We start from the raw sequence: 88929 nt of genomic DNA, 5'->3' as shown, positions 1-88929 counted from the left end.
AAGTCATACCGGGCCGGGCGACCGAGGAGTCCCCGGCTGGGGACGATCAAAAAGGTAACGGGGCTCGGCTGGATGAGCGTCGGTCTGGGCGTCGCGCAGTTGGCGGCGCCGGACACGGTGCGCCGGATCAGTGGCGTTGACGACTCCCCAGCGTCTTGAGTAGCGGTGCCGCTCGTCGGGGCGCGGGAGCTTGTACACGCGGCCGGGCTTGGACAGTGCCCGGGTGCTCGGCGCCGCGAAGGTCGTCGCTATCGACAAGGAGCCGTACCGGCTGCAGATGGCGGAGCGGGCGGGCCACACCACGATCAATTTCGACGATGTCGACGTGCGGTTCAGGCTGCTGGATCTGACCGGCGGGCGAGGACCGGACAAGTACATCGACGCCGTCGGCATGGAGGCCAGCCACGGTGCCGCGCACGTCCACGCCTACGACCGGGTCAAGCAGGCGGTCCGCTCCGAGACCGAGCGCCCACACGCGCTGCGCCAGGCGATCATGTCGTGCCGCAGCGGCGGCGAGAAGGTGGTGCTCAAAGCCTGACGAGCGGCCACCGCGGTGGGTGCGGCGGCTACGGGGGAGGATTGGCCGTGCTGGTTCGCAAGACGGTCAGCGGCTGAACGGGCGTTTGCCGCCGACGCCCGGTACCAGCCGTGTGAGGCTCAGGGGCGACCACTCCACAACTCGGTCCTCGGAGCCTCCGCGATTCGGGGGATTCACGCCCGATCCGGTGATAGCCCCAGATTTCCCGTGCGCCATCCGGCCTAGCCGGAACGCTCGACGGATGGACCAGGGATCGGGAGGGCGGGATCTGGGGCGTCTGCTGTCGGTCAGGCGTGTCCTGTGGTCGCTGGCCGTCGGTGTTGTCGCCGGGACGGTCATCGCACTGATGGGGGCGCCGGAATTGACGCCGCTGGTGATCTGGACAATCGCGGCGGGCACAATCCTGGTGTGGGTGTGGTGGTCCTGCTGGCCGGCGAGCCCGCAGCGTACAGAGCAGCTTGCCGAGGCGGAGCAGCGCTCCCGTTCCACCGATTCGGCGATCCTGATCGCGTCCGTTGTCAGTCTCGTCGCCGTGGCCGAGGCGCTCGTCCGCGCCTCGGACCAGCAGGACGTGGTGGCTGTCATGCTGGTGATCCTCAGCGTCGTCGCGGTGGTGCTGGCGTGGACGCTGGTGAACACAGTCTTCGCGTTCAAGTACGCCCGGATTTATTACTGCGACGACGGCCGTGGCATGGACTTCAAGCGGGACGATCCTCCGGCCTACTCCGACTTCGCATACGCCGCCTTCACCGTTGGCATGTCCTACGCTCCGGGAGAGAACGAACCGACCAGCAACCGCATGCGCCGGGTGGCGCTCGGACACGCGCTGCTGTCGTACACCTTCGGAACTGGCATCCTGGCCGTCGCCGTCAACCTCGTCACCAACCTGGGCCAGTCGTGACACGGGGAATGCCCTGCGCGCGTCGCGGCAACGGATCCGAGTGGGCGAAATCGACCCGAGCGTCGTCCTCATCCTCACGATGCCGCGCGACGCGCGCGGTGGACATCCGCGCGGGCCGCACCAGGAGGCGGCGAACGGCGGCGATCGGATCGAGACTCCGACCGCTTGGGCGCGCCGCGGGACGGCGAGCGTGACGGATGGGAGCGCCTCGATGAGGGTTGCCGGTAGCAGGAAAGCTGGTTGGTGACCACGAGGACCGTCCTGGTGGTCGCGGTGGCCGTGGTTGTCGCGGCGTGCCTGCTGGCCGGCGTGCAGGTCCAGCGTCGCGCCGCTGGTCGCAGCTACCGTGGCTGCTCGCGCCGCTGTACCGCGCGTCCCGACGCCCTGCCGTCGCCGTGCTGCTCCTCACGGCGCTCTGTGTCGGGATCCGCGCGTACCCCGGCCCGGGGCCCCGTGCCGTCCAGCGCGTCGTCGTGGTGCTGTTGATCGCGAGCGTGACGTGGCTGGTGCTTCGCGCCCTGCACATCGCCGAGAGGGCCGCGTTCAGCCGGCTGCCGGGCGAGACACGGGCCGACCGCAGGGCTCGCCGCGCCCGCACCCAGATCCGACCGGTACGGCGCCTCACCTCGGTCGTGGTGACCGTCGTGGCGATCGGCCTGGTCCTGATCACGTTTCCTCCGCTGCGCACAATCGGGCTGTCCGTGCTCACCTCGGCGGGTGTCGTGGGCGCGCTGCTCGGACTGTCCGCACGCACCGCGCTCGGCAACGCCTTCGCCGGCATCCAGGTCGCGTTCGCCGACGGACTCCACCTGGGGGACGTGATCGTGGTCGACGGGCAGTGGGGGCGCGTCGAGGAGGTGAAGCTGACGAACGTGGTCATCCGGCTCTGGGACGACCGGATGCTCATCCTGCCCACCACCTGGTTCACCGAGCACCCCTTCCAGAACTGGACCCGGCATGAGACGCGGGTGGTCGGCGAGACACGGCTCCACATCGATCACACCGCCGACCTGGACGACCTCCGCGCCGAGACGAGGCGGATCATCGAATCGTCACCGCTGTGGGATCGGCACCAGTGGGCTGCAGATGGTGGATGCAACGCCCCAGACCGTCGTCGTCCAGGTCCAGGCATCGGCGGCCGACGGACCGAGCGCGTGGGACCTTCGCTGCGACGTGCGTGAAGGGCTCATCCGGTACCTGCGCGACCACCACCCCGACTGGCTGCCCCGCACCCGCGGAGAGTTCCACCCCTGAGCGCACAGAACCGCCGTCGAGGTCCCGAGCCCGCTTCTCGGTTTTCCGACCGGGTACCGGTCGGCAGCCTGGGTGCCCACCGCGAGCTCGAACCTCCTCCATTTCATAAGAAAAAGCAGGTCCTCCATGTGCTGTTCCGTCAGCTCTCGACAGTGATGGAACGATGGGCGCTCGCGCTGGATCTGTGCCGGGGGTGGGCCGCGCGCCGTACTCGGGCTGGTAGCCCTCGGTTGGCCAACCACTGCGCGTGGCGAGGCAGAAACGCGTCACTTGGCCGACGAAGCCGATCTCGCCTGGCTTCACGAGGCGGCCGCGTGGGCTGGCCGAACCGGACGTTACAACATCTCCAGCGGTTGCGGGCCGGTCGGCGGAGGGAACGCCGCGTCGAGTGCCGCCACATCCTCCTCAGCCAGATACAGGTCGCGCGCTTCCGCGTTCTCCCGTGTGTGTTCCGGGTTGGACGACCGGGGGATTGCCGCTATCGCCCCCTGCCGCAGCAGCCAGGCCAGCGCGACCTGAGCAGCGGTGGCCTCGTGCCGGGCGGCGACCTCCGCGACCTGGGGGTGCCCGAGCAGCCTGCCCTGCTCGATCGGCGAGTACGCCATCACCGGGATCTGGTGCTCGCGTAGCCACGGCAGCAGATCGAATTCCGGACCGCGGCGGGTGAGGTTGTACAGAATCTGGTTGGTCGCGCAGGCGTCCCCGCCCGCCTCCAGGAGGTCCTGCATGTCAGAAAGGCCGAAGTTGCTCACGCCCCACTGCCCGATGTCACCGGCCTCGACGAGTTCGCCGAAGGCTTCGATGGTATCGGCGAGCGGATGCGTGCCGCGCCAATGCAGCAGATAGAGGTCGATGTGGTCGACGCCGAGCCGTTGCAGGCTGTGCCGGCAGGCCCGCACGGTTCCCCGTCGGCTCGCATTGGATGGCAGCACCTTGTCGACCAGAAACACGTCGGCGCGTCGTCCGACGATCGCCTCGCCGACGAGCTCCTCGGAAGCACCGTCACCGTACATCTCGGCAGTGTCGATCATGGTCATATCCAGGTCGAGCCCGGTGCGTAGGGCGGCTAGCTCATCCCGTCGCCTCGCGGGGCGCTCACCCAAGTACCACGTGCCTTGGCCGAGCACGGGCATCGTCTGGCCGGACGGCAGTTCGATCGCGTCGGCGGCGAGAGTCATATCGTGACCTTTCCCGGTCCTGGTACCAGTGGGTTGTTGAGTGCCTTCCCGCTGGGACAGGAAGCACTCTCGAGACAAGACCATTCTCGGCGCAGCGGCGGGCGCATGTCCGGACTGTCTGCCCTCGAACGGCTGTTTCCGGGTGCCGACACCGGGAAGGCGGCCGCGAGCGAGCGATGCGCCGCCGACCGGGCGGCACCGCGAAGGGAGGTGAACCGGTCAAACTGACCGCCAACTTCACCGACCCCGGCCTCAACGACACTCACGTCTGCGCGGCGAAATGGGACGACGGCACCTCGCAGACGTTCACCTCGCGCGGGCGGCAGTGCGTACGCGAGCACACCTACACCCAGCCGGGAATGTTCACGATCAGCACCGGCGTCACCGACGACGACGGGGTCGCCGACGCGGCGAGCGTCATGCTGATCGTCTATGAGCCGCTGGGCAGCTTCGCCACGCAGGGTGGCTTCCTCAATTTCCCGGCCGGTGCTCTCATCAACGATCCGGCCGCGACGGGCAAGCTGATTGTCGAGTTCAACCCAAAGTGCCTGCCGGGTGAGACGGGTCCAGTGCCCGGCGGCGGCAAGGTGGCCGCGTCGTTGAAGGGAGCCGCCTTCGCCCTCGACTCGACCTCGCTGGAATGGCTCGTGGTCACCGTGCATCAGAAGGTGGCGGTGAAGGGCACCGGCACTGTTAACGGCGTCCCCGGCTGCGGATTCGTGGCCTATGGAACGGACACACCGGATGCCGTGCGGCACGTCGTCTGGCCGCTGTCCGGCCGGACAGTACCCGCAGGAGACGTTGCTGTACGACAACCGCGGCAAGGCGGGCTATGACCTCGATATGAGCGATCCGCAACCGCTGGATGGCGGATCACTGCAGGTGCACCAGTAAAGTCGGATGGGTGCCCGGGCCCTCGGTTCCGGGCACCCATCGATTGGCGGCCTACGAGGCTTCGCCCCACGCGGGCGGGCAGGTATGCGTTCCTCGGCGGTGATCTCTTCGACCCACAGTTCGGCGAGGGCGCTGATGCGGCTTTCGCGGGTGATCTCGTCGTCGGCGGGCGTGGCACGGCCGCGGAGTTTGGCCTTCAGGGTCCGTTCGGCGGCCGGCCCGGTGGTGTCGGTGGCTTCGATGTCGCGGGTGATGCCGTCGTAGTCGCGGAACCGGGCGCGCGCCCGGAATCTCTTCGGACCGAGTTTCTCGATCCGGATTTTCCCGGAGGTGCCGATGGCCAGTTCAGGTCGGGCCATGGTTCACCGCTCCGCGTCGGTGTGGTCTTCGAGCCAGCGCTCGACCTCGCTGCGCCGGTAGCGCAGGGTGTTGCCGACGCGGATGGCGCTCGGGCCCTCGCCTCGGCTGTGCCAGGCGTAGAGCGTGTTCTTGGGCTTGCCCGACGCACCCCGAAACGGCGCGTCGGGGGCCTCGATCCCGGTGCTGGGCGCGCCGGTCCCGTTCCGTGCCGGCCGGACGAACGGCCGGATCCTGCGAGCTCTCCCGCTGCGGAACCCCCGCCCGGCAGCACCGTCGACACCGTTCAGGCCCGGGACTCAGTCGCGGCCGGTCGCCGACCTGCCGAAGTCGGTGCGCAGCCAGGTGGCGAGGTCGTCGGCGGGGGGATCGCGCCGCGTCGTCGCACCGTCGCCGACCACGTCGCGTATCCGGTCGAGACGGAAGACCCGCCAGTCGGTGCGGTCGAGGTCGTACGCCAGCACGTTCCACCGTCCGCGCACGAACAGGCAGCGCACGGAGTCGACCCGCCGGCGGGAGGTGGTTCCGTGCTGGTCGGTGTAGGCGAAGCGGACCCCGAGGTCGGCGGCGGCCGCTGCCGTGAGCGGTCCGAGGAGGGCGTCCTGCGGCCGAGCCAGGTCGAGTACGACCGTCTCGCTGTGGGCGGCGACGTCGGTGGCGAGGGCCGCCAGCCGCCGGGGCAGGACCCGGCGCAGCTTGACCAGGGCTCGCGCGGCGGCCTCGGCCGCCTGCCCCTGCTCGGCCATCCGGAGCCCGACGACCAGGGCGATCACCTCGTCGTCGTCGAACACCATCGGCGGCACCCGGGCGCCCACCGCCAGCCGGTAGTGGCCCCCGGGCCCCGGCCTGCCCACCACCTCGTAACCGAGTTCGGCAAGTCGCCGCAGGTCGCGGCGCAGGGTGCGCGGGCTGACGCCGGTGCGCTCGGCGAGTTCGGCCGCCGGCCAGGCGGGCCGGGTCTGGAGCAGGGTCAGCAGGAGCAGGGTGCGGGCGGCGACATCGTGATCCATGACAGCACCAAGGATGCCCGGAGATGTGGCCGTAAGCTGGCCACATCCGGCGTTAGCGTCGCCTGCATGACCATCGCCACCACCGCACCGTCCGGCAACGTCGGCCGCCACGTCGTGCGCGACCTCGTCCGCGCCGGCGTCCGGCCCCGGGTGCTCGCACACCGCCCGGGGAGTCTCAACCCGGCCCTGCGTGACCACGTCGACCTCCGGGTCGTCGACCTCGCCGACGAGGCCGCCGTCGAGGAGTCCGTCCGGGGCGCCGAGGCCCTCTTCGTCACCGTCCCGGCGGTCATGTCCGACGATCCCCTGGCCGACTACGCACGCTTCGGCGCGTCGATCGCCGCCGCCGTGAGCCGCTCGGGTGTCGCCCGGGTCGTGCTGCAGAGCAGCGTGGGTGCGGAGCTGCGGCACGGCGCCGGCGAGATCGACGGCCTGGCCCGGGTCGAGGAGCTGCTCGACGGTACCGGCGCGGCGGTGCTGCACCTGCGCTGCGGGTTCTTCTTCACCAACCTGCTGCCGCAGATCGACCAGCTGCGCGCCGGCGAGGTGCCGGTCGTGCTTCCCACCGACCAGCCGATGGCGTGGTTGGCCCCCGTCGACATCGCCCGGGTCGCCACCCCGTGGCTGTTGCGCGCCGACTGGTCCGGCCGCCACGTCCGGGCCGTACACGGACCCGAGGACCTCAGCTGGGACGAGGCCCTCACGATCGTCGGCCGGGCGACCGGGCACCCCGTGCGGGCCCGGCGGGTCACCGACGAGGAGATGCGGGCGATGCTCGCCGGTGCCGGAATGAGCGCGAAGCAGGTCGATGCGATGCTCGGGATGTCGACCGGGCTGCGCGACGGCTTCGTGCCCGAGCAGGCCCGCGACGTCACCACCACCACGCCGACCACCCTGGCGGCCTGGTCGTACGCCGTCCTCCGTCCCCTCCTCGCTGCGGACGGCGGACGGCCGCGCTGACACCTGCCCGGCCCGGCGCCGCACCACGACCGCCTCCGCCGACGCGGTCCCGCCGGCGGGCGACCGGCCCCGGCGCGCCGCCCGGACCGCGCCCGACGGCAGCCTGGTGCCGCTGGGCGAGCAGGACCGTCGCCGGGGGGACAGCACGTCGATCGCCGAGGGCGCCGAAATCCTGCGGGCGGCCCTCGCCCGCGATCGGCGGGGCGAGTTCCAGGTCCGGTCCGCCATCGCCGCGACGGGTCCGCCACGCGTCACGGCGAGACCCGTGGTGCCGGGCGAGAGGGCGGGACGCCTTGCCGCCGGCCACCACATTGAACGATGATCATTGACAGCTGTGCAGGTGCGAGCGGGCGAGCTGTGGAGGCTGTGGTGGTCGGCGGCGACTCTCCCCGCCGTGGCGCGGCGGAGCCGGACGTCGACGGTGTGGCGGCCCCGCTGCTGATCGGCCGCGAGGAGGAACTGGCCCGGCTGGAGCAGGTGCTCGCCGACACCTCGGCGCTGGTGCTGATCGAGGGTGAGGCCGGCGTCGGCAAGAGCCGGCTGCTGGAGGAGTTCCTCGCTTCCCCCGCCGGCGGTGCGCACTGCGCGCTGACGGCGGTCTGTCCGCCCGTGCGCGAGCCGTACACGTTGGGACCGATCGTCGAGGCGCTGCTGGCCACCGACGTCGGCACGGTGGCGGGCCTGAGCCTCAGCGGCCTCGCCGGCGCCCTGCGACCGCTGTTCCCCGAGTGGGCGGAGCACCTGCCGCCGACCCCCGAGCCGGCCGGGGACGCGAGCGCCGCCCGGCACCGGGTGCTCCGGGCCCTCGCCGAACTGCTCGACAGGCTCGGAGTGGGCCTGCTCGTCGTCGACGACGCACAGTGGTCCGACGACGCGACCCGGGAGTTCCTGCTGTTCCTGGCCGAACGGCACGGCCAGGGGCCCAGCCTGGTGGTGGCCTACCGCCCGGAGGACCTGGTGGGGGACCCGTGGCTGCTGCGCCTGTCGGGACGCCTCCGGCCGCATCGCGCACGGCTGCGAGTCGTCCTCGATCCGCTCGACGAGTCCGAGACCGCGGCGCTCGCCTCGTCGATGCTGGCCAACCAGGAGGTCTCCGGCGAGTTCGCCCAGCACCTGCACGCCCGCACCGAAGGGGTGCCGCTCGCCGTCGAGGAGTGCGTGCGCCTGATGGCCCGACGCGGCGACCTCGTCCGCCGCGACCAGGGCTGGAAGCGGCTTCCCCTGGACGAGATCGTGGTGCCCCCGACGGTGCGGGACACCGTGCTGGAGCACGCCGGCCGCCTCGACGGCGCCACCCGGGCAGTGCTGCGAGCCGCCGCGGTCGTCGCCGATCCCGTCGCCGAACACCTGCTGGCGCGGATCAGCGAACTGCCGCCGGCCGAGTTCGCCGCCGGCCTGGCCGAAGCCGTCGCCCGCCGCCTGCTGCACCGACGGGACCACCACAGGGTGTCCTTCCGCCACGTGCTGGCCGGCCGGGCCGTCTACGACGCCATCGACGAACGGGACCGCCGTACGCTGCACGAGCGCGCCGGGCGGGTGCTCGAAACCGTGACCCCACGACCGCTGGCGCAGCTCGCGCGGCACTTCCGGCAGGCCGGCGACGGCGAGAGGTGGGGCAGGTACGCGGAACTCTCCGCGGACGTGGCGCTGCAGACCGGCGACGAGACGACCGCGGGCGCGCTGCTGCACGACGTGCTGACCAACGGCGACGTGCCCGCCGAGCAGATGTGCGCGCTGGTGGAGAAGGTGCCGTTCGGTTCCTTCACCGGCCCGGGCCGCCTGCGGGACCTCGCCGCCGTCGTGCGCCGGGTGCTCGACGGAGGTGTCCCGGATCCGGGGGTGGAGGCCAACCTCCGCTTCCAGCTCGCCCGGATCCTCAACGACATGGAGGAGTTCGACGAGGCGCACGCCGAGCTGGAGCGGGCGCTGCCGCACCTCGACCGTCGGCGTGCCTCACCCGCCGTCGCCATGATGCTGCTGGGCTGGCCGCGCGGCCGTTCGCCGGCGGTCCGGCACCTGACCTGGCTGGACCGGGCCGCGGAGTTCGCGCGGTCGCTGGAGCCGTCGGACCGGCTACGGGTCGCGGCCGGCCGCGCACCCGCCCTGCTGCAACTCGGTGACGAGCGCGGCTGGGCGGAGGCGGCGCAGATCCCGCAGACGGCCCGGACCGCCAGGGACCGCCGGATCATCACCGTCGGCTATCTCAACATCGGCGACGGGGCCATGCGGTGGGGGCGGTACGCGGAGGCCGGCGGCTGGCTCGCCACCGCCCGTCGGCTCGCCGTCGAGTACGAGCAGGTCAGGATCAGGGAGCTCGTCGACTCGACCCGGTTGCACCTCGACTGGTTCACGGGCGCCTGGGACGGCCTCGCGGAGCGCGCGGCCACGATGGCGGACACAGACGACCTCCACCCGGTCAGCCGGGTCGAGCCGATCATGGTCAGTGGCCTGCTGCGCATGGCGGCCGGGGACCTCGTCCAGGCGGCGCGGGAGATCGAACGCGCGGTGGCGGGCGCCCGCGACGCCGGGGCCTGGGACACCGTCGCCGAGGCGGTGGCGACGTTGGTGCAGATCCGGCTGCGCGAGGGCCGGCCCGACGAGGCGTTGACGCTCTCCCGCGACCCGTGCGAGGTCGTCGCGGAGAAGGGGGTCTGGCTGTGGGGCACCGACGTGGTGCCCGCCCGCGTCCAGGCCCTGCTCGCCGTCGGAGCCACGGCACAGGCGCAGGACCTGGTCGACGCGTTCGCCCGGGGGTTGCCCGCCGGGCGGCTGCCGGCGCCGCGGGCCGCCGTGCTGGACTGCCGGGGCCTGCTCGCCGAGGCCGCCGGCGACCACGCCTCGGCGGCGGGCCTGTTCGGCCGGGCCGCCGCGGCCTGGGCGGCGCTTCCCCGGCCGTACGGCGCGGCACTCTCCCGCGAGCGGCAGGCGGGGTGCCTGATCCGGGCCGGGGCCGTCCCGGAGGGGCTCGACCTGCTCACCGCCGTCCTGGGTGGACTGTCGTCCCTGCCGGCGAGCCTCGACGTGGACCGCGTCGCCCGTACCCTGCGCGCGCACGGCCGCCGGGTGCCGCGCGTGTGGCGCGGCGGCCGGAAGGGCTACGGCCCCGACCTGTCGCCCCGCGAGCGGGAGGTCGTCGCCCTCGCGGCCGAGGGGCGGACGAACCGGGAGATCGCCGATGCCCTGCACCGCTCGCACCACACCGTGGCGAGCCAGATGAAGTCGGCGATGCGCAAGCTCGGGGTCTCCTCGCGCGCGGCGCTCACCGCACGGGCGATCGGCGCGAGGCTGGTCGCCGAGCCCGGCACGGGCGCGGGGGAGTGACTCCCCGCCGGCGGTCGCGGGTTGTTTCACTCACCTGAGGGATCGCAGCACCGTCTCGCGGTTGACCACGATGCTGGCATGCCGCATCGAGATGACCCGGACGAGGACGAGGACGAGACGACGTCGCCGGAGACCGCCCGCCCTGCCGACGCACGCGTGGAGTCCCGTCCCGGGGCCGGACCGGGCGACGAGATCGACGTCGGGACCGACATCGCGGACGACGACCGATACCTGCCGCTGTGACCAGTCGCGGCCGCAGCCCCTACACCCCTCCCGAAGGAGGATCCCCCATGCGCCCAGCCCATCCGTCGAGACGAAGAATCGCGACCGTGGTGGTGGCCGCCGTGGCCACGGTGCTCGCACTGAACGGCGCCGCCACCGCGCTGCCCTCGACCGCGCCGGAGCCGACGGCAGCGGCCGCGAAGGCCAAGATCCGTCCACAGCTCCAGACCCAGCTCGGCGCCCAGGAGTCCCCCGTGGACTTCTGGGTCTACTTCGACGCGAAGGCGGACCTGAGCGCGGCCCGGTCGATCCGGGACTGGAACGCGCGCGGCACGGCGGTGGCAAGGGCGCTGCGGCAGGCCGCCGACGAGAGCCAGCGGGCGGTACGCGGGGAACTCACCGCCTCCGGCGTCGCGCACCAGAGCTTCTGGGCGACGAACGCGATCAAGGTGACCGGCGACCAGGCCCTCGCCGAGCGGCTGGCCGCGAAGCCCGAGGTCAGCTCGCTGCTGCCGTCGTTCAAGGTCGCCCCGCCCCCGGTGATCAAGGGCGCCGGCCGGCAGGCGGTCGACGCGGTCGAGTGGGGCGTCGCCGACATCAACGCCGACGACGTGTGGGAGCAGTTCGGCGTACGCGGCGAGGACATCACGGTGGCCTCGATCGACACGGGCGTCCAGTTCGACCACCCCGCCCTGGCGCGGCAGTACCGCGGCAACAAGGGCGACGGGGTGTTCGACCACAACTACAACTGGTTCGACGCGGCCGGCGCCTGCGGGGGAGCGCCCTGCGACGGCGACGGGCACGGCACGCACACGATGGGCACGATGGTCGGCGACGACGGCGCCGAGAACCGGGTCGGGGTGGCGCCGAAGGCCCGCTGGATCGCGGCCAACGGCTGCTGCCCGAGCGACGCCGCGCTGATCAGTTCGGGCCAGTGGCTGCTGGAGCCGACGGACCTCAACGGCCAGAACCCGGACGCCGGCAAGCGGCCGCACGTCATCAACAACTCGTGGGGCACCACCACCCCGTCGGACGCCCCGTTCCTGGAGGACATCAGCCTGGCGTGGACCGCGTCGGGCATCTTCGGCGTGTGGGCCAACGGCAACAACGGGCCGGGGTGCCGGACGAGCGGCGCCCCGGGCAGCCGGAAGATCAACTACTCGGTCGGCGCGTACGGCTCCGACCACACCATCGCGCCGTTCTCGTCGCGCGGGGCCGGCCAGGACGGCGAGATCAAGCCGAACGTCGCCGCGCCGGGCGTGAACGTCCGGTCGAGCATGCCGGGAAGCGCGTACGCCAGCCTCAACGGCACCTCGATGGCGGCCCCGCACGTAGCGGGTGCCGTCGCCCTGGTCTGGTCGGCGGCGGTGTCGATGGTGGGCGACACCGAGGCCACCAGGTCCCTGCTGGACGGCACGGCCGTCGACAACCCGGACGGTCAGTGCGGCGGCACCGACGACGACAACAACGCCTTCGGCGAGGGGCGGCTGGACGCGCTCGCCCTGATGAAGCAGGCGCCGCGCGGGCCCACCGGCAGGATCGGCGGCACCGTCAGCGACGCCGGGACCTCGAAGCCGCTGCCCGGCGCCACCGTCACGATCACCGGCCCGGTCAGTCGCGAGGTGACCACCGACGCGGCGGGCGCCTACCAGTCGGGTGCTCTGCCGTTGGGCAGCTACACGATCGGTGTACGCAAGTACGGCTACGCGGCCGGCACGACGCAGGCACAGGTCCGCGAGGGCGAAGCCGTCACCGCCGACGTCAGGCTGACCCCTCAGCCGATGAGCACGGTCAGCGGCACCGTGACCGACGGATCCGGGCACGGCTGGCCGTTGTACGCCAAGGTCGTCATCGACGGCTATCCCCTCGGACCGGTCTTCACCGACCCGGTGACCGGCCGGTACAGCGTGCGGCTGCCCGGATCCGCGTCGTACACCATGCGGGTCACCGCCCAGTACCCCGGATACCGGGGCGCTCAGCGGACGTTCGAGCTGGGCGGGGCGGACCTGACCCAGGACGCGGCGCTGACCGTCGACGAGTCGAGCTGCACCGCCCCCGGCTACCGCTTCAGCGGCGTCGGCGAGGACTTCGACGACTGGACCGACACCGGCACGCGCGACGGCTGGCGGACCTCCGGCAGGCCGGGCTGGCGGTTCGACAATCCCGGCTACCGGCCGGTGCCCGAGGGCGGGGGCGGCAGGTTCGCCGTCGCCGACTCGACGGTCGGCGCCGGGAAGCGGTTCGACACCACCCTGACCTCCCCGGCGATCGACCTCTCCGGCGACGCCTCCCCGAAGCTCACCTTCCGCACGTCCTACTACCCCGACGGCGCCGGCCAGCGGGCCGCCGTCGGCGTGTCCACCGACGGCGGCCGGAGCTGGAAGACGGTGTGGCGGCAGACCACCGACCACGCGTTCGGTCAGGTCACGCTGCCGCTGCCGCAGGCGGCCAACCGTGCGGACGTCCGGATCCGGTTCCACTACCAGGGCCGCGACGCCTGGTGGTGGGCGGTCGACGACGTCTTCGTGGGCGACCGCGCCTGCCGGCCGGTCGAGGGCGGGCTGGTCGTCGGGTTCGTCACCGACCGCGACACCGGCGCGCCGGTCTTCGCGACCGTGTCCCGGACCGAACAGCCCGGGGACACCGGCACGGGCGTCACCACACCGGCGGACCCGGCCCTCGGCGACGGCCTGTACTGGGTCTTCAGCTCCGCGACCGGCGGCACCGAATTCACCGCGCGCGCGTCCGGCTACCAGACCGCCACCGCGACGGTCCCGGTCCGCGCCGACGCGGTCGTGACCCGGGACTGGTCGCTGGCCCGGGCAGGTGGCTGACATGCCGGACGACGCCGTGCAGCGCGGTCCCACCAGCTCGCCCGACAAGGAGCCATTCGTGACCACACCAGGCAGCAACCCCCACCCCCGCAGACGCCGTCGGCTGCGCCTGCTCGCCGCCGCCTCGGCCCTCCTGACCGTGCTGGCCGCGCCCGTCGCCGCCGCCGCCCGGCCCGACGAGCCGGCCGGGCGGACCCCGGCGCCGGCCGGAGCCGCGGCCGAGGACGGCCTGCGGGCGGTCTCGCTACCCGGGCTGACCAAGCCCACCTACAAGCTCACCCTGATCACCGGCGACGAGGTCACGCTGGCCCGGACCGGTGGCCGTTACACCGTCACCGCCGTCCCGTCGGCACGGGCCGACGGCACCCGCCCGACGATCGACGTCACCGTCCGGACGGGGCCGGGCGGAGCGGACACCATCCTCCACGCCGTGCCGAGCGACGCGCAGGCGCTGGTGGCCGGCGGCGTCGTCGACCGTAAGGTCTTCGACCTGGGATGGCTCGCCGGCCAGTCGGAGCGCGGCGGCGGCAGCCCGCTCGCCGTCACCGTCAAGTACGGCGGCCGGCTGGACAAGGCGACGCTGGACAAGCGGGTGTCGGGCCTGCCCGGCGCGGAGACCACCGCGAGGCACCCGGACGACGGCTCGGTCGACCTGCGCGTCGAACCGCGCCGGGCCGCCGCCTTCTGGGCCGCCGTCACCGGCGAGCAGCGGGGCGGGCTGAGCAGCTACCTCTTCGACCGGGCCACCCCGAAGCTCGCCGGCGGCGCGGTGGCGATCTGGCCCACCGGGCTCCGCTCGGCCAAGGCCGGGCCGCAGACCGACACCGGGCAGCCGAAGTACCGGGTCACCCAGATCGTCAAACGGCAGAAGGGCGAGCGGTTCTACTGTGACAGCCGCCTCATGACCCTCTGCCCGATCGGCGGATTCATGCTCGCCCAGGTCGCCGGGGCCGCGGTCGGGACCGGGTACGAGTCGGTCAGCGCGCGGTGCCTGGACCAGGATCCCTGCACCACGTTCGAGGTGACGTACGAGGTGCCGCCCGGCACCTACGAGTCCGGCGGTTACGCGACCTTCCGGATCGACGACCGGGAGCAGCACCTCAACCTGGAACTGCCGGAGTTCGAGGTCGCCGGGGACACCACCATCACCCGCGACGGCGACGCGGCCCAGCAGATGACGGTCGGCACCCCGCGACCGACCGAGACGTTCGTCGGCTCCCGGATCACCTTCCGCACGTTCAGCAACGGCGCCGGCGGTGGCGTCCTCAGTTTCACCGGCTACAGCAACTCCAGGTTCTGGGCCATCCCCAGCGCCCCGGTGACGGTCGGCACCTTCCACCTCGGGGTCAACTGGGTGCTCGGCAAGCCGATGCTGACCATGGCGGCCACCGCCCCCGAGCGGCTGGCGCTGACGCCGACCCTGCCGATCGACTGGTACAAGCGCCCGGGCTTCGAGGTGGTGCGGTTCGACGGCCGGCAGACGGTCCAACTGGTCGACGGCGGGCTGGGGCGGGACGCCGACCTCCGGCGGATCGACGCCCGGGGCAAGCTCGTCCTGCTGCGCATCGACGCCGACAAGCCCGCCGGCGGGCAGTGCCGCGTGGGGCCCGCGCAGCTGACGCGGGCGCGGTCGGCGGGCGCGGTCGGCGTGCTCGTCGACCCGACCTCCACCGGCGGGCCGTGGGCCACCACCACCTGCCTCCTGCCGGTCGAGCCGGACTGGTGGTACCACGAGACGCAGGAGGCCGCCGACATCCCGTACGCCTCCATCCCGCTGGCGCAGGCCGAGCGGCTGCGCGGCCTGCTGCGCCGCGGCCCGGTGAAGCTCGACGTGTCGGGCTACGACTCGGTCAGTCCGTACGTCTACGCGCTGCACGTCTACCAGGAGGGGCGGATCCCGGCCTCGCTGCGCACCGAGCTCACCGACCGGCAGCTCGCCACGGTCGACACCGCGCTCCACGGCACGCGGGCGGAGCCGGCCAGCATGATCTACTCGGCCTTCCGGCCGAACGAGACCGCGGTCGCCGGAGTCTTCCACGGCTACGTCACCGACAGCGTCCGGTTCACCACCTACCGCGGGCCGGTCTCGCCCGACCTCGTGCGGAACCAGTTCTACGAGCCCTCGGGTTCGCAGCCCGGCGTCCGCACCATCGACGTCATCGACCGGGCGGGACCGGCCACGGCGCGGTGGGCGGCGCGGCCCCTCGTGCCCGGGCCGCCGGAGCTGTCGCCCAAGATCTTCCGCACCCAACCGGGCAAGTGGGAGGGCGACTGGTCCACCGAGATCTGCGCCTTCTGCCGGCAGGGCGACACGTTCTACCCGATCACCTACCTGGTCTCCGGGACGGAGCCGGGACACCTCATCGGTTCGTACGTGTTCGAGCCGGAGAACGTGCGCATGTACGCCGACGACGGTCGGGAACTGCCCCAGGGCAGCTCCACCGTGTGGGGTCCCACCTACGAGCTTCCGGCCGCGCCCGGGCGCTACCGGATGACGGCCCGGACCGCCGACGGCAGGACCACGACGGAATGGCGGTTCACGTCCGCCGCGCCGACGCGGAACGAGCCGCCGCAGGGGTTCAAGTGCGTCGAGGGATCGGGCCGGCCGTGCCACGCCGACCCGCTGCTGTTCCTGCGGTACGACGCGGGCGCCGACCTCGGCGACGCGGTGACCGCACCCGGCCGGCACCAGATCAGGGTCGCCGCGTACCACCAGGCGCCTGCCGCGCCGGCGGTGAAGAGCCTGACGCTGGCCGTCAGCACCGACGGCGGGGTCACCTGGCGGCGGCTCCCGACGACCGCCCGGGGCGGCGGAAACTACACCGCGAGCTACCAGGCCCCACGCCTGGCCGCCACCACGGGCACGGTCAGCATCCGGGCCAGGGCGGAGGACGCCGCCGGCAACACCGTCGAGCAGACCGTCGTCGACGCCTTCCGCCTCACCGCGCGCTGACGCGCTGTCGGATCCGCCGGGCACGTCGCGGACGTGCCCGGCGGGCCGGCGCCCCTGGGCTTCTGGGTCAACGAGTTCTCCGTCGCCGACTCGACCTCCTCCGACGGCTGCAGGTCCGGGTCGAAGAACGTGCCGGACGGGCGGCGCGTCGAGGTGGCGGCCCACCAGTACTGGTCCGACTCGACGTGCTGCGCCGCCAGCTCGTACGGCGTGGCCTGAGCCGACCGGGTACGGCCGCCCGTTCCGGGGGCCGGCGGGCCGTGACCGGTCCGGTCGATGGCGGCCACCCGGCGAGCCGCGGGGCACGGGTCGACGAAACAGGGGCCGCGGGCGTGGGCCCGGCCCCTGCGAGGTCACGTGCGGCTGGCGGCGCCGAACAGGTAGCGCAGCTCGTCCAGCATGACGACCAGCACGCCGACGGCCAGCGCGGCGACCCCGGCCAGGACCGCCTCGCCGGGGCGTACCGCACCGGCCGGCGCGAGCGCGCCGGCGACGGCACAGGCGACGAGGAACGCGTTGCGCCACACGTGGTGCCGCCCCAGAGGCGCGGCGGTGCGGCCGAAGCAGCGGCAGGTGCCGCCGCCGCGCCGCAGGTTCGCGACGATGGCGGCGGTGAAGGCGAGCAGCAGGGCGCCCGAGGCGAGGAACCCGGCCAGCGGGAACACCGCCAGCAGAACCACGGCGGTGAACTCGGCGGCGACCACGGTCGCGGCGAGCGGGCCGGCGGGCCGGAAGCCCATGTCGCGCACGGAGCGCGTGAACTCGTGGTAGGCGTCGCGGCCGGAGACCTTCCCGACCGCCGCCGCCAGCAGGACCGTGCCGAGCAGCACCCGGCACCCGATCTCGACGTACATCTGTCATCGCCTCCCTCTGACCACGCCGAGGACCGCCTCGGGTGGCACCGCGCCGAAATGCCGCGAGTCCTGGCTGTGGGTGTTGTCGCCCCGTACCGTCACGGCACCGTCCGGTTCGACCCGGTGCACCCGTTTGACCATCCACCCCAGGTCCGAGGCGGGGACGACGTCGCGGGCCCGGAAGACGACGAGGTCACCGACGGCGGGCGCCCGGCCGACGCGGACGATGAGCCGGTCGCCGTCCCGCAGTGTCGGCGCCATGCTCTGCCCGCTCACCACCACGAGGCGCCAGCGGCGGCGCAGCCAGCCGGTCATGTCGTCGCCAGCTGGTAGCCGTCCGCCTGGAGGCGGAAGAGCCGGGCGTACTCACCGTCGGCCGCCATCAGCTCGTCGTGCGTGCCCGACTCGACGACGCGCCCCGCGTCCAGCACGACGATGCGCCGCGCGTCGCGCAGGGTGCTGAGCCGGTGGGAGATCAGCAGCCCGGCCCGGCCGTGGCGGATCCGGGTCAGCGAGGCGTGCACGCGGGTCTCGGCGTCCGCGTCGAGCCCGGAGCTGGGCTCGTCCAGGATGAGCAGGTCGGCGTCGGCGCGCATCAGGGACCGGGCGAGCGCGACCCGCTGCCACTGCCCGCCGGAGAGCGTCACGCCGGGCTCGCCGTCCTGGTCGGCGAAGGTGCGGCTGAGCAGCGTGGCGTACCCGTGGGGGAGGGCGCGGAGGCGGTCGTGGATCTCGGCGCGCGCGGCGGCCTCGGCGACCTGCTCGGTCGTGTGCGGCAGCCGGCCGATGCCGACGTTCTCCTCGGCGGTGAGGTCGTAGCACATGAAGTCCTGGAACACCGCGCCCATCCGCCGGCGTACCGTCTCGATCCGCAGGTCGCGCAGGTCCACCCCGTCCCACGTGATCCGGCCGCGGTCCGGGTCGTAGAACCGGCAGAGCAGCTTGACCAGGGTGCTCTTTCCGGCCCCGTTGAGTCCGACGAGCCCGACGGCCTGCCCGGCGGTGATCGTGAGGTCGACGCCCCGCAGGACCCACGGGCCGCCCTCGTCGTAGCGGAACCACACGTCCTCGAACCTGATCGCGGTGCGCAGCGGCGGCGCCGGCAGGGTCCCGTCGACCAGGTCGGTGGGGCTGTCGAGGACGGCGACGTAGTGCCGGAACAGCCGCATGGCGGCGCCGGCCTCGCCGAGCTGGGCGGCGATGCCGGCCAGGCCGCTGTGCGCCGCGGTGAACGCGGCCAGCAGGAGGGTGAGGTCGCCGAGGCTGAGCCGGCCACGGACCGTGGCGTTCACCGCGAACACCGTCGCGGTGAGGGTCACCGCGGCGCCGGCCAACGCCCAGCACGCCTGCACCGTCGTGGTGTGCCGGGCGGCGGCCAGCTCGATCCGGGCGGCCGAGCGCACCGCGCCGGTGAGCCGGTCGTGGAAGAACCGGCCGAGGTGGTAGAGGCGCACCTCCCGGGCGGCGCGCAGGTCGGTCAGCACGGTCTGGAACAGGAACCGGGCGCGGAACAGACCGGCGCTTTCCTCCACGGCCCGCGCGGTCCGCCGGGACAGTCGCAGTTGGATGAGGAAGTCGGGCACCGCCACGGCGAGCAGGAGCAGACCGGCCGGCGGCCAGAGGGACGTCAGGATCACGGCGAAGCCGCCGATGGTGACGACGTTCTGGGCCACGTCGACCGCGAACATGACGACCACGTACGGCGCCTGGGTGGCGGCCTGCTGGGCCAGCGCCAGCCGGTCGCGCAGGGCCGGCTGCTCGAACGGGCCCAGCCCGACGAAGGTGTTCAGTTTCCGGTACAGCCGCACGTCGGCGGCGATCGTGATGGCGTTCTGCAGGGCCGTGGTGAAGTATCCGGACACCCGGCTGGCGATCGCCGCCAGCGCGCCCAGGACGGCGATCGCCACGGCGTACCAGGTGGCGGTCGACGGGTCGGCCGAGCGGCCCCTGCCGACCTCGTCGAACAGCAGCTTGGTGAACCACGCGACGCCGATCGGGGGCGCCGCGCCGATGACGACGAGGGCGACCGTGGCGGCGAGCGCCCTGCGGTCCGCGCAGCCCAGTCGCAGGGCGGCTCGCAGCGTGACCACGTCTCAGGCCAGGACCGGAAGCTGGTGGCTGGAGTTGACGACGACGCCGTCGACGACCGACAGCACGGCGGGGAAGCCCTTGACCCCGAACTCCTTCTCGGCCTGGTCCTCGTTGATGGTCGCCGTGTCGAAGTCGGCCAGGCGGGGCGCCATCTCCACCGTGTCCTCCGGCATTCCGATCATGAACACGAAGGTGTCGTGGCGGTAGCGCCGGGCGTGGACGCTGAGGGTGTCCAGGATGGTCCGGCACGGTGGACAGGTGGGCGTCAGCATGACCACGGTGCGCCGACCGGCGGTCAGGTCGACGTGCGGGAAGCCGGTGACCTCAAGGCCCGGGGCGGGCAGCACCTCGGGGGCGGCCCCGCCGTCCTGGGTGGTGGCGGTCTGCGTCTCCCGGAGCCGTCGGGCGAGGGCCAGGGTCAGGACGAGGTTGAGCACGGCGACCGTGCCGATCACGGCGATGGCGGCGTAGGCGAAACCCGGCATGGGAACTCCTCAGCGAGTCGGCGGGGGTGGGGGCCGCGCCGACGGCGCGGCCCCCGAGGATGAGCCAGGTCAGCAGACGCCGACCTTCTTGGTGTAGCAGATCGGCGACGACGTCGTGACCGAGCACACGCCGGTGCAGGACAGGGTGCTCCGCCGGTAGTAGCGGAAGTACGAACCGCCCGAGCAGTAGCCGTTGGACACCGCGCAGCACGACTGGCCGTGCTCCGGCACGCAGGCGCCGGCCACCTCGCGGCCGAGCACCTTGCTGAGCATCGCGTCGCCGACGCGGTTGATGAGCCTGGTCATGGCAGACCTCCTTGGTGGGTGACTGCCATCACTGTGCTGGGTGCCGCTGCGCGCGCCCTGCGCTCCTACTGCGCGCCGGCTGCGCTCCGCCAACGCGTCAGCGATTCGCGCAGGTCGTCGACGTACGCGGAGTCGAAGTGCTCGAAGATGCGCAGCGCCTCCTCGCCCAGCGCGACGGCCCGGTCGTGCCTGCCGAGGGTGGCCTGCGCCCGCGCGAGCAGGTGCAGCGAGTTCGCCAGCGGGAACGGCTGCCCGACGCCGCGCAGCATCGCCACCGAGCTCTCCAGCTCCGCCACCGCCCGGTCCGCGTCGCCCTCCTCGAGGTGCGCCTTGCCGAGCAGCCGCCGGGAGATCGCCTCGCCCCACTCGTGGCGCAGCTCGTGGAACGCCAGCACCGTACGCCGCAGCAGCCGCCGTGCCGCCTCGCCGTCGCCGGCCGCGAGGTGCGTCGCGGCCAGCGCCTGCTCGGCCGTGGTCACGCTCATCCGGTCGCCGAGCCGGCGCGCGGCGGCCACCGCCTGCCGAAGCTGCTCCACGGCCGGCGGCCACTGCTCGGCGTGCCGGTGCAGCAGCCCGATGGTCTCCCGCGCGAGCGCCTCGCCCCACAGGTCGCCGTCGTCGACGAAGACCCGCAGGGCCGCGGCGCAGGCGTCCAAGGCGAACGGGGAGGTGAGCCGGTACTGCCCGTGCTGCATGCCGAGGGCCAACAGCACGTGCCCGCCGACGCGGCCGACCGGCCAGTGCGCGGCGCACAGCCGCACCATCACCAGCAGTGCGGCGTCCGCCTCCCGCAACCTACCGAGGTGACGGCAGCACAGCGAGTAGCCCTGCAGAGCGACGAGGCGGTGCGCCACCCACCGCCCGCGGCCGGCCCGCTGCGCCGCGCGCAGCAGCGGCACGGCTTCGGCGTGCCGGTTCAGCGACCGGTACGCCGTGCCCAGGTGCAGCCGCAGCGACATCCGGGTCGCCGACGGCAGCTCGGCGTGGCGGTCGAGCACGGCGCGCAGACAGTCGACCAGCTCGGGCAGGTGCTGGCTGCGCATCGTCGCGAAGTTGCCCATCGTGCAGGCCAACCGCCCCGCCAGGTCGACGGCGCCCAGCCGCAGCAGGTCCTGCACCGCTGCGACCAGATTCTCCCGCTCCGCCTCGAACCAGTCGACGGCCGCCCAGGCGTCGAGCGCCGGCCCCGCGCCGGCCACCGGCAGGGCCCCGCAGGGCAGCGACGCGTCGGCCCGCTCGGCGTACGCGTGCAGCCGTGCGTACCAGGCGACGACCTCGTCGACGGGGACCTCGGTGCGTTCCCGGGCGACGAGCCTGACCAGGTCGTGCATGCGTACCCGTCCGCCGGCGTCGTCGGTCAGCAGGTGGGCCCGGCACAGCTGCTCCAGCAGCGGCTCGGTGGTCTCGTCCCACATGCCGAAGCTGCGCAGCGACGTGCGGCTGAGCACCGCGAGCAGCCGCGCGGCGGGCTGCGGCAACCGCTCGAACCCGACGGTGAAGCTGCTGCGCACGTCGAGCCCGTCGAGGGAGAGTTCGTCGAGGCGGCGTCGCTCGTCGCGCAGCCGCTCGCGCAACCGCGCCACGGTCATCGCCTCCCGCTCGGCCAGCCGCACGCCGGCGATTCGCAACGCCAGCGGCAGGCGACCGCACAGCTCCACGACGTCGGCGGCGGCCCCGGCCTCCCGGTCGACCCGCTCGCCGCCGGCGATCCCGGCCAGCAGGTCCAGGCCGTCGTCGATCGGCAGCACGTCGAGCGGGACGACCTCGGTGCCCGCCAGCCCCGGCAGCGCCCCCGTGCTCGTGACGACAGCGCTGCCGCCGGGTGGCAGTAGCGGACGCACCTGCGCCGCGTCCGCCGCGCTGTCCAACATCACCAGCAAGGTCTGGTCGGCGAGCACGGAGCGGTACAGCGCCGCGCGCTCCTCGGCCGCCGCCGGGATGGCCTCGCCGGCCACGCCGAGGGCGCGCAGGAACGCGCCGAGCACCGCCCCGGGCCGCGCCGGTTCCGGGGTGTTGCCGCGCAGGTCCGCGTAGAGGCAACCCCCGGGGAAGCGGTGCCGGCGCTCGTGGGCCGCGCGCAGCGCCAGCGTGGTCTTGCCCGTTCCCGCCAGCCCGGTCACGACGATCACCTGGGCGACCCCGGCGGCGGTCGGGGTGCGCCCCAGCAACGACAGCAGCAGCCCCAGCTCCTTGTCCCGCCCGACGAAGTCACCGGTGACTCCGGGAAGCTGGTTGGGGCGCACCCACGACCGCGGGGGCGTCTCCTGCTCGCTGCCGAGGATCTCCCGGTGCAGTTGCCGCAGCTCCGGACCCGGGTCGATGCCGTGCTCCTCCGCCAGCACCCGGACCCCGGCCCGGTACACGGCGAGCGCCTCCGCCTGTCGGCCGCTGCGGTGCAGGGCCACCATCAGCTGGCCGCGCAGCCGCTCCCGCAGGGGTCGGTCGCGGACCAGCGTGGTCAGCTCCGGCACGAGTTCCCGGTGCAGACCGAGCGAGAGCAGTGCCTCGGCGCGCAGCTCTGTCGCGTGCTCGCGCAGCTCACGAAGCCGATCGCGCTCGTACTCGACGAGCCGCGACCCGACGTCGACGAACGCGTCGTCGCGCCAGCGCGCCAGCGCCCGGTCGAGCAGCTCCACGGTGCGGCGGGCATCGGCGGTGGCCGCGGCGGCACCTACCTCGGCGGCGAACTCCGCCGAGTCGACGACCGCCGCGGGGTTCAGCTGGTAGCCGGGCGAGCGGGTGAGGATCAGCTCCGGCTTCGCGACGCGGCGGACCGAGGCGACGACCGCCTGGACCCGGTTGCGCGCCCCCGTGGGCGGATCGTCCGGCCAGAGCCCGTCGATCAGGCGGTCGACGGAGACGATGCGTCCGTGGTGGGCCGCCAGGCTCGCGACGAGCGCCCGCTCCAGCGGGGCGAGCGACACGGCCACCGCGTCGACGCTCACCTCGATCCGCCCGAGGATGCCGATCCGATACCCACGCACGGCGCAAAGCTAGCGCGGTCTGCGCCCTTTGTGACCGGGCGTCCGGGCCGCTCCCGGCGCGGAAAGTGCTGGTCACGACGTTCCGGCCCGAAGATCGTGACCAGAGCCACTGTCGGCCGGATCGCGGGGTGGCCGGTCCGGCGCGGTCACCGCGACGGAACCTTCACGCACCGTGCCGACCGGGTGTCATGCCGGGCCGGCGTCCCGCGTACCGGTGCGGGTGCGGGGGCCAGGGTCGCAGCGCGAGCCGTCGTCGGGACGCCTTGCGGAGCGGTGATCTCGGGGTTCGTCCATTGTGGGATGATGGCGCCCCGTGCGCGCGGCCTCCGCGCGCCAGAGCAGTTGGAGGTACGGGTGCGCGGATCAGCGCGACGACTGGCCGTCTCGATCGTTGCCGCGACCGTCGCGGCGACAGGGCTCGCCTCGCCCGCCCAGGCGGCGACGAACCCGTTCACCGCGGCGCAGGCGTGCAACAACGACTTCGGTGGCTCGTGGGCCTACGCGAGTGACGGCCACCGGTCGATCAACGCCTCCGACGGCACGAAGGTGGGCGACGTCTACCTGTTGTACAACGGCGCGACCGGCTACAACTGCGTCGTCACGCTCAAGCGGGTGGCCCTCGGCTCGACGACCGGGCTGGCGGCGGGCATCCGGGTGGAGGGCGGTTCCTGGGTCGAGGACTCCGGGAACTACAAGTACTACGCCGCCATCCAGCGCTCCGCCGTCGACAAGTGCGTGATGTACCGCGGCGAGGTCATGTACTTCACCAGTTGGCAGGTCGCCGGCCGGTACAGCTGGGGCAACTGCGGCTGAGTTCCCGCGACGGGGCCGGCCCCGGGCGCGCGTCGCATCGGCGACCGTCCGGTGCCGCCCCGTTGCCGCCCCGTTGTTCGGCAGCTTGTTTCCGGCGATGGTCCTCTCCGCTGGACGCGCCCAGCGCGGGCGGATGTCAGGTGCCGGCCACCAGGTGCGCCGCGAGGTTGTGGTTGGCGTCCTGACGGCTGGTGTCCCCGCCCAGCTCGGGGCCGACGTGGCGGCCGGCGAGTGGGATTCGGACCGGCGTGGGGACGGTATAGGATTTCTGCTCCTGCACGGAACGGGGCCGCGCTCGGCCGGATGCGCCGCTTCGGCCTCGCCGGGCGCCGTGGCGTCCGGGACGAAGGGTGGACACCCCGGATGCACCAGCGGATCCTGCTGCGAGCCCGCAAGGGCCCGTTCGACGTCGTCACCGCCGAGGAGACCTACGAGCGGGACTGGATCGGCAAGAACAGCGGCAACCTGGTCTTCAGCCACGCCGCGCACAAGCTTCTGGCCACCTCGGCGGCGGAGATCACCCCGTCGCGCTTCCGGGCGGACCCGCGCGATGCCGACGAGATCAACGAGAAGTACGACGTCTTCGTGATCCCGCTGGCGAACGCGTTTCGCCACGACTACGCGAACCGGCTGACCTCGATGGCCCGGCTGATCGAGCGGCTCAAGATCCCGGTGGTGGTGCTCGGGGTCGGGGCGCAGACCGACGTGGACGGCGGCCTGGAGTCCCTGCGCCCGATCGACGAGCCGGTGAAGGCGTTCTGCCGGGCGGTGCTGGACCGGTCGCACAGCATCGGCGTACGCGGCGAGATCAGCGAAACCTATCTGCGCTCGCTGGGGTTCTCCGCGGTCGAGCAGATCGGCTGTCCGTCGATGTTCCTGCACGGCGACAGCCTCCGGGTCGAGAAGGCGAAGGCGACCCTGAGCACCGAGGACCGGCTCGCGTTCGTCATCTCGCCGTACGTCCGCGCCTTGGCCCCGCTCGTCCGCCACCACCACCGGCGCTACCCGAACCTGCGCTACGTGGCGCAGGGCCTGTACGCCCTCGGTACCCTGCTCTACGGCGACGCACCGAACTTGCGCGGCAAGACCGACGACATGCCCATCCACACCTCACACCCGCTCTTCGTCGAGGACAAGGTGCGGATGTTCGTGGACCCGTGGCCCTGGATGGAGTATCTCTCCGGATTCGACTTCGCCTTCGGCACCCGGATCCACGGCACCATCACGGCGCTGATCTCCGGCACTCCCGGGTATCTCCTCGCACACGACTCGCGCACCCTGGAACTGGCCCGCTACTTCGACATCCCGCACCGGTTGATGCGCGACGTACCGGCCGACGTCGACGCCGCCCAACTCTACGAGGAAGCCGACTACACGGCCCTGAACGAGGGCCACAAGGAGCGCTTCGCGCGGATCACCGCGTTCCTCGCCAAGCACGACCTCGGCCTTTCGTTCGCCGACGGGGACAGTGCCACCCGCTTCGACGAGCAGGTCCGCCAGACCGTCTACCCGCAGGCGGTCCGGCCGGCCTCCGCCTACACCACCGACGAACTGCTGGCGCGCATGCAGTGGCTGCGGGACGAGAACCGGACGCTGCAGCAGAAGCTCAAGGCACGCCGCGCGCAGCCACTGCGCGAGCAGGTCAAGCAGGCGGTGGGCGGCCGGGTCCGCCGGATGCTGTCGCGCTGACCGTCGTACACCTGCTCGGCAGCGGAGTAGCCGGCGCCGGCGTCGATCACCCGCCGTCCGGCCCGGACCCCGCCGCGTCCAGCAGCGCTTCCGCCGGGTACGCGCAGAGCTTGGCGAGGCTGCGCTCGTACGCCCCGGCCCGTCCGGCCCACCGCGACCGATCGTGTACGTGGAAGGCGCCATTTGATCATGGCGCCAGCCTGGTACTCCAACGTCACGTGGAGGCGTTGCGAATGACGCGGGTACGAGGACGGCCACCGAGTCGATCACCGATGGGGTGTGCGGACAACCGAAGATCGTGCGATGGCCGTGGGCCGCGGCGTAGACCCTGCCCGACGGCGAGTCACCCTGGACGAGCCGCAGAGGCGTGTCGCTGACCGATTCGCCCGTGCGGAGCCACGGGCGACGGCGACGGCGTTCGTCGAGGCTGTTGTCGACCCGAGGCGACCTGGCCGCTACGCATCAGTCGCCGGACGACGGAAGGTTCAGCTCGCGTTTCCGCCCGACGGACCTCACCTCTAGGCCGTAGGTCTGGGTGGGGACACGCGGGCCCTCGGCCAACACGTCGAAGGCTGCAACGGCAGCGGTGGTCCCGACCGCCGCTACCAGCGTAAATTCTGGTGGTAGGTGGTGCACTGCGGCGGTGTAGCCGACGGCCGGGCCAAGCATTCCGGTGAGAGACTTCCGGCCGATCCGAACCGCGAGTGTGAAACGGTTGGCCTTCTGGGGGCCCTTGGCCAACTCCCGCAGCCGAGCAGCGTACGTGACGGCAGCTTCGCGCAGGTCTTCGGCGTTATCGTCCGATGGGTCGTTCACCCACGCCCGCCGAGCCTGGAAGAAGCCGAGTCCCTCGCTGCCGTCGCGGATCGCAAGGAGCTCGTTAGGGCTTGCCGCCAACAATGACCGCACCGCAGGTAGGCGGATATCAATCGTGATCGACCGCAGGGTCTCTGGATCTGGGGCGAGCGCTGCCAACGATGGAACGACTGGCGCGGCGTTGACCGCGAGCGCACCCGGGATGTTGTGGGTCGAGTCGAATTTTCGTGCCTGGCTCCGCTGGTACGCCACGTTGATGACATCTACCAGGAAACTGACCTGCTCGGATCGGTAGCTGTCACCGGCCAGATCGACTGCCCTGATCAGATCGCGGGGCTTGTTGAAGATCCGGTCACGATCGAGCACGCCGAGATGCCAACCGATCGCGTTGAACAGCTCCGCCCGTCTGATGCCCAAGCCACCGTGTCGTGCCGTCTCGCGGGCAGCGACTGGACCGATCGTCTCTCGAAGGTCTGTCATTGCTCGCCAGTACATCTGGTGCTTCGGGTGGTCAGTGGTGAGTTCCGGCTGCGTCAGCACCGCGTTGATGAGGTCTGCGAAGGCACCCCCCAGGTTCGGCGGCCAAGGAATGTAACCAGACGTCGACCTTCGGAAGGCGAAGTCCAGTCGGTCAGCGAATTTGGCGGGTTGTGAGCGGTACTGTTCTTCCTCGATTCCCCTTACCTGCTGGGCGCCGATCAACTCTAGTATCTCCGCGAAGCTGGACAAGTTCTCGTCACGGAAGGCCGGCACTACCCGGCCCTTGGCAAGGGCTTGCTCGAAGAGTGACGTCCCCTTGGCGCTCTCGACATGTGCGATGAGGAAGCGACAGTTGAAGAAGAAGACATCGGGTACTACTAGTGCGGTCGGCTCGAAAAGAAGGTTGTAAACCAGGCTACGAAGAAAGTCGGGTTCCGACATGGAATGTTCGATCCCGCCGTCGGTCGGTGAAAAGTAGAGACGTTGGGCGTTTGCATCAGAGAGGGGGTTGTCGCTCACGGCTCGAGGTTAAGCGGAAACTCGTTCACGCGGCTGGCGGCAAACTGACAGTTGAATGGCCTCGGGAACAGGGTGACGAGCTGGGGCCACCGGTGTGCGCGAGGTGGTTCGGCGGCAGGCGGCTGGGTGGTCCGCCGAGGATGTGTCGGTGCCGGATGATTGCACACCCGCCGCGGGGTCGCAGACCGCGACGTACGGCTGGCGCAGATGGCATTGAGACGTGATGCGTGCTGTCGTTCTGTCCGGGTATGCGAGATGCACCGAGTTATTCCGACATGGCGTGACAGAACCGTGGTGGACCTGGAGGCCAAGGGGTGGTCGGTTCGAATCGGCCGTCCCGACAGCACCACGTCGACCCAGGGACCGAGGGCGAGGTGGGCCGAGCTTCTTGCGGCGATTTCCTGCATCCGCGCCGGTTCTCCGTCCTACTGGTTGCAGCGCGACTCAGCCAGTGCGGACAGGGAGGGGCTCGATCATGAAGATCGTCGTCATCGGTGGCAGCGGCCTCGTCGGCTCCAAGCTCGTGAAGATCCTCGACGCCCAGGGCCACGAGGCGGTGCCGGCGTCGCCGAAGACCGGCGTGAACACGCTGACCGGCGAGGGAGTGGCGGACGTGCTCTCCGGTGCCGAAGCCGTCGTCGACGTGTCGAACTCGCCGTCGCTCGAGGGCGGAGCCGCACTGGAGTTCTTCGAGACGTCCACGCGGAACCTCCTCGCCGCCGCCGCGGATGCCGGGGTGGGTCACCACGTGGCGCTCTCCGTCGTGGGCTCCGAACGGCTTCCGGACAGCGGTTACCTGCGGGCGAAGGTCGCCCAGGAGACGCTCATCACCGCGTCCGGTCTCCCGTACTCGCTGGTGCACGCCACGCAGTTCTTCGAGTTCGTTCAGGGCATCGTCGACGCCGCCACGGACGGCGACACCGTGTACCTCGCGCCGGTGCTCATCCAGCCGATGGCAGCGGACGACGTCGCCGCCGCGGTGGCCGAGGTCGTGGTCGGCGTGCCGGCCAACGGTGTGGTCGAGGTCGGTGGCCCGGAGCAGTTCCGCCTCGACGAACTGGGACGATCCACCCTCGCGGTCCAGCACGATCCTCGGTCGGTGGTGAGTGATCCCGACGCCCGCTATTTCGGTGCCGCGCTGTCCGAACGCTCGCTCGTCCCCGCCGACGGCGCCCGCATCGCCGGTACGCGCCTCGACGACTGGCGAGTGCGGGCGGCCCACGGCCGGTAGGCCGGCGTCGGGCCGCTGTCCGGGCGTGGACGAGAGGGTCGTCGGCGGCCTCCTTCCGAGAGGGGCGCGCCACCTGCTCCGAAACTTTCGGCGCTCGTCCGGTCGGAAAGCCGCCCTGCCGTCCGGCGCTCTTGCTGGCAGCGAGGTCATTGACGGATGACGGGGCAGTTAGTAGCCTCAGCGCACAAAATCATGGCATGTAAATATCTCGATAAGTTTCGGAGGCGACGCGCTTACCGAGGACGGGACAACGACTGACCCGTCGGTGAGGCCACTCGTCAGCTTCTGCCTGCGCGCCCGCGCCGGCGGGAACCCGCCACCCCACCACCGCCGCTCACGATCACACCGATGGAGGGCCGTTGAAACGCGTCCGGACCACCACCACAGCCGTCATGGCCGCCGTCGCGCTCCTCCTCGCCGGGTGTGGCGGATCAGACGGCAAGTCCGACTCGAAGACGTTCGAGTTCTGGTCGTTCGCCAACATCAACCAGAAGGCCGACGTCGACGTCTACACCAAGGCGCACCCGGATGTGCGCGTCAAGCTCACCGAGGTGGGCACCACGACCGAGACCGCGCAGGCGCTCACCGCCGCGCTGGCCGGTGGCAAGGTGCCCGACCTGGTGCTGATCCAGGCCGACGACCTGCCGAAGTTCATGCAGTCCCCGGACAACTTCGTCGACCTCACCACGCTGGGCGCGAACGACATCAAGGGCAACTACCTCGACTGGGTGATGGCGCAGTCGACGACCGAGGACGGGAAGATCATCGGCGTGCCGACCGACGTCGGCGGCTTGGCGGTGGCCTACCGTACCGATCTGTTCAAGGCGGCCGGCCTGCCCACCGACCGGGACGAGGTCGCCAAGCTCTGGCCGACGTGGGACGAGTTCATCAACGTCGGTAAGCAGTACGTCCAGAAGACCGGGAAGCCGTTCGTGGACAACACGCCGACCAGCGTCTTCTTCCAGGCGGTCAACCAGGGCAGTCAGCGTTACTACAGCGCCGACCGCAAGCTGGACTACGACAACGAGCAGGTCAAGGCGGCCTTCGACGTGACGCTGAAGGCCTTCGACGCGGGCATCTCCGCCAAGCAGGGGTCGTTCTCGTCCGGCTGGACCGCGGCCATGAAGAAGGGCGACTACGCGGTGGTGTGCTCACCGTCCTGGATGCTCAGCCAGATGAAGACGAACGCTCCCGAGACGAACGGCAAGTGGGACATCGCCACCATTCCCGGTGGCTCGGGGAACTGGGGCGGCAGCTTCCTCGCCATCCCCAAGCGCGCCAAGAACGCGAAGGCGGCGTGGAACTACATCTCCGAGATGCAGTCGCCGAAGGGCCAGCTCGACCACTTCCTGATGCAGGGGTCGCTGCCCACCACCCCGTCGGTCTACACCGACCCGCAGTTGGTGGGGAAGACCGACCCGTTCTTCAGCAACGCGCCGATCGGCAAGATCTACACCCAGTCGGTGCTGGGGATCAAGCCCTTCTACTTCGGTCCGCAGGACGGCCCCATCGGCACCGAGTTCCTCAACACGCTCACCAGCGTCGAGCAGGGCAAGGTGGCCCCGGCCAACGCCTGGAACACCGCGCTGACAAACGTCAAGAACGCCGTACGGGAATGACGGAGGGCTGATGCGCGGCGGCCGGGTACCGCCCGGCCGCCGCGCATCGGGAGGGTGACGCTTTGACCACCATGCTCGGCCCGGCCCCGGTCCCACCGGACGTCCGCAGGCCCGCTCGCAACCGGCGGATCCAGCAGGGCGTACGGGAGTTCCTGGCGCCGTACGCGTACATCTCGCCGTTCTTCGTGCTCTTCCTGATCTTCGGCCTCTTCCCGCTGCTGTTCACCTTCTACATCTCGCTGTTCGACTGGGATCCCATCGGCGAGCACCGCTTCGTGGGGCTGGACAACTTCGCCGAACTCCTGGACGACCCGCGCTTCTGGGGGGCGCTGCGGAACACGTTCAGCATCTGGGTGCTGTCGACCGTGCCGCAGTTGCTCCTGGCGCTCGGCCTGGCCCACCTGCTCAACCACGCGCGGCTGCGGCTGGCCGCGTTGTTCCGGATGTCGGTGCTCGTTCCCTACGTCACGTCGGTGGCGGCCACGACGATCGTCTTCGCCCAGATGTTCGACCGGGACTACGGCATGATCAACTGGTTCCTCGGGTTGCTGGGCTTCGACCACATCGACTTCACGGCGTCGCTGTGGGGCAGCCACATCATGATCGCCACGATGATCGCCTGGCGCTGGACCGGATACAACACACTGCTGTACCTCGCCGCGCTCCAGGCGGTTCCCCGGGAACTGTACGAGGCCGCCGCCGCCGACGGTGCGAACGGCTGGAGACAGTTCCTGCACATCAGCATCCCCTCGCTACGGCCGATCATCGCGTTCACCGTCGTGACGTCGACCATCGGCGGGCTGCAGGTCTTCACCGAGCCGCTGCTGGCCAACCCGGTCGGCGGACTCACGTGCGGGGCGGCACGGCAGTGCCAGACCGTCACCCTCTACCTCTACGAGCAGTCCTTCGGGCAGTTCCACTTCGGCTACGGCGCGGCGGTCGGCGTCGCGCTCTTCGTCATCGTGGTGGCCTTCTCCGGACTCAACTATCTGCTGACCACCCGAATCCGTTCGGAGCGCCCATGAAGCCCGTACCCCCGACCGCCGCGCCCGGGCGGGCCAGGCGGCGCCAGGCCAACCGCGTCCCGATCCCGGTGTACGCGCTGCTCACCCTCATGGCGCTCGTCAGCGTCTTCCCGCTCTACTGGATGTTCGTGGTGGCGACGACGGACTCCGCCACCGCGACGACTCTCCCCCCGACCCTCACGCCCGGCGGCAACTTCCTGCACCTGGCGGAGCTGGTCTTCACCATCGTGCCGTTCGTGCAGTCCCTGCTGAACAGCGTCATCGTCGCCGGCACGATCGCGGTGGGCCAGGCGGTGCTCTGCGCGTTGGCCGGCTTCGCCTTCGCCAAGCTGTCCTTCCCGGGCCGCAACACGCTGTTCCTCATCGTCGTGCTGACCATGACGGTGCCGGCGCAGTTGGCGGTGGTGCCGCAGTACCTGATCATGTCGGAGTTGAACTGGGTGGACAGCCTCCAGGCGGTGATCGTTCCCGGGCTGGTCAGCGCGTTCGGCATCTTCTGGATGCGCCAGCACATCGGCAGCACCATCGACGACGAGCTGATGCAGGCGGCGCGGGTGGACGGAGCGACCACCTGGCAGATCTTCTGGCGGATAGCCTTCCCGCTGGTCCGGCCGGCGGCGTACGTGCTGGGGCTGTTCACGTTCGTCTACGCGTGGAACGACTTCCTGTGGCCGTTCATCGTCCTGAAGTCGCCGGAGAACTACACCGTCCAGATCGCCATCAAGGCGCTGCAGCAGAACCGGGACATCGATCTGGGCCTGGCGATGTCCGGCTCCTTCCTGGCCACCATTCCGCTGCTGGTGCTGTTCGTCTTCGTCGGACGCCGTCTGGTGCAGGGAATCATGGAAGGCGCGTTCAAGGGGTGAGGTACCGTGCCGGTCTGTCATCCGGCCGGCCGGTAGTCGAACCAGTCGAATGCGGCGGTTCCCTCGGTGACGTACATGCCGATGACCCGGCCGGTGAACCCGGAGGCGACCTCGGTGGACAGGTAGCGCCCGTCGAGTTCGGCCAGGGACGACCAGCCGTCGCCGGTCTCGACCTCGAACCGGATCGTGTCGCTGCCGGCAGCCGTGACGCCCACGAGGCCCGCCTGCGCCAGGTCGCCGGACGAGGTGACGGTCGGGGGCAGCACGTCGGCGGTCCGGGTGCTCAGTGCCACGGTCACCGCCCCGGCCGGCACGGGACACTCCCCGAACACCTGACGGAACGGCCCGACCCGGCCGACGACCCGAGCCCGTCCCCGCGCGAGTTCCAGGTCGTAGTGGTGGGCCTCGTCGATCCTGATCGTCAGGCCGGCGCGGCCGGAGCCGGGATCGACGCGGGCATCGACCCGGCAGTCGTGGTGCTGCTGACGGCGGCCGACGACGGTGGCGCCACTGCGGTCGAGGCTGTCGCCGGTCGCGTGCAGGGTCAGCCAGCCGGGCCGGTCGGTCAGCGACCACGCCGAGGCGGGCCGGTCCCGGGGAGAGATCCACTGTGCCCCCAGCCGCTCGTCGTCGAAGTCGTCCCGGTCGTCCCACCGTCTGGTCCCCGCCGCGCCGGTCCCGCACGAGACGGGATCGACCACCGGCCACCCGTCGACCCAGCGCACCGGCACCAGGAACGTCTCCCGCCCCAGCACGTGGTAGGGCGGCCACTGGCCCCTCGGCCGGATGCCCAGCAGGACCATCCACCAGCTGCCGTCGGCGGCCTCGACCATGTCGGCGTGCCCGGTCGCCTGCACCGGCCGGTCGGTGCCGCGATGCGTCAGGATCGGATTGGCCGGCCCGGGCTGGAACGGCCCGCGCGGCGAGCGCGCGCGGGCGACGCTCACCGCGTGGCCGGTGTGGGTGCCACCCTCCGAGACGAGCAGGTACCACCAGTCGCCGACCCGGTACAGATGCGGCGCCTCGGGATACTGGCCGCCCGTTCCCGACCACATCGGCACCGGGCCTTCGAAGACCTCTCCGGTACGCGGGTCGATCCGGTACGACTCGACCCCGGACACCGTCATCCAGCAGTTGCCGTCGTCGTCCCACGCCGGCGACGGGTCCACATGGGGCAGGTCCAGATAGACCGGATCCGACCACGGTCCGGCCGGATCGGTCGCCGTGACGATCAGGTGCCGGCCGAGCGTGACGTTCGTCGTGACGACCCAGAACCGGTCGTCGTGGTAGCGGATCGTCGGCGCGTAGATGCCCCGCGAGGCGAGTGTGTCGGCGGGCAACCGGAGTTGACCGGGGCGGTCGAGCACGTTGCCGATCTGGCGCCAGCGGAACAGGTCGCGACTGTGGAAGATCGGAACACCGGGCGAGTACTCGAAGCTCGAACACACGAGGTAGTAGTCGTCGCCGGCACGGCAGATGCTCGGATCGGGCCAGAAGCCCGGGAGGATCGGGTTGCGGTAGCCACCGTCCGCGGGCTTCGGTTCCATTTCCGCTCCTTCTCGTACGGGCACGGCACCGGCCGGTGGCAGGGCGCGCATCCGCACAGCCGGCCCGGCATGAACAGCAGAACCAAGGATGAGGGATGAGGAGCCTCCGCCGCCGACTGTCCGGGCGGCTCCGCCGCACCCGTCGCCACGCGGCCACGGAGCCTCCGTACGCCTTCACCGTGCGGCGCGGGCTGCGCGTGCCGATGGACGACGGCGTCGAACTGATCGCCGACCTCTACCTGCCGGCCGGTCCGGTGCACCCGCCGTTGCCCACTGTGGTCGTCCGCTCGCCGTACGGCCGGCACGGCTCGCTCACCCACGCGCCGGCGCTGGCCGGCGAGGGGTTCACGGTCCTGGTGCAGAGCTGCCGCGGTACGGGCGGCTCCGGTGGCAGCTTTCGGCCGCAGCTCGACGAGCAGCACGACGGCATGGCCACCCACCGGTGGGTACGCCGACAGCAGTGGTTCACCGGCACCGTCGCGACGTACGGGGAGAGCTACCTCGGCTACACCCAGTGGGCCGTGGCGGGACGGATGTGCCGGGACGATCCCGGTAACGCCCCCGACGCCCTGTGCCTGAACGTCACGATGGCCGACTTCGGCGCGGTCACCTGGAACAACGGCGCCTTCTCGCTGGGCGGCTCGCTCGGCTGGTCGCGTCTGATGGCCCTGCGGGGCATGCGTGGCGCCCTGGTCCGGGCGCGGCTCGCGCGGCGGCCGGACCGGAAGCTGGCCGAAGCCTTCGACGTCCTGCCCCTGTCCCGCGGCGACACGGCGGTGGCGGGCCACCCGATCGGCTGGTACCAGGAATGGCTGGCCCACGAGCGGCTCACCGACGACTACTGGACCCGGCAGTCGCACACCGCGTCCGTGCCCGACGTCACCGCACCGGTGTACATGGCCACCGGCTGGTACGACATCTTCCTGCCCTGGCAGCTGCGCAACTACGCCCAGCTCGCCGCGGCCGGTCGCCCGCCGCGGCTCACCATCGGCCCGTGGGGCCACAGCAGCGAGCAGAGCCCGTTCCTCGCCGAGTCGGTCGCGTTCCTCAAGGAACACTTCGCCGGTACGCCGGCGGCCCGGCCGGCGCCCGTGCGCGCCTTCCTCACCGGTGCGCAGCAGTGGCGTGACCTGCCCGCGTGGCCGCCGCCGGGCACCGCCGCGCAGCGGTGGTACCTGCATCCGTACGGGCTGCTCGACCCGGCCGCTCCCGACGGTGGCAGCACCCGCTACACCTACGACCCGGACCGGCCCACACCCGCACTCGGTGGTCCCGGCCTGGGCCCGGCTCCCGGTCCGGTCGACAACAGCGCCCACGAACGCCGTACGGACGTGGCGGTCTTCCGCAGCCGACTGCTGGACCACGCCGTCGTCCTCGCCGGGGAGCCGATCGCCCGCGTCCGGTTCCGTTCGACGGCAGCCAGCGCGGACGTGTTCGTCCGGATCTGCGACGTGCACCCCGACGGCCGCTCGATGACCGTGTGCGACGGCATCCGGCGCATCGGCGGCGTCGGCACCGCGGCGACCGACCCGCGGCCCGACGGGGACGGTTACGTCGAGCTGGACGTGCCACTGTGGCCGGCGTTCCACCGCTTCGCCGCCGGCCACCGCGTCGCCGTGCAGGTCAGCTCCGGAGCGCATCCGCGCTACGCCCGCAATCCCGGCACCGGCGAACCTGCCGCCACCGCGACCACCACGGTACGGGCGCGGCAGGAGATCTCCCACGAGGGCGCCCACCCGTCCCGGATCGACCTGCCGGTGTGGACGTGAACGGGCGCGAACGCGGCAGCAGGAATGCACATGTAACGCAAGACCCGTCGAGGAGGGCTCCCGGATGACATCCGTATTCCACGTGGCGACAAGCGGTTCGGATCGCGCCGACGGCAGCGCCGAGCGGCCCTTCCGGACGATCAACCGGGCGGCCGGCGTCGCGCAGCCCGGTGACACGGTGCTGGTGCACGCGGGGGAGTACCGCGAGTGGGTCAAGCCGCGCCGTGGCGGTCTCGGCGACTCCCGCCGCATCACCTACGAGGCGGCGCCCGGCGAGCACGTGGTGATCAAGGGATCGGAACGCGTCACCGGCTGGGAGCCGCTCGGCGGGACGGTATGGCGGGCGGTCGTCGACAACTCGCTGTTCGGCTCGTTCAACCCGTTCGCCGAGGAGGTGGCAGGCGACTGGATCGTGTACGGCAGGGATGCGCCGCGCAGGCACCTCGGCGACGTCTACCTCAACGGCCTGAGCTTCTTCGAGGTGGCGAGCCGGGCGGAGGTCGACGATCCGCCCCGGCGTACGGAGGTCGTCGACGACTGGACCAGCCTGTCCCGTCCGGTCGGCGATCCCGACCAGACCCGGCTCGTCTGGTACGCCGAGGCCGGTGAGCGGACGACGATCTGGGCCAACTTCCAGGGCGCCGACCCGAACACGGAGCTGGTGGAGATCAACGTACGCCGCAGCGTCTTCTACCCGGAACATCCGCACCTGGACTACATCACCGTGCGTGGCTTCGAGCTGGCGCACGCGGCCAGCCCGTGGGCGCCGCCGACCGCCGACCAGCCGGGGCTGATCGGGCCCGGCTGGGCGAAGGGGTGGGTCATCGAGGACAACGTGATCCATGACGCCAAGTGCGCGGCGATCTCGATCGGGAAGGAGGGGTCGACCGGGCAGAACTTCTCGGCTCTGCGCGGTGACAAGCCGGGCTACCAGTACCAGGTGGAGTCGGTCTTCGCGGCCCGCCAGATCGGGTGGGACCGGGAGCACATCGGCTCCCACGTGATCCGCCGCAACACGATCTACGACTGCGGCCAGAACGCGATAGTCGGTCACCTCGGATGCGCGTTCTCCACGATCGAGGACAACCACATCCACCGCATCGGCGTGAAGCGCGAGTTCTACGGGTACGAGATCGCCGGCATCAAGCTGCACGCCGCCATCGACGTGGTGATCCGGCACAACCGGATCCACGACTGCTCGCTCGGCACCTGGCTGGACTGGCAGGCGCAGGGCACGCGGCTCTCCCGCAACGTCTATCACGACAACTGCCGGGACCTCTTCGTCGAGGTGAGCCACGGCCCGTACCTGGTCGAGCACAACATCTTCGGCTCGCCCGCCGCGCTGGAGCTGTTCAGCCAGGGAGGTGCCTTCGTCTGCAACCTGATCTGTGGCACGGTGCGGCTGGAGCCGGTGCTGGACCGCGCCACGCCGTATCACCGGCCGCACAGCACCCAGGTGGCCGGGTATGCGGTGATCTACGGCGGTGACGACAGGTACGTGGGGAACCTCTTCGTGGGCGGCGACCCGGGCGCGGCCTACGGGGCGGGCGCGGAGGGCGAGGGACCACCGGTGACCGGCACCGCCGGATACGACGGCCATCCCGCGTCGTTCGCCGAGTACCTGGCCCGTCTCGCCGACCAGCCGCCCAGCGACCAGCAGAAGTACGTCGACGTGAGACAACCGGTGTACGCCCGCGCGAACGTCTACGCCGCCGGCGCCCGGCCGTTCGAGGGTGAGCGTGAGCCACGGGTGCTGGGCGCCGCTATAGCGACGGTCGTCGTCGAGGGCGACGCGGTCTGGCTCGTCACCGATCTTCCCGAGGCGTTCGACGAGGCCCGTGTCGGTCTGATCAGCGGCCGGGACCTGGAACGGGTCCGGTGCGCCGACGCGGAGTTCGAGGAGGCGGACGGCAGGCCCGCCGTCATGGACCTCGACCTCACGGGCGTACCCCGGCAACCCGGACGGGACGGCGCCGTCGGCCCCGTCGCGGGCCTGGTGTCAGGGGTGCGCCGTACGCGCGTCTTCTGACGACGGCCGCTCGACGGTGCGGTCAACCTGCCGCCTGCGGCAGGTTGACCGCCCGGGTGGACACGACGTCCGGACCGGCGCGGAACCCGTCACCGGGCAGCGTCCCGTTCACCTCGGCTGCCGTGGCTCCCGGTCGCGGATCCGTAGTACGCGGCGCGCATCAGTTCCTGCATGTCGCCGAGCATCGGCATCCGCGGGTTGGCCGGCGCGCACTGGTCCTCGTACGCGTTCAGCGCCTGTTGCGGCAGCGCCGCGAGGAAGGCCCGCTCGTCCACGCCGACCGCCGCGAACGACGGCTCGATGCCGACCTCGTCGCGCAGGCGCTCGATCGCCGTGGCCAGGGCCTCGACCGCTTCGGCGTCGGTCGCCGCGGGCAGTCCGAGGGTGCGGGCGATGTCGGCGAAGCGTTGCGGAGCCCGGTAGGTCTCGTACTTGGGCCAGCCGGTGAGCTTGCTCGGCACGGTGCCGTTGTACCTGATGACGTGCGGGAGCAGGATCGCGTTGGTGCGCCCGTGTGCGACGTGGAAGGTGGCACCCAGGGTGTGCGACATGGCGTGCACGATGCCGAGGAAGGCGCTGCCGAACGCCATGCCGGCGATCGTCCCGGCGTTGTGCATCTTCTCGCGGGCCACCGGGTCCGCGGCTCCCCGGTGCACGGCCCGGGCGAGGTTGCCGAAGATGAGCCGGACGGCGTGCAGGGCCAGCCCGTCGGTGAAGTCGTTGGCGTACACGGACACGTACGACTCGATCGCGTGGGTGAGCGCGTCGAAGCCGCTGTCCGCGGTGACCACCGCCGGCAGGTCGGCGGCCAGGACCGGGTCGACGATCGCCACGCTCGGTGTGAGGGCGTAGTCGGCGAGCGGGTACTTCTTGCCGGACGCGGTGTCGGTGATGACCGCGAACGGGGTGACCTCGGCTCCGGTCCCGGAGGTGGTCGGGATGCAGACGAGCTGGGCCAGCGCGCCGAGGGTGGGGAACTTGAAGGCCCGCTTGCGGATGTCGAAGAACTTCTCCCGCAGATCGGCGAAGACCACCTCGGGGTGCTCGTAGCGCAGCCACATCACCTTGGCGGCGTCCATCGCCGAACCCCCGCCGAGCGCGATGATGGTGTCCGGGCGGAACGAACGCATCGACTCGGCGCCGCGGTCGACGGTGCGCACGCTGGGCTCCGGCTCGACGTCGTCGATGATCTGCAGGGCCACCTGTTCGCGGCGGCGGTGCAGCACGGACAGCACGCGGTCGACGTACCCCAGTCTGGTCATGGTGTGGTCGGTCACCACGGTGACCCGGTGCACGTCGGGCATGTCGGCGAGGTAGCGGATCGCGTTCGGCTCGAAGTAGATCTTCGGCGGAACCTTGAACCACTGCAGGTTGTTCGTACGCCGGGCCACCCGCTTGATGTTGACGAGGTCGACCGCCGTGACGTTGTGCGACACCGAGTTGTGGCCGTAGCTTCCGCAGCCCAGCGTCAGCGACGGCAGGAAGGCGTTGTACATGTCGCCGATGCCACCCTGGGAGGCCGGTGCGTTCCAGATGATCCGGACGGCCTTGACCCGGCGGCCGTAAGCCTCGGCCAGATCGGCGTCCCGGGTGTGGATGACGGCGCTGTGACCCAGGCCGTCGAACTCGACCATCTGCTCGGCGTACCCGAAGGCCTGGTCGTGACCGGTGGCCGGCAGCAGGGCGAGCACCGGGCAGAGCTTCTCCCGGGTCAGCGGCTCGGCCGGGCCGACCCGGTCGACCGGGACGAGGATGATCGAGGTGTCCGGGGCGACCGGGAAGCCGGCGTGTCCGGCGATCCAGGTGACCGACTGCCCGACCACGTCCGGGTTGAGCTTCCCGGAGCCGAAGAGCAGCTTCTCCAGCAGCGACTTCTCCTCCGGCGTCGCGATGTGGGCGTGCAGTCGCCGGAACTCGGCGAGGGCGGCCGGCCGGATCGCGTCGTCGATGATGACGGCCTGCTCGGAGGCGCAGATCATGCCGTTGTCGAACGCCTTGGACAGCACCACGTCGTTGACGGCGCGGGCCACGTCGGCCGACGCCTCGATGTACGCGGGGACGTTGCCGGCGCCGACACCGAGCGCCGGTTTGCCGGTGGAGTAGGCGGCCCGCACCATGGCGTTGCCACCGGTCGCCAGGACCACCGAGACAGCGGGATGCCGCATCAGTTCATTCGTCGCGGCCACCGACGGTTCGTCGATCCACTGGATGCAGTGCTCCGGCGCACCGGCGGCGACGGCGGCGTCGCGGACCGTGCGGGCCGCCTCCGCGCTGCAGCGTTGCGCCGCCGGGTGGAAGGCGAAGATCACCGGGTTGCGGGTCTTGAGCGCCAGCAGCGCCTTGAAGATGGTGGTCGAGGTCGGGTTCGTCACGGGCGTCACCGCGGCCACCACCCCCACCGGCTCGGCGATCTGGGTGATGCCCGTGATGTCGTCCTGGGCGATCACTCCGACGGTACGGATGTCGGCCATGTGGTTGGTGACGTGCTCGCAGGCGAATATGTTCTTCACCGCCTTGTCCTCGAACACGCCGCGGCCGGTCTCCTCGACCGCCAGCATCGCGAGTTCGGCGTGCCGGCCGAGCGCGGCCACCGACGCCTTCTTCACGATCCCGTCGATCTGTTCCTGGCCGTAGGAGTCGTAGCCGGCCAACGCCTTGAGACCGTTCTCCACCAGGGTTCCGATCATGCTTCCGCCCTCCACCGGTCCGTCACCTCGAACATAGATCCGTGACGGTCGATGCGGGCATGGCCGATGGACCCGCGAGGACGGGACCACCGGCCCGCGCCCGTACGGCTACGTGACCCGTCGCCGGGACCGGCGAGGCGCGGTCACGGTGCCGGCTGTGGCGCCGCGGCCGGCCCGCGCTTGGCCCGCTGGATCTGCTCGTAGACGTGGGTCCGCAGTTCGGTGAACCGGGGTAGCGCACGGGTGGTGAGCTGATCGCGTTCGCGCGGGAGGTCGATCACGAGGTCCTCCTGCACCCGGGTCGGTGAGTTCGACAGGACGAGCACGCGCTGGCCCAGATACACCGACTCGTCGATGTCGTGCGTCACGAAGACGGTGGAGATCCCCCGGGTCAGGTGCAGTTCGCGGACGAGGTCCTCCAGGTCCGCGCGGGTCTGCGCGTCCACAGCGGCGAACGGCTCGTCCATGATCAGCACGTCCGGCTGGTACGCGATGGCGCGTGCGATCGCCACCCGCTGCTGCATTCCGCCGGAGAGCTGCCACGGATGGCTCCGCGCCGACTGCGGCAGCCCGACCGCGTCGAGGGCGTCGGCGACCGTCCGGGCGCGTTCGGCGCGGGAGAGCTTCTTGTGGCGGAGCGGAAGCTCCACGTTGCCCCGGACGGTCAGCCACGGGTAGAGGCTGCGGCCGTACTCCTGGAAGACCACCGCCATCGCCGGGCTCGGGCCGGTCACCGGCGACCCCTCCATCTCGACGAGGCCGCTGGTGGGCCGCAGCAGCCCGGCGAGGCACTTCAGGAGCGTGGTCTTGCCGCAGCCCGAGGGACCGACGATGCACAGCAGTTCACCGGGATCCATCGTGAAGCTGAGATCCCCGATCGCCTCGACCTCGCCCCGGCCGGACGTGTAGACCTTCCGCAGGTGCTCGACCCTCAGCAGGGGGCTCCCGTCAGCCACGGGTCACCTCCTTCATTCCGTGGTACCAGCGCAGGACGCGGCGTTCGACGACACCGAAGGCCACGGCGAGGACGACGCCGATGAGACCGAGCAGGAGGATGCCGCTCCACATCTCGGCGATGAGGTAGTTCCGCTGGAAGTAGGCGATCCGGTAGCCGAGACCGGCGGACGACGCGAACATCTCCGAGATGACCATGAGGATCAGGGCCACCGAGAGCGCCTGCCGTACGCCGGTCATGATGCGCGGACTCGCCGCCGGGAGGATCAGCCGCCACAGCCGGTCCCACCGGGAGATCCGGAACGAGTACGCGGTCTCCATCATCACGCTGTCGGTCGCCCGGACGCCTTCGATCGTGTTCAGCAGGATCGGCCAGATCGCGCCGGACACGATGACGACGACCTTCATGGTGTCGGTGATGCCGAGCAGGAGCATCGCGACCGGGATCAGCACGGGTGGCGGAATCGCGCGGAAGAACTCCAGCAGTGGTTCGAGGATCTCGCGTAGCGGGCGGAGCCGGCCGATGACGACGCCGGCGGCGACGCCGAGGAGGATCGACGCGAGGAGGCCGGCCAGGAGCCGGTACAGGCTCGGCAGGACGTCGTCGACGAAGGCCGGGCCGATCCAGGTCTGCCGGAACGCGTCGAGGAGCGTCCGGGGGCCGACGAGGAACCGGTTCGTCGACCGGGTGGACCAGACGGCCCAGAGCCCTACGGTCAGGACGGGAAGCCCGACCGCGAACAGGACGTTCTCGGCGACCCTGACGCCCAGGTCGCGGGGGCGGGCCCGGCCCGCGCCGAGGGCGGTCATCGGGCCGCCTCGTCCGCGAGCACCGACTGGTGCCAGGCCAGCGAGCGGCGTTCGACGAAGCGGAACACGACGTTCACCAGCAGGCCGAGGATTCCGGTGACCACGACGAGGCCGTACAGGCCGACCGCGTCCCCGGAGGAGCGGGACAGCTCGATCATGCGCCCGAGGCCCGGGTTGCCGATCACCATCTCCGCGGTGACGGCCAGGATGAGTGCGACAGCCGCGCCGAGGCGCAGGCCGGTCATGAGGTACGGCAGAGCGGTCGGAAGGACGAGGTACCGCAGCCGCTCGGCGCGGGTGAGGCCGAAACTCCGCGCCGTGTCGCGGGCGACTGTGTCGACGTCGGCGACGCCGTAGATCACCTGCACGAACACCTGCCAGAACGCCGCGTAGACGATGATGACGAGTGCGGCGCGCATCTGCAGGCCGAACATCAGCACGGCGAGGGGGATCAGCGCGACCGACGGCACCGGCCGCAGGAACTCGACTGTCGTGTGCGTCGCGCGACGCAGGAACGGCACCATCCCGACCACGGTCCCCAGCGCGACCGCCGCGAGCGTCGCCAGCGCCAGGCCGATCGCCCAGGACGTCATGGTGAGCCGGAGCCGCCGCCAGAACGCCAGGTCGCGGACCTCTTGGAACAGCCACCCGAACACGTCGGTGGCGTACGGCAGGTCGTGCGGGTCGGTCAGTCCCAGGGTCGGGATCAGTTGCCAGACGACGAGGAACCCCAGCAGGCCTGCGGCGCCCAGCAGGATCTTGCGCATCGGCCGGCTACTGCTGCTGGATGAGACGGTCGAAGTCGGGTCGCCGGTCGAGGACGCGGTACTTCTGGGCGAGCGTCGCCAGTTGCTCCAGGCCGGCCCGGTCGAGCTCCCACCCGAACGCCGGGAGCCGTACGGAGTCCGCCACCGCCTCCGGCAGTTCGAGATTGTCCTTGATGGCCTGTCGGAGGTCCTTCTCGTTCGCCGGATCCTTGGCCCAGGTGAGCGTCTTCTTCATCGCCGCCGAGAAGTCCGCGATCAGCTCGGCGTCGGAGTCCTTCAGCTTGCTCGACGTGATCGTGGTCAGGGTGGTGAGCCCCGGGACGGTGGCCTGGTACGGGGCGACCACGACGACGTCACCGCGCTTGCGCATCTGGGTGATGAACGGCTCGGTCACCCAGGCGGCGTCGATGTTGCCGGCGGCGAGCTGGGCCGGCGCGTCCGGGAAGGCCACCTCGACGAACTTGATTTTGGTGGGATCGCCGCCGTCCTTCTCGACCGCCGCCATGATGGTGACGTCGCCGGCCGCGCCCAGGCTGTTGACCGACACCTTGCGCCCCGCGAGCTGGGCCGGCCGGGTGATGCCGGACTTCGCGGACGCGACCACGGCGTTGATGTCGTCACCGTCGGCGTAGGACGACGCGTAGTTCCCGATGATCACCACGCCGAGGTTCTGCAGGTCGGCACGGAACGGGCCGAACGGCTGGCCGACGGCGAAGTCGATGTCGCCGTTGATCAGCGCCGGGATGGCCTGTGCGCCGCCCTGTGCGGGCACCACCTCCACGTCTAGCCCCTGCTCCCGGAAGATGCCCGCCTTGATGCCACCCCACAGCGCGGCGGTCTCGCTGATCGGCAGCGCCGCCACCCGGACCTTCCGCAGGTCGCCGCTCGCCCCGGGGGACGGGTCGGTGGCGTCGGAGTCCGTACAGCCGGTCAGGGCGATCGTGAGGCCGGCGAGAACAGCGAGGGCGGTGACCTTCTTCATGGACGAGCCCTTCCGTGCGAAGCGCTGGTGCATCCGGAGGAGTGAGGGCCGGCGAGGAGAGGTGGACCATCCGACCGCGTCGATCAGCGTCATGCAGAGATGATTGATTGTCAAGAATTCCGATAAGGCGAATCGCAATGCGGGACGAGTGATCCGACTTCGACGTGAATACGTCTTGACCCGTGACGATTTTGTGACCAAACTGTGTGGTTGGTGGTGCGGCGGCGGAGGGAGCGACGACTTGGCGATCGTGATCGTGGGCGCTGGTATCGGTGGCCTCACCACCGCGCTCAGCCTGCACCGGGCCGGCTTCCGGGACATCGCCGTCTACGAGCGCGCCGTCGCGCTGCGCCCGCTCGGCGTCGGGATCAATCTGCTTCCGCACGCCGTCCGGGAGCTGACCGAATTGGGTCTCGGCGAACGCGTTGAAAGGCTCGGCGCCGCGCCCGGCACATTGGCGTACTACAACCGGCACGGTCAGCAGATCTGGAGCGAGCCGCGCGGGCTGGACGCCGGATATCGCTGGCCGCAGCTTTCCGTGCACCGCGGCCGGTTCCAGATGGAACTGCTCGCCGTGGTGCGGGAACGGCTGGGAGCCGACGCGGTGCGCACCGGGCACCGGCTCGTCGGCGTCCGGGACGGCGTCGCCCGCTTCGAGACGGCAGCGGGGGAGGTTGGCGTCGCCGGCGACCTGATCGTCGGAGCGGACGGCATCCACTCCGAGCTGCGCCGGCAACATCAGCCCGGCGAGGGGGCGCCGATCTGGAACGGGCTGACGCTGTGGCGGGGGACGGCACGGGCGCCCGGATTCCTGGACGGGCGAACCATGATCATGGCAGGGGACGCGGAACAGAAGTTCGTCGCGTACCCGATCGGTGCCGGCCTGATCAATGTCGTCGCCGAGCGGCGCGGGCCCGGTTTCGCCGGGCCGAACGCGGACTGGAACCGGGCGGTCGACCCCGCGCCGGTCGTCTCGCTCTTCGCGAACTGGCGTTTCCCGTGGCTCGACGTGCCGGAACTGCTGGCCGCCGCCGACGAGATCCTCGAATACCCCATGGTGGACCGCGACCCGATCGACACGTGGACCCACGGGAACACGACGCTGCTCGGCGACGCGGCACACCCGATGTATCCGAACGGTTCCAACGGGGCGTCGCAGGCGATCCTGGACGCGCGTACCCTCGCCTTCCACCTCGCCACCGCGCCGACGGTCGGGCAGGCGCTCGACGCCTACGAGGCGGACCGGCGGCCGGCGACCACAGCGCTCGTGCTGAGCAACCGGCGGCAGGGCCCGGAGCAGGTGATGGTGCTCGCCCACGAGCGCGCGCCGGACGGGTTCGCGGACATCCACGACGTCATCCCGCCGGAGGAGCTCACCGAGATCGCCACCGGATACAAGAAGGGGGCCGGCTTCCTGCCCGCCGACCTCAACGAACGGGCCTCCCTGACGCCGACGGTCTTCTCGGGCGTCCTGCCGTGACCGGCCCGGAAGCGACCGAGCTGGACGCCGCGCGACTGGCGTCGGTGATCTCACCGCTGCGCCGTACGCTGCTCGCCGCCGCGCGGGCCGCCGAGCACCTGCCGGAGATCCCGGACGCGCAGATCGAGATCGTGCGGGCCCTGCCCCGGGGCACCGTGTCCGGTCCCGGTGAGCTGGCCGAACGCCTCCGCCTGAGTCGTTCGACGGTCAGCAACCTGCTCACCACGATGGAGGGCAACGGTCTCGTCGAGCGCCGCCCCCGGCCCGGCAACCACCGGCACGTCGAGGTCCTCGCCACCCCGAAGGCGCTCGACCTGTTCGACCGCTTCGACCTCGCGAGCGGAGACCTGGTCGCCCGCGCCGCGGCCACCCTCCCGGCGGCGGACCGGGCGGCCCTCGCCGCCGCGGTGCCCGCGCTGGAACGCCTCCGTGACGCCCTCGCGCAGACCAAGGACACCCCATGAGTACGCGCCCGCCCGCCGGCCGGGACGCGGTGAGCGCCCCGGCGGTTCCCGGTCTGGAGGCCGCGTTCGAGGTGGAGGCCCGGCTCGGGGCGCTGGAGGACCACGGGACGACCCGCGCGGGTCACCGCCGCGTGGTGCCGATCGTCGGCGGCCGGGTCACCGGCCTGTTCGAGGCCGACATCCTGCCCGGCGGCGCCGACTGGCAGGTGGTCCGCCCCGACGGCGCGATCGAGATCGACACGCGCTACTCGGCGCGAACCGTCGAGGGTGGTCACGTCTACATCCGGACGTTCGGCGTCCGTAGCGGGCGTCCGGAGGTCCTCGAAGCGCTGCTGCGCGGTGACGCGGTCGACCCCTCCGAGTACTACTTCCGGCTGGGCGTACGACTGGAGACGTCGGTGCCCGCGCTGGCGGTCCTGGAGCAGTGCGTCTTCGTGGCGTCGGCGATCCGCGAGGCCGATCGGGTGCGTTACACCGCCTACCGCGTCACGTAGTCGTTCCCGCAGGCGGGCAGGCTCTGCACCCGTCAGGCAGCGGATCGTGCGCGTTTTCCGTCCCCGTGCCCGGCCACCGTGGCATCCCATCTACTATGCGTCTGTAGTAGAAGCTGGTGTCGGGGCGGACGCCACACGCCGGGCCTGACGTGCGGAGGGGGTGGGATGGGACGCGCTCACCCGCTGCTGCGGCTGGCGCTGCTCGTCGCCGTGACGTTCGGGGTGTTCGGGATGCACACCTTCGGCCATCCGGCCGGACCCGACGCCACCCAGGCGAGCGCCGCCCACGTCGGCGTCGCCCACGCTGCCGGCACCGCCGACGAGATCGCCGCCGCGCCCGGCGCCGCACACGGCGAGGACGACTCGCCCGGGCACCGCGACGGGATGCACGCGTTCACCGTGTGCCTGGCGGTGCTGGGCGGCGTCCTCGTTCTCGGCGCCCTGTCCCTGTTGTGCCGGCCCCGCCGCGGCACCGGCACGCCGACCGGCCCCCGGTCCCGTGGACCCGGCCCTCGAGGTCCACCCCGTCCGCCCATCGGGCTGCGGCTGCGAGCCGCAACGGTCCTGCGCACGTGAGGAGAGCACGGTCCGGCGTCTCGCCGGGCCCGACGACTCCGTTCCGGCACACCTCACGACAAGGACCACGTACCTGATGAAACCGACCATCCTGCGCCGCGCCGCCCTCGCGGGCGTCGTCCTGTCCGCCCTGCTCGCCACCGCCGCCTGCGGCGGCGACACCGGCGGCATGACGCACGGCACCGGCAGCAGTTCCGCGACGGGCGCCTCGACCTCGGCCGGCGCCACCTTCAACGACGCGGACGTGATGTTCGCCCAGATGATGATCCCGCACCACCAGCAGGCGGTCACGATGGCCGACCTGGCCCCGACGCGCGCGAGCGACACCGAACTGAAGGACCTGGCCGCCAGGATCAAGGCGGCGCAGGATCCGGAGATCACCACAATGAAGGGGTGGCTCACGGCCTGGGGCAAGCCCACGGACCTCCCCGGCGACCACAGCATGCCCGGCATGAGCGCCACGCCCGGGCACGACATGCCGGGGATGACCTCGGGTATGCCGGGCATGCTGTCCGAGCAGCAGATGAAGGACCTCGGCGCCGCGAACGGCGCCGCCTTCGACAAGATGTTCGCCGAGATGATGATCGCCCACCACAACGGCGCCATCGACATGGCCAGGACCGAGCAGGCCGACGGCCGCAACCCCGAGGCCAAGGCGCTCGCCGCCAGGATCGCCGCGGATCAGGCCACCGAGGTGCAGACCCTGCAGAAGATCCTCGACCGCCTGTAGACGGCCGGGTGCGGCCGGTCCCGGCGCCGGGACCGGCCGCACCGCCACGACACCTGACGTACCCTGACCGGCACGAAGGGAGAGCGCGTGGCGGAACTGGGCAGACTCGAATCGGCAGTGATGGACGTCCTGTGGCGTGACCCCGAGCCCGTGCTCGTGCGCGACGTCCTCGACGCGGTGACCACCGACCGGGCCCTGGCGTACACGACAGTGCTCACCGTGCTGGACAACCTGCACCGCAAGGGCTGGGCCGTACGGGAGAAGGACGGCAAGGCCTACCGCTACCGCGCCGCCGGCACCCGTGAGGAGATCATCGCGCGGACACTGCGCCGGGTCGTCGAGACGAGCACCCATCCCGACCTGGTGCTCCTGCACTTCGCCCGGTCCGCCTCCGACCACGAACTGCACATCCTGCGGCAGGTCCTCGAAGAGCGGGAGTCGGAGGCGTGAGCCTCGCGCTCGCCCTCGTCACCGGCGCGGCGGTGGTCGCCTGCTGTGGCCCCGCCGTGCTGCGGCTGTGCTTCCGGCACGTCACCGACCCGGTCGCGATGCTGCTCGGCTGGCTCGGCCTGATCGTCGCGGTGACCGCCACCTTCGTCCTCGCCACCGTGATGCTCCTCGCCCCGGGCAGCACCCGGCGCTGGGCGCTGCACGACCTCGCCCGCATCTGCTGGCACTGGGCGCAACCCAGCCGGCCGCCCGCCGTCGACGAGATCGCCGGGGCGGCCGGAGCGCTGATCCTGCTGGCCGTGCTCACCCGGTTCACGGCGACCTGCGCCCGCCGGGCCCTGCGCGCCCACCGTGCCCGCCGCGCCCACGCCGACCTGCTCACGTTGGCCGGCGGCCCGTCGGAGCGCGGCGAGGCGGCGGTGCTGTGGATCCCCCACCCGACCCCGATGGCCTACAGCCTCGGCGGATCCCGTGGGCTGACGGTCCTGGCCAGCGCCGCCGGTGATCTGCCGGCGGACCAGCTCGCGGCGGTGCTCAGCCACGAGCGGGCACACCTGCGTGAGCGCCACCATCTCCTGGTGGCCGCCGTGGAAGGGCTCGCGGCCGCCGTACCGTGGCTGCCCCTGACCCGGCAGGCGCCCGCGGCCGTGCGCCTGCTCGTCGAACTGCGCGCCGACGCCGCCGCCGTCCGCGAGTGCGGCCACACGGCCGTACGCGACGCGCTGCTGACCTTCGCCGGCGCGCCGCACCCGCCGTCCGCGCTGTCGATGGCCGGCGCCGACGTGGCCATCCGGCTACAGCGCCTCCAGGAACGCCGCCCGCACCGCCGCAACCTGCTCGCCCGCGCCGTGCTCGCCTCGACCGCCCTGGCCGCCCCGCTGGGCGCCGGCGTGGTCACCGGCATTCTGTTCTGCCTGTAGACCCCGGCCCGCTCGTGCGGCGCGGGCGCGACCTACGTGCCGGCGTTCACCAGGATCGCGGTGGTCAGCAGGACGGCGACCATCAGCACCGCCTCCGCCAGCACCGTGCGGCGCAGGTGACGCATGCCGTCCGGCGTGGGGTCGTCCAGCCGGGGTACCACCCTCCTGCTGTTGTAGAGCCCGACGAGGGCCACGACCGCCACCAACGCGACCTTGACCAGGAGCACCCGTCCCCAACCGGTGCTCACCAGGTGACCGGGCCGGTCCAGGATCGCGACTGTCAGCGCGACGCCGGCGACACCCGTCAACGCCACGGCCGCACCGGCCGGAACGGAGAACCGCACCGCCATCTCGGCGGCGCCCGTCGGCACACCGAGGCGCGCACGCCCCAGCAGCAGCGCCGCCAGGAGCAGAACACCGCCCACCCACACCGCCGCGGCGACTGTGTGCGCGACGTCCGCCGCCACGACGATCACCCGTGGCCGGGCGGTGACGGTGTGCCCGTCGAACAGGAACGAACCGACCAGCAGCGCCACTGTGACGCCGAGGAGCACCGGCCGGACCGCTCGCGCGCGTACTCGTCGCGTCTCGTCGCCGCTCGCGTCACCGGCGGACGGCACGACCAGAGGGCGAGGGGCGGTCGGGATCGCGGCGACTGTCGCCACGGCATGCCGCCCGACCGCGTGCCGGCCCCGGATGAGCGCCGCCTCCAGGGAACCGGCCACGAGCAACCCGGCCGCGCCGGCGAACCGCAGACCCAGCCCGGCGGCCACCGGCGAACGGCCGAGCGCGGTCAGCGCCTGCACGCTGACCGCCGAGGCGAGGCCCCCGCCGAACACGGCCGCCAGCGCCGCGAGTTCGAGCAGCACGCCGGCCGCCACCGTCAGCCCGGCGGCCCGCACCCAGACCTGGACCAGCCGGATGTCGCTGCGCGTCCCCACCAGTGTGGTCAGCGCGAAGACCAGACCGCCCACGCCGAGCAGGATCGCTCCGTAGGACAGCCACCGCCCCGCCGTGCCGACGAACCGCACCGGACCCTGGTCGGCGTCGGTGGTGTGACCCACCGCGTGAGCGCCGGAGTGGGCCGGTGGGGACGCCGACGGAACGCCCGGTCCACCGTGACCGGCGTGTCCCGCGCCGGCGGTGGGCCGAGGCGTGGCCGCCGCGCCCGGTGGCGCGGCGGCCGGTACCACTGTGAACGTGACGTCGCCGGTCAGGGGATGAGCGTCCGGTGCGGCCACGCTCCAGCGCAGCGTGAACTCCCCGCCGGTCAACGCGGCGGAGGGGTGGACCAGCCACGTACGGCCCCCGTCGGGGGTGTGGGTGGTCACCGGAACGGCCGCTCCCTCGCGGGAGAGCTTGAAGCCGGCAGCGGTGGGCGTGCCGGGGGCGCTGAACGTCAGCCGGATCTCCGCGACCGCGCCGTCCACGCGCGTACCGTCCGCCGGTACGACCTTGAGCAGCTTGAAGTGCGCGGCGGCGGGCGACGCGAACCCGAGCACCACGAACACGGCGGGGCACAACGCCAGCCACACCAGCAGCACCCACCGGGCCACGCCGCGCGCCGGCAACCGATGACGCCGCGGCAAAGGCACTGCTGGTCCCTTCGTCGGGGAGACCTGGACCCGGCGCCCATCGCTCCGACCGGTCGTCATCCTAGGGGAACTACTAACTTTTGGTAGTAGAGCCCCGGGCCGCGCCGAGGGCCATGGTCAACCGGTCGTCGTGCGCGCCAGGGCGCGCTTGTCCGGCTTACCGCTCGGCGCCACCGGCACCCGCTCGATCGGCTGGATCGTCCGCGGGACCGACGCCTCTCCCAGCGCCTCCGCCACCACCGCACGCAGCCGCCCGGCGTCCGGCACGCAACCGGCGGCTGGCACCACGTACGCGTGCACCGCCTCCCCGGTGACGTCGTCGGGACGGCCGACGACGTACGCCTCGGCGACTGTCGGGTCGGCGGCGAGGACCCGCTCGATCGGACCGGCGTACACCAGGTTGGCCTGCACGATGACGACGTCCCGGATCCGGCCGAGCAGGTACAGGTAGCCGTCGCCGTCCAGCCGCGCCAGGTCGCGGGTGCGGACCCAGCCGTCCACGAAGACCTCGGCGGTCTCGACCGGATCGTTCCAGTAGGCGCCGGCCTGCGCCGGTGTCCGGACGAACAGTTCCCCCTCGGTGGCGGGGCGGCCGCCGGCGTCCCGGATGGACAGCGCTGTCACCGGGGGAGGGCGGCCGACCGAGGCGAGCGCGGCCGGGTACGCCAGCATCTCGGCCGGCGTCACCATCGTGATCATGCCGGTCTCGGTCTGGCCGTAGCCGTGGAAGACGACGGGACCGAGCACGTCGAGCGCCTCGGCGAGCCGGCCCGGCGGGAGCGGGGAGCCGGAGACCAGCAGGGCCCGAAGGCTGCTCAGGTCGGCCGGGTCGGTGCGCTGGTCGTGCACGAGCTGGTTCAGCTTGCCCACGGTGATCACGCTCGCGGTCGCCCGGTGCCGGGCGATCATGCCCGGGAAACCGGGGGGCCGGGCCGCGACCAGGGTGCCGCCGGCGGCCAGGGTGAGGATGCCGTACTCCAGCATCACCTGGCTGCTCAGCGAGCCGAAGACGAGGTAACGCTGGAGCCGGGTGGCGAGGTCCGCGACCGCCGGCGGCCAGCGGTCCGGGTACGGCGCCCAGGCCGCGCTCATCGCCGCGTACGTCTGCGCGCAGCCCTTCGGACTGCCGGTGCTGCCGCTGGTCCAGATGATCCGGGCGACGTCGTCCGGGCGTCCGGCGGCGATCAGCGGCCTTCCGTCGTCGGGGGCGCGTGCCAGTTCGGCGACCCGGGCGTCGTCGACCAGCAGCGTGGTGCCGCCGAGCTGCCAGGCGCGGTGGGCCGGTGTCAGGTCGGGGCGGATCCCGGAGACCCGGGCGCCGACCGCGAACGCCGCGATGATCGTCGCGAACGCCTCCGCGGTGACGCCGAGCCGCAGGGCCACCCCGACTCCGGGCCCCGCGCCGGCGGCCCGGAGGCCGGCGACGACGCGGCGGACCATTCGGTACATCTGGGCCGTGGTGACGGTCCGGTCGCCGTCCTCGAAGACCGGGCGTTCGTCACCGGCGGCGAGCAGGTCCAGCACGGGCTGGGGCCAGACCTCAGCCGGCATCGGAGAGGACGCCCTTGACGAAGAGCACGAGCGGCTGGTGGTGGACGTCCGGCAGGTTCCAGTGGTTCTCCAGGTTCTCCGCGAGGTGGTGCACGGCGACGACCCGGCCGCCACGGTGGACCCGGACGACCGGGTGCAGGTAGCTGGCGTCGTGCGCGTGCGCGGCGTCGTTCTCGGCGATCCGCGGCACCGTGATGTCGAACGGGTCGACCTGGTCGTGGTCCGGCCCGTACTCCAGCGTCACCACGAACGCGAACGGTTCCGGGCCCAGGCCGCCGTCGTGCAGGTACGCGACCGGCACCTCCTCGTGGTACCGCGCGGTGTCGCCGGAGATGACGACGACGTCGCCGAGGACCGCGAACTGCTGCCACAGCGCCGAGGTGCGGTTGATCCGGGCGATGATCGCGTCGGTGATCGCCTCCGGGGTGACCTCCAGTGGCGTGGCCGGCCAGGGCGTGTCGTGGTGGCGGGCGCCGAGGATCCGGTGCAGGGCCCGCACGCCGTACCGGAAGCCGTGGATGAACCCGTTCGTCGAGCGCTTGAAGTCGCGCTGCTGGGTGAGGGTGCCCGCGAAGTACAGGCCGGGTACGTTCACCGACTCGTACGCCGAGGTCTGCTCGGGGAAGCGGTCGTCGATGATGAGCCGCGGCCGGGCGGACGGGTCGAAGATGCTCGCGTCGAACCGGAATCCGGTGCAGAGGACCACCCGGTCGTAGTCGATCTGCCGGATCGCCTCGACGGTGCGGGCGTACCGGAAGTCGATCCGGTAGCCGCCGTCGTCGCGCCGGGCGATCCGCTCGACCGTGCCGTCGAGGACCGCGTTCTGCGACTTGAGCTGGTACGTGTCGAGGAAGTTGTTGTTCACCGCACGCAGGTGCCCGACGTAGTGCGACTGCCACGCCAGCTTGACCGAGTGCGGACCGGCGACGTGGATGACGGCGGCGGTCTCGACGAGCGCGTCGGCGGTCTCGAAGGCGGAGTTGCCCTTGCCGATGATGAGGACGCGCTGGTCGGTGAAGTCGTCCGGGTCGACGCTGACCGTGTCGTACCGTTCGGCGAGTTCGGCGCCGGCGATCGGCGGGACGTACAGCTGGGACATGCCGGTGGCGACGACCACGCGGCGGGCGGTGAGCGTGTCGTCGCCGGTGTCGACGGTGAACAGGTCGCCGTCGCGCGCGACCCGGGACACCCGGGTGTCGTACCTGACCCGCAGGCCGCGGGCGACGTCCGCGAGGTAGCGCACCAGGTCCGCGGCGTCCGGGAAGTAGCGCCGGCTGTAGTTCTTGAACAGCAGCGCGGGATCGTCGGTGAGCAGTGAGTTCCAGTCCGCGCGCAGGTTGAACTCCGGGTCGTCGGAGCCGGTCCAGACCTTGTTGATCGAGATGAGTTGCCGGTGCCGGGGGTAGGTGGTGAAGAACGTGCCCGGCGCCGGGCCGGCCTCCAGGACCAGATGGTCGCGGCCGTCGCGCTCGAGCAGGTGAGCGAGCTGCAACCCGGCCGGTCCGGCTCCGATGATCAGATAGTCGAGCGTCATGCGCCGCAACGTAGCGACTCGATCTCAGAGCGTTCTGAGAATTCGTCTCTAGGGTGCGATCGCATGACGACAGAGGTGGACTTCGATGTCCCGCTGCGGATCGCCGACCTCCGCGCCGCCCGTGACCCGATCAAAGTCGTGGCCGGACCGCAGGTCCGCGACCGGGTCGCGGCCGCCCGTAGGTTCCTGTCCACCGTGCTCGGCGACGACCGCGCGGTGTACGGCGCCACCACCGGCTTCGGCGCCCTCGTCGGGTACGCGGGCCGCGCCGACCTGCGCGACCAGGCCGACAACACGCTCGCCCACCTCGGCGCCGGCCACGGCCCGGACCTCGACCCGGAGGTGGTCCGCGCGACGCTGCTGCTGCGGGCCGCGTCGCTGGCCCGCGGCGCGTCGGGCGTGTCCCCGCACGTGATCGACGCCCTCGCGGCGATGCTCGCGACCACGTTCGTCCCCGCGATGCCCCGGCTGGGTTCGGTCGGCGCCAGCGGTGACCTGATCCCGCTCGGCGCGGCCGCCCAGGCGTTGCGGGGCCGCGGCCACGCCTACCTGGACGGGGTACGGATGCCCGCGGCCGAGGCGCTGGCGCTGGCCGGGCTGGAACCGCTGCCGCTGGACGGCCGGGACGCCCTCGCCCTGGTCAACGGCACATCCCTGACCACGGCGGCGACGGCGCTGGCGCTGGACACGGTCCGCGCCGCGCACCGGGCGGTCCAGGTGCTCACCTGCCTGCTCGCCGATCTGCTCGGCAGCGACACGCAGTTCCTCGACGCCCGGCTGCTGCGGGCGTACGGCCATCCGGGCGCGGTCGACGTGGGCGCGCGGATGCGCCGGGTCAGCGCCGGACTCGTCGCGTCCGGCACGCGTCCGTTGCAGGAGCCGTACAGCATCCGGTGCACGCCGCAACTGCTCGGTGCCGCCGAGGACGCCCTGCGCTACGTCGACGCCGTCGTCGCGGCCGACCTCGCGAGCGTCACCGACAACCCGCTGTTCTTTCCCGACGACGACCTCGTGGTGCACGGCGGCAACTTCTTCGGGCAGCCGGCCGCGTTCGCCGCCGACGTGCTGTCGATGGTCACGGCTCAGGTCGGCAACCTCGCCGAACGGCAACTGGATCTGCTCGTCGACCCGAACCGCAACGGCGGCCTGTCGCCGATGCTGGCCGCCGGGCCGGGACAGCAGCACGGGCTCCAGGGGGTGCAGCTGGCGTCGACCGCGCTGATCACCGAGATCCGCCGGGACACCGTGCCCGCGAGCATGCAGAGCGTGCCGACCAACCTGCACAACCAGGACGTCGTCCCGCTCGGCACCCAGGCCGCGCTGCGGGCACTGGACCAGGCCCGGCTGCTGCACCTCGTCGTCGGGTCGCTCGCGCTGGGGCTGCGCCAGGCCGCGTACGTCGGCGCGCGTGAGCCGACCGCGTCCGGCTGCGCCGGGGCGCTCGCGGCGGTGGCCGCTGTCGTACCGCCGGTCGACCCGGACCGGCCGCTGGACGGTGACGTGCGGCGCGCGGCCGACGTGATCGCGGACTTCTCCGTTTCCTTCTCCTGAGAGTGGGCGCACATGACGCTTGACTACCTGATCGTCGGGGCCGGCCCGGCGGGCCTGCAACTCGCGGCTCTGCTGGAGGCCGACGGCAAGCGCGACTACCTGGTCCTGGAACAGGCGGACATCCCGGGGGCGTTCTTCGCCACCTTTCCCCGCCACCGGCAACTGATCTCCATCAACAAGCCGCACACCGGCTCGGACGACCCGGAGCTGAACCTGCGGCTGGACTGGAACTCACTGCTCAGCGACGACCCGGCGCTGCGGTTCACCGGCTACACGGAACGGTACTTCCCCGACGCCGACGTGATGCTCCGCTACCTGGCGGACTTCGCCGCGAAGACGGGGGCGCGGGTCCGGTACGGCACCCGGGTGACGTCGGTCGGCAAGGTCGACGGACTGTTCGAGGCCCGGGCGGGGGAGGAGGTCTTCCGGGCGCGCCGGCTGATCGTCGCCACCGGCGTCTCCCAGCCGTACCGGCCGGAGATCCCGGGGCTGGAACTCGCCGAACAGTACGCGGAGATGTCCGTCGACCCGCGCGACTACCTCGACCAGAAGGTGTTGATCATCGGGAAGGGGAACTCCGCGTTCGAGACCGCGGACAACCTGATGGAGACCACCACGCTGATCCACGTCGCCGGGCCGAGTTCGGTGCGGATGGCGTGGCGTACGCACTACGTGGGGCACCTGCGCGCGGTGAACAACAACTTCCTGGACACGTACCAGCTGAAGTCGGCGAACGCGATCCTCGACGGCGACGTCAGACGGATCGAGCGCGACGGCGCGGGTTACAAGGTGACGTTCTCGTTCTCCCGCGCCGACGAGGTGGTCAAGGAACTGCGGTACGACCGGGTGCTCGCCTGCACCGGGTTCGCCTTCGACGCGTCCGTCTTCGACGACACCTGCCGTCCGGAACTCGCGATCAGGGACCGCTTCCCGGCGCAGACCCCGGAGTGGGAGTCGGTGAACGTGCCCGGCCTCTACTTCGCCGGCACGATCAGCCAGGAACGGGACTTCAAACGCTCGACGAGCGGGTTCATCCACGGTTTCCGGTACGCCGTGCGGGCGCTGCACCGGATCCTGGAGCGACGGTACGGGGACACGCCGTGGCCGGCGGAGAAGCTGGACGCCACCGCAGCGCTGATCGCCGACGCGGTCGTCGCGCGGGTCAACCGCACCTCCGCCCTGTGGCAGCAGTTCGGCTTCCTCGGCGACGTGGTCACGGTGGCCGGATCCGACGCGCGCTACCACGACGAGGTGCCGGTCGAGTACTTCACCGGCACCGGCCTGCGTACCGCTGACCACGACTACACGGACGCCTTCGTCGTCACGCTCGAGTACGGCCCCGAGCACGACCGGGTGGATCCGTTCGACGTCACTGTCAGCCGGGTCGCCCAGGACGTCCCCGGTCAGGCCCACGACGCCGCCTACCTGCATCCGGTCGTCCGTCACCACCGGGCGGGCCGGGTCGTCGCCACGCACCACCTCGCGGAGAACCTGGAGAACCGGTGGGACCGGCCGGAGACCCACGTCGCGCCGCTGGTCGCGTTCGTCGACCGCTGCCTGAGCGACATCGAGGGCTGAGATGCCTCCGCTGGACGGCACCGCGCTGGACGGCCGGGCGCTGAACCTGGCCGAGCTGGCCGCCGACGCGCGGGGCCGCCTGGACCCGGTGCACTGGGACTTCTTCACCGGTGGGGCCGGCGAGGAACGCACGGTCCGCGCCAACGAGGCGGCGTTCGCCCGGCGCTACCTGGTGCCCCGCGTCCTGCGCGGCGCGGGCCGGCGCGACCTGCGGACCTCGCTGCTCGGCACGCGGATCTCGATGCCGGTGCTGATCGCGCCGACCGCGTTCCACCGGCTGGCCCACCCCGAGGGCGAGGTGGCCACCGCGCGTGCCGCCGCCGAGGCGGGCACGATCATGGTGGTCAGCATGGCGGCCACCCGGCCGGTCGAGCAGATCGCCGCCGCCGGTGGGTCGCTGTGGTTCCAGCTCTACCCGCAGGCGGACCTCGACTTCACCGCGTCGGTGGTGCGGCGGGCGGAGGCGGCCGGCTGCTCGGCCCTGGTCGTCACCGTCGACTCGCCGGTGTTCGGCCGGCGGGAACGCGATCTGCGGCACGGCTTCGTCGACCTGCCGCCCGGGCTGGTCTGCGAGAACATGCGCGACGCGAGCGGCCGGGTGCGCGACATCGGGATGGACGCCGGGCTGGACTGGGCCCGGATCACCTGGCTGCGTGAGGTGACCACGCTGCCGATCCTGCTGAAGGGGGTGCTGCATCCCGCCGACGCGGCGCTGGCCGTCTCGTACGGTCTCGACGGTCTGCTGGTCTCCAACCACGGCGGCCGGCAGCTCGACGGGGCGCTCGCCACCCTGGACGCGTTGCCGGCGGTCGTCGAGGCGGTCGGCGGTCGGCTGCCGGTGCTGCTCGACGGCGGCGTCCGCCGGGGAGCCGACGTCCTGGTGGCGCTGGCGCTCGGCGCGAGCGCGGTGCTGGTCGGCCGCCCGGTGCTGTGGGGGCTCGCGGTGGGCGGCGCCGCCGGGGTACGCCACGTGCTCGACCTGCTGCACGCCGACCTCGACCGGGCGCTGGCGCTGGCCGGCGCCGCCGGTCCGGCCGATCTGCGCAATGACCTGGTCGCCACGGTGGCGTGCGGATGAACGCCGTCCTGATCGTCCTGGCGGGGATCGGCGTGACGTGGACCCTCCCGTACTGGCTGCCCCGGGCCGTGGTCCGGCTGCGGGAGTGGGTGTTCGTCACTGTCAACGGCGTCGAGGGCGTACCGGTGCCGGGCCCCACCGTCGGCATGGAGCACTTCGAGCGGGTGTACGCCGATCCGGCGGCGGACGGGCGCAGCCGGGGAGCCGGGTTGTCGGACCTGTTCTGGTACTGGCTGGCGCCCGGGCCGCACATGCACCAGGAGCACCTGGAGCCGGGGGAGCGCTACCGGATCGTGGCCGCGACGACCCGGCGGGTGCTCGCGGTACGCCGTCAACGCTGCGACGACCTCGCGACCGCCGCCACCGGGCGGGTGCTCGACCGGTTGCCGGCCGGCCGGACCAGCCACGTCCGGCTGCGCGATCTGATGATGCCGGTCTGGGCCGAGGTGTACTACGAACTCGTCTTCGGTGAGGCATGCTCCCCGGACGCGCGGGTGTTGATCGTCGCCAACGCCGACGACGTGGTCAGCGGGCTCAAGTGCACCGGCCTGCGGCACATGGGGCGGCGCGGCCGGCTGACCGCCTATCTGCGCGGCCGGATCGAGGCGGGGACCTGCCCGGTGACGCTGCCGCCGCCGTTCACCACACAGGAGACGGCCTGGTATCTCCAGGGCGCCTTCTTCAACACCGCCGTGGTGCAGATGTCCGAGGCGATGGCGCACGTGCTGCTCGCCCTCGCCACACATCCCGATCTCCAGCGAGGACTCGACGACGACGCGGCGCTGGACCGGGTGATCGACGAGACACTGCGGGTGCATCCGCTCTTCGGCGTGGCGCACCGGATCACGTCGGCGCCGATCACGCTGCCCACCGGCGTGTCCCTGCCCGCCGGGACGGTACTGCTCTTCAACTACCTGGCGTTCCACCGCGGCGGGGCCGCCGCCGACGACCGGTTCGACCCGGACCGGTGGCTGACGCTCAAGCGCGGCGACGCGCACTTCATCCCGTACGGGGTCACCGCGAACCGGGCCTGCCCGGCCCGCGGCGTCGCGCCGGTGATGCTGCGCGCCGCGACCCGCGAGGTGCTGCGCCGGTACGTCCTGACCTCCTCGGCCTCGCACACCCGCTCGCTGCCCAGCCGGGGTCCGGCGTATCTGACCCCGGCCGGGTGCACCGGTCCGGGGCGGTTGCGGCTGGCCGCGATGCGGTCGCGGGACCGGTGGGCCGACGTGGGCCGCAGCGTCCGGCAACTGGTGTTCGGCACCTGGATGGTGCTCGACGCCCGCCGGCAGCGGTTGTGCACCGACTACTTCGAGAGGGCTGTCCGATGACACCAACGGAGCTGGCGCCGCGGTTCTTCATCGCGGTCACGGTGATCCTGATCTTCTGCAAGGGGGTCGCCTGGCTGCTCGGCAAGGCGGGCCAGCCCGCCGTGGTCAGCGAGATGCTCGCCGGCGTGCTGCTCGGCCCGTCGCTGCTCGGGCTCCTCCTGCCGGACGTGCAGAACGCCCTGTTCCCGGCCCCGCTGCTGCCGGTCCTCTATGTCGTGGGTCAGGTCGGCCTGGTGCTGTTCATGTTCCAGGCCGGGTACGCGTTCAGCGCCCACCGGGTCACCGGGCTGGCCGGCACCGCCGGCGTGATCTCACTGGCCGGGGTCACCGCGCCGCTCGTGCTGGGGGTGCTGCTGGTCCTGGTGACGGCGGGCGCCGTGCCGATCCGGGCCGACGGGACGTCACTCGGGGTCTCGGCCGCGTTCGTCGGCGTGGCGCTGGCCATCACCGCGTTTCCGATGCTGGCCCGGATCATCACCGAACACGGGCACGCCGGCACCCGGCACGGCACGCTCTCCCTGGCCAGCGGCGCCATCGACGACATGGCCGCCTGGATCATGCTGGCCGCCGTCCTGGCGTTCGCCTCCGGCGAGGCCGGTCCCGCCATCGTCACCGCGGGTGGAGCGGTCCTGTTCGGGCTGCTGCTCTGGCTCGGCGGGCGCGCGGTCACCTCCGCGCTGATGACCCACCGCGCCCTGGGCGACCGCGCCCGCCTGCTCGGCACCGTCGCCCTGCTGTTCCTGGTCGCCTGGTACACCGACGAGATCGGGCTGTACGCGGTCTTCGGCGCGTTCGCGGTCGGCGTGGTGATGCCCCGTACCGGCAACACCGACCGGGTCGTGGACACGCTCACCCCGGTCGCCGCGACGCTCTTCCTGCCGTTGTTCTTCACCTACTCGGGTCTGCGCACGGAGTTCGGGCTGCTGGGTTCCCTGCCGGTGCTGCTGTTCGCGCTGGCCTGCGTGGCGGTGGCGATCGCCGGAAAGTTCGGCGCCTGCTGGGCGGCGGCCCGGCTCCGCGGTGAACCGTCCGGTGTGGCGCTGCGGGTCGGCGCGCTGATGAACGCCCGCGGCCTGATGCAGCTCATCGCGCTGAACGTGGGACTGGAGGCGGGCATCGTGAACCCGTCCCTGTTCACCGTGCTGGTGCTGGTGGCGCTGGTCACCACGCTGATGACGACGCCGGCGCTGAGCTGGATCGAGCGCCGGGAGGCGCAACGGCCCGACACCGTCCGCACGCCCGCGCTGGCGGTTTCAGATAGTTGAAGATGCAAATATCGGTGCTTCCATCGGTCACTATCTATGAGATCGTTAACACATGCGGGGCGGAAGATCGAACCGGCTGCTGCTGGTCGAGGACGACGCGGATCTGACCGAGATGCTCACCGAGACGCTGGGTCAGGAAGGCTACCTGGTCGACCGGGCCTTCGACGGCCAGCGCGGGCTGCATCTCGGGCTGACCCGCTCGTACGACGTGATGGTCATCGACCGGATGCTGCCGGCGCTCGACGGCCTCGACCTGCTCGCCCGGCTACGCGCCCGGGCGGTCCCGTCCCGGACCCTGATGCTCACCGCGCTCGGCACCGTCGACGACCGGATCGCCGGGCTGGACGCGGGCGCCGACGACTACCTGGTCAAGCCCTTCGACCTCGACGAACTGAGCGCGCGGGTGCGGGCGCTGTGCCGGCGTACGCCCGAGCCGACCGACGTGCTGCGCATCGGCGCCGGGCTGCTCGACCTGGGCCCACGTGAAGCGGTGCTGCCCGACGGCACCCGGGTGGCCCTGTCCACCCGCGAGTTCGAGCTGCTGCGCGTGCTGGCGGCGCGGCCGAACACCGTACATCCCCGCGCGGTGCTGCGCCGCAAGGTCTTCGAGGAGGCCGCCGCGGCGTCGATAGTGGACACCTACGTCTACTACCTGCGGCGCAAACTCGGCCGTGCCGCGGTACGCACCGTGCACGGCCTCGGCTACCGCCTCGGCGCGCTCTGATGGAGGCGGCCGAGCAGACGATCGTGCGGCGGACCCGGCTCCGGATCGGCCTGTTCGTCGGCCTCACCATCGGTGCCCTGCTGTTGCTGGCGGGCGGCATCTCCTACGCGGTCCTGGTCCGCGGCCAGGACGCGCAGATCCAGCGTGAGCTGGCGTGGGGCACCGAACACGGCACCATCGCCGGCCCGCCCGCCTGTAGCTGGATCTTCGAGTACGAGGGCGCCACCGTGCACACCGGCGCGAACCCGCCGCCGCCGGGCTTCCCGTTGCACGACGCGCTGGCCGCCGTGGCGGCCACCGGCGCCACCGAGATCACCACTGTCACGCGTAACGGCACGACCTACCACGTACGCACCGAGGCCCGGGGCGACGGCGTGGTCCAGGCGGTGTTCGACGCCCGTTTCCAGCTGTCCGACCGCCGGCACCTCCTGCTCGCGTTCAGCCTCGCGGCGGTGGTCGGGCTGCTCGCCGCCGTGCTGACCGGCATGGTGGTCGGTCGTCGAGCCGTCGCACCACTCGCGGAGGCCCTGACCCGGCAGCGCCGCTTCGTCGCGGACGCCAGCCACGAACTGCGGACCCCGATCGCCCAGGTGCACACCCGGGCGCAGCTGATCGCGCGGCGGGCACGCCACGACGACGCCGCCACGAACCTGGAGGACCTGGAACGACTGATCGGCACCACCCGCCGGCTCGGCGAGATCGTCGACGACCTGCTGCTCTCGGCCCGGCTCGCCGCCGCACCCGCCGACCGGGAACCGGACCCGCCGGTCGACCTCACCTCGTTGATCGGCGCGACGCTCGCCGCCGAGGCCGAACGCGCCGCCGAGCGCCAGGTCACCCTCACCCTGGACACCCCCGCCGCCCCGCTGCCGGTGCCGGGTGTCGAGTCGGCCCTGCGCCGGGTTGTCGGCGAGCTGCTCGCGAACGCGCTGGCCCACACCCCCGCGGGCGGCCGGATCGACGTGACGCTCCGGGCCGTCGACAACGTCGCCGAGATCGTGATCGCCGACACCGGGAAGGGCTTCGACCAGGCGGACGCCCGGCGGATCTTCGACCGGTTCCACCGCGGCGCGGGCACCGGCGACCGCCGCTTCGGCCTGGGACTGGCCCTGCTCCAGGAGGTCGTGACGAGTCACCACGGCACGATCGAGGCCGAGGGCCGGACGGGGCGGGGCGCCCGCTTCACGGTGCGCCTTCCCCGGACGCGGTCGCCGGGCACCACGGGCCGGGCCTCGCGGATCAGGAACCTTCGGATGTGGCAGCTCGGCGCCGGCACGTGAACGCCGGATCGTGGAGCGCGTTCTCCGGCCCGCCGGACCCGCCGCCGGGAGGCCCGAGGTGCAGGATCGCGGTCGGCGCGTCGGCCAGGTCACCGCCGGCCGGCAGCCGGGTCGCCGGGGGAGCCGCCGCCTCCGCCTCCGCGCCCGGTGCGTTCCTCCGGCGCACCAGCACCAGTGCGAGCGCGCCCAGGCCCGCGGCGACCAGCAGGCCGCCCAGGAGGAACATCGACGTACTGCCGCTCTCCTCGCCGGCGGCCTCGAGCGTGGGCGGCGCGGCCGCGGGAAGGTCGTCGTCGGCCGCCGCGGCGAGAGGGCTCGCCTCCTCGGCCGGGGACGGTGACGTCGTGGTGGGCGTGGCCACCGCGGCAAGGGTCAGTCGTACGGTGGCGACGTCACCGGCCCTGCCCCGTACGGTCGCGCGGGCGGTGCGGTAGCCGTCCATGGACGCGCGGACCGTGATGGATCCCTCGGCGATCGTCCGGCCGGCCCTGGGGGTGATCGAGAACTGGCCGCTGCGGTTGCTGGTCGTCCGGTACTCGTGACCGGCACTGTCCCGGATGGTCAGGTCCGCGCCGCCGATCGCCTTTCCGCCGGCGTCGCGGACCCGGCCGGAGACCCCGCTCACCCCCGCCGCCGGTGTGGCCCCGCCGGTGGGCGAGGCACCCGGCCCGTGGACGTAGACCATCTTGTAGGCGTAGCTGTTCTGCCCGTCGAGCCGCACGCCGATCGAGATGTTGAGGCCGGTGGTCTCGCCCGGGCGGGCATCCGGGGCGACGAGTGCCGCGTCGAAGGTCCGGCTCTGGCCGGGACCGAGATTCGGCTCCGCCCGGCAGCCGGTGGCACACCGCAGGCCGCCGCCCACCACCACGATCGCCGTCTCGGCCCGGCGTCCGTTGTTGGTGACGCGGAACCGCACGCGTACCGTCTCGCGGGGTTTCACGTTCTCCGCCGACACGCTCAGGATGCTCACCGTCTCCGGCGCGGCCGTCGCCGGTGCCGCCGCCACCGCGAGCGTCCCTCCGGCCAGCACGGCCAGTACGGCCGCCCGGGCCCGTCGGACACGTGAGCGCGTCGTCACTTCCCACCACCTTCGCCGAGAGCGGGCGACATCGGTCGATGAAGCCGCGGGCCACTATGCCCTGCGCGGGACGGGTTGCGCGACCCGGCCCGAGGGCAGCGGCGGCCGCCCACAGTGGATGCCCCGTCCGCGCCCGGTGGCCGGCGGCCGCTAATCGGTTGCCCGCCGGGTGGGGACTGCCTAGATTGCCGATCATGCGTGACGTCGACGGGTGTGCCGGATGAGCGGCCGTCTCCGCGAGATCGCCCGGCGGACGGTCGCGATCGCCGAGGCCGGACGCTATCGCAACGACGCCGGTGACGACGTCGAGATCGGGGCGGCGGTACGGGCCGCCGTCGCCGGCACCCGCCACCACGCGCCGGACGAGGTGCTCCCGCAGGGAGACGCGAAGCCGGGCGCAGGCGACGTGGAGGTGACGCACGAGTCGACGTTGCAGGCCGCCCACCGGCTCGGTCCCGGCGCGGCGTGCCTGGTGTTCGCGTCGGCGAAGAACCCGGGTGGCGGGTTCCTGGGCGGGGCGCAGGCGCAGGAGGAGAGCATCGCCCGCTCCTCGGCGCTCTACCCGTGCCTGCTCACCGCCCCGGACTTCTACGCCTTCCACCGGGCCCAGCGGGACCTGCGGTACAGCGACCGGGTCGTCTACTCCCCGGGCGTGCCGGTGTTCCGCGACGACAAGGGCAACCTGCTCGACCGGCCGTACACCACGTCCTTCCTGACCGCGGCGGCGCCCAACCTGGGCGCGATCCTGCGCAACCAGCCGGACCACGCCGCCGATGTGCCGGCGGTGCTGGCGCGGCGTGCCCGGCGGGTGCTGGAGGTCGCGGCCGCGCACGGGCACCGGACCGTGGTGCTGGGCGCGTGGGGGTGCGGGGTGTTCCGGAACGACCCGGCGACGGTGGCCGGCGCGTTCGCCGACGCGCTCCGGGTGGTCGACCGCTTCGACCTCGTGGTGTTCGCCGTTCGCGACGGGCTGCCGGGCACGCCGGTGTACCGCACGTTCGCGGAACGCTTTTCGGTAGGTTCGTCGCATGAGTGACGACACCTTCCGGTCGGTGGAGATCGAGCGCACCAGCGTGGGCAGATACGTGGCGCGCAACGCCCGTGGCGGCGAGCTGGCGATGGGTACGGGGGAGGACGCGACCTTCACGCCGGTGGAGCTGCTGCTGGCGGCTCTCGGCGGCTGCACCGCGGTGGACGTCGACCACGTGACCAGCCGGCGCGCCGAACCGACCCGGTTCTCCGTCACGGTGAGCGGCGACAAGATCCGCGACCCGGAGGCCGGGAACCGGATGGAGAACCTCACCGTCACGTTCGCGGTGACGTTCCCGGACGGCGCGGACGGTGACCGGGCCCGCGAGGTGCTGCCTCGCTCGCTGCGGCAGTCGCACGACCGGCTCTGCACCGTGTCCCGCACAGTGGAGCTGGGCACGCCCGTCTCCATCGTGGACGCGACGGCCGGGCCGGACTCGACCGGACCGCGGTGAGCGGTGGAGGAGGCGCCCGCTGAACGGGGCGGCCGGCCTGCCAACGCCTTGACACCTGTCTATGTTAACGAGAACATTGCCGTAACTCGAAGGTAATGCCGTTGCCACGAGCGTCACCGGTCAGGCGAGTCGCCGCGGCCCGCCGGTGACGACCAGGCGCAGGAGGTTCTCGGTGACAGGGACCGCTCGGAGGACGCGTACGGCGGCGGTCGTGGTGTCGGCGGCGCTGGTCCTCGCCGCGGGGGTGGTGGCCGGGATGGCCCCGGCGTCGGCGGCGACAGTCGACACGTCCGCGTCGTACGTCGTGGTGAACCGGCACAGCGGCAAGGCGATGGATCTGTACGACTGGTCGACGGCGGAGAACGCGCCGGTGAACCAGTGGACGCGCAACGACCTCGCGGTGCAGCAGTGGCAGTTCGTGGACGCCGGCGGCGGGTTCTACAAGGTGCGGTCCCGGCACAGCGGGAAGGTGCTGGAGTTGCCGACCGGCGGCGACGGCACCCAGCTCGTGCAGAGCAGCGACCGCTCGTCGGCCACCCAGCAGTTCCGGTTGCAGGACTCCGCGGGCGGGTTCGTACGGTTCGTGAACCGGCAGTGGAACAAGGTCGTCGACGTGTGGCAGTGGTCGACCGCCGACGGCGGGCGGCTGGCCGGCTACACCGATCTCGACGGCGCCAACCAGCAGTGGCAGCTGATCCGGCTGGGCGGCGGCACGCCCACCACCCCGGCACCCACCACCCCGGCACCGGCCTACCCGCAGCCCGGCCGGGTGACCGGGGACATCGGCGTCCACGACCCGACGGTGGTCAAGCGGCCCGACGGCACCTACCTCGTCGCGCACACCGGTGACGGCGTCGCGCTGAAGACCTCCGCCGACCGGGTCGCCTTCCGCAACGCGGGCGCCGCCTTCCCCGGTGGCACGCCGTGGACCACGACGTACACCGGCGGCGCGCGCAACCTGTGGGCACCGGACCTGTCGTACCGCAACGGGCGCTACCACCTGTACTACTCGGCGTCGACGTTCGGTTCCAACCGCTCGGCGATCTTCCTGGCCACCAGCACCACCGGCGACTCCGGGAGCTGGACCCACCAAGGACTGGTCGTCGAGTCGCGGACCACCGACGACTTCAACGCCATCGACCCGAACCTCACAGTCGACGACCAGGGCCGCTGGTGGCTCAGCTTCGGCTCGTTCTGGTCCGGCATCAAGATGATCCCGATCGACCCGGCCACCGGGCGCCGGCTCGGCAGCACCATGCACAGCGTGGCCGCCTACGGCCCCGGCATCGAGGCGCCGGTCCTGGTCAAGCGCGGCTCCTGGTACTACCTGTACGTCTCGTTCGACCGCTGCTGCCAGGGCGCCGCCAGCACGTACCGGATCATGGTCGGTCGGTCGGCGAGCCCCACCGGGCCGTTCGTGGACCGCGCGGGCCGGGACATGCTCGCCGGGGGCGGCACGCAGATCCTCGCCTCGCACGGCGGCGTCCACGGCCCCGGCCACCAGGCGGTCCTCGCGGACACCGACGGCGACGTCCTCTTCTACCACTACTACGCCGACGACGGCGCGTCGCTGCTCGGCGTCAACCGCATCGGCTACGACGCCGCTGCCTGGCCCTACGTGTACTGAACCGGCCACCTGGGAGGGCGCGCATGTCGCCTCGGCACTTTCTCCACCCGGCCCGCCGCCGTCTGCGGCCGGTCCTGGCCGCGGCGCTCGCGCTGCTCACCACCTCGGCCGGCCTCGCCGTGCCCGGCCCCGCGCAGGCGGCGCCCGAAGTGAGCTACACCAACCCGCTGGTGAACCAGCGGGCCGATCCGCACATCGTCCGGCACACCGACGGCTACTACTACATGACCGCGACCGTGCCGCAGTACGACCGGATCGTGCTCCGGCGGGCCACCACCCTGCAAGGGCTGGCCACCGCCACCGAGACGACGATCTGGCGCCGGCACACGAGCGGCGAGATGGGCGCCCACATCTGGGCCCCGGAGATCCACTTCATCAACGGCAGGTGGTACGTCTACTTCGCCGCCGGGCGGACCGACGACGTGTGGCGGATCCGGATGTACGTGCTGGAGAACGCGAGCGCCAACCCGCTGACCGGCTCGTGGACCGAACGCGGCCGGATCACCACGCCGTGGGACACGTTCAGCCTGGACGCCTCGACGTTCGTGGTGAACGGGGTGCGGTATCTGACCTGGGCCCAGCAGGAGCCGGGCATCGCCACCAACTCCAACGTCTACCTCGCCCGGATGGGCACCGAACCGTGGCAGGTCACCGGCCCGGTGGCCCGGCTGGTCGTGCCGGCGTACGACTGGGAGACCCGCGGCTACCGGGTGGCCGAGGGACCGGCGGTGATCCAGCGCAACGGCCGGGTCTTCCTCACGTACTCGGCCAGCGCCACCGACGCGAACTACTGCCTCGGCATGCTGACCGCGTCGGCCGGCGCGAACCTGCTCGACGCCGGGTCCTGGAGCAAGAGCCCCACGCCGGTGTTCGCCAGCAACGCCGCGACCGGCCAGTACGGCCCCGGCCACAACTCCTTCACCGTCTCCGAGGACGGGCAGAGCGACATCCTGGTCTACCACGACCGCAACTACCGGGACATCAGCGGCGACCCGCTCGACGACCCGAACCGGCGGACCCGGATCCAGAAGCTGTACTGGAACGCCGACGGCACGCCGAACCTCGGCATCCCCGTGCCCGACGGGGCCACCCCGGTCCGGTTGCGCTCGCACGATCTCACCGCGAGCTACATCCGGCACTACGACTACCGGGCCCGGGTCGAGCCGAACGTCACGAACCTCGCCGACTCGCAGTTCCGCATCGTCCCCGGCCTCGCCGGCGCGGGATCGGTCTCGCTGGAGTCGACGAACTTCCCCGGCTACTACCTGCGGCACCGGGCCTTCGCCCTCTACGTCGAACGCGACGACGGCTCGGTCCTGTTCGACGGCGACGCGAGCTTCCAGCGCCGCCCGGGGCTGGTCGCGGCCGACGGGCTCTCCCTCGAATCGCAGAACTACCCCGGCCGGTACGTCCGCCACCGGGACGGACTGCTCCAGCTCGAAACGGTGGGCACGAGTGCCGACCGGGCCGCGGCCACCTTCCACCTGGAGTAGGCGCCCCGACAACCGCCGCGCCGGACTCGGCGTACCCCATTTCCCGGAGGTCGAACGATGCGCAACCCCGCAGTGACGTCATCCGCCCGAGATCGGGGCCGGCGTGCCGGCCTCGCGCTGGCCCTGGTGGCGGCGCTGGCCGCCGTGGCCGGTGTGGCAGTGGTGGCCGCACCGCCGGCGCAGGCGGCCACCATCGACACCAGCGCCTGGTACGTGCTGGTCAACCGCAACAGCGGCAAGGTCCTCGACGTCCGGGACACCTCGACCGCCGACGGCGCGGCGATCCAGCAGTGGTCCCGCAACGACGGCGAGTGGCAGCAGTTCCAGTTCGTCTCCTCCGGCAGCGGCTACTACCGCCTGCGGGCCCGCCACAGCGCCAAGGTCGTGGACCTGTGGGAGTGGAACGTCGCCGACGGCGCGGAGTACCGGCAGTGGCCCGACCTCAACGGCACCAACCAGCAGTTCCAGGTCCTGGACTCGGACAGCGGCTACATCCGTCTGATCAACCGGCACTCCGGCAAGGCCCTGGAGGTCTGGGAGAGGTCGACCGCCGACGGCGCCCGGGTCAGCCAGTACGCCGACCTCAACGGCACCAACCAGCAGTGGCAGATGGTCCGGGTGGGCACCGGCGGAACGCCCACCACGCCGCCGCCGTCCACCGGATGCGGCAGCGGCTCCTACCAGGCCGAGGCCGTGCTCAACGGCGGCACCTGGACGGCCCGCAACGGATCGTCGACCGTGTACTCGGGCTCGGACATGCTGGCGGCGATGCAGGCCGCGGTGAACTCCCTGCCGGCCGGACGGACCGCCAAGCAGCGGGTGGTGGTGCGCGGCTCCGGGTCGATGAGCGCCGGGTCGCGGTTGTCGCTGCCGTCGTACACGACGCTCGCGGTCTGCGGCACGGTCAACGTGACCGGCTCGGGGTCGGGCGACTACGCGCCCGTCTACTCGCGCGGGACGACCGACGTCGAGGTGCAGAACCTGACGCTCACCGGGGCGCCGCTGTACGGGATCTTCATGCGCAACGTGAACAACCTGACGCTCGGGCAGATCGACATGCGGCTGTCCGGCGGACTGGGGATCCGGATCGACAACCACGGCGGCGACCGGTCGGTCAAGGTCCGCAACGTGCGCATCGACACCGTGTACGTGTCGGGGACCGGCGCGCACGGCGTGGAGACGTACGGCGTGGACGGCCTGACCATCGGCACCGTCACCGCGCGCAACACCGGCTACTCCGGTCTGCTGCTCAACGACACGATCAACGCCACCGTGGGCACCGTCGACGCGCAGGGCGCCGGCACCGGAACCGGGTACGCGGCGTTCCGGATGGCCAACCGCAACGGCCGGATCGGCAGCTCGTACCCGACGAACATCCGGGTCGGCACCGTGATCGCGTCCGGCGGCGGGCGGGGGATCTTCTGCGTGTCGGAGTCCGGCGGCGCGGTCATCGACCGGGTGACCATCTCGAACACCGGCAACAACTCGATCCTGGTGGAGAACTGCTACAACGTCACCATCGCCGGGGTGTCCGGCACGGTGACGGGCGGCGGCGAGGTGCGGATCGCCTCGCGGACCGAGTTCCCGATCTCCTCCGGCATCCGCTTCCAGAACCTGACGGTCACCAACACCAACATCACCCAGAGCCCGTGCGGTGGGGCGAACAACACGATCAGCAACGTCACACGGGTCAACTCGACGCTCACCTGGTGCTGACGATCCGGGCCGGTACGGCCCGTGGAGTGCGCGGTGGCGTCAGTCGCGACCGCGTACCAGGGGCAGGAACACCTCGTCCACGATCTCGACCAGCACCTCGTCGGGGACGGAGGGGACGCCGCGCATCGCGTACTCGGCGCGCAGCAGCATCATCGGTACCGTCGCCACCCGGTGGCGGACGGCCGCCGCCGGCGCCTCGCCCCGGGCCGCGGCCCGTTCCAGCATCCCGATCCACGCGCGGTCCATGGTGGCGGCGCCGGTCCGTTCGCGCATGAGCGTGAGCAGTTCCGGGTCGTCGGCGGCGGCGGCGAGCAGGCCGCGCAGGACGGCCCCGTGCGGCGACGACCACGTCTCGTTGGCCAGCCGGAGCATCTCGAGCGCGTCGCCTCGCAGTGTGCCCGTGTCCGGGTTCGGCATGGCCGCGTCGGACAGGTGACGGTACGCCGCGACGCCCAGCGCCGCCCGGTGCGGCCATCGGCGGTAGATGGCGTTCTTGTTGGTCCCGGCGCGGGCGGCCACCCGGTCCATCGTCATCCCCGCGTATCCGGACTCGCGCAGTTCCTCCGCCGCGGCCCGCAGGATCGCCTGTTCCAGTTCCTCGCCCCGTCGCCTCCTGCTCATGCCTTGCAGGGTACGCGGCGTACCTTATAGGGTACGTCGCGTACCCTAAGAGTGGAGTTCTCGATGCGCGTCTTCGGCATGAACTACGACACCGGCTTCGTCAGCGCCGGATCCACCACCCACGAGCCGTTCGACCCGGACGTCGTGCGCAGCGACCTGCGTGTCATCCGCGACGAGCTGGGCTGCGACGCGGTCCGCGTCACCGGCGGCGTGCAGGATCGGCTGGAGCTGACCGCGCGGCTGGCGGCCGAGGCGGGGCTGGAGGTGTGGTACTGCCCGTTCACCAACGGCCTGGACCGTGACAGCCTCATGGCGTTCCTGCTCGACGGCGCCGAACGGGCCGAGCGGCTGCGGCGGGACGGCGCCCCGGTCGTCTACCTCACCGGTTCCGAGATCTCCATGTTCACCGACGGCTTCCTGCCCGGCCGTGACCTGACCGAGCGCATGGCGCTGTTCGCCGAGCCGATGCGGATGCGGGAGGCGGTCCCGGCCGCGCGGGCCGCGGTGCGCGACTTCCTCGCGGAAGCGGTACCCGCCGTGCGGGAGCGCTTCGGTGGCCCCGTCGGGTACGCCTCGATCCCGCTCGAGGACGTCGACTGGGCGGCCTTCGACATCATCGCCAGCGACGCCGGCTACCGCGACGCGACCAACTCCGCGGCGTTCCCGCAGTCCCTGGCGGCGGCCGTGGGACAGGGCAAGCCGTACGCGGCGACCGAGTTCGGCTGCTGCACCTTCCGCGGCGCTGCCGGCGTCGCGGGCGCGACGGAGCCGGTGGTCTACGACGAGCACGGCCGTGCGGCGAAACTCACCGCCGAACTGGAGCGCGACGAGGAGGGCCAGGCACGCTACCTCGTCGACCTGCTGCGCGACTACGAGGCCGGCGGGGTGGAGGCGGCGTTCGTGTACACGTTCGCGAACCGGCACCTGCCGACCACCGGCGACCCCGAGCACGACTACGACCTGGCGTCACGGGGGATCGTGCGCGTGCTGCCGGACGGCTCGTGGACGCCCAAGGCCGCCTTCCACGCCCTGGCCGAGTACGGCCGCGTCCGTGCGCTGAGCCGGACCGAATTCGGTGGTGGCGATCGCGGCGGGCGGGCAAGGTAGGACTGCACACCGGCGGCGAGCGCCGCCACGACGACGACCACCAGGAGAGATGATGCGAGCAGCTTCCACGCTTCGGACCCTTGCCCGTCCTACCGTGGAGTGCTGCCTTGGCCCTGTTGAACCTCGGAATCGTCGCGCATGTTGACGCCGGAAAGACCAGTCTGACCGAACGCCTCCTCTACGAGGCGGGCGCGGTGGCCGAGCCGGGCAGTGTCGACGCCGGCACGACGCGGACCGACTCGATGGAGCTGGAACGCCGCCGTGGCATCACCATCCGGGCGGCCGTCACGGCGATCACCATCGGCGACCTGAGCATCAACCTGCTGGACACCCCCGGCCACCCCGACTTCATCGCGGAGGTCGAGCGGTCCCTGGCCGTGCTCGACGCCGCCGTGCTCGTGGTGTCGAGCGTCGAGGGCGTCCAGCCGCAGACCGTCGCCATCTGGCGGGCGCTGCGCCGCATCGGCGTACCGACCGTGCTGTTCTTCAACAAGGTGGACCGTGGCGGCGCCGACGTGGACCGGGTGACGGCCCAGGTGCGGCAGCGGCTCGGGGCGCGGCCGGTCCTGCTCGGCACTGTCACCGGCCAGGGCCACCGCGAGGCCCGGGTGCAGGCCGTGGACCTCGACGCCGAACCCGTGGTGGCGGAGGTGGCGGAGGTCGACGACGCGGTGGCGGCGCGCTGGCTGACCGACCGGCCGGTACGCGTCCGCGACGTCCGGCGGGCGCTCCGGCGCGCGGTCCGCCGCGGAGAGCTGGTCCCGGCGGTGTGCGGTTCGGCGATCACCGGTGCCGGGGTACGCCGGTTGTGCGACGTCCTGGCCGACCTGCTGCCGTACGGCGAGACGCGGGACGGCCCGCCGGCGGGCACGGTCTTCGCCGTCGACCGGGACGGGCACGGCCGGCGCGTCTGGCTGCGGCTGTGGTCCGGGCGGCTGCGGGTGCGGGACCGGGTGCGGCTCACCGGCGGCCGTCCGGAGCCGGTGACCGAGATCGCCGTGATCGAGCCCGAGGGTGTGCTGGTGCGCCGGTCGGTCTCCGCCGGGCAGATCGCGGCGGTACGCGGGGTGTCGGCCCGGATCGGCCAGCACATCGGCGACCCGCCACGGCGGCACGGCTACCGGTTCCCGCCGCCGACCCGGCAGGCGGTCGTCGAACCGGTCGACCCGGCGCAGCGCCTGGCGATGTTCGCCGGGCTGGCCGAACTGGCCGACGAGGACCCGCTCGTGGACCTGCGCCTCGACGAGCAGCAGGCCGAGGCGGTGATCCGCCTGCACGGCGAGGTCCAGAAGGAGGTGCTGGCCGCCCTGATGGAGGACCGGTACGGCGTCCGGGTGCGGTTCTCCGGCACGCTCACCGCCTGCATCGAACGGGTCGCCGGCACCGGGAGCGCCGAGGAACGGGTGCGGGAGCGCGGGAACCCGTATCTGGCCGGGCTGGGGTTGCGCATCGAGGCCGCCCCGGCCGGGCACGGCATCGAGTTCCGTGCCGGGATCGAGCCGGGCCGGCTGCCGCCGGCGTTCGTCGCCGCCACCGAGGAGGGCGTGCGGGCCGCGCTGCGGCAGGGCCGGTACGGCTGGCCGGTCACCGACTGCACAGTCACCATGACGGCGTCCCGGTACTGGCCCCGGCAGAGCCGGCCGCACCAGAAGTTCGACAAGTCGATCTCGACGGTGGCGGCGGACTTCCGCAACCTCGCGCCGGTAGTGGTCGCCGCCGCGCTGCGGCAGGCCGGTACGCGGGTGTGCCAGCCGATCGAGCGGTTCGACGTCAACCTTCCCCGGCACACGGTGGAAACGGTGCTGGCGCTGCTCGGCCGGCAGGGAGCGGTCGTCCACGACACCGCCGTCGCGGGCGGATACCTGGAGGTGAGCGGCACCCTGCCGTCCGCCCGGGTGCCGCGGGTCGTCGCCGCCCTGCCCGACCTCACCGGCGGCGAGGCGGTGCTGACCACCACCTTCGACCACTACGCACCGGTCACCGGGGAGGAGCCGCCGAGGCTGCCCCGGCGCGGGCCCGACCCGGACGACCGGGAGGCGTGGTTCCGGGCCGTGCCGAGGTAGGCGGCGACGGGCGGGTCGCGGCGATAGGATCACCGGCGCCCGCCGCCGCCCGTACCCGTTGGAGCCCCGCTGTCAGCGCAGCCGGCCACTCACCCCGCCCGGCGTGTCCGCCGGGTGCTGGCCGCGGTGTGCCTGCTCGTCGTCGCCGGGCTGCCCGCCGGTTCGTCGGGCGCCGGCGCCACCGGCACGGGAACGCTGCGGGTGCTCCAGATGAACCTGTGCAACAGCGGCCGGGCCGGCTGCTACACCGGCCGGGCCGTCCGCCAGGCCGCCGACGTGATCGCCGCCGAGGCGCCCGACGTGGTCACGCTCAACGAGATCTGCCGCGACGACGTGGTGACGCTGGAGCGGACGCTGCGCGCCGCCCGTGCCGGCGGCACTGTGGTGTCCGCCTTCCAGGCCGCCGGTGACCGCCCCTCCGGCGGCCCCACCCGGTGCAACAACGGCGAGCCGTACGGGATCGGGCTGCTCGCCCGCCTCGACGGCCGGGAGGCCCGGCCGTCGGTGCACCGGGGGACCTATCCGGCGCAGGACCTCGCCGACCCGGAGGAGCGGGTCTGGCTGTGCGTCCGGGCCGCCGGACTGCACGCGTGCACCACGCACCTGGCGAACACCAGCGCCCAGGTCGCGCTGGCCCAGTGCGGGCACCTGCTCGGCGCCGTCGTGCCGGGCGTCCGGGGCGACGCCGGGAGCGCGCCGGCTGTCGTCGGCGGTGACCTCAACCTGCGCGCCGGTGGCACGCCGGACGTGCGCGCGTGCGTGCCGGCCGGCTACCGGCGGATCGACGACGGCGCCCGGCAGCAGATCGTGGCGTCGATGGGCGTGACGATCTGCTGCCGCCGCTCGCTGGACATGCGCGGGACGACCGACCATCCGGCGCTGCTGGCGACCATGATCCGCTCGTGGTCCGTGCCGCCACCGGAACGGTACTGACCGGGACCGGGGGACCGTGCGGGACGAGTCGACCGGGGTCAGAGGAACCGCCAGCGCTGGTGCGCGGCCCCGGTGTCGTCGGCGAGGACCGCCTGCGCGCCCTGGGCGCCGGAACCGCCACTGAGCCCGAGCACCCGGCCCCCGTTCGCGCACTGGATCCGGAACCAACCGCCGCCACCGTGCCGCAGCCGCCACCTGTGGTCGGCGGTGCCGTTGTCGGCCCACTGCACGATCCGGGCGCCGGCCGCTGCCGAGCCACCCTCGACGCCCAGCACCTTGCCGCTGTTGCCGTTGCGCAGCCGCAGGTAGCCACCGGTGTCCACGAGCGCGGTCCAGAGGTGGTCGGCGGTGCCGGTGTCGCCCCACTGGATGACCGGACCGCCGTCGGCGGTGGACATGTTCTGCACGCCGAGCACCAGCCCGCTGCCGAGGTTCTGGATCCGCCGCGCCCCATTGGGCAGGAACCGCCACTGGTTGTCCGGGCTGCCGTTGTCCGGGTCCTGCACGGCGAACGCGCCCTGGGCGGTCGAACCGCCGGAGATGCCGAGCAGCTTGCCGGTGTGCACGTTGCGCAGCTTGTGGCTGCCGTCGCCGACGTCGACGACGGTCCAGAGATGGTCGGCGGTGCCGTTGTCCGCCCACTGCAGGATCCGGGCGCCGTCGGCGGTGGACATGTTCTCCACGCCCAGCACCTTGCCGCTGTTGACGTTGCGCAGCCGCAGCGCCGACCCGTCGGCCACCAGTTGCCAGTCGTGGTCGGCGGTGCCGGTGTCGCCCCACTGGAGCGCGAGCCCGCCGTCGGCGGTGGACATGTTCTGGATGCCGAGCACCAGGCCGCTGGCCGCGTTCGCGAGCCGGAAGCTCGCCTCCCCGCCGCCACCGCCCGCGCCGACCCGCCAGTAGACGGTGTAGTTGTGCCCGTGGGCGTCGTAGAACGGGCCGAGGTTGACGGTGGCGCCGTCGGCCCGGGCGGTGAACGCGAGAGAGCCCGTGCCGGTACGGGTGACCGAGGCGGGATCCAGCGTCGGCAGGCCGCTCAACGTGGTGTTGCCGTAGTTGCCGGAGAGCACCACCGGCCCGTACGTGACGGCCTGCACCGCGGCGTCGTCGTTGGCGGCGACGGTGGCCACCCGCATCGGCAGCCGGACCGTGACCGTGTCGCCGGAGGTCCAGGCGCGGGTCAGCACGGCGTAGCTGCCCGGCGTGGTGGCGATGCCCGCCGCGACGCCGTTGACGCTGACGCTCGCCCCGCTGGTCCACGCCGGGATCCGGATCCGCATGGTCCACGAGCCGCCCACCGAACCGGTGACGGTGAGCGTGGTGGTGTCGCCGACCGGGTACGAGGTGGCCTGGGTGACGGTGATGCCGCGCCGGCTCCAGGTGAGCACCGAGGGGACGAACAGGTTGACCGTCAGCGTGGTGTCGTTGTGGAAGTAGATCGCGTCCGCGAGCGTCGTGTTCGTCTCCAGCCCGGTGCCCTGGCAGCACCAGAATGAGTTGTAGTCGGTGCTCCAGGTGCCGCCGCCCCACGCCGGGCCGACACCGCGCCGCCCGCCCGGGTTGAGCGGGGTGAAGTACGTGACGTGGCCGTGCGCGTCGGCCGGGTTCTGCTGGCCGATCATGTGGTTGAGCAGCGCGCGTTCGTAGAAGTCGGCGTACGCGACCCGGTCCGGGTCGAGCTGCCACAGCTCCCGGGTCAGCTTGAGCATGTTGTACGTGTTGCACGCCTCGCAGGTGTCGTTGCGCAGGTAGCCGGCGATCGCGTTGGGGGCGCGGAAGTGCTCGGCCTGGCTGTTGCCGCCGATGGCGTACGTGTGGGCGCCGACCGTGATGGCCCACGCGTTCACGGCGATGTCCCGGTAGCGGGTCGCGCCGGTGGCCTTGTACTCCCGGGCCGCGCCGATCCACTTGGGCACCTGCGTGTTGGCGTGCAGCCCGTTGAGCTGGTCGGAGTTCGCGGCGAGCGGGTTGAACACGGCGGCGTGGTCGAACCGCTGGGCGACGGTGAGCCACCGCCCGTCGCCGGTCTGCTGGTAGAGGTCGGTGAGCACCGCGTTCATGCCGCCGAACTCGGTGCCGAGCATGGCCTGCATCTGGGCCGAGGTGAGCCGGCCGGTGCGCTGGTCGACCCAGCCGGCCAGCGCCAGCAGCACGTCCCGGGCCTGGGTGCTGCCGATCAACCGCCACACGTCCAGCAGCCCGGCGAGCGTCTTGTGGACGCAGTAGTAGGGGACGTTGCCGTTGCTCAGCGTCCGGGCCTCCAGCGCGGTGAAGTCGGACTCGGGGAAGCCGGACAGGTATCCGGCGCCGAACCCGGCCGCGCCGTTGTTGGCCTGACAGCGGGCCAGCTCGGCGACCATGGTGAGCGCCTTGTCCCGGCAGGTGGTGTCGCCGAGCACCGCCCACGCCTGTGCCCAGGCGGTCAGGAAGTGACCCTGCATGTGGGTGCGGAACGGAAAGTTCGGCGCGTCCCAGCCGCCGTTGGCGGCGGCGCCGCCGGTGGACAGGCGGTGGTTGGTCCGGAAGTTGTAGAGCAGCCGGTTCACGTCGACGAAGCGCAGGTAGGCGACCGTACGGTTCTGGTTGTCCTGCCAGCGGCCGGCGGTCAGCCGTACCTGGCCCGGGTCGAACGCGTACGCGGACACGCCGATGTCGGGGCGGGCCGGTGGCAGCGCGGCGCGCGCCGTGCCGCCTGCGGCGACGGACCCGGCGGCGGCGCCGGCGGTGGCGGCGACGGCGGTGGCGGCGGTGGTGCGCAGGACGAATCGGCGGTTCACCAGGGGAGCGGGCATGACGGCCTCCGTGGCGGGGACGGGGGTGGTGGGGGACGGTGGTGACGGGGGTACGCGCGTCGGGTCAGGGGCACGAGAGGGCCTTTCTCCGCGGGAGAGAGGTCGGCCGCGTTAACGCTAACAATGCTCTCCAGCTTGGCGTTCGCATAGCTGGCTGTCAATCGATTCGCAGCGTTAACGCGGCCGGCCCGCCCGCCGGATGACGGCGGTCTCCGCGACCACGACGGCGATCAGCAGCGCGGCCATCAGCGCGGATCCGGCCAGCAGCGGCAGCCGGTGGGCCAGCAGCCCCAGCGCCACCAGCGCCACCAGCCCGGCCGGCCGGTGCCAGGACACCCGGTGATGCACGGCCGCCGCGAGCAGGATCCAGCCGATCAGGAACAGCGCCGGGCCGCTGAGCGTCACCAGGAACGCGGCCGGGTCGCGGGACAACGGCTCGGCGATCATCACCTTCGCGCCGACGGCGGCGGCCACCACGCCCGCCACCATCAGCAGGTGCAGGTAGCCGGCCAGCAGGCCCAGCCGGCTGCCGGCCGGCCCGAGCGCGTCGATCGCCGTACCCAGCCGCATGCCGCCCGGCACCAGGTAGAGCGCGCCGATGCTGACCGCGTTGACGAACACCAGCGCGAACGCGACCGTCCGGTAGCTGTCGAAGCCCGTGGCGCTGTAGACGATCCCGGCGGACAGGATCAGCTCACCCAGCGCGATGATGTAGATCTGCTGGTAGCGCTCGGCCAGGTGCTCGCCGACGATCTGGAGGTCGCTCCAGGTCGCGCGGCCCAGGCCGGGCGTCGGCCAGCGCAGCCGGGCCAGCGCGAGATCCAGCACGACCGCCGCGGTCCAGAGCGCCATCTGTGCCGGACCGGCGAGCGCGCCGGTCACCCAGAGCACCCCGGAGACCGCGAACCAGATCGCCACCCGCAGGCTCCGCAGCCGCAGCGGATGCCCGCGCAGCGCCGGCAGCAGGAGGGCGGGCCGGCCGAGGTGGATCGCCACGTACGCACCGGCGAACACGAGCGCGTGCCCGGTGTACGCGGTGGGCGCCGAGGCCGCCATGAGCAGGCCGCCGAACATCACCCAGATGAGCAGCGCGACGATCACCGGGGAGCGCGGATCGAACCAGTCCGTCGACCACGCGGTCACGAACCACACCCACCAGATCGGCGCCAGCAGCAGGGCGGTCCGGAACGCCCCGCCGAGGCTGAGATCGTGCTCCAGCGTCAGGGACAGCCGGTTCAGCGCGAGGAGGAACGCCAGGTCGAAGAAGAGTTCCAGGAACGACGCCCGGCGGGAGGCCTCACGTGGCCGCAGCAGATGTCCTCGCAGCCCACTCGCCATCCGGTCCCTTCCGTACGCGCCGCCGCCGACACCAGTCGTACCAGCCGGTGCGGCGCTCGCGCGGGCGAACGCGGCAGGGGCGGGCCGATCGTCGTCACGGCCCGCCCCTCGGTGGTCAGCGGTTGCGGTAGTGGTTCACGGCAAGGGTCACCCCGCACGCCAGCGCCAGGGCGCCGAAGGCCGAACCGGCCCACGGGTTGTCCAGGACGTTCGACAGCGTCACGTTGGCGCCCACGCTGACGATGAGCACCAGCCAGAGCAGCGGGCGCATCCGGGTGACCGGCGTCGGGGCTGCGGTGGTCTCGGCGGTACGGTCCAGGTCGTTCACGGCTGCCTCCTCGGGTGATCTCCTCTGCGACCCACGCTAGGCGCAGGGCCGGCCGGGAACGATCCCGCCAGCACGACGACCGGGGTACAGCAGGCTGTACTTTCCGCGTCCGGCCCTGACGGACGGCGACAGCGGTGACCTATCGTGGCGGCCGGGGGTGGGCCGGGGATGGAGTACGTGCGCAGGCGGTTCCGCGCCGCGGTGGACGCGCTGGAGCACCTCGTCGGCGGGCTCGGCACCGCCGTGCTGGCGCTCGGCGCGCTGTTCGGCCTGGTCGTCGTGGCGGCGGCCTGCGTCGGCGGGGTCGGGCTGCTGCTCGTACCCGGGATGCTGCGGGCGGTGCGGTCGGTGGCAGACCGCGAGCGTGCCCGGCTGTCCCGGTGGGGGTCGCCGATCCCGTCGCCCGGCCCGGCGCCGGAGGCCCTGCGCCCCGCCCTGCGCGATCCGGTCGTGCGGCGGGAACTGCGCTGGATCGCCGCTCACGGAACACTCGGCTTCGGCGCCGGGCTGATCGCGCTCGCGCTGCCGATCTACGCCGTGCAGGACATGACGTTCCCGCTGTGGTACCGGCTGGTGCCACCGGACGCGGGCGCGCCCGGGATCGGGTGGTGGCGCATCGACGGGCTCGGCGACGCGCTCGCGGTCGGCGTCCTCGGAGTCGGGTGGCTGGTCCTCGCGGTCGCGTCCGGCCCGGCGCTGGCGCGGCTCCAGGCCGGGCCGGGCCGCCGGCTGCTGCCCCCGCCGCCCGGGGTCGACCTGTCGCTGCGGGTCGCCGAACTCACCGCCACCCGGGCCGCCGCGCTCGACGCCCACGCGGTCGAGCTGCGCCGGATCGAACGCTCGCTGCACGACGGCACGCAGAACCGGCTGGTCGCGGTGAACGTGCTGCTCGGCGCCGCGCGGCGGGCGGTACGCCGCGATCCGGCCCGCGCCGACGAGATCCTGGAACGCGCGCAGAACGCGGCCGAGCAGGCGCTCGGTGAGCTGCGGACGGTGGTGCGCGGCATCCTGCCGCCGGTGCTCGGTGACCGGGGCCTGGCCGGTGCGCTCGCCGGACTCGCCGCGGAGTGCGCGGTGCCGTGCCGCCTGCGGGTCGACGTCGGCGTGCGCTGCGCGGCGGCGGTCGAGGCCACCGCGTACTTCGTGGTGGCCGAGGCGCTGACGAACGTGGTCCGGCACAGCGGCGCGAGCGCCGTGGACGTCTCCGTGTGCCGGGAGGGGGACCGGTTGCTCGTGACAGTCACCGACGACGGGCGCGGGGACGCCGACGAGACGCGCGGCTCCGGGCTGACCGGCATCCGCCGCCGGGTCGGGGCGTACGACGGGCGGATGACGCTCACGAGTCCACCGGGAGGACCGACGAGGATGCACGTGGAGCTGCCATGCGGATCGTGATCGCCGAGGACGACGCGCTGCTGCGCGAAGGGCTGGCGCTGCTGCTGCGCGCCGAGGACCTGGACGTGGTCGCCACCGCCGGCACGCCGGGGGAGTTCCTGACCGCTGTGGACGAGCACCGGCCGGACGTGGCGATCGTCGACGTGCGGATGCCGCCCACCCACACCGACGAGGGCATCGTCGCCGCGGTCGAGGCCCGCCGCCGCCGGCCGGGCCTCGCGGTGCTGGTCCTGTCCGCGTACGTCGAGCAGGCGTTCGCCACCGAGCTGTTCTCGGTCGGCGCGTCCGGGCTCGGCTACCTGCTCAAGGAGCGGGTGGGCCGGGTCGAGGAGTTCCTCGCCGCGCTGCACCGCGTCGCGGCCGGCGGCAGCGTGATCGACCCCGAGGTGGTCGGGCAGCTGCTCGCCCGCAACCGGCGGCCGGACACCGCGCTGGCCGAGCTGTCGCCGCGTGAGCACGAGGTGCTGGCGCTGATGGCCGAAGGGCTGGGCAACAGCGCGATCGCGGAACGGATGTTCGTCACCGAGGGCGCGGTGCACAAGCACATCCGCAACATCTTCGCGAAGCTGGGCCTGCCGCCGGACGACCGCGCCGACCGCCGGGTCACCGCCGTGCTGCGCTATCTCGACGGCCGGCGGTAGGCCCATGCGCGCAGGCGCGCCGCCTCGCGGGGAGGCGGCGCGCGTGCGGTGTCGACCCGGATCAGCGGCCGGTGCCGCACAGGATCGCGTCGACGGTGCTGCTGACCGCATCCATCATCTCCAGGCCGGTCGGCAGCGCGGTCACCGCGACCACGGCGCTGCGCCCGTCCGTGGTGGACAGGTTGCGCGTCTCGAAGCCCTGGATGTCGCCGCCGTGCCCCCAGGCGTGACCGCCGCAGGGCAGCTCGTGCCGGGCGATGCCCAGGCCGTACTCCCAGACACCGGTGGGCTCGAAATCGGGCGCCGGCACGGTACGCGTCATGGCCGCCTGCTGGGCCGGCTCGAGCAGCTTGCCCGCCAGCAGCGCCTCGAAGAACGTGCGCAGGTCCGACGGGGTCGAGACGAGCTGGCCGGCGGCCCAGCCCAGCGACGGGTCCATCCGGGTCACGTCGACCCACGGCGCGCCCGGCTCCACCGCCACGTATCCGCGCGGCAGCCGGCCGGGCAGGTCCTGCTCGCCGGTCTGCGGCCAGTACGTGTCGCGCAGCCGCAGCGGCTCGATGATCCGCCGGGTGATCTCCTCGCCGACCGGGCGCTGGGTGACCCGCTCGACGATCAGCCCGGCCAGGACGAAGTTGGTGTTGCTGTACTCCCACTTCTCGCCCGGCGGGAAGTGCCGCGACTGGGTGAGCGCCTCGTCCACCAGCCGGCGCGGGTCGAAGTAGTCGCTGCGCCGGTCCACCAGGTCCTGCGCCTTGCTGAACACCACGTCGTCGTAGTCGGGCAGGCCGCTGGTCTGCTGCAGCAACTGGCGTACGGTGATCCGCCGCCCGTCGTTGCCGTTGGCACGCACCACGCCGGGCAGGTAGCGCTCCACCGGGGCGTCGAGGTCGAGGCGGCCCTCGCCGACGAGCTGGAGGACGACCACGGCGGTGAACGTCTTGGTGTTGCTGCCGGCGCGCACCCGGGCGTCGCGCGGGATCGCGGCGCCGGTGCGCAGGTCACCGACCCCGGCGGTGTAGTCGCGCACCCGGCCGTCGCGGCGTACGGAGGCCAGCGCCCCGGGGAAGCCGTGCTCGGCGACCAGGCCGTCCAGCCGCTGCTGGACGGCGTCGGCGGCCGGACGCCGGGCGTCGGTGGTCGTGGCGGACGCGGCGGGCACACCCAGCGCGGCGACGGTCAGCAGGGCCGTGGCGCCGACGGCGACCGGGAAGGTACGGCGAATCATGGGAACTCCTCGACGGAGGTGAACGGGTACGGCCTCAAGCCTCGGAGAATCGGGCGCCACGCTCCATACCGCCTGCTGCCCGAAGCGGGGTAGCGCTGGCACTACTTGATGGCACCGGTGCCGCCGGTTAGGCTCCGCGCAGCGTCGCGTGCCGGTGGCAGACCGTGTCAGGCATGGAGGCGCCGGATCGAAGGGAGCACGACGATGACACTCGTCGTCCCTTCGCCCTCGCCACATGGCTGAGGGCGGACAGACCAGGCTGGTGGCCTGGAGCCGGGAGATGCGCGCCGTCCACGAGCGGCTGCGCGAGGCGCTGGAGGTGACCCGGCGGGCGCTCGCCGACGGTGAACCGGCCCGCCCGGCGACGCGTGACCTGCTGTTGTACTGCCACGGGTTCTGCGCGGCGCTGACCGCGCATCACGAGGGCGAGGACCGCAGCCTCTTCCCGGCGATCGCGGCGCGGCACCCCGAGCTGCGCGCCACGCTGGACCGGCTGCGGCAGGACCACTCGATGATCGGGTACCTGCTGACCGGGCTGGGCGCGGCCGTGGCCCGGGACGCCCCGCCGGGCGAGCTGGCCCGGCACCTGGAGGGCGTGGCGGCGATCATGAAGTCGCACTTCCGGTACGAGGAACGGCAGCTTCTGACGGTGCTGGAGACGCTCTCGCTGGACGACGACCCGGGCGACGTGTTCGGGCCGCTGTGACAGCGGTCGCGGCCCGGCGGGATACGCCCGCCGGGCCGCGACCGGGCCGGATCAGTTCAGGCCGCAGGTGGCGAGCGCGTCCAGGTCGGGCCGCTGCGCGCCGACCCGGTTGAACGCGATCTCGATGCGGTCGAGCGCCGCGACGCGCTTGCTGCGCAGCGGGCCGAGGATGGCGTTGTCGATGAACGCCGGGCCGCCCTCGGGGCGTACCGCGAGCCGGGCGAGGCGGGCGTCGGCCTCGGCGATCTGCTTGTCGAGCGTGGCCAGTTCGGCCCGCACCTGGGCGGCGGCCGCCGCCGGGACGGCGGGCAGGTCGACCCGGGGGCAGTCGACGGTCCGGGCCGCGCCGCCGGTGTTGCCGTTCTGGCCTCCCGCGTTGCCGTTGCCGTTCTGCCCGTTGCCGTTCTGGCCGCTGCCGCCCTGGGCGCCGCCGTTGACGGCGCTCGGCACGCCCGGGGCGTTGAGCGAGCAGGTGGCGAGCGCGTCCAGGTCCGGGCGCTGCGCGCCGATCCGGTTGAACGCGATCTCGATCCGGTCGAGCACGGCGGTCCGCTTGCTGCGCAGCGGGCCGAGGATCGCGTTGTCGACGAAGTTCGGGCCGCCCTCGGGACGTACCGCTAGCCGGGCGAGCCGTTCGTTCTGCCGGGCGATCTCCTGGTCCAGGTTGGCCAGTTCCCGTTCCACCTGGGCCGCGGCCGCCGCGGGTACGGCCGGCAGCTTGTCGCGTACGGTCGGGCAGTTCACGGTCTGCGCGGCGGCGGTGGTGGCCGGGCGGCCGTTCTCGCCCGCCGACGCCAGTTGCAGCCCACCGGCGAACAACAGCGCCGCGAGGGCGCCCACCCCGCCGACCTTCAGGACCGCGGTCTTGCGCGTACCCCTGGCCATGCACCTCTCCTCTGGTTGACCGGGAGACCCGGCGCGGCGGCTGCCGCCCCGTCTCCGCGGTGCGAAGTGACGACTGGAGGAATCTGCTCGTGCCCGCTCCGGCATCGCGGTTCCGGCCGATGTTCCGGTCGGCAGTGGATACGGGCGGCGCGTCGACATCGTTCAGCGCGGACCGAGGTTTGACCGCATCGACGCCCATCGTTAGGCTGCGCTGAAAGCGCTTACTGTGCGGGAGACGTGAGCGTTCGGCATGGCACTGGCGTCCGGGTATCAAGGCCCACCCCCGACACCGACCGGGCATCGGTGGCGGCGTGGGCACGGCACCACCACCCGCAGGAGACCAGCATGATCAACCGACACCGCCGTACGGTGTTGTGGACGTCCGCCGCGGCGACGGCCGCGCTCGCCGCGTCCGGCCTGGCCGTCGGCGCGACCGCCGCCCAGGCTGCCGCCGGCTGCCGCGTCGACTACGCCGTCACCGCACAGTGGGGCGGCGGATTCACCGCCAACGTCAACCTGACGAACCTCGGCGACCCGCTCGACGGCTGGGCCGTCACCTGGACCTTCGGCGCCGGGCAGAGCGTCACCCAGGCCTGGGGCGCCGAGATCACCGCCAGCGGCGCCTCGGTGCGGGCCGCCAACGTCAGCTACAACGGCAGCCTGGGCACCAACGCGAGCACGTCGTTCGGCTTCAACGGCACCTGGAACAACAGCAGCAACCCGGTCCCGTCCACGTTCGCGGTCAACGGCGTCACCTGCACCGGCGGCGTCACCCCCACCACCGGCACGCCGCCGACCAGCGCCCCGCCGTCTCCCACCACGCCGCCCCCGAGCACCCCGCCCCCGAGCACGCCTCCGCCCAGCACGCCGCCGCCGACCGTCGGCGCGATCTACGCCGCGCCGAACGGCACCGCCGGGGCGGCCGGCACCCAGGCCAGCCCCACCACGATCGCCGCGGCGATCACCCGGGTCGGCGCGGGGGGCACGATCTACCTGCGCGGCGGCACGTACAACCTGTCCCAGACGGTCACCGTCGCCGCCGGCAACAACGGCACGTCGAGCGCCCGCAAGAACCTGTACGCCTACCCGGGCGAGACGCCGATCCTGAACTTCTCGGCGATGAGCGAGGACCCGGCCAACCGCGGACTGGCGCTGAACGCCTCGTACTGGCACGTGCGCGGGCTCGTGGTGGAACGGGCCGGTGACAACGGCATCTTCGTCGGTGGCAGCAACAACATCATCGAGCGCACGGTGACCCGCTTCAACCGCGACACGGGGCTGCAACTGTCCCGGATCGCCTCCAGCACGCCGCGCGACCAGTGGCCGGCGAACAACCTCATGGTCAGCGTGGAGTCGCACGACAACGCCGACTCCGACGGCGAGGACGCCGACGGCTTCGCGGCCAAGCTCACCGTCGGCGGCGGCAACGTCTTCCGGTACGCGGTGTCGCACCACAACATCGACGACGGCTGGGATCTCTACACCAAGTCCGACACCGGCGCGATCGGCACGGTGACCATCGAGGACTCGCTCGCGTACAGCAACGGCACGCTGAGCAACGGCACGCAGAACGGCAACGGCGACCGCAACGGCTTCAAGCTCGGCGGCGAGGACATCGCGGTCAACCACACCGTCCGGCGCACCATCGCGTACCGCAACGGCAAGCACGGGTTCACCTACAACCGCAACCCGGGCACCATGACGATCTCGAACAACCTGAGCATCGACAACACCGAACGCAACTTCTCGTTCGACGCCGGCACCTCGGTCTTCCGGAGCAACACCTCCTGCCGCTTCGCCGGCAGCGGCTCCAACGACAAGACGGTCGGCAACGTGGACGGCTCGAACCAGTTCTGGTCCGGCGCCAACGGTTCCCGCTGCGCCACGTACTCCGGCGCCCTGGCCTGGTCCTTCACCACCGACGGCCGCCTCACGGTGACCCTCGGCGGCCGCCCAGTCTCCCTCTAGCCCTCCCCGGCCCTCTAACCCCCCGCCCTCACCCGGTCGATCATGAAGTTGGCGGCCGAATCGGAGATCGACAACGGCGTCAACTTCATGATCGGCGGGGTCGTGGGGGTGGGGTGGGACTAGGATCGCGGGCAGGGGCGGCTAGGTGGGGGAGCGTAGCGGGTGGGGTCGTCGCAGCTGCTCGTGGTGCTCGACCGGGACAGCCCGGTGCCGTTGCAGCAGCAGCTCAGCGACCAGATCAGCGGCTCCGTCCGCGCCGGCCGGCTGCGCCCCGGCGACCCGGTGCCGCCCAGCCGGGAGCTGGCCCACCAGCTCGGCGTCTCCCGCACCGTGGTCACCCGCGCGTACGAGCTGCTGCGCGCCAACGGCGTCCTCACCTCCCGGCGCGGCTCCGGCACCCGGGTCAGCGACGCCCTGCCCGACCTGCCGCACCGCGACCCGCCGGGCCGCACCCCGCTGCACCCGGAACCGCCGCTGCCGACCGACGCCGGCAGCCCGCTGTGGCGGCCGTGGGAGCCGGCACCCATGCACCGGCCGGACGGGGCGTACGACTTCCGGCACGGCACCCCGGCGCTGGCGAGCTTCCCGGTGGCGCGCTGGCGGCAGTCGCTCGCCACGGCGGTGAGCCGCGCCGACGCGGTGGCGCTGGGCTACGGCCCGGCCGAGGGCTCCCCGGCGCTGCGCGCCCAGATCGCCGCGCTGCTGCGGCGCAGCCGGGCACTCGACGTGGCCCGCGAGCACACCATCGTCACCAGCGGCGCCACCCAGGCCATGGACATCCTGGTCCGGCTGCTCGTCGGCCCGGACGACGTGGTGGTGATCGAGGACCCCAGCCACACCGTGCTGCGGCAGATCTTCGGCTACTCCCGGGCCGCCGTGGTGCCGGTGCCGGTCGACGAGGAGGGGCTGCGGGTCGGCGAGATCGAGGACCGGGTACGCGGCCACGGCCTGGACCCGGCCCGGGTCCGGCTGGTGTACGTCACGCCGTCGCACCAGTTCCCGACCGGGTTCGTCATGTCCGAGCGGCGGCGGCGGGCGCTGCTGCGCTGGGCGCGCGAGCACGCCGTCACCGTGCTGGAGGACGACTACCACAACGAGTTCACCTTCGCCGCCGAGCGGCTGCCGTCGCTGGCGGCCGACCCGCAGGGCGCGGACGTCGCGTACGTGGGCAGCTTCAGCAAGACGCTGTTCCCGTCGCTGCGCATCGGCTACGCGGTGCTGCCCCCGCACCTGGTCCGGCCGTTCCTCGGCATCAAGTGGATCACCGACCGGCTGACCCCGACGCTGACCCAGGAGGCGCTCGCCGAGTTCGTCGACTCCGGCGCGTACGCCCGGCACATCGCCCGGATGGACCGCCTCTACCGGCAGCGGCGGGCCCGGCTGCTGGAGGCGCTCTACGAGCACTTCGGCGCCGGGGTACGCGTGTCCGGCGCCGCCGCCGGGCTGCACGTGCTGGTCACGCTCGGCGGCGTGCCCGGAGCCGGCGAGGCGGCGATCGTGCGCGCCGCCGCCGCGCGCGGCGTCCGGGTCTATCCCGCCTCCGGCTACTTCGTCACCCACCCGCCGTCGGAGCCGACGTTCCTGATCGGGTACGCGGCGCTGCCCACCGCCCGGATCAGCGAGGGAGTGGCGCTGCTGGCCGGCGCGGCACGGGACGCGACGGCTCGGTGAACCGGGGCCGGCGGAACCGGTCCCGCTGGGCGTACGGCACCGTGCAGTCGAACACCGCCTTCGCGGTGCGCCCGTCGGCGGACAGCGACCGGGAGTAGCCGGTGTGCTGGCTCGGGTCCAGCGGGAATCCCTCCCGGTCGGCCAGGACCCGCAGATCCTGGTCGGCCTGGAACCGGGTCACCATGGCCCACCACAGGTCCTGGTCGGACTCCACGTCGACGTCCTCGTCCACGCAGAGCACCAGCTTGGCCATCCGGAAGCCGTCCAGCACCGCCTCCGCCGCGTCCCGTACCGTGTCGTCGTCCGCCGGGCCGCGCTTGGCCGGCCACTGGAGCACCACCATGAGCTGGCCGCCGCCGGCGGTGTGGCAGTGCGCGGCCGGCGCCGGCGTGCCCCGGCGGCGCAGCAGGTCCAGCACCGCGGCCTCCATCCCGAAGCCGAGCAGCACCGACTGCTCGTGCCCGGGTCCGGAGACGGCCTGGAGGATCGGGCTCTCCCGCGCGGTGATCGCGGTGACGCGGATCAGCGGCAGCGACGGGTGCGCGCGGCCCTGGTAGCCGAGGAACTCCGGGGTGGCCACCGCGCCGTGCCGGCTCTCCGGCGCGTGCTCGGCCAGCAGCTCGCCCTCGATGACGTACTCGGCGTGCGCGACGAACTCGGCGTCCACCGTGGCGCAGGGCAGCAGCTCGACCGGCCGGCCGGCGAGCGCCCCGGCCACCGCCAGCTCGTCCAGGTCCGGCGGCACCAGCGAGGTGGGGCAGCAGGAGGACAGCAGCACCGCCGGGCCGAGTCCGAGGTGGATCGCCACCGGCAGCGCCGCGCCCCGGCGCAACGCGGCCTGGTGGGCCAGTTCCAGGTCGCGGCCGGGGACCATCCAGATGGTCAGCGTGTCCGGGCCCTGGACGCACATCCGGTGCACGGACAGGTTGCGTACCCCGGTGTCCGGGTCGGTGGCGAGCACCGCACCGAGCGTCAGGTAGGGGCCGGCGTCCTCGTCGGTGAGCACCGGCACCGGCAGCGCGGTGAGGTCCAGCGGCAGCCGGTGCCGGGGCCAGCGCGCCGGGTCGGCGGCGGGCACCGGCGGCCGGGGCGCGGCCACCGCGTCGAGCAGCCGGTGCGGCAGCTCGGCCGGGGTGACACCGAGCAGTCCGGCGGCGCGGCGCCGGGTGCCGTAGAGGCCCATCAGCACGGCCCGGGTGGGGCCGTGCTCGGGGCGTACCCGGTCGAACAGCACCGCCGGGCCGGGCCCGGTGGGTGGCGCGGCGGGCGCGCCGGCCCAGCGGGCGTAGTGCGCCGAGACGCCGTAGCGGGCGGGCAGCTCCTCGGCGACGCGGACCAGCTCGCCGGGCAGCGGGTCGAGCGTGGCGAGCGCGTGCCGCAGGTCGACCGGCGCCCGGCGGCCGGTCATCGCCGCTCCGGTGCCGCCGGTGCGGCCGGCGCCGCCCCGGCCGCACGGCGGTCCACCAGCATGTCCAGCTGCATCCGGGTCAGCTCCTCGATCAGCGTGCG

General features: G+C 72.4%; 74 protein-coding genes and 2 pseudogenes (1 of these 76 running past the window's edge). 46 read left to right on the top strand and 30 right to left on the bottom strand.

What is annotated here, in order from left to right; translation table 11 throughout:
* The first annotated feature begins 223 nt into the window (after window positions 1-223).
* The 3 genes from V6U82_RS10310 to V6U82_RS10300 all read left to right on the top strand — a co-directional run bounded on the left by V6U82_RS10310 (window position 224) and on the right by V6U82_RS10300 (window position 2620).
* Entirely contained in the window at window positions 224-538 is a 315-nt protein-coding gene (locus tag V6U82_RS10310) for a zinc-binding dehydrogenase (RefSeq protein WP_334460712.1), read from the top strand.
* A 241-nt stretch (window positions 539-779) separates the two neighbouring features.
* A complete protein-coding gene (locus tag V6U82_RS10305) occupies window positions 780-1439 on the top strand; it encodes a DUF1345 domain-containing protein (RefSeq protein WP_334460710.1) in 660 nt (219 codons plus the stop codon).
* Window positions 1440-1912: 473 nt separating this feature from the next.
* A complete protein-coding gene (locus V6U82_RS10300) occupies window positions 1913-2620 on the top strand; it encodes a mechanosensitive ion channel family protein (protein WP_334460708.1) in 708 nt (235 codons plus the stop codon).
* Between the two features lie 408 nt (window positions 2621-3028).
* Here the strand turns inward: V6U82_RS10300 and V6U82_RS10295 are convergent, their stop codons facing one another.
* Complete coding sequence (locus V6U82_RS10295) at window positions 3029-3871, bottom strand: aldo/keto reductase (RefSeq protein ID WP_334460706.1); 843 nt, start codon at window positions 3869-3871, stop codon at window positions 3029-3031.
* Window positions 3872-4047: 176 nt separating this feature from the next.
* Between V6U82_RS10295 and V6U82_RS10290 the strand changes: the two genes are divergently transcribed.
* Window positions 4048-4707, top strand: a complete 660-nt coding sequence (locus V6U82_RS10290; RefSeq protein WP_334460705.1) for a PKD domain-containing protein — start codon at window positions 4048-4050, stop codon at window positions 4705-4707.
* 141 nt (window positions 4708-4848) lie between these two features.
* Here V6U82_RS10290 and V6U82_RS10285 read toward each other — a convergent pair.
* The 3 genes and pseudogenes from V6U82_RS10285 to V6U82_RS10275 form a co-directional block, all read right to left on the bottom strand.
* Window positions 4849-5124 (bottom strand): annotated as a pseudogene (locus tag V6U82_RS10285) (site-specific integrase); the annotation flags it as partial.
* Between the two features lie 3 nt (window positions 5125-5127).
* A pseudogene (locus tag V6U82_RS10280) lies at window positions 5128-5265 on the bottom strand (helix-turn-helix transcriptional regulator); the annotation flags it as partial.
* A gap of 156 nt (window positions 5266-5421) precedes the next feature.
* On the bottom strand, window positions 5422-6132 hold the full coding sequence (locus V6U82_RS10275; RefSeq protein WP_334460703.1) for a helix-turn-helix transcriptional regulator: 711 nt from the start codon (window positions 6130-6132) through the stop codon (window positions 5422-5424).
* Between the two features lie 66 nt (window positions 6133-6198).
* Here V6U82_RS10275 and V6U82_RS10270 point away from each other — a divergent pair, with 66 nt between their 5' ends.
* The 7 genes from V6U82_RS10270 (at window position 6199) to V6U82_RS10240 (ending at window position 16641) form a co-directional block, all read left to right on the top strand.
* A complete protein-coding gene (locus tag V6U82_RS10270) occupies window positions 6199-7092 on the top strand; it encodes an NAD(P)H-binding protein (RefSeq protein ID WP_334460702.1) in 894 nt (297 codons plus the stop codon).
* Entirely contained in the window at window positions 7067-7414 is a 348-nt protein-coding gene (locus V6U82_RS31550) for a DUF6596 domain-containing protein (RefSeq protein ID WP_436836996.1), read from the top strand. The genes V6U82_RS10270 and V6U82_RS31550 overlap by 26 nt, the downstream gene beginning before the upstream one ends.
* Before the next feature lie 35 nt (window positions 7415-7449).
* Window positions 7450-10413, top strand: a complete 2964-nt coding sequence (locus V6U82_RS10260; RefSeq protein WP_334460700.1) for a helix-turn-helix transcriptional regulator — start codon at window positions 7450-7452, stop codon at window positions 10411-10413.
* 78 nt (window positions 10414-10491) lie between these two features.
* On the top strand, window positions 10492-10656 hold the full coding sequence (locus tag V6U82_RS10255; protein WP_334460699.1) for a hypothetical protein: 165 nt from the start codon (window positions 10492-10494) through the stop codon (window positions 10654-10656).
* 47 nt (window positions 10657-10703) lie between these two features.
* Window positions 10704-13469 (top strand): S8 family serine peptidase, encoded by a 2766-nt coding sequence (locus V6U82_RS10250; protein WP_334460697.1) that lies wholly within the window; start codon window positions 10704-10706, stop codon window positions 13467-13469.
* 1 nt (window position 13470) lies between these two features.
* On the top strand, window positions 13471-16422 hold the full coding sequence (locus V6U82_RS10245; RefSeq protein WP_334460696.1) for a hypothetical protein: 2952 nt from the start codon (window positions 13471-13473) through the stop codon (window positions 16420-16422).
* Between the two features lie 33 nt (window positions 16423-16455).
* Window positions 16456-16641, top strand: a complete 186-nt coding sequence (locus V6U82_RS10240; protein WP_334460695.1) for a hypothetical protein — start codon at window positions 16456-16458, stop codon at window positions 16639-16641.
* A 134-nt stretch (window positions 16642-16775) separates the two neighbouring features.
* On the opposite strand, the gene V6U82_RS10235 is transcribed toward V6U82_RS10240, so the two are convergent.
* The 6 genes from V6U82_RS10235 to V6U82_RS10210 form a co-directional block, all read right to left on the bottom strand.
* A complete protein-coding gene (locus tag V6U82_RS10235; protein WP_334460694.1) occupies window positions 16776-17276 on the bottom strand; it encodes a MauE/DoxX family redox-associated membrane protein in 501 nt (166 codons plus the stop codon).
* A 3-nt stretch (window positions 17277-17279) separates the two neighbouring features.
* On the bottom strand, window positions 17280-17591 hold the full coding sequence (locus V6U82_RS10230) for a S24/S26 family peptidase (RefSeq protein WP_334460692.1): 312 nt from the start codon (window positions 17589-17591) through the stop codon (window positions 17280-17282).
* The gene (locus V6U82_RS10225) at window positions 17588-19366 is read right to left on the bottom strand and encodes an ABC transporter ATP-binding protein (protein WP_334460690.1); all 1779 of its coding nucleotides are present in this window, start codon (window positions 19364-19366) and stop codon (window positions 17588-17590) included. The genes V6U82_RS10230 and V6U82_RS10225 overlap by 4 nt, the downstream gene beginning before the upstream one ends.
* 3 nt (window positions 19367-19369) lie before the next feature.
* Window positions 19370-19852 carry a hypothetical protein gene (locus V6U82_RS10220; RefSeq protein WP_334460688.1) on the bottom strand — a complete coding sequence of 161 codons (483 nt, stop codon included), beginning with the start codon at window positions 19850-19852 and terminating at the stop codon, window positions 19370-19372.
* 69 nt (window positions 19853-19921) lie between these two features.
* Window positions 19922-20158 carry a hypothetical protein gene (locus tag V6U82_RS10215; RefSeq protein WP_128138832.1) on the bottom strand — a complete coding sequence of 79 codons (237 nt, stop codon included), beginning with the start codon at window positions 20156-20158 and terminating at the stop codon, window positions 19922-19924.
* A 65-nt stretch (window positions 20159-20223) separates the two neighbouring features.
* Window positions 20224-23142, bottom strand: coding sequence for an AfsR/SARP family transcriptional regulator (locus V6U82_RS10210; protein WP_334460687.1), 2919 nt, complete (start codon window positions 23140-23142; stop codon window positions 20224-20226).
* 354 nt (window positions 23143-23496) lie between these two features.
* Here V6U82_RS10210 and V6U82_RS10205 point away from each other — a divergent pair, with 354 nt between their 5' ends.
* Window positions 23497-23955 carry a hypothetical protein gene (locus V6U82_RS10205; RefSeq protein ID WP_128136030.1) on the top strand — a complete coding sequence of 153 codons (459 nt, stop codon included), beginning with the start codon at window positions 23497-23499 and terminating at the stop codon, window positions 23953-23955.
* Between the two features lie 136 nt (window positions 23956-24091).
* On the opposite strand, the gene V6U82_RS10200 is transcribed toward V6U82_RS10205, so the two are convergent.
* A complete protein-coding gene (locus V6U82_RS10200; protein ID WP_181726460.1) occupies window positions 24092-24235 on the bottom strand; it encodes a hypothetical protein in 144 nt (47 codons plus the stop codon).
* An 83-nt stretch (window positions 24236-24318) separates the two neighbouring features.
* Between V6U82_RS10200 and V6U82_RS10195 the strand changes: the two genes are divergently transcribed.
* The gene (locus tag V6U82_RS10195; RefSeq protein ID WP_334460685.1) at window positions 24319-25644 is read left to right on the top strand and encodes a polysaccharide pyruvyl transferase family protein; all 1326 of its coding nucleotides are present in this window, start codon (window positions 24319-24321) and stop codon (window positions 25642-25644) included.
* 462 nt (window positions 25645-26106) lie between these two features.
* Here the strand turns inward: V6U82_RS10195 and V6U82_RS10190 are convergent, their stop codons facing one another.
* Window positions 26107-27459 carry a hypothetical protein gene (locus tag V6U82_RS10190; protein ID WP_334460683.1) on the bottom strand — a complete coding sequence of 451 codons (1353 nt, stop codon included), beginning with the start codon at window positions 27457-27459 and terminating at the stop codon, window positions 26107-26109.
* Window positions 27460-27934: 475 nt separating this feature from the next.
* On the opposite strand from V6U82_RS10190, the gene V6U82_RS10185 reads away from it, so the two are divergent.
* The 4 genes from V6U82_RS10185 (at window position 27935) to V6U82_RS10170 (ending at window position 32200) form a co-directional block, all read left to right on the top strand.
* Window positions 27935-28690: an SDR family oxidoreductase gene (locus V6U82_RS10185; RefSeq protein ID WP_334460682.1), complete on the top strand. Its 756-nt coding sequence runs from the start codon at window positions 27935-27937 to the stop codon at window positions 28688-28690.
* 359 nt (window positions 28691-29049) lie between these two features.
* Window positions 29050-30309, top strand: coding sequence for an ABC transporter substrate-binding protein (locus V6U82_RS10180; RefSeq protein ID WP_334460681.1), 1260 nt, complete (start codon window positions 29050-29052; stop codon window positions 30307-30309).
* 71 nt (window positions 30310-30380) lie between these two features.
* A complete protein-coding gene (locus V6U82_RS10175) occupies window positions 30381-31334 on the top strand; it encodes a carbohydrate ABC transporter permease (protein ID WP_334460723.1) in 954 nt (317 codons plus the stop codon).
* Entirely contained in the window at window positions 31331-32200 is an 870-nt protein-coding gene (locus V6U82_RS10170; RefSeq protein WP_334460680.1) for a carbohydrate ABC transporter permease, read from the top strand. Before V6U82_RS10175 ends, V6U82_RS10170 begins: the two co-directional genes overlap by 4 nt.
* A gap of 17 nt (window positions 32201-32217) precedes the next feature.
* On the opposite strand, the gene V6U82_RS10165 is transcribed toward V6U82_RS10170, so the two are convergent.
* A complete protein-coding gene (locus V6U82_RS10165) occupies window positions 32218-33747 on the bottom strand; it encodes a glycoside hydrolase family 43 protein (protein WP_334460678.1) in 1530 nt (509 codons plus the stop codon).
* Window positions 33748-33842: 95 nt separating this feature from the next.
* Between V6U82_RS10165 and V6U82_RS10160 the strand changes: the two genes are divergently transcribed.
* Together V6U82_RS10160 and V6U82_RS10155 are read left to right on the top strand one after the other, a co-directional pair.
* Complete coding sequence (locus V6U82_RS10160; protein ID WP_334460677.1) at window positions 33843-35516, top strand: CocE/NonD family hydrolase; 1674 nt, start codon at window positions 33843-33845, stop codon at window positions 35514-35516.
* A gap of 64 nt (window positions 35517-35580) precedes the next feature.
* Window positions 35581-37545: a right-handed parallel beta-helix repeat-containing protein gene (locus V6U82_RS10155; RefSeq protein WP_334460676.1), complete on the top strand. Its 1965-nt coding sequence runs from the start codon at window positions 35581-35583 to the stop codon at window positions 37543-37545.
* A gap of 89 nt (window positions 37546-37634) precedes the next feature.
* On the opposite strand, the gene adhE is transcribed toward V6U82_RS10155, so the two are convergent.
* The 5 genes from adhE to V6U82_RS10130 form a co-directional block, all read right to left on the bottom strand.
* Window positions 37635-40232 carry a bifunctional acetaldehyde-CoA/alcohol dehydrogenase gene (adhE, locus tag V6U82_RS10150; RefSeq protein WP_334460675.1) on the bottom strand — a complete coding sequence of 866 codons (2598 nt, stop codon included), beginning with the start codon at window positions 40230-40232 and terminating at the stop codon, window positions 37635-37637.
* A gap of 143 nt (window positions 40233-40375) precedes the next feature.
* Window positions 40376-41188, bottom strand: a complete 813-nt coding sequence (locus V6U82_RS10145; RefSeq protein WP_334460674.1) for an ABC transporter ATP-binding protein — start codon at window positions 41186-41188, stop codon at window positions 40376-40378.
* Window positions 41181-41996: an ABC transporter permease gene (locus tag V6U82_RS10140; RefSeq protein ID WP_128136052.1), complete on the bottom strand. Its 816-nt coding sequence runs from the start codon at window positions 41994-41996 to the stop codon at window positions 41181-41183. Before V6U82_RS10140 ends, V6U82_RS10145 begins: the two co-directional genes overlap by 8 nt.
* Window positions 41993-42763, bottom strand: a complete 771-nt coding sequence (locus V6U82_RS10135; RefSeq protein WP_334460672.1) for an ABC transporter permease — start codon at window positions 42761-42763, stop codon at window positions 41993-41995. Before V6U82_RS10135 ends, V6U82_RS10140 begins: the two co-directional genes overlap by 4 nt.
* Window positions 42764-42770: 7 nt before the next feature.
* Window positions 42771-43745: an ABC transporter substrate-binding protein gene (locus V6U82_RS10130; protein WP_128136054.1), complete on the bottom strand. Its 975-nt coding sequence runs from the start codon at window positions 43743-43745 to the stop codon at window positions 42771-42773.
* Between the two features lie 250 nt (window positions 43746-43995).
* On the opposite strand from V6U82_RS10130, the gene V6U82_RS10125 reads away from it, so the two are divergent.
* From V6U82_RS10125 to V6U82_RS10095, 7 genes are all read left to right on the top strand, one after another.
* Entirely contained in the window at window positions 43996-45225 is a 1230-nt protein-coding gene (locus V6U82_RS10125; protein WP_334460722.1) for a flavin-dependent oxidoreductase, read from the top strand.
* Window positions 45222-45689: a MarR family winged helix-turn-helix transcriptional regulator gene (locus tag V6U82_RS10120; protein ID WP_181726465.1), complete on the top strand. Its 468-nt coding sequence runs from the start codon at window positions 45222-45224 to the stop codon at window positions 45687-45689. The genes V6U82_RS10125 and V6U82_RS10120 overlap by 4 nt, the downstream gene beginning before the upstream one ends.
* Complete coding sequence (locus V6U82_RS10115) at window positions 45686-46183, top strand: DUF3237 domain-containing protein (protein ID WP_128136056.1); 498 nt, start codon at window positions 45686-45688, stop codon at window positions 46181-46183. The genes V6U82_RS10120 and V6U82_RS10115 overlap by 4 nt, the downstream gene beginning before the upstream one ends.
* A 165-nt stretch (window positions 46184-46348) precedes the next feature.
* A complete protein-coding gene (locus tag V6U82_RS10110) occupies window positions 46349-46759 on the top strand; it encodes a DUF6153 family protein (RefSeq protein ID WP_128136057.1) in 411 nt (136 codons plus the stop codon).
* Window positions 46760-46835: 76 nt separating this feature from the next.
* A complete protein-coding gene (locus tag V6U82_RS10105; RefSeq protein ID WP_334460671.1) occupies window positions 46836-47489 on the top strand; it encodes a DUF305 domain-containing protein in 654 nt (217 codons plus the stop codon).
* An 87-nt stretch (window positions 47490-47576) separates the two neighbouring features.
* Window positions 47577-47939 (top strand): BlaI/MecI/CopY family transcriptional regulator, encoded by a 363-nt coding sequence (locus V6U82_RS10100; RefSeq protein WP_128136059.1) that lies wholly within the window; start codon window positions 47577-47579, stop codon window positions 47937-47939.
* Window positions 47936-48859, top strand: a complete 924-nt coding sequence (locus V6U82_RS10095; protein WP_334460670.1) for a M56 family metallopeptidase — start codon at window positions 47936-47938, stop codon at window positions 48857-48859. Before V6U82_RS10100 ends, V6U82_RS10095 begins: the two co-directional genes overlap by 4 nt.
* 32 nt (window positions 48860-48891) lie before the next feature.
* Here the strand turns inward: V6U82_RS10095 and V6U82_RS10090 are convergent, their stop codons facing one another.
* The 3 genes from V6U82_RS10090 to V6U82_RS10080 form a co-directional block, all read right to left on the bottom strand.
* Window positions 48892-50415 carry a copper resistance CopC/CopD family protein gene (locus tag V6U82_RS10090; protein ID WP_334460669.1) on the bottom strand — a complete coding sequence of 508 codons (1524 nt, stop codon included), beginning with the start codon at window positions 50413-50415 and terminating at the stop codon, window positions 48892-48894.
* A 156-nt stretch (window positions 50416-50571) separates the two neighbouring features.
* On the bottom strand, window positions 50572-52005 hold the full coding sequence (locus V6U82_RS10085; protein WP_334460668.1) for a class I adenylate-forming enzyme family protein: 1434 nt from the start codon (window positions 52003-52005) through the stop codon (window positions 50572-50574).
* The gene (locus V6U82_RS10080; RefSeq protein WP_334460667.1) at window positions 51995-53539 is read right to left on the bottom strand and encodes an NAD(P)-binding domain-containing protein; all 1545 of its coding nucleotides are present in this window, start codon (window positions 53537-53539) and stop codon (window positions 51995-51997) included. Before V6U82_RS10080 ends, V6U82_RS10085 begins: the two co-directional genes overlap by 11 nt.
* 63 nt (window positions 53540-53602) lie before the next feature.
* On the opposite strand from V6U82_RS10080, the gene V6U82_RS10075 reads away from it, so the two are divergent.
* The 7 genes from V6U82_RS10075 to V6U82_RS10045 are packed head-to-tail and all read left to right on the top strand — an operon-like array spanning window position 53603 to window position 62346.
* The gene (locus V6U82_RS10075; RefSeq protein WP_334460666.1) at window positions 53603-55090 is read left to right on the top strand and encodes an aromatic amino acid ammonia-lyase; all 1488 of its coding nucleotides are present in this window, start codon (window positions 53603-53605) and stop codon (window positions 55088-55090) included.
* A gap of 12 nt (window positions 55091-55102) precedes the next feature.
* The gene (locus V6U82_RS10070) at window positions 55103-56668 is read left to right on the top strand and encodes an NAD(P)-binding domain-containing protein (RefSeq protein ID WP_334460664.1); all 1566 of its coding nucleotides are present in this window, start codon (window positions 55103-55105) and stop codon (window positions 56666-56668) included.
* Window position 56669: 1 nt separating this feature from the next.
* Complete coding sequence (locus tag V6U82_RS10065; protein WP_334460663.1) at window positions 56670-57746, top strand: alpha-hydroxy acid oxidase; 1077 nt, start codon at window positions 56670-56672, stop codon at window positions 57744-57746.
* Window positions 57743-59077 (top strand): cytochrome P450, encoded by a 1335-nt coding sequence (locus V6U82_RS10060; RefSeq protein ID WP_334460662.1) that lies wholly within the window; start codon window positions 57743-57745, stop codon window positions 59075-59077. Before V6U82_RS10065 ends, V6U82_RS10060 begins: the two co-directional genes overlap by 4 nt.
* Entirely contained in the window at window positions 59074-60342 is a 1269-nt protein-coding gene (locus V6U82_RS10055; protein WP_334460661.1) for a cation:proton antiporter, read from the top strand. Before V6U82_RS10060 ends, V6U82_RS10055 begins: the two co-directional genes overlap by 4 nt.
* 52 nt (window positions 60343-60394) lie before the next feature.
* Entirely contained in the window at window positions 60395-61066 is a 672-nt protein-coding gene (locus V6U82_RS10050) for a response regulator transcription factor (RefSeq protein ID WP_128136063.1), read from the top strand.
* Window positions 61066-62346 (top strand): sensor histidine kinase, encoded by a 1281-nt coding sequence (locus tag V6U82_RS10045; RefSeq protein WP_128136064.1) that lies wholly within the window; start codon window positions 61066-61068, stop codon window positions 62344-62346. Before V6U82_RS10050 ends, V6U82_RS10045 begins: the two co-directional genes overlap by 1 nt.
* Here V6U82_RS10045 and V6U82_RS10040 read toward each other — a convergent pair.
* Window positions 62306-63424 (bottom strand): carboxypeptidase-like regulatory domain-containing protein, encoded by a 1119-nt coding sequence (locus tag V6U82_RS10040; protein ID WP_334460659.1) that lies wholly within the window; start codon window positions 63422-63424, stop codon window positions 62306-62308. The two genes, V6U82_RS10045 and V6U82_RS10040, sit on opposite strands and share 41 nt — an antisense overlap.
* A 220-nt stretch (window positions 63425-63644) precedes the next feature.
* Between V6U82_RS10040 and V6U82_RS10035 the strand changes: the two genes are divergently transcribed.
* The 5 genes from V6U82_RS10035 to V6U82_RS10015 all read left to right on the top strand — a co-directional run bounded on the left by V6U82_RS10035 (window position 63645) and on the right by V6U82_RS10015 (window position 69744).
* The gene (locus V6U82_RS10035; protein ID WP_334460658.1) at window positions 63645-64460 is read left to right on the top strand and encodes a TIGR02452 family protein; all 816 of its coding nucleotides are present in this window, start codon (window positions 63645-63647) and stop codon (window positions 64458-64460) included.
* The gene (locus V6U82_RS10030; RefSeq protein WP_334460657.1) at window positions 64453-64908 is read left to right on the top strand and encodes an OsmC family protein; all 456 of its coding nucleotides are present in this window, start codon (window positions 64453-64455) and stop codon (window positions 64906-64908) included. Before V6U82_RS10035 ends, V6U82_RS10030 begins: the two co-directional genes overlap by 8 nt.
* A gap of 172 nt (window positions 64909-65080) precedes the next feature.
* A complete protein-coding gene (locus tag V6U82_RS10025) occupies window positions 65081-66535 on the top strand; it encodes a family 43 glycosylhydrolase (protein ID WP_334460656.1) in 1455 nt (484 codons plus the stop codon).
* 23 nt (window positions 66536-66558) lie between these two features.
* Entirely contained in the window at window positions 66559-68028 is a 1470-nt protein-coding gene (locus tag V6U82_RS10020; RefSeq protein ID WP_334460655.1) for a family 43 glycosylhydrolase, read from the top strand.
* 57 nt (window positions 68029-68085) lie between these two features.
* On the top strand, window positions 68086-69744 hold the full coding sequence (locus V6U82_RS10015) for an RICIN domain-containing protein (protein ID WP_334460654.1): 1659 nt from the start codon (window positions 68086-68088) through the stop codon (window positions 69742-69744).
* A 39-nt stretch (window positions 69745-69783) separates the two neighbouring features.
* On the opposite strand, the gene V6U82_RS10010 is transcribed toward V6U82_RS10015, so the two are convergent.
* The gene (locus tag V6U82_RS10010; RefSeq protein WP_334460653.1) at window positions 69784-70365 is read right to left on the bottom strand and encodes a TetR/AcrR family transcriptional regulator; all 582 of its coding nucleotides are present in this window, start codon (window positions 70363-70365) and stop codon (window positions 69784-69786) included.
* Window positions 70366-70428: 63 nt separating this feature from the next.
* On the opposite strand from V6U82_RS10010, the gene V6U82_RS10005 reads away from it, so the two are divergent.
* From V6U82_RS10005 to V6U82_RS09995, 3 genes are all read left to right on the top strand, one after another.
* Window positions 70429-71472 carry a hypothetical protein gene (locus V6U82_RS10005; protein ID WP_334460652.1) on the top strand — a complete coding sequence of 348 codons (1044 nt, stop codon included), beginning with the start codon at window positions 70429-70431 and terminating at the stop codon, window positions 71470-71472.
* A 107-nt stretch (window positions 71473-71579) separates the two neighbouring features.
* On the top strand, window positions 71580-73535 hold the full coding sequence (locus V6U82_RS10000; RefSeq protein ID WP_334460651.1) for a translation factor GTPase family protein: 1956 nt from the start codon (window positions 71580-71582) through the stop codon (window positions 73533-73535).
* Between the two features lie 114 nt (window positions 73536-73649).
* Window positions 73650-74468, top strand: coding sequence for an endonuclease/exonuclease/phosphatase family protein (locus V6U82_RS09995; protein ID WP_334460650.1), 819 nt, complete (start codon window positions 73650-73652; stop codon window positions 74466-74468).
* Between the two features lie 38 nt (window positions 74469-74506).
* Here V6U82_RS09995 and V6U82_RS09990 read toward each other — a convergent pair whose 3' ends face one another.
* From V6U82_RS09990 to V6U82_RS09980, 3 genes are all read right to left on the bottom strand, one after another.
* A complete protein-coding gene (locus V6U82_RS09990; protein ID WP_334460649.1) occupies window positions 74507-77260 on the bottom strand; it encodes a beta-L-arabinofuranosidase domain-containing protein in 2754 nt (917 codons plus the stop codon).
* Window positions 77261-77434: 174 nt separating this feature from the next.
* Window positions 77435-78598 (bottom strand): low temperature requirement protein A, encoded by a 1164-nt coding sequence (locus tag V6U82_RS09985; protein WP_334460648.1) that lies wholly within the window; start codon window positions 78596-78598, stop codon window positions 77435-77437.
* A gap of 115 nt (window positions 78599-78713) precedes the next feature.
* The gene (locus V6U82_RS09980; protein ID WP_334460646.1) at window positions 78714-78926 is read right to left on the bottom strand and encodes a hypothetical protein; all 213 of its coding nucleotides are present in this window, start codon (window positions 78924-78926) and stop codon (window positions 78714-78716) included.
* 168 nt (window positions 78927-79094) lie between these two features.
* On the opposite strand from V6U82_RS09980, the gene V6U82_RS09975 reads away from it, so the two are divergent.
* Together V6U82_RS09975 and V6U82_RS09970 are read left to right on the top strand one after the other, a co-directional pair.
* A complete protein-coding gene (locus V6U82_RS09975; RefSeq protein WP_334460645.1) occupies window positions 79095-80321 on the top strand; it encodes a sensor histidine kinase in 1227 nt (408 codons plus the stop codon).
* Window positions 80309-80962 carry a response regulator transcription factor gene (locus V6U82_RS09970; RefSeq protein WP_334460644.1) on the top strand — a complete coding sequence of 218 codons (654 nt, stop codon included), beginning with the start codon at window positions 80309-80311 and terminating at the stop codon, window positions 80960-80962. The genes V6U82_RS09975 and V6U82_RS09970 overlap by 13 nt, the downstream gene beginning before the upstream one ends.
* Window positions 80963-81023: 61 nt before the next feature.
* Here the strand turns inward: V6U82_RS09970 and V6U82_RS09965 are convergent, their stop codons facing one another.
* On the bottom strand, window positions 81024-82190 hold the full coding sequence (locus tag V6U82_RS09965) for a serine hydrolase domain-containing protein (protein WP_128138623.1): 1167 nt from the start codon (window positions 82188-82190) through the stop codon (window positions 81024-81026).
* Window positions 82191-82425: 235 nt separating this feature from the next.
* On the opposite strand from V6U82_RS09965, the gene V6U82_RS09960 reads away from it, so the two are divergent.
* A complete protein-coding gene (locus V6U82_RS09960; protein WP_334460642.1) occupies window positions 82426-82896 on the top strand; it encodes a hemerythrin domain-containing protein in 471 nt (156 codons plus the stop codon).
* Between the two features lie 51 nt (window positions 82897-82947).
* Here the strand turns inward: V6U82_RS09960 and V6U82_RS09955 are convergent, their stop codons facing one another.
* A complete protein-coding gene (locus V6U82_RS09955; protein WP_334460640.1) occupies window positions 82948-83781 on the bottom strand; it encodes a hypothetical protein in 834 nt (277 codons plus the stop codon).
* Between the two features lie 345 nt (window positions 83782-84126).
* On the opposite strand from V6U82_RS09955, the gene V6U82_RS09950 reads away from it, so the two are divergent.
* Entirely contained in the window at window positions 84127-85749 is a 1623-nt protein-coding gene (locus tag V6U82_RS09950; protein ID WP_334460638.1) for a cellulose-binding domain-containing protein, read from the top strand.
* A 162-nt stretch (window positions 85750-85911) separates the two neighbouring features.
* Window positions 85912-87420 (top strand): MocR-like pyridoxine biosynthesis transcription factor PdxR, encoded by a 1509-nt coding sequence (gene pdxR, locus V6U82_RS09945; protein WP_334460636.1) that lies wholly within the window; start codon window positions 85912-85914, stop codon window positions 87418-87420.
* On the opposite strand, the gene V6U82_RS09940 is transcribed toward pdxR, so the two are convergent.
* Together V6U82_RS09940 and V6U82_RS09935 are read right to left on the bottom strand one after the other, a co-directional pair.
* Complete coding sequence (locus V6U82_RS09940; RefSeq protein WP_334460635.1) at window positions 87365-88828, bottom strand: UbiD family decarboxylase; 1464 nt, start codon at window positions 88826-88828, stop codon at window positions 87365-87367. The two genes, pdxR and V6U82_RS09940, sit on opposite strands and share 56 nt — an antisense overlap.
* Window positions 88825-88929 carry the final stretch of a chorismate mutase gene (locus V6U82_RS09935; RefSeq protein ID WP_334460634.1) on the bottom strand. It continues 252 nt past the right edge of the window, so 105 of the gene's 357 nt are visible here — the last part of the coding sequence; its start codon lies off the right edge, out of view; the stop codon is at window positions 88825-88827. The genes V6U82_RS09940 and V6U82_RS09935 overlap by 4 nt, the downstream gene beginning before the upstream one ends.

This window comes from Micromonospora sp. CPCC 205554, assembly GCF_036902745.1.
Lineage (GTDB): Bacteria > Actinomycetota > Actinomycetes > Mycobacteriales > Micromonosporaceae > Micromonospora > Micromonospora tulbaghiae.
This window is presented reverse-complemented; position numbering and strand designations above follow the sequence as displayed.

Bases quoted from the DNA above. Each gene is read 5' to 3' on its own strand.
- V6U82_RS10305 (WP_334460710.1), top strand. From the start codon at position 780: ATGGACCAGGGATCGGGAGGGCGGGATCTGGGGCGTCTGCTGTCGGTC.
- V6U82_RS10295 (WP_334460706.1), bottom strand. From the start codon at position 3,871: ATGACTCTCGCCGCCGACGCGATCGAACTGCCGTCCGGCCAGACGATG.
- V6U82_RS10290 (WP_334460705.1), top strand. From the start codon at position 4,048: ATGCGCCGCCGACCGGGCGGCACCGCGAAGGGAGGTGAACCGGTCAAA.
- V6U82_RS10275 (WP_334460703.1), bottom strand. From the start codon at position 6,132: ATGGATCACGATGTCGCCGCCCGCACCCTGCTCCTGCTGACCCTGCTC.
- V6U82_RS10270 (WP_334460702.1), top strand. From the start codon at position 6,199: ATGACCATCGCCACCACCGCACCGTCCGGCAACGTCGGCCGCCACGTC.
- V6U82_RS10255 (WP_334460699.1), top strand. From the start codon at position 10,492: ATGCCGCATCGAGATGACCCGGACGAGGACGAGGACGAGACGACGTCG.
- V6U82_RS10250 (WP_334460697.1), top strand. From the start codon at position 10,704: ATGCGCCCAGCCCATCCGTCGAGACGAAGAATCGCGACCGTGGTGGTG.
- V6U82_RS10245 (WP_334460696.1), top strand. From the start codon at position 13,471: ATGCCGGACGACGCCGTGCAGCGCGGTCCCACCAGCTCGCCCGACAAG.
- V6U82_RS10235 (WP_334460694.1), bottom strand. From the start codon at position 17,276: ATGTACGTCGAGATCGGGTGCCGGGTGCTGCTCGGCACGGTCCTGCTG.
- V6U82_RS10230 (WP_334460692.1), bottom strand. From the start codon at position 17,591: ATGACCGGCTGGCTGCGCCGCCGCTGGCGCCTCGTGGTGGTGAGCGGG.
- V6U82_RS10220 (WP_334460688.1), bottom strand. From the start codon at position 19,852: ATGCCGGGTTTCGCCTACGCCGCCATCGCCGTGATCGGCACGGTCGCC.
- V6U82_RS10215 (WP_128138832.1), bottom strand. From the start codon at position 20,158: ATGACCAGGCTCATCAACCGCGTCGGCGACGCGATGCTCAGCAAGGTG.
- V6U82_RS10195 (WP_334460685.1), top strand. From the start codon at position 24,319: ATGCACCAGCGGATCCTGCTGCGAGCCCGCAAGGGCCCGTTCGACGTC.
- V6U82_RS10185 (WP_334460682.1), top strand. From the start codon at position 27,935: ATGAAGATCGTCGTCATCGGTGGCAGCGGCCTCGTCGGCTCCAAGCTC.
- V6U82_RS10175 (WP_334460723.1), top strand. From the start codon at position 30,381: ATGCTCGGCCCGGCCCCGGTCCCACCGGACGTCCGCAGGCCCGCTCGC.
- V6U82_RS10170 (WP_334460680.1), top strand. From the start codon at position 31,331: ATGAAGCCCGTACCCCCGACCGCCGCGCCCGGGCGGGCCAGGCGGCGC.
- V6U82_RS10165 (WP_334460678.1), bottom strand. From the start codon at position 33,747: ATGGAACCGAAGCCCGCGGACGGTGGCTACCGCAACCCGATCCTCCCG.
- V6U82_RS10160 (WP_334460677.1), top strand. From the start codon at position 33,843: ATGAGGAGCCTCCGCCGCCGACTGTCCGGGCGGCTCCGCCGCACCCGT.
- V6U82_RS10155 (WP_334460676.1), top strand. From the start codon at position 35,581: ATGACATCCGTATTCCACGTGGCGACAAGCGGTTCGGATCGCGCCGAC.
- adhE (WP_334460675.1), bottom strand. From the start codon at position 40,232: ATGATCGGAACCCTGGTGGAGAACGGTCTCAAGGCGTTGGCCGGCTAC.
- V6U82_RS10140 (WP_128136052.1), bottom strand. From the start codon at position 41,996: ATGACCGCCCTCGGCGCGGGCCGGGCCCGCCCCCGCGACCTGGGCGTC.
- V6U82_RS10135 (WP_334460672.1), bottom strand. From the start codon at position 42,763: ATGCGCAAGATCCTGCTGGGCGCCGCAGGCCTGCTGGGGTTCCTCGTC.
- V6U82_RS10130 (WP_128136054.1), bottom strand. From the start codon at position 43,745: ATGAAGAAGGTCACCGCCCTCGCTGTTCTCGCCGGCCTCACGATCGCC.
- V6U82_RS10115 (WP_128136056.1), top strand. From the start codon at position 45,686: ATGAGTACGCGCCCGCCCGCCGGCCGGGACGCGGTGAGCGCCCCGGCG.
- V6U82_RS10110 (WP_128136057.1), top strand. From the start codon at position 46,349: ATGGGACGCGCTCACCCGCTGCTGCGGCTGGCGCTGCTCGTCGCCGTG.
- V6U82_RS10105 (WP_334460671.1), top strand. From the start codon at position 46,836: ATGAAACCGACCATCCTGCGCCGCGCCGCCCTCGCGGGCGTCGTCCTG.
- V6U82_RS10085 (WP_334460668.1), bottom strand. From the start codon at position 52,005: ATGCCGGCTGAGGTCTGGCCCCAGCCCGTGCTGGACCTGCTCGCCGCC.
- V6U82_RS10080 (WP_334460667.1), bottom strand. From the start codon at position 53,539: ATGACGCTCGACTATCTGATCATCGGAGCCGGACCGGCCGGGTTGCAG.
- V6U82_RS10075 (WP_334460666.1), top strand. From the start codon at position 53,603: ATGACGACAGAGGTGGACTTCGATGTCCCGCTGCGGATCGCCGACCTC.
- V6U82_RS10070 (WP_334460664.1), top strand. From the start codon at position 55,103: ATGACGCTTGACTACCTGATCGTCGGGGCCGGCCCGGCGGGCCTGCAA.
- V6U82_RS10065 (WP_334460663.1), top strand. From the start codon at position 56,670: ATGCCTCCGCTGGACGGCACCGCGCTGGACGGCCGGGCGCTGAACCTG.
- V6U82_RS10060 (WP_334460662.1), top strand. From the start codon at position 57,743: ATGAACGCCGTCCTGATCGTCCTGGCGGGGATCGGCGTGACGTGGACC.
- V6U82_RS10055 (WP_334460661.1), top strand. From the start codon at position 59,074: ATGACACCAACGGAGCTGGCGCCGCGGTTCTTCATCGCGGTCACGGTG.
- V6U82_RS10050 (WP_128136063.1), top strand. From the start codon at position 60,395: ATGCGGGGCGGAAGATCGAACCGGCTGCTGCTGGTCGAGGACGACGCG.
- V6U82_RS10045 (WP_128136064.1), top strand. From the start codon at position 61,066: ATGGAGGCGGCCGAGCAGACGATCGTGCGGCGGACCCGGCTCCGGATC.
- V6U82_RS10035 (WP_334460658.1), top strand. From the start codon at position 63,645: ATGAGCGGCCGTCTCCGCGAGATCGCCCGGCGGACGGTCGCGATCGCC.
- V6U82_RS10030 (WP_334460657.1), top strand. From the start codon at position 64,453: ATGAGTGACGACACCTTCCGGTCGGTGGAGATCGAGCGCACCAGCGTG.
- V6U82_RS10020 (WP_334460655.1), top strand. From the start codon at position 66,559: ATGTCGCCTCGGCACTTTCTCCACCCGGCCCGCCGCCGTCTGCGGCCG.
- V6U82_RS10015 (WP_334460654.1), top strand. From the start codon at position 68,086: ATGCGCAACCCCGCAGTGACGTCATCCGCCCGAGATCGGGGCCGGCGT.
- V6U82_RS10010 (WP_334460653.1), bottom strand. From the start codon at position 70,365: ATGAGCAGGAGGCGACGGGGCGAGGAACTGGAACAGGCGATCCTGCGG.
- V6U82_RS10005 (WP_334460652.1), top strand. From the start codon at position 70,429: ATGCGCGTCTTCGGCATGAACTACGACACCGGCTTCGTCAGCGCCGGA.
- V6U82_RS09990 (WP_334460649.1), bottom strand. From the start codon at position 77,260: ATGCCCGCTCCCCTGGTGAACCGCCGATTCGTCCTGCGCACCACCGCC.
- V6U82_RS09985 (WP_334460648.1), bottom strand. From the start codon at position 78,598: ATGGCGAGTGGGCTGCGAGGACATCTGCTGCGGCCACGTGAGGCCTCC.
- V6U82_RS09975 (WP_334460645.1), top strand. From the start codon at position 79,095: ATGGAGTACGTGCGCAGGCGGTTCCGCGCCGCGGTGGACGCGCTGGAG.
- V6U82_RS09970 (WP_334460644.1), top strand. From the start codon at position 80,309: ATGCGGATCGTGATCGCCGAGGACGACGCGCTGCTGCGCGAAGGGCTG.
- V6U82_RS09965 (WP_128138623.1), bottom strand. From the start codon at position 82,190: ATGATTCGCCGTACCTTCCCGGTCGCCGTCGGCGCCACGGCCCTGCTG.
- V6U82_RS09960 (WP_334460642.1), top strand. From the start codon at position 82,426: ATGGCTGAGGGCGGACAGACCAGGCTGGTGGCCTGGAGCCGGGAGATG.
- V6U82_RS09955 (WP_334460640.1), bottom strand. From the start codon at position 83,781: ATGGCCAGGGGTACGCGCAAGACCGCGGTCCTGAAGGTCGGCGGGGTG.
- V6U82_RS09950 (WP_334460638.1), top strand. From the start codon at position 84,127: ATGATCAACCGACACCGCCGTACGGTGTTGTGGACGTCCGCCGCGGCG.
- V6U82_RS09940 (WP_334460635.1), bottom strand. From the start codon at position 88,828: ATGACCGGCCGCCGGGCGCCGGTCGACCTGCGGCACGCGCTCGCCACG.